The 109,597-nt window shown below is 69.0% G+C and carries 126 protein-coding genes, 5 tRNA genes and 1 pseudogene (1 of these 132 cut by a window edge); 28 read left to right on the plus strand and 104 right to left on the minus strand.

All coding sequences use genetic code 11. The features are described 5' to 3' along the window. The 41 genes from truA to ACERZO_RS40220 form a co-directional block, all read right to left on the minus strand. On the minus strand, positions 1-821 hold an 821-nt coding region (truA, locus tag ACERZO_RS40020), incomplete at its 3' end, for a tRNA pseudouridine(38-40) synthase TruA (protein WP_372671531.1). A gap of 73 nt (positions 822-894) precedes the next feature. Next, complete coding sequence (gene rplQ, locus ACERZO_RS40025) at positions 895-1,443, minus strand: 50S ribosomal protein L17 (RefSeq protein ID WP_372671235.1); 549 nt, start codon at positions 1,441-1,443, stop codon at positions 895-897. Between the two features lie 41 nt (positions 1,444-1,484). After that, positions 1,485-2,555 (minus strand): DNA-directed RNA polymerase subunit alpha, encoded by a 1,071-nt coding sequence (locus ACERZO_RS40030; RefSeq protein WP_004558887.1) that lies wholly within the window; start codon positions 2,553-2,555, stop codon positions 1,485-1,487. 105 nt (positions 2,556-2,660) lie between these two features. Continuing rightward, on the minus strand, positions 2,661-3,266 hold the full coding sequence (gene rpsD, locus ACERZO_RS40035; protein ID WP_013222624.1) for a 30S ribosomal protein S4: 606 nt from the start codon (positions 3,264-3,266) through the stop codon (positions 2,661-2,663). Between the two features lie 23 nt (positions 3,267-3,289). After that, positions 3,290-3,697 (minus strand): 30S ribosomal protein S11, encoded by a 408-nt coding sequence (rpsK, locus tag ACERZO_RS40040; RefSeq protein WP_004558885.1) that lies wholly within the window; start codon positions 3,695-3,697, stop codon positions 3,290-3,292. Between the two features lie 18 nt (positions 3,698-3,715). Next, the gene (locus ACERZO_RS40045) at positions 3,716-3,901 is read right to left on the minus strand and encodes a hypothetical protein (RefSeq protein WP_013222623.1); all 186 of its coding nucleotides are present in this window, start codon (positions 3,899-3,901) and stop codon (positions 3,716-3,718) included. After that, the gene (gene rpsM / locus ACERZO_RS40050; protein WP_004558883.1) at positions 3,898-4,278 is read right to left on the minus strand and encodes a 30S ribosomal protein S13; all 381 of its coding nucleotides are present in this window, start codon (positions 4,276-4,278) and stop codon (positions 3,898-3,900) included. Before rpsM ends, ACERZO_RS40045 begins: the two co-directional genes overlap by 4 nt. A gap of 211 nt (positions 4,279-4,489) precedes the next feature. Further along, the gene (gene rpmJ, locus ACERZO_RS40055; protein WP_004558882.1) at positions 4,490-4,603 is read right to left on the minus strand and encodes a 50S ribosomal protein L36; all 114 of its coding nucleotides are present in this window, start codon (positions 4,601-4,603) and stop codon (positions 4,490-4,492) included. A gap of 33 nt (positions 4,604-4,636) precedes the next feature. Further along, positions 4,637-4,858, minus strand: coding sequence for a translation initiation factor IF-1 (gene infA / locus ACERZO_RS40060; RefSeq protein WP_004558881.1), 222 nt, complete (start codon positions 4,856-4,858; stop codon positions 4,637-4,639). Between the two features lie 263 nt (positions 4,859-5,121). Beyond that, positions 5,122-5,898 carry a type I methionyl aminopeptidase gene (map, locus tag ACERZO_RS40065; protein WP_372671236.1) on the minus strand — a complete coding sequence of 259 codons (777 nt, stop codon included), beginning with the start codon at positions 5,896-5,898 and terminating at the stop codon, positions 5,122-5,124. 44 nt (positions 5,899-5,942) lie between these two features. Then, a complete protein-coding gene (locus tag ACERZO_RS40070; protein ID WP_086681357.1) occupies positions 5,943-6,497 on the minus strand; it encodes an adenylate kinase in 555 nt (184 codons plus the stop codon). Next, positions 6,494-7,801, minus strand: coding sequence for a preprotein translocase subunit SecY (gene secY, locus ACERZO_RS40075; RefSeq protein WP_364462560.1), 1,308 nt, complete (start codon positions 7,799-7,801; stop codon positions 6,494-6,496). Before secY ends, ACERZO_RS40070 begins: the two co-directional genes overlap by 4 nt. 256 nt (positions 7,802-8,057) lie before the next feature. Next, a complete protein-coding gene (locus tag ACERZO_RS40080) occupies positions 8,058-8,681 on the minus strand; it encodes a LysE family translocator (protein WP_372671237.1) in 624 nt (207 codons plus the stop codon). A gap of 22 nt (positions 8,682-8,703) precedes the next feature. Then, positions 8,704-9,627: a hypothetical protein gene (locus tag ACERZO_RS40085; protein ID WP_372671238.1), complete on the minus strand. Its 924-nt coding sequence runs from the start codon at positions 9,625-9,627 to the stop codon at positions 8,704-8,706. A 48-nt stretch (positions 9,628-9,675) separates the two neighbouring features. Further along, complete coding sequence (locus ACERZO_RS40090; protein WP_372671239.1) at positions 9,676-10,230, minus strand: hypothetical protein; 555 nt, start codon at positions 10,228-10,230, stop codon at positions 9,676-9,678. Positions 10,231-10,299: 69 nt separating this feature from the next. Then, positions 10,300-10,746: a 50S ribosomal protein L15 gene (gene rplO / locus ACERZO_RS40095; RefSeq protein WP_372671240.1), complete on the minus strand. Its 447-nt coding sequence runs from the start codon at positions 10,744-10,746 to the stop codon at positions 10,300-10,302. Further along, complete coding sequence (gene rpmD, locus ACERZO_RS40100) at positions 10,743-10,928, minus strand: 50S ribosomal protein L30 (RefSeq protein WP_033291195.1); 186 nt, start codon at positions 10,926-10,928, stop codon at positions 10,743-10,745. The genes rplO and rpmD overlap by 4 nt, the downstream gene beginning before the upstream one ends. Position 10,929: 1 nt before the next feature. Continuing rightward, positions 10,930-11,574, minus strand: coding sequence for a 30S ribosomal protein S5 (rpsE, locus tag ACERZO_RS40105; protein WP_004558874.1), 645 nt, complete (start codon positions 11,572-11,574; stop codon positions 10,930-10,932). A 34-nt stretch (positions 11,575-11,608) separates the two neighbouring features. After that, positions 11,609-12,007 carry a 50S ribosomal protein L18 gene (rplR, locus tag ACERZO_RS40110; RefSeq protein WP_372671241.1) on the minus strand — a complete coding sequence of 133 codons (399 nt, stop codon included), beginning with the start codon at positions 12,005-12,007 and terminating at the stop codon, positions 11,609-11,611. A 2-nt stretch (positions 12,008-12,009) separates the two neighbouring features. Further along, complete coding sequence (gene rplF / locus ACERZO_RS40115; protein WP_364462188.1) at positions 12,010-12,549, minus strand: 50S ribosomal protein L6; 540 nt, start codon at positions 12,547-12,549, stop codon at positions 12,010-12,012. Positions 12,550-12,565: 16 nt separating this feature from the next. After that, entirely contained in the window at positions 12,566-12,964 is a 399-nt protein-coding gene (rpsH, locus tag ACERZO_RS40120; RefSeq protein ID WP_004558871.1) for a 30S ribosomal protein S8, read from the minus strand. Positions 12,965-13,050: 86 nt separating this feature from the next. Next, positions 13,051-13,236, minus strand: a complete 186-nt coding sequence (locus ACERZO_RS40125) for a type Z 30S ribosomal protein S14 (protein ID WP_004558870.1) — start codon at positions 13,234-13,236, stop codon at positions 13,051-13,053. A gap of 4 nt (positions 13,237-13,240) precedes the next feature. Then, entirely contained in the window at positions 13,241-13,804 is a 564-nt protein-coding gene (gene rplE / locus ACERZO_RS40130) for a 50S ribosomal protein L5 (protein ID WP_247015084.1), read from the minus strand. Continuing rightward, the gene (gene rplX, locus ACERZO_RS40135) at positions 13,804-14,118 is read right to left on the minus strand and encodes a 50S ribosomal protein L24 (protein WP_086675498.1); all 315 of its coding nucleotides are present in this window, start codon (positions 14,116-14,118) and stop codon (positions 13,804-13,806) included. The genes rplE and rplX overlap by 1 nt, the downstream gene beginning before the upstream one ends. Further along, positions 14,118-14,486 (minus strand): 50S ribosomal protein L14, encoded by a 369-nt coding sequence (gene rplN, locus ACERZO_RS40140; protein ID WP_004558867.1) that lies wholly within the window; start codon positions 14,484-14,486, stop codon positions 14,118-14,120. The genes rplX and rplN overlap by 1 nt, the downstream gene beginning before the upstream one ends. A gap of 91 nt (positions 14,487-14,577) precedes the next feature. Beyond that, a complete protein-coding gene (gene rpsQ, locus ACERZO_RS40145) occupies positions 14,578-14,856 on the minus strand; it encodes a 30S ribosomal protein S17 (protein ID WP_372671242.1) in 279 nt (92 codons plus the stop codon). After that, positions 14,853-15,098, minus strand: coding sequence for a 50S ribosomal protein L29 (gene rpmC / locus ACERZO_RS40150; RefSeq protein ID WP_086675500.1), 246 nt, complete (start codon positions 15,096-15,098; stop codon positions 14,853-14,855). Before rpmC ends, rpsQ begins: the two co-directional genes overlap by 4 nt. Next, on the minus strand, positions 15,098-15,517 hold the full coding sequence (gene rplP, locus ACERZO_RS40155) for a 50S ribosomal protein L16 (RefSeq protein ID WP_004558864.1): 420 nt from the start codon (positions 15,515-15,517) through the stop codon (positions 15,098-15,100). Before rplP ends, rpmC begins: the two co-directional genes overlap by 1 nt. Positions 15,518-15,520: 3 nt before the next feature. Beyond that, positions 15,521-16,354, minus strand: coding sequence for a 30S ribosomal protein S3 (rpsC, locus tag ACERZO_RS40160; protein WP_072474761.1), 834 nt, complete (start codon positions 16,352-16,354; stop codon positions 15,521-15,523). Next, the gene (gene rplV / locus ACERZO_RS40165) at positions 16,354-16,770 is read right to left on the minus strand and encodes a 50S ribosomal protein L22 (RefSeq protein ID WP_372671243.1); all 417 of its coding nucleotides are present in this window, start codon (positions 16,768-16,770) and stop codon (positions 16,354-16,356) included. Before rplV ends, rpsC begins: the two co-directional genes overlap by 1 nt. Before the next feature lie 31 nt (positions 16,771-16,801). Then, the gene (gene rpsS, locus ACERZO_RS40170; protein WP_003102083.1) at positions 16,802-17,083 is read right to left on the minus strand and encodes a 30S ribosomal protein S19; all 282 of its coding nucleotides are present in this window, start codon (positions 17,081-17,083) and stop codon (positions 16,802-16,804) included. Positions 17,084-17,101: 18 nt separating this feature from the next. Further along, positions 17,102-17,938, minus strand: a complete 837-nt coding sequence (gene rplB / locus ACERZO_RS40175; RefSeq protein ID WP_086675502.1) for a 50S ribosomal protein L2 — start codon at positions 17,936-17,938, stop codon at positions 17,102-17,104. Positions 17,939-17,953: 15 nt separating this feature from the next. Next, positions 17,954-18,265 (minus strand): 50S ribosomal protein L23, encoded by a 312-nt coding sequence (gene rplW / locus ACERZO_RS40180; protein WP_003102087.1) that lies wholly within the window; start codon positions 18,263-18,265, stop codon positions 17,954-17,956. After that, positions 18,262-18,951, minus strand: coding sequence for a 50S ribosomal protein L4 (rplD, locus tag ACERZO_RS40185; protein WP_372671244.1), 690 nt, complete (start codon positions 18,949-18,951; stop codon positions 18,262-18,264). The genes rplW and rplD overlap by 4 nt, the downstream gene beginning before the upstream one ends. Further along, positions 18,948-19,604: a 50S ribosomal protein L3 gene (gene rplC / locus ACERZO_RS40190; RefSeq protein WP_086675504.1), complete on the minus strand. Its 657-nt coding sequence runs from the start codon at positions 19,602-19,604 to the stop codon at positions 18,948-18,950. Before rplC ends, rplD begins: the two co-directional genes overlap by 4 nt. A 31-nt stretch (positions 19,605-19,635) precedes the next feature. Further along, the gene (gene rpsJ, locus ACERZO_RS40195; RefSeq protein ID WP_003102098.1) at positions 19,636-19,941 is read right to left on the minus strand and encodes a 30S ribosomal protein S10; all 306 of its coding nucleotides are present in this window, start codon (positions 19,939-19,941) and stop codon (positions 19,636-19,638) included. A gap of 395 nt (positions 19,942-20,336) precedes the next feature. Continuing rightward, the gene (tuf, locus tag ACERZO_RS40200; RefSeq protein ID WP_360597555.1) at positions 20,337-21,530 is read right to left on the minus strand and encodes an elongation factor Tu; all 1,194 of its coding nucleotides are present in this window, start codon (positions 21,528-21,530) and stop codon (positions 20,337-20,339) included. A gap of 131 nt (positions 21,531-21,661) precedes the next feature. Beyond that, a complete protein-coding gene (gene fusA / locus ACERZO_RS40205; protein ID WP_372671245.1) occupies positions 21,662-23,761 on the minus strand; it encodes an elongation factor G in 2,100 nt (699 codons plus the stop codon). A 63-nt stretch (positions 23,762-23,824) separates the two neighbouring features. Continuing rightward, the gene (gene rpsG / locus ACERZO_RS40210) at positions 23,825-24,295 is read right to left on the minus strand and encodes a 30S ribosomal protein S7 (RefSeq protein WP_003102106.1); all 471 of its coding nucleotides are present in this window, start codon (positions 24,293-24,295) and stop codon (positions 23,825-23,827) included. After that, on the minus strand, positions 24,295-24,669 hold the full coding sequence (gene rpsL / locus ACERZO_RS40215) for a 30S ribosomal protein S12 (protein ID WP_003102113.1): 375 nt from the start codon (positions 24,667-24,669) through the stop codon (positions 24,295-24,297). The genes rpsG and rpsL overlap by 1 nt, the downstream gene beginning before the upstream one ends. An 876-nt stretch (positions 24,670-25,545) precedes the next feature. Further along, positions 25,546-25,701, minus strand: a complete 156-nt coding sequence (locus tag ACERZO_RS40220; RefSeq protein WP_086675507.1) for a hypothetical protein — start codon at positions 25,699-25,701, stop codon at positions 25,546-25,548. A gap of 165 nt (positions 25,702-25,866) precedes the next feature. On the opposite strand from ACERZO_RS40220, the gene ACERZO_RS40225 reads away from it, so the two are divergent. From ACERZO_RS40225 to ACERZO_RS40240, 4 genes are read left to right on the plus strand one after another with little or no spacing between them, the layout of a single operon-like run. Further along, positions 25,867-26,409 carry a YbaB/EbfC family nucleoid-associated protein gene (locus tag ACERZO_RS40225; RefSeq protein ID WP_372671246.1) on the plus strand — a complete coding sequence of 181 codons (543 nt, stop codon included), beginning with the start codon at positions 25,867-25,869 and terminating at the stop codon, positions 26,407-26,409. After that, positions 26,409-26,750, plus strand: a complete 342-nt coding sequence (locus ACERZO_RS40230) for an ESX-1 secretion-associated protein (protein ID WP_372671247.1) — start codon at positions 26,409-26,411, stop codon at positions 26,748-26,750. Before ACERZO_RS40225 ends, ACERZO_RS40230 begins: the two co-directional genes overlap by 1 nt. Positions 26,751-26,758: 8 nt before the next feature. Beyond that, positions 26,759-27,949 carry a hypothetical protein gene (locus ACERZO_RS40235; protein WP_372671248.1) on the plus strand — a complete coding sequence of 397 codons (1,191 nt, stop codon included), beginning with the start codon at positions 26,759-26,761 and terminating at the stop codon, positions 27,947-27,949. Continuing rightward, positions 27,949-28,554: a hypothetical protein gene (locus ACERZO_RS40240; protein ID WP_372671249.1), complete on the plus strand. Its 606-nt coding sequence runs from the start codon at positions 27,949-27,951 to the stop codon at positions 28,552-28,554. Before ACERZO_RS40235 ends, ACERZO_RS40240 begins: the two co-directional genes overlap by 1 nt. Here the strand turns inward: ACERZO_RS40240 and ACERZO_RS40245 are convergent. Beyond that, complete coding sequence (locus tag ACERZO_RS40245; RefSeq protein WP_372671250.1) at positions 28,538-28,759, minus strand: hypothetical protein; 222 nt, start codon at positions 28,757-28,759, stop codon at positions 28,538-28,540. The genes ACERZO_RS40240 and ACERZO_RS40245 overlap by 17 nt on opposite strands. A gap of 58 nt (positions 28,760-28,817) precedes the next feature. On the opposite strand from ACERZO_RS40245, the gene ACERZO_RS40250 reads away from it, so the two are divergent. Then, positions 28,818-29,297, plus strand: a complete 480-nt coding sequence (locus ACERZO_RS40250; RefSeq protein ID WP_372671251.1) for a GNAT family N-acetyltransferase — start codon at positions 28,818-28,820, stop codon at positions 29,295-29,297. On the opposite strand, the gene ACERZO_RS40255 is transcribed toward ACERZO_RS40250, so the two are convergent. From ACERZO_RS40255 to ACERZO_RS40285, 7 genes are all read right to left on the minus strand, one after another. Continuing rightward, a complete protein-coding gene (locus tag ACERZO_RS40255) occupies positions 29,290-29,748 on the minus strand; it encodes a hypothetical protein (RefSeq protein ID WP_372671252.1) in 459 nt (152 codons plus the stop codon). The two genes, ACERZO_RS40250 and ACERZO_RS40255, sit on opposite strands and share 8 nt — an antisense overlap. Before the next feature lie 55 nt (positions 29,749-29,803). Next, on the minus strand, positions 29,804-30,022 hold the full coding sequence (locus tag ACERZO_RS40260; protein ID WP_372671253.1) for a hypothetical protein: 219 nt from the start codon (positions 30,020-30,022) through the stop codon (positions 29,804-29,806). A 14-nt stretch (positions 30,023-30,036) separates the two neighbouring features. After that, entirely contained in the window at positions 30,037-30,243 is a 207-nt protein-coding gene (locus ACERZO_RS40265) for a hypothetical protein (protein WP_290062581.1), read from the minus strand. Positions 30,244-30,269: 26 nt separating this feature from the next. After that, complete coding sequence (locus tag ACERZO_RS40270; protein WP_372671254.1) at positions 30,270-31,961, minus strand: hypothetical protein; 1,692 nt, start codon at positions 31,959-31,961, stop codon at positions 30,270-30,272. Positions 31,962-32,016: 55 nt separating this feature from the next. Continuing rightward, positions 32,017-33,864 carry a hypothetical protein gene (locus ACERZO_RS40275; RefSeq protein ID WP_372671255.1) on the minus strand — a complete coding sequence of 616 codons (1,848 nt, stop codon included), beginning with the start codon at positions 33,862-33,864 and terminating at the stop codon, positions 32,017-32,019. 312 nt (positions 33,865-34,176) lie between these two features. Then, complete coding sequence (locus ACERZO_RS40280) at positions 34,177-34,818, minus strand: zinc ribbon domain-containing protein (RefSeq protein WP_372671256.1); 642 nt, start codon at positions 34,816-34,818, stop codon at positions 34,177-34,179. Positions 34,819-34,879: 61 nt separating this feature from the next. Beyond that, the gene (locus ACERZO_RS40285; RefSeq protein WP_372671257.1) at positions 34,880-36,052 is read right to left on the minus strand and encodes an MFS transporter; all 1,173 of its coding nucleotides are present in this window, start codon (positions 36,050-36,052) and stop codon (positions 34,880-34,882) included. A gap of 27 nt (positions 36,053-36,079) precedes the next feature. Here ACERZO_RS40285 and ACERZO_RS40290 point away from each other — a divergent pair. Then, positions 36,080-36,292 (plus strand): annotated as a pseudogene (locus tag ACERZO_RS40290) (Lrp/AsnC family transcriptional regulator); the annotation flags it as partial. Positions 36,293-36,345: 53 nt separating this feature from the next. Then, entirely contained in the window at positions 36,346-37,119 is a 774-nt protein-coding gene (locus tag ACERZO_RS40295; protein ID WP_372671258.1) for a M15 family metallopeptidase, read from the plus strand. 52 nt (positions 37,120-37,171) lie between these two features. On the opposite strand, the gene ACERZO_RS40300 is transcribed toward ACERZO_RS40295, so the two are convergent. The 16 genes from ACERZO_RS40300 to rplJ form a co-directional block, all read right to left on the minus strand. After that, positions 37,172-38,908: a hypothetical protein gene (locus tag ACERZO_RS40300; protein ID WP_372671259.1), complete on the minus strand. Its 1,737-nt coding sequence runs from the start codon at positions 38,906-38,908 to the stop codon at positions 37,172-37,174. Between the two features lie 159 nt (positions 38,909-39,067). Beyond that, positions 39,068-42,979: a DNA-directed RNA polymerase subunit beta' gene (locus ACERZO_RS40305; protein WP_372671260.1), complete on the minus strand. Its 3,912-nt coding sequence runs from the start codon at positions 42,977-42,979 to the stop codon at positions 39,068-39,070. Between the two features lie 93 nt (positions 42,980-43,072). Continuing rightward, positions 43,073-46,576 carry a DNA-directed RNA polymerase subunit beta gene (gene rpoB, locus ACERZO_RS40310; RefSeq protein ID WP_372671261.1) on the minus strand — a complete coding sequence of 1,168 codons (3,504 nt, stop codon included), beginning with the start codon at positions 46,574-46,576 and terminating at the stop codon, positions 43,073-43,075. Between the two features lie 881 nt (positions 46,577-47,457). Then, the gene (locus ACERZO_RS40315; RefSeq protein ID WP_372671532.1) at positions 47,458-48,423 is read right to left on the minus strand and encodes a hypothetical protein; all 966 of its coding nucleotides are present in this window, start codon (positions 48,421-48,423) and stop codon (positions 47,458-47,460) included. An 86-nt stretch (positions 48,424-48,509) separates the two neighbouring features. After that, on the minus strand, positions 48,510-49,094 hold the full coding sequence (locus tag ACERZO_RS40320) for a hypothetical protein (RefSeq protein ID WP_372671262.1): 585 nt from the start codon (positions 49,092-49,094) through the stop codon (positions 48,510-48,512). Positions 49,095-49,130: 36 nt separating this feature from the next. Beyond that, a complete protein-coding gene (locus ACERZO_RS40325) occupies positions 49,131-50,396 on the minus strand; it encodes an MCE family protein (RefSeq protein ID WP_372671263.1) in 1,266 nt (421 codons plus the stop codon). Beyond that, positions 50,396-51,574, minus strand: coding sequence for an MCE family protein (locus ACERZO_RS40330; protein ID WP_372671264.1), 1,179 nt, complete (start codon positions 51,572-51,574; stop codon positions 50,396-50,398). Before ACERZO_RS40330 ends, ACERZO_RS40325 begins: the two co-directional genes overlap by 1 nt. After that, on the minus strand, positions 51,571-52,755 hold the full coding sequence (locus tag ACERZO_RS40335; protein ID WP_372671265.1) for an MCE family protein: 1,185 nt from the start codon (positions 52,753-52,755) through the stop codon (positions 51,571-51,573). Before ACERZO_RS40335 ends, ACERZO_RS40330 begins: the two co-directional genes overlap by 4 nt. After that, on the minus strand, positions 52,752-53,738 hold the full coding sequence (locus ACERZO_RS40340) for an MCE family protein (protein ID WP_372671266.1): 987 nt from the start codon (positions 53,736-53,738) through the stop codon (positions 52,752-52,754). The genes ACERZO_RS40335 and ACERZO_RS40340 overlap by 4 nt, the downstream gene beginning before the upstream one ends. Continuing rightward, entirely contained in the window at positions 53,735-54,763 is a 1,029-nt protein-coding gene (locus tag ACERZO_RS40345; RefSeq protein WP_372671267.1) for an MCE family protein, read from the minus strand. Before ACERZO_RS40345 ends, ACERZO_RS40340 begins: the two co-directional genes overlap by 4 nt. Continuing rightward, entirely contained in the window at positions 54,760-56,085 is a 1,326-nt protein-coding gene (locus tag ACERZO_RS40350; RefSeq protein WP_372671268.1) for an MCE family protein, read from the minus strand. The genes ACERZO_RS40345 and ACERZO_RS40350 overlap by 4 nt, the downstream gene beginning before the upstream one ends. Beyond that, on the minus strand, positions 56,082-56,918 hold the full coding sequence (locus ACERZO_RS40355) for an MlaE family ABC transporter permease (RefSeq protein ID WP_003060266.1): 837 nt from the start codon (positions 56,916-56,918) through the stop codon (positions 56,082-56,084). Before ACERZO_RS40355 ends, ACERZO_RS40350 begins: the two co-directional genes overlap by 4 nt. A gap of 4 nt (positions 56,919-56,922) precedes the next feature. Next, positions 56,923-57,675, minus strand: a complete 753-nt coding sequence (locus tag ACERZO_RS40360) for an MlaE family ABC transporter permease (RefSeq protein ID WP_086675527.1) — start codon at positions 57,673-57,675, stop codon at positions 56,923-56,925. A gap of 38 nt (positions 57,676-57,713) precedes the next feature. After that, complete coding sequence (locus tag ACERZO_RS40365) at positions 57,714-58,907, minus strand: ABC transporter ATP-binding protein (RefSeq protein ID WP_372671269.1); 1,194 nt, start codon at positions 58,905-58,907, stop codon at positions 57,714-57,716. Positions 58,908-59,310: 403 nt separating this feature from the next. Beyond that, the gene (rplL, locus tag ACERZO_RS40370; protein WP_086675529.1) at positions 59,311-59,697 is read right to left on the minus strand and encodes a 50S ribosomal protein L7/L12; all 387 of its coding nucleotides are present in this window, start codon (positions 59,695-59,697) and stop codon (positions 59,311-59,313) included. 49 nt (positions 59,698-59,746) lie between these two features. Then, on the minus strand, positions 59,747-60,301 hold the full coding sequence (gene rplJ / locus ACERZO_RS40375; protein WP_372671270.1) for a 50S ribosomal protein L10: 555 nt from the start codon (positions 60,299-60,301) through the stop codon (positions 59,747-59,749). Positions 60,302-60,609: 308 nt separating this feature from the next. On the opposite strand from rplJ, the gene ACERZO_RS40380 reads away from it, so the two are divergent. Continuing rightward, positions 60,610-61,563: a hypothetical protein gene (locus ACERZO_RS40380; protein ID WP_372671271.1), complete on the plus strand. Its 954-nt coding sequence runs from the start codon at positions 60,610-60,612 to the stop codon at positions 61,561-61,563. Positions 61,564-61,573: 10 nt separating this feature from the next. On the opposite strand, the gene ACERZO_RS40385 is transcribed toward ACERZO_RS40380, so the two are convergent. From ACERZO_RS40385 to ACERZO_RS40410, 6 genes are all read right to left on the minus strand, one after another. Then, on the minus strand, positions 61,574-62,347 hold the full coding sequence (locus ACERZO_RS40385) for an alpha/beta fold hydrolase (RefSeq protein ID WP_372671272.1): 774 nt from the start codon (positions 62,345-62,347) through the stop codon (positions 61,574-61,576). Between the two features lie 70 nt (positions 62,348-62,417). Then, entirely contained in the window at positions 62,418-63,137 is a 720-nt protein-coding gene (rplA, locus tag ACERZO_RS40390) for a 50S ribosomal protein L1 (protein ID WP_372671273.1), read from the minus strand. A gap of 77 nt (positions 63,138-63,214) precedes the next feature. Then, complete coding sequence (gene rplK / locus ACERZO_RS40395; RefSeq protein WP_043781763.1) at positions 63,215-63,652, minus strand: 50S ribosomal protein L11; 438 nt, start codon at positions 63,650-63,652, stop codon at positions 63,215-63,217. Positions 63,653-63,726: 74 nt separating this feature from the next. Further along, positions 63,727-64,563 carry a transcription termination/antitermination protein NusG gene (gene nusG / locus ACERZO_RS40400; protein WP_372671274.1) on the minus strand — a complete coding sequence of 279 codons (837 nt, stop codon included), beginning with the start codon at positions 64,561-64,563 and terminating at the stop codon, positions 63,727-63,729. A gap of 73 nt (positions 64,564-64,636) precedes the next feature. Beyond that, positions 64,637-65,077, minus strand: coding sequence for a preprotein translocase subunit SecE (gene secE / locus ACERZO_RS40405; protein WP_372671275.1), 441 nt, complete (start codon positions 65,075-65,077; stop codon positions 64,637-64,639). A gap of 26 nt (positions 65,078-65,103) precedes the next feature. Then, positions 65,104-65,176: transfer RNA gene (locus ACERZO_RS40410), tRNA-Trp, on the minus strand. A gap of 197 nt (positions 65,177-65,373) precedes the next feature. On the opposite strand from ACERZO_RS40410, the gene ACERZO_RS40415 reads away from it, so the two are divergent. Continuing rightward, positions 65,374-66,303, plus strand: coding sequence for a TIGR03619 family F420-dependent LLM class oxidoreductase (locus tag ACERZO_RS40415; protein ID WP_372671276.1), 930 nt, complete (start codon positions 65,374-65,376; stop codon positions 66,301-66,303). 94 nt (positions 66,304-66,397) lie between these two features. Continuing rightward, entirely contained in the window at positions 66,398-67,303 is a 906-nt protein-coding gene (locus ACERZO_RS40420; RefSeq protein ID WP_372671277.1) for an SGNH/GDSL hydrolase family protein, read from the plus strand. A gap of 178 nt (positions 67,304-67,481) precedes the next feature. Here the strand turns inward: ACERZO_RS40420 and ACERZO_RS40425 are convergent, their stop codons facing one another. From ACERZO_RS40425 to ACERZO_RS40450, 6 genes are all read right to left on the minus strand, one after another. Next, positions 67,482-67,880, minus strand: a complete 399-nt coding sequence (locus ACERZO_RS40425; RefSeq protein ID WP_372671278.1) for a MaoC family dehydratase — start codon at positions 67,878-67,880, stop codon at positions 67,482-67,484. After that, positions 67,877-68,326 (minus strand): MaoC family dehydratase N-terminal domain-containing protein, encoded by a 450-nt coding sequence (locus ACERZO_RS40430; protein ID WP_372671279.1) that lies wholly within the window; start codon positions 68,324-68,326, stop codon positions 67,877-67,879. The genes ACERZO_RS40425 and ACERZO_RS40430 overlap by 4 nt, the downstream gene beginning before the upstream one ends. Before the next feature lie 77 nt (positions 68,327-68,403). After that, positions 68,404-68,568 (minus strand): 50S ribosomal protein L33, encoded by a 165-nt coding sequence (rpmG, locus tag ACERZO_RS40435; protein ID WP_005152047.1) that lies wholly within the window; start codon positions 68,566-68,568, stop codon positions 68,404-68,406. Between the two features lie 49 nt (positions 68,569-68,617). Further along, a tRNA-Met gene (locus tag ACERZO_RS40440) sits at positions 68,618-68,690 on the minus strand. A gap of 50 nt (positions 68,691-68,740) precedes the next feature. Continuing rightward, positions 68,741-68,813, minus strand: a tRNA-Thr gene (locus ACERZO_RS40445). Between the two features lie 79 nt (positions 68,814-68,892). Further along, positions 68,893-71,538: a putative bifunctional diguanylate cyclase/phosphodiesterase gene (locus ACERZO_RS40450; protein ID WP_372671280.1), complete on the minus strand. Its 2,646-nt coding sequence runs from the start codon at positions 71,536-71,538 to the stop codon at positions 68,893-68,895. A 237-nt stretch (positions 71,539-71,775) separates the two neighbouring features. Here ACERZO_RS40450 and ACERZO_RS40455 point away from each other — a divergent pair, with 237 nt between their 5' ends. From ACERZO_RS40455 to lon, 3 genes are all read left to right on the plus strand, one after another. Then, entirely contained in the window at positions 71,776-72,714 is a 939-nt protein-coding gene (locus ACERZO_RS40455) for a GNAT family N-acetyltransferase (RefSeq protein ID WP_372671281.1), read from the plus strand. A 70-nt stretch (positions 72,715-72,784) separates the two neighbouring features. Next, the gene (locus ACERZO_RS40460) at positions 72,785-73,639 is read left to right on the plus strand and encodes an SAM-dependent methyltransferase (protein WP_372671282.1); all 855 of its coding nucleotides are present in this window, start codon (positions 72,785-72,787) and stop codon (positions 73,637-73,639) included. Between the two features lie 331 nt (positions 73,640-73,970). After that, on the plus strand, positions 73,971-76,373 hold the full coding sequence (gene lon, locus ACERZO_RS40465) for an endopeptidase La (protein WP_372671283.1): 2,403 nt from the start codon (positions 73,971-73,973) through the stop codon (positions 76,371-76,373). Between the two features lie 190 nt (positions 76,374-76,563). On the opposite strand, the gene ACERZO_RS40470 is transcribed toward lon, so the two are convergent. The 18 genes from ACERZO_RS40470 to ACERZO_RS40555 form a co-directional block, all read right to left on the minus strand. Beyond that, positions 76,564-76,664 (minus strand) — tRNA-Tyr (locus tag ACERZO_RS40470). Between the two features lie 63 nt (positions 76,665-76,727). Beyond that, positions 76,728-78,185, minus strand: coding sequence for an integrase (locus tag ACERZO_RS40475; protein WP_372671284.1), 1,458 nt, complete (start codon positions 78,183-78,185; stop codon positions 76,728-76,730). After that, positions 78,152-78,352, minus strand: a complete 201-nt coding sequence (locus ACERZO_RS40480) for a helix-turn-helix transcriptional regulator (RefSeq protein WP_372671285.1) — start codon at positions 78,350-78,352, stop codon at positions 78,152-78,154. The genes ACERZO_RS40475 and ACERZO_RS40480 overlap by 34 nt, the downstream gene beginning before the upstream one ends. Before the next feature lie 201 nt (positions 78,353-78,553). Further along, entirely contained in the window at positions 78,554-79,285 is a 732-nt protein-coding gene (locus ACERZO_RS40485) for a hypothetical protein (RefSeq protein ID WP_372671286.1), read from the minus strand. Between the two features lie 51 nt (positions 79,286-79,336). Beyond that, complete coding sequence (locus tag ACERZO_RS40490) at positions 79,337-79,534, minus strand: hypothetical protein (RefSeq protein ID WP_372671287.1); 198 nt, start codon at positions 79,532-79,534, stop codon at positions 79,337-79,339. A gap of 22 nt (positions 79,535-79,556) precedes the next feature. Then, positions 79,557-80,045, minus strand: a complete 489-nt coding sequence (locus ACERZO_RS40495; protein ID WP_372671288.1) for a hypothetical protein — start codon at positions 80,043-80,045, stop codon at positions 79,557-79,559. A 115-nt stretch (positions 80,046-80,160) separates the two neighbouring features. Further along, positions 80,161-81,213 carry an AAA family ATPase gene (locus tag ACERZO_RS40500; protein ID WP_372671289.1) on the minus strand — a complete coding sequence of 351 codons (1,053 nt, stop codon included), beginning with the start codon at positions 81,211-81,213 and terminating at the stop codon, positions 80,161-80,163. A gap of 34 nt (positions 81,214-81,247) precedes the next feature. After that, a complete protein-coding gene (locus tag ACERZO_RS40505; protein WP_372671290.1) occupies positions 81,248-82,186 on the minus strand; it encodes a bifunctional DNA primase/polymerase in 939 nt (312 codons plus the stop codon). A gap of 2 nt (positions 82,187-82,188) precedes the next feature. Then, a complete protein-coding gene (locus ACERZO_RS40510; protein WP_372671291.1) occupies positions 82,189-82,359 on the minus strand; it encodes a hypothetical protein in 171 nt (56 codons plus the stop codon). Between the two features lie 234 nt (positions 82,360-82,593). Continuing rightward, on the minus strand, positions 82,594-84,780 hold the full coding sequence (locus ACERZO_RS40515; protein ID WP_372671292.1) for a hypothetical protein: 2,187 nt from the start codon (positions 84,778-84,780) through the stop codon (positions 82,594-82,596). Positions 84,781-84,793: 13 nt separating this feature from the next. Next, positions 84,794-85,897: a hypothetical protein gene (locus ACERZO_RS40520; RefSeq protein WP_372671293.1), complete on the minus strand. Its 1,104-nt coding sequence runs from the start codon at positions 85,895-85,897 to the stop codon at positions 84,794-84,796. Then, a complete protein-coding gene (locus tag ACERZO_RS40525) occupies positions 85,894-86,187 on the minus strand; it encodes a hypothetical protein (protein ID WP_372671294.1) in 294 nt (97 codons plus the stop codon). The genes ACERZO_RS40520 and ACERZO_RS40525 overlap by 4 nt, the downstream gene beginning before the upstream one ends. Further along, a complete protein-coding gene (locus ACERZO_RS40530) occupies positions 86,184-86,429 on the minus strand; it encodes a hypothetical protein (protein ID WP_372671295.1) in 246 nt (81 codons plus the stop codon). The genes ACERZO_RS40525 and ACERZO_RS40530 overlap by 4 nt, the downstream gene beginning before the upstream one ends. Continuing rightward, positions 86,426-86,818: a hypothetical protein gene (locus tag ACERZO_RS40535; protein ID WP_372671296.1), complete on the minus strand. Its 393-nt coding sequence runs from the start codon at positions 86,816-86,818 to the stop codon at positions 86,426-86,428. Before ACERZO_RS40535 ends, ACERZO_RS40530 begins: the two co-directional genes overlap by 4 nt. Positions 86,819-86,915: 97 nt before the next feature. Next, positions 86,916-87,344: an RRQRL motif-containing zinc-binding protein gene (locus ACERZO_RS40540; RefSeq protein ID WP_372671297.1), complete on the minus strand. Its 429-nt coding sequence runs from the start codon at positions 87,342-87,344 to the stop codon at positions 86,916-86,918. Beyond that, entirely contained in the window at positions 87,341-87,643 is a 303-nt protein-coding gene (locus ACERZO_RS40545; RefSeq protein WP_372671298.1) for a hypothetical protein, read from the minus strand. The genes ACERZO_RS40540 and ACERZO_RS40545 overlap by 4 nt, the downstream gene beginning before the upstream one ends. A gap of 110 nt (positions 87,644-87,753) precedes the next feature. Next, positions 87,754-88,035, minus strand: a complete 282-nt coding sequence (locus ACERZO_RS40550) for a hypothetical protein (RefSeq protein WP_372671299.1) — start codon at positions 88,033-88,035, stop codon at positions 87,754-87,756. Positions 88,036-88,075: 40 nt separating this feature from the next. Further along, positions 88,076-88,225, minus strand: a complete 150-nt coding sequence (locus ACERZO_RS40555) for a hypothetical protein (protein ID WP_372671300.1) — start codon at positions 88,223-88,225, stop codon at positions 88,076-88,078. 174 nt (positions 88,226-88,399) lie between these two features. Here ACERZO_RS40555 and ACERZO_RS40560 point away from each other — a divergent pair, with 174 nt between their 5' ends. Both ACERZO_RS40560 and ACERZO_RS40565 read left to right on the plus strand, forming a co-directional pair. Continuing rightward, on the plus strand, positions 88,400-89,242 hold the full coding sequence (locus ACERZO_RS40560; RefSeq protein ID WP_372671301.1) for a GntR family transcriptional regulator: 843 nt from the start codon (positions 88,400-88,402) through the stop codon (positions 89,240-89,242). After that, positions 89,242-89,892 carry an HAD family hydrolase gene (locus tag ACERZO_RS40565; protein WP_372671302.1) on the plus strand — a complete coding sequence of 217 codons (651 nt, stop codon included), beginning with the start codon at positions 89,242-89,244 and terminating at the stop codon, positions 89,890-89,892. The genes ACERZO_RS40560 and ACERZO_RS40565 overlap by 1 nt, the downstream gene beginning before the upstream one ends. Positions 89,893-90,368: 476 nt before the next feature. On the opposite strand, the gene ACERZO_RS40570 is transcribed toward ACERZO_RS40565, so the two are convergent. From ACERZO_RS40570 to ACERZO_RS40580, 3 genes are all read right to left on the minus strand, one after another. Further along, positions 90,369-90,569 (minus strand): hypothetical protein, encoded by a 201-nt coding sequence (locus ACERZO_RS40570; RefSeq protein ID WP_372671303.1) that lies wholly within the window; start codon positions 90,567-90,569, stop codon positions 90,369-90,371. A 9-nt stretch (positions 90,570-90,578) separates the two neighbouring features. After that, on the minus strand, positions 90,579-90,938 hold the full coding sequence (locus ACERZO_RS40575; RefSeq protein WP_372671304.1) for a hypothetical protein: 360 nt from the start codon (positions 90,936-90,938) through the stop codon (positions 90,579-90,581). A gap of 189 nt (positions 90,939-91,127) precedes the next feature. Then, complete coding sequence (locus tag ACERZO_RS40580) at positions 91,128-92,063, minus strand: HNH endonuclease (protein WP_372671305.1); 936 nt, start codon at positions 92,061-92,063, stop codon at positions 91,128-91,130. A gap of 277 nt (positions 92,064-92,340) precedes the next feature. Between ACERZO_RS40580 and ACERZO_RS40585 the strand changes: the two genes are divergently transcribed. Then, positions 92,341-93,198 carry a hypothetical protein gene (locus tag ACERZO_RS40585; RefSeq protein WP_372671306.1) on the plus strand — a complete coding sequence of 286 codons (858 nt, stop codon included), beginning with the start codon at positions 92,341-92,343 and terminating at the stop codon, positions 93,196-93,198. Positions 93,199-93,367: 169 nt separating this feature from the next. Here ACERZO_RS40585 and ACERZO_RS40590 read toward each other — a convergent pair. Beyond that, positions 93,368-93,450: transfer RNA gene (locus tag ACERZO_RS40590), tRNA-Tyr, on the minus strand. Positions 93,451-93,568: 118 nt separating this feature from the next. On the opposite strand from ACERZO_RS40590, the gene ACERZO_RS40595 reads away from it, so the two are divergent. Then, a complete protein-coding gene (locus tag ACERZO_RS40595) occupies positions 93,569-94,060 on the plus strand; it encodes a YajQ family cyclic di-GMP-binding protein (RefSeq protein WP_372671307.1) in 492 nt (163 codons plus the stop codon). A gap of 33 nt (positions 94,061-94,093) precedes the next feature. Here ACERZO_RS40595 and ACERZO_RS40600 read toward each other — a convergent pair whose 3' ends face one another. Then, positions 94,094-94,612 (minus strand): hypothetical protein, encoded by a 519-nt coding sequence (locus ACERZO_RS40600; protein WP_372671308.1) that lies wholly within the window; start codon positions 94,610-94,612, stop codon positions 94,094-94,096. Between the two features lie 281 nt (positions 94,613-94,893). Between ACERZO_RS40600 and ACERZO_RS40605 the strand changes: the two genes are divergently transcribed. Both ACERZO_RS40605 and rfbA read left to right on the plus strand, forming a co-directional pair. Then, positions 94,894-96,030, plus strand: coding sequence for a sialidase family protein (locus tag ACERZO_RS40605; protein WP_372671309.1), 1,137 nt, complete (start codon positions 94,894-94,896; stop codon positions 96,028-96,030). A 53-nt stretch (positions 96,031-96,083) separates the two neighbouring features. Next, positions 96,084-96,959 (plus strand): glucose-1-phosphate thymidylyltransferase RfbA, encoded by an 876-nt coding sequence (gene rfbA / locus ACERZO_RS40610; RefSeq protein WP_372671310.1) that lies wholly within the window; start codon positions 96,084-96,086, stop codon positions 96,957-96,959. On the opposite strand, the gene ACERZO_RS40615 is transcribed toward rfbA, so the two are convergent. From ACERZO_RS40615 to htpX, 3 genes are read right to left on the minus strand one after another with little or no spacing between them, the layout of a single operon-like run. Continuing rightward, entirely contained in the window at positions 96,956-98,266 is a 1,311-nt protein-coding gene (locus ACERZO_RS40615; protein ID WP_372671311.1) for an NtaA/DmoA family FMN-dependent monooxygenase, read from the minus strand. The two genes, rfbA and ACERZO_RS40615, sit on opposite strands and share 4 nt — an antisense overlap. Position 98,267: 1 nt before the next feature. Then, complete coding sequence (locus ACERZO_RS40620; RefSeq protein ID WP_372671312.1) at positions 98,268-99,362, minus strand: LLM class flavin-dependent oxidoreductase; 1,095 nt, start codon at positions 99,360-99,362, stop codon at positions 98,268-98,270. Positions 99,363-99,414: 52 nt separating this feature from the next. After that, complete coding sequence (gene htpX / locus ACERZO_RS40625) at positions 99,415-100,266, minus strand: zinc metalloprotease HtpX (protein WP_372671313.1); 852 nt, start codon at positions 100,264-100,266, stop codon at positions 99,415-99,417. A gap of 134 nt (positions 100,267-100,400) precedes the next feature. Between htpX and ACERZO_RS40630 the strand changes: the two genes are divergently transcribed. Next, positions 100,401-101,369 carry a hypothetical protein gene (locus tag ACERZO_RS40630; RefSeq protein ID WP_372671314.1) on the plus strand — a complete coding sequence of 323 codons (969 nt, stop codon included), beginning with the start codon at positions 100,401-100,403 and terminating at the stop codon, positions 101,367-101,369. Between the two features lie 40 nt (positions 101,370-101,409). After that, the gene (locus tag ACERZO_RS40635; protein WP_372671315.1) at positions 101,410-102,282 is read left to right on the plus strand and encodes an LLM class F420-dependent oxidoreductase; all 873 of its coding nucleotides are present in this window, start codon (positions 101,410-101,412) and stop codon (positions 102,280-102,282) included. Between the two features lie 49 nt (positions 102,283-102,331). Here ACERZO_RS40635 and ACERZO_RS40640 read toward each other — a convergent pair whose 3' ends face one another. Next, complete coding sequence (locus tag ACERZO_RS40640) at positions 102,332-102,700, minus strand: YrdB family protein (protein WP_372671316.1); 369 nt, start codon at positions 102,698-102,700, stop codon at positions 102,332-102,334. Between the two features lie 186 nt (positions 102,701-102,886). Here ACERZO_RS40640 and ACERZO_RS40645 point away from each other — a divergent pair, with 186 nt between their 5' ends. The 7 genes in view from ACERZO_RS40645 to ACERZO_RS40675 are tightly spaced (at most 7 nt apart) and all read left to right on the plus strand, a layout consistent with a single transcriptional unit that may run on beyond the window. Next, positions 102,887-104,119, plus strand: a complete 1,233-nt coding sequence (locus tag ACERZO_RS40645; protein ID WP_372671317.1) for a class I SAM-dependent methyltransferase — start codon at positions 102,887-102,889, stop codon at positions 104,117-104,119. A 1-nt stretch (position 104,120) separates the two neighbouring features. Next, positions 104,121-104,912, plus strand: coding sequence for a glucose-1-phosphate cytidylyltransferase (locus ACERZO_RS40650; RefSeq protein WP_372671318.1), 792 nt, complete (start codon positions 104,121-104,123; stop codon positions 104,910-104,912). Next, positions 104,909-105,556, plus strand: coding sequence for a PIG-L deacetylase family protein (locus tag ACERZO_RS40655; RefSeq protein WP_372671319.1), 648 nt, complete (start codon positions 104,909-104,911; stop codon positions 105,554-105,556). The genes ACERZO_RS40650 and ACERZO_RS40655 overlap by 4 nt, the downstream gene beginning before the upstream one ends. A gap of 5 nt (positions 105,557-105,561) precedes the next feature. Beyond that, positions 105,562-106,581 carry an NAD-dependent epimerase/dehydratase family protein gene (locus tag ACERZO_RS40660; protein WP_372671320.1) on the plus strand — a complete coding sequence of 340 codons (1,020 nt, stop codon included), beginning with the start codon at positions 105,562-105,564 and terminating at the stop codon, positions 106,579-106,581. Further along, the gene (locus tag ACERZO_RS40665; RefSeq protein ID WP_372671321.1) at positions 106,581-107,855 is read left to right on the plus strand and encodes a DUF4910 domain-containing protein; all 1,275 of its coding nucleotides are present in this window, start codon (positions 106,581-106,583) and stop codon (positions 107,853-107,855) included. The genes ACERZO_RS40660 and ACERZO_RS40665 overlap by 1 nt, the downstream gene beginning before the upstream one ends. A 5-nt stretch (positions 107,856-107,860) precedes the next feature. Then, positions 107,861-109,186 (plus strand): hypothetical protein, encoded by a 1,326-nt coding sequence (locus tag ACERZO_RS40670; RefSeq protein WP_372671322.1) that lies wholly within the window; start codon positions 107,861-107,863, stop codon positions 109,184-109,186. 7 nt (positions 109,187-109,193) lie between these two features. Next, on the plus strand, positions 109,194-109,597 hold the start of the coding sequence (locus tag ACERZO_RS40675) for a glycosyltransferase family 2 protein (protein ID WP_372671323.1). It continues 541 nt past the right edge of the window; 404 of the gene's 945 nt are visible here — the first part of the coding sequence; its start codon is at positions 109,194-109,196; the stop codon falls past the right edge of the window.

Genomic DNA, 109,597 nt, shown 5'->3' on the forward strand with positions numbered 1-109,597 from the left:
GGGGTGCGGACGTTCCTGGTCTGCTCGGCGCGGCCGGCGAGTTCCTCGTCCGGCGGGTAGTCCACACCGAGCAGCGTCAAACCGTGAGCCGGGGCGACCGCACTGTCGCGGATCCCGCTCTCGAGCACCTTCACCGGCCAGCCGTCGCTACGGCGGCCGTCACCGACCAAGAGCAGCACGCCGACCAGGCTGCGGACCATCGAATGGCAGAAGGCGTCCGCCGAGACCCGGACCTCCAGCAGGTGCTCGTCCACCCGCGCCCACTCCAGGCGCTGCAGCTCGCGGATCGTCGTGCCGCCGTCGCGTTGCTTGCAGTACGCCGCGAAGTCGTGCAGGCCCAGCAGTTCCGCGGCCGCCGCGTTCATCGCGTCCGTCGACAGTGGACGGTTCCACGCCAGCGTGTCGTGGCGGCGCAACGGGTCCACGCCCCACGGCGCGTCCGAAACCCGGTAGCGGTAGTGCCGGCGGATGGCCGAGAACCGGGCGTCGAAACCCTCGGGGGCGACCCGCGCGCCCAGCACCCGGACGTCGCCGGGCAGCAGGCGGTTCCACCGGCCCGTCATGCGGGCCAGGTCCGGGATGCCGTCCGAAGACACCGGAATACGTCCGGTCGGAGATGAAAGCGGCACGACGTCGACGTGCACCACCTGGCCCGTCGCGTGCACTCCGGCGTCCGTGCGGCCCGCCACGACCACGGACTTGGGCACCGAGGCCCCGGGTGGCTGCCGCTGCAGCGCCTCCTCCAGGAGCCCCTGGACCGTCCGGCGGCCCGGCTGGCGGGCCCAGCCCGAGAAGTCCGTGCCGTCGTAGGAGACGTCCAGGCGCAGACGAACGAGCCCGCCCTCCCCAGGGGGAGTGGCGGGCTCGTCCGGTGTCGAATCTGCCGTCAGGACGTCAGTCCTTCTTGGCGTCCGCGTCGTCCGAAGCCGGGGCCTCGGTCTCCGCGGTGGTGTCCTCGGCCTTGGCCTCCTCGGCAGCGGGAGCCTCCTCGGTGGAGGTGGTCTCCTCGGCAGCCGGAGCGGCGGCGGGCTTCTCGTCCTTCGCGAACTTCGTCTTGCGGGCGCGCTCGGCTTCCGAAGTCACCGTCTTCTCGGCCACCAGCTCGATGACCGCCATCTTGGCGTTGTCACCCTTGCGCGGCATCGTCTTGGTGATCCGGGTGTAGCCACCGTCGCGCTCGGCGAAGTGCGGGCCGATCTCCGCGAACAGCTTGTGGACGACGTCCTTGTCACGGACGACGCGCTGCACCTGACGGCGGTTGTGCAGGTCGCCCCGCTTCGCCTTGGTGATCAGCTTCTCGGCCAGCGGACGGACCCGCTTCGCCTTCGCCTCGGTGGTGGTGATCTTGCCGTGCTCGAACAGCTGCGTGGCCAAGTTGGCCAGGATCAGCCGCTCGTGCGCGGACGACCCGCCGAGCCGGGCTCCCTTGGTAGGGGTGGGCATTGGTTCTCCTAGTTCAGCTCACAGCGTCCAGGCACACGGCCTCAGAGCTGCTCGGTCTCTGCGTAGTCCTGGCCATCGTCGTGGCCGTCCGAAATCCCGTCGGCGATGCCACCGACACCCTCCGACCAGCCTTCACCGTCGTAGCTGGCGGCCGCCGCGGTCGGGTCGAACCCGGGCGGGCTGTCCTTCAGCGCGAGGCCGAGGCCGACGAGCTTGAGCTTGACCTCGTCGATCGACTTGGCGCCGAAGTTGCGGATGTCGAGCAGGTCCGCCTCGCTGCGCGAGACGAGCTCGCCCACCGTGTGGATGCCCTCGCGCTTGAGGCAGTTGTACGACCGGACGGTGAGGTCCAGGTCCTCGATCGGCATCGCGTAGGCGGCGATGGTGTCCGCCTCCTGCGGCGACGGGCCGATCTCGATGCCCTCGGCGTCGACGTTCAGCTCGCGGGCGAGACCGAACAGCTCCACCAGCGTCTTGCCGGCCGACGCGACCGCGTCGCGCGGCGTGATCGACGGCTTGGTCTCGACGTCCAGGATCAGCTTGTCGAAGTCGGTGCGCTGCTCGACACGGGTGGCCTCGACCTTGTAGGTCACCTTGAGCACCGGCGAGTAGATCGAGTCGACCGGGATCCGGCCGATCTCCGCGCCCGCCTGCTTGTTCTGCAGGGCCGGAACGTAACCGCGGCCGCGCTCGACGACGAGCTCGATCTCGAGCTTGCCCTTGCCGTTCAGCGACGCGATGTGCAGATCCGGGTTGTGCACGGTGACACCCGCCGGCGGCACGATGTCGGCCGCCGTGACCTCACCCGGGCCCTGCTTGCGCAGGTACATGGTGACCGGCTCGTCCTCTTCCGAGGACACCACGAGCTCCTTGAGGTTCAGGATGATGTCGGTGACGTCTTCCTTCACCCCGGGAACGGTGGTGAACTCGTGCAGCACGCCGTCGATGCGGATGCTCGTCACGGCCGCGCCCGGGATGGACGACAGCAGCGTACGACGCAGCGAGTTGCCGAGCGTGTAGCCGAAGCCGGGCTCCAGCGGTTCGATGGTGAACCGGGAGCGGGTCTCGTTGACCGTCTCTTCGCCGAGAGCCGGCCGCTGGGAAATCAGCATTCCTTGTTTTCCTTTCCAGACGACGCCCGCCATATGACGTCGAAGGGATGGCGTAGGCGGCGGCGCACCTGTCGCGCCGCCGCCCGTACTCCAGCCGGGGCCGGACTACTTCGAGTAGAGCTCGACGATCAGCTGTTCCTGAACCGGAACATCGATCTGCGCACGCTCCGGGAGCTGGTGGACCAGCACGCGGAGGTTGGACTGGACGACCTGCAGCCACGCCGGGATCGGGCGGTCGCCGAAGGACTCCTTGGCCACGACGAAGGGCAGCATCGAGAACGACTTCGGCCGCACGTCGATGATGTCCCACTTGGTGACCTGGTACGACGGGACGTTGACCTTGACGCCGTTGACCAGGAAGTGGCCGTGGCTCACCAGCTGACGCGCCTGACGGCGGGTGCGGGCGATGCCGGCGCGGTAGATCACGTTGTCCAGGCGGGACTCGAGGATCTGCAGCAGGTTCTCACCGGTCTTGCCGGGACGCCGGACGGCTTCCTTGTAGTACCGGACGAACTGACGCTCGAGAACGCCGTAGGTGTAGCGAGCCTTCTGCTTCTCCTGCGACTGCAGGAGGTACTCGGACTCCTTGATGCGCCCGCGGCCGTGCTGGCCCGGCGGGTAGGGGCGACGCTCGAAAGCCTGGTCGCCGCCGATGAGGTCAACCTTGAGGCGACGCGAAATACGCGTCGCGGGGCCGGTGTAACGAGCCATTTCTTCTTACTCCTCCCCGTTCCTCAGACCCGGCGCCGCTTGGGCGGGCGGCAGCCGTTGTGAGGCTGCGGGGTCACGTCCTGGATGGTGCCGACCTCGAGGCCGGCCGCCTGCAGCGAGCGGATCGCCGTCTCGCGGCCCGAACCCGGGCCCTTCACGAAGACGTCGACCTTCTTCATGCCGTGCTCGGCGGCCTTGCGGGCAGCGTTCTCGGCGGCCATCTGCGCGGCGAACGGGGTGGACTTGCGGGAGCCCTTGAAGCCCACGTGACCACTCGACGCCCACGCGATCACGGCACCGGTCGGGTCCGTGATCGAGACGATGGTGTTGTTGAAGGTGCTCTTGATGTGCGCGTGACCGTGCGCGACATTCTTCTTTTCCTTGCGGCGGACCTTCTTGGCCCCGGCCGCAGTACGAGACTTCGGTGGCATGTTCTGAGGGTTCTCCTGTTAGCGCGCGTTCTCTTGGTGAGCGGCGACCGCTTCGGCCTGGCCGCGCCGGATGATCGAACCGGCGTCGGTGTACAGGTTGCGGAGCGCCATCGGGCGGGCGTAGAGCGCCTTGGGCGAGACACAAGCCGAGCCGCGGCGCTGAACGCCACCCATCTGCACGACCTTCTTGCCCTGGACGCTCACTTCTTGCCAGCCTTCTTCTTGCCGGCAACCGTCTTCTTCGGACCCTTGCGGGTACGGGCGTTGGTCTTCGTGCGCTGCCCGCGGACGGGAAGTCCGCGGCGCCAGCGAAGGCCCTCGTAGCACCCGATCTCGATCTTCCGACGGATGTCGGCGTTCACCTCGCGGCGAAGGTCACCCTCGACCTTGAAGTTCTCTTCGATGTACGTACGCAGCTTCGCGAGGTCGTCATCGCTGAGGTCTTTGACGCGGGTGTCCGCGTTGAGCTCGGCAGCCTTGATGAGCTGCTTCGAGCGGGTACGGCCGATGCCGTAGATGTACGTAAGCGCGATCTCCAACCGCTTCTCGCGGGGGAGGTCTACGCCAGCGAGTCGTGCCATTGGCGCTGATGCTCCTTCATTGAGTTCATCTTCAGGTCTGCTCCCCGTCCGGTTCCGGGACCGACTCGCCTGTCGTGCCCTCGGCTTGCGCCTCGGGTGTCCCAGCCCCGGCCTGAAGTCCGGGGGTGAACCGGGCCATTCGCGTGGCCCGGCAGGTGCGGGGAGGTTGTGTAGCCGTCAATCCACTCTGCTCGAGTGCTTGGCGATCAGATCAGCCCTGCCGCTGCTTGTGCCGCAGGTTCTCGCAGATCACCATGATCCGGCCGTGCCGGCGGATCACCTTGCACTTGTCGCAGATCTTCTTGACGCTCGGCTGGACCTTCACGTCTTCTGCTCTCCTAGTAGCTGCTCTTCGTGATCACTTGTAGCGGTAGACGATGCGACCACGAGAGAGGTCGTAGGGCGAGAGCTCCACGACAACCCTGTCCTCGGGCAGGATGCGGATGTAGTGCTGCCGCATCTTGCCGCTGATGTGTGCCAGGACCTTGTGACCGTTCTCCAACTCGACGCGGAACATCGCGTTGGGGAGCGGCTCGACTACGCGGCCTTCGACCTCGATGGCCCCGTCTTTCTTCGCCATGTCCTCCGCATTTCCCTGTCGGTATCGTCTGTCGCCACACCTGATCAACTCGAGCACTAGTGCTGGGTCGGGTGTTGCGTGGCACACTGGTGCCCGGCTCCCAAGACCGTGAATTCACGAGCGCGCAGGATCCGGGCGCGATAAGTGCGCCGACTTGATAGTGTACGCAGGTCGTGTCGCGACCCCCAAACCGGGGGTGACCATGCTAAAGGACCGTGCAGGTGGACGTGATGGCGATCACCTCGTGTGGGTGAATGCGCAGGTCAGGCTTCTTCGGGTGCGGTGAGCACCCAGGGGCCTTCTTCGGTGATCGCCACCGTGTGCTCCCAGTGGGCCGCGCGGGAGCCATCGGCCGTGACGACCGTCCAGCCGTCGTCCAGCTCGCGGGTCTCGCCGCCACCGCCGGTCAGCATCGGCTCGATCGCCAGGGCCATGCCGGGCTTCAGCCGCGGGCCCTTGCCCGGCTTGCCGACGTTCGGCAGGAACGGGTCCATGTGCATCTGGCGGCCGATGCCGTGGCCGCCGTACTCGACGATCATCCCGTACTCGACGCCGTCGTCGCGGCCCGCGCGTTCGGCGGCCGACTGGACGGCGTAGGAGATGTCGGTCAACCGGCCGCCGGCGCTGACCGCCTCGATGCCGGCCCACATCGCCGCTTCGGTCGCCGCGGACAGCGCCAGGTCGGCGTCGGAGACCGCGCCGACGGCCAGCGTGACGGCGGAGTCGCCGTGCCAGCCGTCGAGGATCGCGCCGCAGTCGACGGAGATGATGTCGCCGTCGGCCAGCACCTGCGTCTTCGCCGGGATGCCGTGGACGATCTGCTCGTTCACCGACGCGCAGATCGACGCGGGGAAACCGTGGTAGCCCTTGAACGACGGCACCGCGCCGGCGTCCCGGATCGTCTGCTCGGCCAGCTCGTCGAGCTCGGCCGTGCTGACACCCGGTTTCGCGATGGCGCGGACCGCCGCGAGCGTGCGGGCGACGACGAGTCCCGCGGCCCGCATCGCCTGCAGCTCGTCCGGGGTCTTGACCTCGATCATGCGCCCACGGCGGAGCACTTGCAGAACACGCAATCCTCCGAGGTTCACGTGCGGTCGCGCAGCGCTTTCAGCACCCGGCCGGAGATCTCCTCGACGCTGCCGACGCCGTCGACGGTCACCAGGATGTCGGCGTAGTACTCCAGCAGCGGCGCGGTGTCCGACACGTAGATCTGCTGGCGGCGGCGGATGACCTCTTCGGTGTCGTCCGCGCGGCCGCGGGACATGAGCCGGCCGACGACGACGTCCTCGGGCACCTGCAGCTGGATCACGGCGTCGAGCGAGACGTCGGCGTCGCCCAGGATCTCCCCGAGCACCTCGGCCTGCTTCGTGTTGCGGGGGAAGCCGTCGAGCAGGAAGCCGGCCTTCGCGTCCGGCTCCGCCAGGCGCTCGCGGACCATTTCGTTCGTCACCGAGTCGGGCACGAGCTCGCCGGAGTCCAGGTAGCGCTTGGCTTCCTGGCCCAGCGGGGTCTCCTGGCCGACGTGCGCGCGGAACAGCTCGCCCGTGGAGATGTGCGGGATGCGCAGCTGCTCCGACAGAGCCACCGCCTGCGTACCTTTGCCCGCGCCGGGCGGACCCACGAGAACCAGCCGCGTCACTTCAAGAACCCTTCGTAGTTGCGCTGCATCAGCTGGCTTTCGATCTGCTTCACGGTGTCGAGCCCGACACCGACCATGATCAGCACAGCCGTGCCACCGAACGGGAAGTTCTGGTTGTTCCCGCTACCGGTCACCGACAGGAAGAAGTTCGGAAGGATCGCGATGATGCCCAGGTACAGCGAACCGGGCAGGGTGATCCGGCCCAGGACGAAGCTCAGGTACTCGGCCGTCGGGCGGCCCGGGCGGATGCCCGGGATGAACCCGCCGAACTTCTTCATCTCTTCCGCACGCTCGTCCACGTTGAACGTGATCGTGATGTAGAAGTACGTGAAGAAGATGATCAGGCCGAAGTACAGCGCGATGTGCACCCAGCTGGACTGGTTCACGATGTAGTTCTTGATGAAGACCTGCCAGCCGGAGTTGCTGTTCTGGTCGCCGACGAGGCGGCTGATCAGGTCCGGCAGGTACAGCAGGGAAGACGCGAAGATGACCGGGATGACGCCGGCCTGGTTCACCTTGATCGGCAGGTAGGTCGACGTGCCGCCGTACATCCGGCGGCCGATCATGCGCTTGGCGTACTGCACCGGGATCCGGCGCTGCCCCTGCTCGACGAAGATGACGCTCGCGATGATCACGAGCCCGAAGATGCAGATCATCGTCAGCGCGATGCCACCGCCGTTGGACAGGATGTTCCCGCCCTCGACCGGGATGCGCGCGGCGATGTTCAGGAAGATCAGGACGGACATGCCGTTGCCGACGCCGCGCTCGGTGATCAGCTCGCCCAGCCACATCATGACGGCGGTGCCCGCGGTCATGGTGATGACGATGATCGCCAGCGAGTAGACGCTGTTGTCCGGAATGATCGGCTGGTCGCAGTCGGGGAAGAGCTGCTTGCGGTCCGCGAGCGCGACCACGCCGGTGGCCTGCAGGATCGCCAGCGCGACCGTGAGGTACCGGGTGTACTGGGTCAGCTTGCCCTGGCCGGACTGGCCTTCCTTCTTCAGCTCCTCGAACCGCGGGATGACCACGGTCAGCAGCTGGATGATGATGCTCGCCGTGATGTACGGCATGATGCCGGTCGAGAAGAGCGACAGCTGCAGCAGCGCACCGCCGCTGAACAGGTTCAGCAGCTGGTAGACGCCTTCCTGCTGCGCCTGGGAGCTACAGGCCTGTACCGCCCCGTAGGAGATCCCGGGTGCCGGAATGGTCGCACCGATTCGGTAGACCGCGACGATGGCTAGCGTGAACAGGATCTTCTTGCGTAGATCCGGCGTCGCGAGAGCCGAGCGGAAGGCGCTGAACACGCGGGGGACCTCCTCGGCGTCGTCGGCCGTCCTCAACCGACGATCGGCTTGGCCGGCACGGGGGCCGGCAGGAACACACAGCACTACTGGCAGGCAAGCCAGGAACGCTTCGGGGCACACTCGTCCCGAAGCGTGTCGCCGACTCTAACAGCTTCACAGGGCGTGTCCGCAGTCCGTGTGCGTTTTCCGTACCAAGGTTGCTCCGGCGGGTTGATCCACATCGCCGTCTTGGCCGTATTCCTTGACAGATTGTGGCTCAAGCGTTCGACGTCGCGAGCACGCCGGCCAGGCCGACGAGGACCACGCCGGTCCCCCGGTCCACGTTCCGGCGGGTCCGCCGGGTGAGCTTGATCGACTTCAGGCCGGCGCCGACCCCGACGTAGACCGAACCGGCCAGGAACTCGGCGAGCAGGTAGACGGCGCCGAGCAGCGCGATCTGCGCTGGAAACGGTCCGTGACCTGCGTCGATGAACTGCGGGACGAACGCGGTGAAGATCAGGATCGCCTTGGGGTTGGTGATCGCGACACCGAACTCCTTGCGCGTCACGCGCCAGGCCGACGCCGGCTGCGTGTCCGGTTCGGGGACGTCCGTTTTGCCCCGGAAAGTCGACCACAACAGGCGCAGGCCGAGGTAGAGCAGGTAGCCGGCGCCGGCCCACTTGATGATCGTCAAGGCGGTCTCGGACGCGGCCAGCAGCTGCCCCAGCCCGGCCGCGACAGCCGTGATCAACAGGGTGAACGCGGCCAGCCGGCCGGCCAGCCCGGCGAGGCCGCGGCGGACACCGTGCGTCATCCCGTGGTGGAGGCCGAGCAGGTTGTTCGCGCCGGGCGTAAGCGCGATGAGGACGGAAGCCCCGAAGAAGACCAGCAGCCACGACACGTCTCCACGGTAGCCGCCGGGGTCAACGGGGTTCTTCGGGTGGGAGCACGGTGATGGCGACGCCGCTGGGCGGGGTCGGGGTGTCGGCGTAGGCGAGGGCCGGGTCGGCCCAGTTCCTGGACGGCAGCGCGGCGACGACCGCCGCGGCAGCGGCCACGGCGGTGGCCGCGATCAGCAGCCACATGCCGGCGGCGGTGGTGACCTCGAAGTCCAGGCCGTCGGCCATGGCGGACAACCCGGGCCCGTCCATCCCGACGGTGAGGACGACACCGCCGGTGAAGAAGGCCCCGGCGCCGATGAGCCACCGGCCGTGGCGAGGCCGCGCGAAGGCGGTGAAAGCGGCGACGGCGAGCAGGATGACGGCGAGGAGGACGGGAATGCCGATCGGCGAGGCGGCCTGCTCGGCGGCTTCCTGACCGGGGACCTCGAGCCGGCTGCCCCAGGCGGTTTCGGTGACGGTGAGCTGGGTGTCGAAGGCCCCCCGCCGGACGCTGACGTGCTGCTGGAGGCGGAAGAGGGGGAAGAAGAGGCCACCGGCGGCCATGAGCGCGGCCGCGGCGGTGAGAGCCGGCGGGAGGAAGCGCAGGAGCTTGGGGGTTTCGGCTGGTGCCTCGGAAGTCGGAGTCGGTTGCGCCGGCTCGGCCGGCGGTGGGGTGGGGGCCGCGCCGGGCAGTTGGGCGACCGGGAAAGGCAGCTGGGCGACTTGCGGGGCGGGGAAGGGGTCCGCACTCGGCGGGGCTGCGGCTTGCGCCGGGAAGTCCAGCGGGTCCGCCGGGGAGCCGATCTCCGGCCGTGCGGCTTCGGCCGGCGGCACCTCCGCGGGGAAGCTCAGCGGCGACCCCGCTCCCGGCTCCACGCCCGCGACCTTCGGGGCCTCCACCGGGAAGCTCAGCGGCGACCCGGAAGGCTCGGGTGGCTCGGGTGGCTCCTGCGACGGTCTGTCCACCCCTCGATCCTCCGTCCGGACCCGCACCGCGGCAAGGAACCTGTCCGGTCAGCCGTCCTCGGGTGGGAGCACCGTGATCACCACGCCCGACGGCGGCGTCGGCGTGTCCGCGTAAGCCGCCTCCGGATCAGCCCAGCGCGGAGCGCCCCGGTGGCTCAGCACCGCCGCCCCCGCGGCCGCCACCACCGCCGCCAGCAGCACCCACGTGCCGGCCAGGGTCGTGGTCTCCGTCTGTACCCGGCCGTCCTCGCCGAGGCCGCGGAAGCCGTGCACCGCGACCGTGCACACCGCCCCGGCCAGGAACGCCGCGCCCACCAGCGTCGTCCGCCGCGCGGGCCGGCGCCGCACCACGGCGAGGACCGCCGCCGCCAGCAGGACCGCGGCCGCCAGCAGCAGCGGGGCGCCCAGTGGTGCCGAGGACGAGCTGATCTCGCCTTGCCCCGGGAACGTGAAGTCGATCCGCCAGGCTCGCAGCGTCGTCTGCGCGATCCCCGACGGTTCCAGCCCGACCGCCTGCTCGGTGCGGAAGAACGGCAGGAACGTCCCCACGACCGTCAACGCCGTCGCGCCCACGACGAGCACCGGCGCCACGAAAGCCCGCACCGACAACCTCCTCGAGAAACGCCGAAGGCCCGCCTGGCGAACCAGACGGGCCTTCGGCGTGAAACTTACTCAGTTGGTGGTGGCGGAGCCACCGGCCGCTTCGAGCTTCTCCTTGGCGGAACCGGAGAACGCGTCGGCGGTGACGTTCAGCTTGACGCCGTTCACGTCGCCGTTGCCGAGGACCTTCACCAGCTTGCCCTTGCGGACCAGCCCGCCCTTGACCAGCTCGTCGGCACCGATGGTGCCGCCGTCCGGGAAGACGCGGGCGATGTCGCCCACGTTCACCGGCTGGTACTCGGTGCGGAAGCGGTTCTTGAAGCCACGCAGCTTCGGCAGCCGCATGTGGATGGGCATCTGCCCACCCTCGAACCCGGCGGGCACGTTCTTCCGGGCCTTGGTGCCCTTCGTACCGCGACCGGCCGTCTTGCCCTTCGAGCCCTCACCACGACCGACGCGCATCTTCTCGCGCTTGGCGCCCGGAGCCGGACGCAGGTGGTGGATCTTGATGGCCGTCATGCCTTGACCTCCTCGACCTCCACCAGGTGGCGGACGGTGTGGATCAGGCCGCGCACCTGGGGGGTGTCTTCACGCACGACGCTCTGGCGGATCTTGCGCAGCCCGAGGGTGCGCAGCGACTCGCGGTGAGCGTGCTTCGTGCCGATCTTGCTCTTGACCTGGGTGACCTTGAGCTGAGCCATGTCAGACCCCCTGGCCCGCGCGCTGGCGCAGCATCCGGGCCGGCGCGACGTCCTCGAGCGGGAGACCGCGGCGGGCCGCGACCTCTTCGGGACGCTGCAGGCCCTTCAGGGCCGCCACGGTCGCGTGCACGATGTTGATCGCGTTGTCGGAGCCGAGCGACTTCGACAGCACGTCGTGGACACCCGCGCACTCCAGCACCGCGCGCACCGGGCCACCGGCGATGACGCCGGTACCGGCGGACGCCGGACGGAGCAGCACGACACCGGCGGCCTCCTCACCCTGGATCGGGTGCGGGATGGTGCCGCCGACGCGGGGAACGCGGAAGAAGTTCTTCTTCGCTTCCTCGACGCCCTTGGCGATGGCCGCGGGAACTTCCTTGGCCTTGCCGTAGCCGACGCCGACCTGACCGTCGCCGTCGCCGACGACCACCAGGGCGGTGAAGCTGAAGCGACGACCACCCTTGACGACCTTGGCGACGCGGTTGATCGTCACGACCTTCTCGAGGTGCGGGGTCTTGTCCTGGGCCGCCCCGCCACGGCCGCTGTCGCGCCGGTCCCGGCGGTCGCGACGGTCACCGCGGTCGTTGCCGCCCTGCCCGCCGGGTCCACCCTGGCCGCCGCCGAATTGCCGTGTACGTCCCGGCATCAGGCTTTCCTTCCATTCACGAACTGCTGCATCGTCAGAACTCCAACCCCGCCTCGCGGGCGGCGTCGGCGAGCGCGGCGATGCGGCCGTGGTAGGCGTTGCCCCCACGGTCGAACACCACGGCCGAGATCCCGGCGTTCTTGGCGCGCTCGGCGACCAGGGCCCCGACCTTGGCGGCCTTGGCCTTCTTGTCGCCGTCGAACGCCCGCAGGTCCGCCTCGAGGCTGGACGCCGACGCCAGCGTGTGGCCGGCCAGGTCGTCGATGACCTGCACGGCGATGTGCCGCGAGGACCGCTTGACGACCAGGCGCGGACGCTGGTCCGTGCCCGAGACCTTCTTGCGGAGGCGGAAGTGCCGACGGGCCTTCGCGACGCGGCGGCGGGTCGAGATGTCCTTGCCCACCGGCTTGCGCTTCGTAGTCGTGTCGCTCATGATCACTTACCCGTCTTTCCGACCTTGCGGCGGATCTTCTCGCCCTCGTACCGCAGGCCCTTGCCCTTGTACGGGTCCGGGCGCCGCAGCCGGCGGATGACCGCCGAGATCTGGCCGACCTTCTGCTTGTCGATGCCGGAGACCGAGAACCGGGTCGGGCTCTCCACCTTGAAGGTGATGCCCTCCGGCGCCTCGATCTTCACCGGGTGGCTGTAGCCGAGGGCGAACTCGAGGTCCGAGCCCTTGGCCTGCACGCGGTAACCGACACCGTGGATCTCGAGCTTCTTCTCGTAGCCCGACGTCACTCCCACGACCAGGTTGTTCACCAGGGTGCGGGTGAGGCCGTGCAGAGCCTTGCTGGTGCGCTCGTCGTCCGGGCGCTTGACCAGCAGGGTGCCGTCGTCGTCGCGCTCGACCGTGATCGGCTCGGCGACGGTGTGCTCCAGGGTCCCCTTGGGGCCCTTGACGCTGATGTGCTGACCGTTGATGGTCACCTCGACCCCGGAGGGGACGGCGACCGGCAGCTTTCCGATGCGTGACATGTCTGTGCCCCCTTCCTTACCAGACGTAGGCGAGGACTTCGCCGCCCACGCTGTTGCGCTTGGCCTGACGGTCCGTCTGCAGGCCACCGGACGTCGAGATGATCGCGATGCCCAGCCCACCGAGAACGGACGGCAGTTCGGTCGATTTTGCGTAGACCCGCAGGCCGGGCTTGGAGACGCGCCGCAGGCCGGCGATGCTCCGCTCACGGTTGGGGCCGTACTTGAGCTCGACGACCAGGTTCTTGTGCTTCTCGCCCGGCTCGTCGTGGTAACCCGCGATGTAGCCCTCGCGCTTGAGGATCTCGGCGATGTTCGCCTTGAGCTTCGAGTGCGGGAGCTTGACCTCGTCGTGGTACGCCGAGTTCGCGTTGCGCAGACGCGTCAAGAAGTCTGCGATGGGGTCGGTCATCGTCATGGTGACCTGTCAACCTTTCTCGCCCTGGTTCCCCGCCCCAAACGAGGGGCGGGGCCTGTGGCGAAGTGGAGTTTTAAAAGAAGCTCTTACCAGCTGGACTTGCGGACGCCGGGCAGCTCGCCCGCGTGCGCCATCTCGCGAAGGCAGATCCGGCAGAGCCCGAACTTGCGGAACACGGCGTGCGGGCGGCCGCACCGCTGGCAGCGGGTGTAGGCGCGCACGGCGAACTTCGGCTTCTTCGCGGCCTTGTGGACCAGTGCTTTCTTGGCCATCGGCTCAGTTCTCCTTGAACGGGAAGCCGAGCTTGCGCAGCAGCGCCCGGCCCTCGTCGTCGTTCGTGGCGGTCGTGACGACGGTGACGTCCATGCCGCGCGGGCGGTCGATGGAGTCGGGGTCGATCTCGTGGAACATCGACTGCTCGTTGAGACCGAACGTGTAGTTGCCGTGGCCGTCGAACTGCTTCGGCGAAAGCCCGCGGAAGTCGCGGATACGCGGCAGCGCGATGGTCAGCAGCCGGTCGAGGAACTCCCACATGCGGTCGCCGCGCAGCGTGACGCGCGCGCCGATCGGCTGGCCCTCGCGCAGCTTGAACTGCGCGATGGACTTGCGGGCCTTCCGGACCTCGGGCTTCTGGCCCGTGATCAGGGCGAGGTCCTTGACCGCACCCTCGATCAGCTTGCTGTCGCGGGCGGCGTCACCGACGCCCATGTTCACGACGACCTTCACGACGCCCGGGATCTGGTGGACGTTGGCGAAGGAGAACTCCGCCTGCAGCTGGCCCTTGATCTCTTCGCGGTAGCGCACCTTGAGGCGCGGCGCGACCTTCTCTGCGGTGGTCATCAGATGTCCTTACCGTTCCGGCGCGAGATCCGGACCTTCTTGCCGTCCTCGCCGATGCGGTAACCCACCCGGGACGGCTTGCCGTCCGAGTCGACGACCATCACGTTGGAGACGTGGATCGGGGCCTCCTGCGTGACGATGCCACCGGACTGCGCACCGCGCTGGGTCTGGGTGATCCGCGTGTGCTTCTTGATCCGGTTCACGCCCTCGACCAGCACTCGGTCGCGCTCGGGGTAAGCCTGGATGACCTTGCCCTTGGCGCCCTTGTCCTTGCCGGCGATGACGACGACCGTGTCGCCCTTCTTCACCTTCATCACAGCACCTCCGGCGCGAGCGAAATGATCTTCATGAACTTTCGGTCGCGCAGCTCGCGGCCCACCGGGCCGAAGATGCGGGTGCCCCGGGGCTCGTTGTCGTTCTTGATGAGCACGGCGGCGTTCTCGTCGAACCGGATGTAGGAACCGTCCGGACGACGACGCTCCTTGACCGTGCGGACGATGACGGCCTTGACGACGTCGCCCTTCTTCACCCCGGCAGCCGGGATGGCGTCCTTCACGGTGGCGACGATGATGTCGCCGATGCCGGCGTAGCGCCGCCCGGAACCACCGAGAACGCGGATGCAGAGGATTTCCTTCGCACCCGTGTTGTCGGCTACCCGAAGCCGCGACTCCTGCTGGATCACGTCAACTCCTGTATGTCGCGCCGGTTCTCGCCCGCTTGTGAAGTCCACACTGGCGAGCCTTGCGGAACTAAAGACTCTGAAAGAGCCCTGCTTACTTGGCCTTCTCCACGATCTGCACCAGGCGCCACCGCTTCGATGCCGACAGCGGGCGGGTCTCCATCAGGGTGACCCGGTCGCCCACGCCCGCCTCGTTGTTCTCGTCGTGCACCTTGACCTTGGTGGTGCTGCGGACGACCTTCGAGTAACGGGGGTGCTTCTTGCGGTCCTCGAGCTCGACCACGATCGTCTTGTTCATCTTGTCCGAGACGACGTAGCCCTCGCGGACCTTGCGGTCGTTCCGGGCCGGCGTCTCGGTGGTGGGCTCGCTCATGCGGCACCTTCACTCTCGGCGTCGGGGGCAACGGACAGGCCGAGTTCGCGCTCGCGCATGACCGTGTAGATCCGCGCGATGTCCGTGCGGACGGTGCGCAGACGGCGGTTGTTGTCGAGCTGCCCGGTCGCCATCTGGAAGCGGAGGTTGAAGAGCTCCTCCTTGTATTCCTTCAGACGCAGGACGAGCTCTTCCGCGGTGAGCTCACGCAGCTCCGATGCCAGAGCACCAGCGTTCGCCATCAGAACTCACCACCTTCACGGGTCACGATGCGGCACTTCATGGGCAGCTTGTGGATCGCGCGGCGGAGCGCCTCACGGGCGGTCTCCTCGTTCGGGAACGAGATCTCGAACATCACGCGGCCCGGCTTCACGTTGGCGATCCACCACTCGGGCGAACCCTTACCGGAACCCATGCGGGTTTCCGCCGGCTTCTTGGTCAGCGGGCGGTCCGGGTAGATGGTCGTCCACACCTTGCCGCCACGCTTGATGTGACGGGTCATGGCGATACGAGCGGACTCGATCTGCCGGTTCGTCACGTAGCTGTGCTCAAGCGCCTGGATGCCGTACTCGCCGAAGCTGACCTTCGTGCCACCCTTGGCGGCGCCGTGGCGCTTCGGGGAGTGCTGCTTCCGGTGCTTGACCCTGCGCGGGATGAGCACGTCTCAGCCCTCCGTCTTTTCTGCGGTCTCGGTGGCCGGAGCCGCCGGGGCCTCGGTCGTGGCGGCAGCGGCCGCGCGACCGGCTTCGGTCGAGGTGGCGGTCGTGCCCGAGGCGCCGGAACGACGCGGACGGGACGGCCGGTCGCTGCGGTCACGGTCGCGACGCGGCGCGCGCTCGGCGGCGTCACGCGCTTCGCGGGCCTTCAGGCCACCGACGAGCTCACCCTTGTAGATCCACACCTTGACGCCGATGCGACCGAACGTCGTCTTGGCCTCGAAGAAGCCGTAGTCGATGTCGGCGCGCAGCGTGTGCAGCGGGACGCGGCCATCGCGGTAGTGCTCGGAGCGGGACATCTCGGCACCGCCGAGACGACCGCCGCACTGCACGCGGATGCCCTTGACCTGCGGCGAGCGCATGGAGGTCTGGATCGCCTTCCGCATCGCGCGGCGGAACGCCACGCGGTTGGAAAGCTGCTCCGCGACCGCCTGGGCGACCAGCTGGGCGTCGGCCTCGGGGTTCTTGACCTCGAGGATGTTCAGCTGGACCTGCTTCTTGGTCAGCTTCTCCAGCGCGCCGCGGATCCGGTCGGCCTCCGCGCCGCGGCGGCCGATGACGATGCCCGGCCGGGCGGTGTGGATGTCCACGCGGACGCGGTCACGGGTGCGCTCGATCTCGACCTTGGAGATGCCGGCGCGCTCCATGCCCGTGGCGAGGAGCTTGCGGATCTTGACGTCCTCGGCCACGTACTCGGCGTACTGCTTGTCGGCGTACCAGCGCGACTTCCAGTCCGTGGTGATACCCAGGCGGAAACCGTGCGGGTTGATCTTCTGGCCCACTACCGGCCACCTGCCTTCTTCTTGCTCTGAGCCTTCGGCGCGACGGCCGGACGCGACTCCACCTCGACGGTGATGTGGCTGGTCCGCTTGCGGATCCGGTACGCGCGGCCCTGGGCCCGCGGGCGGATGCGCTTGAGGGTGGGGCCCTCGTCGGCGTACGCGTTCTTGACCCAGAGCGTCTCCGGGTCCAGCTGAAGGTTGTTCTCGGCGTTGGCCACGGCGCTGGCGAGCACCTTCGCGACCGGCTCGCTGGCCGCCTGCGGGGCGAACCGGAGCACGGCCAAGGCGTCGGCGGCGCTACGTCCCTTGATGAGCTCGATCACCCGGCGCACCTTGGTCGGCGAGTCCCGGACGAAGCGAGCCCGCGCGTAAGCCGTAGGCAGGGCCTCGACCGTCGCGTCGTTCTGGGCGTTCATCGCTACTTCCCTTGTCTGGTTTCGTGCCCGCTCAGCGGCGGCGCGACTTGCGGTCGTCCTTGATGTGGCCCTTGAAGGTTCGCGTCGGGGCGAACTCGCCCAGCTTGTGACCCACCATGGCCTCGGTGACGAACACCGGGACGTGCTTGCGGCCGTCGTGCACGGCGATCGTGTGACCCAGGAAGTCCGGGATGATCGTCGAGCGGCGCGACCAGGTCTTGATGACCGTCTTCTTGCCCGATTCGTTCAGCGCGTCCACCTTCTTGAGCAGGTGGTCGTCCACGAACGGGCCCTTCTTGAGGCTACGTGGCATGTTGTTCTACCTCCCTGCTCAGCGCTTGTTCTTGCCGGTACGCCGGCGGCGGACGATGAGGGCGTCGCTCGGCTTGCGCCGGCGCGTACGACCCTCGGGCTTACCGTTCGGGTTGACCGGGTGGCGACCACCGGAGGTCTTACCCTCACCACCACCGTGCGGGTGGTCGACCGGGTTCATGACGACACCACGGACCGTGGGGCGCTTGCCGCGCCAGCGGTTGCGGCCGGCCTTGCCCCAGTTGATGTTGGCGTGCTCGGAGTTGCCGACCTCGCCGACCGTGGCGCGGTTGCGCACGTCCACGTTGCGGATCTCGCCCGAGGGGAGACGCAGCTGGGCGTACGGACCGTCCTTGGCGACGAGCTGCACCTTCGCGCCGGCGGACCGCGCCATCTTCGCGCCGCCGCCGGGGCGGAGCTCGATCGCGTGGATCACGGTGCCGACCGGGATGTTGCGCAGCGGCAGGTTGTTGCCCGGCTTGATGTCGGCCCGGGGGCCGTTCTCGACGGTGTCGCCCTGCTTCAGCTTCTCCGGCGCGATGATGTAGCGCTTCTCGCCGTCGGCGTAGTGCAGCAGCGCGATGCGAGCGGACCGGTTGGGGTCGTACTCGATGTGCGCGACCTTGGCGGGGATGCCGTCCTTGTCATTGCGACGGAAGTCGATGACGCGGTAAGCGCGCTTGTGGCCGCCACCCTTGTGCCGGGTGGTGATCTTGCCGGACGAGTTGCGACCGCCCGAACCGCTCAGCGGACGAAGCAGCGACTTCTCCGGGGTGGAGCGGGTGATCTCGGCGAAGTCCGAGACGCTCGAACCGCGACGACCCGGGGTCGTCGGCTTGTACTTGCGGATGCCCATTGTCAGCTCAGTCCTTTACGCGGTGGGTCCGCCGAAGATCTCGATCGCCTTGCTCTCGGGCGAAAGAGTCACGATGGCGCGCTTGGTGTCCTTGCGCTTGCCGAAGCCCGCGCGAGTCCGCTTCCGCTTGCCCTGGCGGTTGGCCGTGTTGACGCTGACCACCTTGACGCCGAACACCTTCTCGACCGCGATCTTGATCTGGGTCTTGTTGGCGTCCGGGCGGACGATGAACGTGTACTTGTGGTCCTCGAGCAGCCCGTAGGACTTCTCGGAGATGACCGGCGCGAGCAGGATGTCGCGGGGGTCCGGAATGGCGACCGAACTCACTTCTCGTCACTCCCTTCCGTGACCTCGCCCGACCGCGCGGAAGCCTTGACGGTCTTACCGCGGACGGGGCCGGCGACGAACGCGTCGTACGCGGCCTTGGTGAACACGACGTCGTCGTTGACCAGGACGTCGTAGGTGTTGAGCTGGTCCGCCCAGAGGAGGTGCACCTCGGGCAGGTTCCGCAGGGAAACCCAGCTCAGCTCGTCGGCCCGGTCCAGCACCACGAGCACGCGCTTCGCGGCCGTGACGGCGGCGAGGGCGGTCTTGGCGGCCTTGGTCGACGGCTTCTCACCGGTCACCAGCTCGGTGACGACGTGCAGCTGGCCGGCGCGCGCCCGGTCGGAGAGGGCGCCACGCAGGGCGGCGGCCTTCATCTTCTTCGGGGTGCGCTGCGAGTAGTCACGCGGCGTGGGGCCGTGGACGACGCCACCGCCGACGAACTGCGGCGCGCGGGTCGAACCCTGGCGGGCACGGCCGGTGCCCTTCTGCCGGTACGGCTTCTTGCCGCCACCGGAGACCTCACCACGGGTCTTCGTGTCGTGCGTGCCCTGGCGCGCGGCGGCCTGCTGGGCCACCACCACCTGGTGCATCAGCGCGACATTGGCCTGCACGTCGAAGATCTCCTCGGGGAGGTCCACGGTGCCGTCGGCTTTACCGGCCGGGGTCTTCAGCTCGACGCTTGTCATTCGGAGTTACCACCCTTCGCGGCGCTGCGCACGAACAGCAGGCCGCCCTTGGGACCGGGCACGGCGCCCTTGATCAGCAGCAGGCCGTCCTCGGCACGCACGGCGTGCACGGTCAGGTTCTGCGTGGTGACCCGGTCGTTGCCCATCCGGCCCGCCATGCGCAGGCCCTTGAAGACGCGGCCGGGGGTGGCGCAGCCACCGATCGAACCCGGCTTGCGGTGCACGGCCTGGGCACCGTGGCTCGCGCCCTGGCCCTTGAAGCCGTGGCGCTTCATGACACCGGCGTAGCCCTTGCCCTTGCTGGTACCGGTCACGTCGACCTCGACGCCGGCGGCGAACACCTCGGCGGTGATCTCCTGGCCGACCTCGTAGGTCTCGGCGTCGGTGGTACGCAGCTCCGCGAGGAAGCGCCGCGGGGTCACGCCCGCCTTGTCGTAGTGGCCGGTGCGCGGCTTGTTCACCTTGCGCGGGTCGACCGCGCCGAACGCCAGCTGCACGGCCTTGTAGCCGTCCTTCTCCTGGGTCCGAACCTGGGTGACCACGTTCGGACCGGCCTTCACGACGGTGACCGGGACAACCCGGTTCTGCTCGTCGAAGACCTGGGTCATGCCGAGCTTGGTGCCCAGGATGCCCTTCATCTGCCTGTCAGACATGAGTCTCTTATCTCCGCCGCTCGCCCAACGCTTACTGGATGTTGACGTCGACGCTCGCCGGCAGGTCGATGCGCATGAGCGCGTCGACCGTCTTCGGCGTCGGGTCGAGGATGTCGATCAGACGCTTGTGCGTGCGCATCTCGAAGTGCTCGCGCGAGTCCTTGTACTTGTGCGGCGAGCGGATGACGCAGTAAACGTTCTTCTCGGTGGGCAGCGGCACCGGCCCGACGACCCGGGCGCCGGTGCGCGTGACCGTCTCCACGATCTTGCGCGCCGAGGTGTCGATCGCCTCGTGGTCGTAGGCCTTGAGCCGGATGCGGATCTTCTGTCCCGCCATGGTGGCTGCTCGTTCCTTGTCGTCTCGTGCCGCTATCTCACAAACCCCGCCGGGTGTTTCCACCCTGAGCCTGGGTTTCCGCAGTTCAACGGCCCTGTCCCCGGTCCACGCGGTCGGGCGTGTCGCGCCCGACGCACAGACGGATCCCGCGGGATCGTCGTCTTGCCTGGTCTTCCTCAACGTGAGGAGGCTATGAGCCGGCTGACCGTCTCACTGCCCTTGCCCGCTCGCCTGCAACCCGAAGGAAGAGCTCGGCGGACCGTGGCCACTCGCACCAGGGCGGCCGGACCCCTGACAGGGATCGGCCGCCCCAGGACGAGCAACCTGAATAGTGTCGCACACGTGATTTGACGCCCCTGACCCGGGGGTGTATTACCCCCGGGCGGGGCGCGAAATCACTTGATGATCTTGGTGACCTGACCCGCACCGACGGTGCGGCCGCCCTCGCGGATCGCGAAGCGCAGGTTCTCGTCCATGGCGACCGGCTGGATCAGCTGCACCGAGATGTCGGTGTTGTCGCCCGGCATGACCATCTCGGTGCCCTCGGGGAGGGTCACGACGCCGGTCACGTCGGTGGTGCGGAAGTAGAACTGCGGGCGGTAGTTGTTGAAGAACGGGGTGTGACGGCCACCCTCGTCCTTCGACAGGATGTAGACCCGGCCCTCGAAGTCGGTGTGCGGGGTGGTGGTGCCCGGCTTCACGACGACCTGGCCGCGCTCGACGTCCTCGCGCTTGATGCCGCGGAGCAGGAGGCCGACGTTGTCGCCCGCCTGGCCCGAGTCGAGCAGCTTGCGGAACATCTCGACACCGGTGACAGTCGTCTTCTGCGACTTCTCCTTGATGCCGACGATCTCGACCTCTTCGTTCACGTTGACCACGCCACGCTCGACGCGGCCGGTGACGACGGTGCCGCGACCGGTGATGGTGAAGACGTCCTCGATCGGCATGAGGAACGGCTTGTCGAGCTCACGCACCGGGTCCGGCACGTTGTCGTCGACGGCGGTCATCAGCTCGAGAACGGCCTCGGCCCACTTCGCGTCGCCCTCGAGGGCCTTCAGGCCCGAGACGCGCACGACGGGGGCGTCGTCGCCGGGGAACTCCTGCGAGGACAGCAGCTCGCGGACCTCCAGCTCGACGAGCTCGAGGATCTCCTCGTCGTCGACCATGTCGGCCTTGTTCAGCGCGACCACGATGTAGGGCACGCCGACCTGGCGGGCGAGCAGCACGTGCTCACGGGTCTGCGGCATCGGGCCGTCGGTCGCGGCCACGACCAGGATCGCGCCGTCCATCTGGGCGGCACCGGTGATCATGTTCTTGATGTAGTCCGCGTGACCGGGGGCGTCGACGTGCGCGTAGTGACGCTTCTCGGTCTGGTACTCGACGTGCGAGATGTTGATCGTGATACCGCGCTGGCGCTCTTCGGGCGCGTTGTCGATCTGGTCGAACGCACGCGACTCGTTGAGCTCGGGGTACTTGTCGTGCAGAACCTTGGTGATCGCCGCGGTCAGCGTGGTCTTGCCGTGGTCGACGTGACCGATGGTCCCGATGTTGACGTGCGGCTTGCTCCGCTCGAACTTCGCCTTCGCCACTGGAATGTCCTCCTGGACTGGTTTCGCTTTGTGCTCGGGGGCCGGCGTGGCTGCCGACCCCCGAATGTTCCTTCGTCGGTGCTAGCGGACGTTCAGGAGAGTCCCTTAATGCCCGCGCGCGGTGAGGGGTTTTACTCCCCCGTCGCCTTCGCGATGATTTCCTTCGCGACGTTCGCGGGAACCTCGGCGTAGGAGTCGAACACCATGGAGTAGTTCGCCCGGCCCTGCGTGCGGGACCGGAGGTCACCGACGTAGCCGAACATCTCCGACAGCGGGACCAGCGCCTTCACGACGCGGGTGCCCGACCGCTCCTCCATGGCCTGGATCTGACCACGGCGGGAGTTGAGGTCACCGATGACGTCACCCATGTAGTCCTCGGGCGTGGTCACCTCGACCGCCATCATCGGCTCCAGGATCACCGGGCCGGCCTTCTTCGCGGCTTCCTTCATCGCCATGGAACCGGCGATCTTGAACGCCATCTCCGAAGAGTCGACCTCGTGGTAAGCACCGTCCAACAGGGTGAACTTCAACCCGACGAGCGGGTATCCGGCCAGCACGCCGTACTGCATGGCGTCCTGCGCACCGGCGTCCACCGACGGGATGTACTCCCGCGGCACGCGACCACCGGTCACCTTGTTGTCGAACTCGTAGAGCGCGCCATCGGTGCGCTCGAGCGGCTCCAGCTTCACGATGACCTTCGCGAACTGGCCGGAACCACCGGTCTGCTTCTTGTGGACGTAGTCGAGCTTGTCCACCGTCTTCTTGATCGTCTCGCGGTAGGCGACCTGCGGCTTGCCGATGTTCGCCTCGACCTTGTAGTCGGACTTCATCCGGTTCACCAGCACCTCGAGGTGCAGCTCGCCCATGCCCGCGATGATCGTCTGGCCGGTGTCCTCGTCCAGCTTGACCTGGAACGTCGGGTCCTCTTCGGCCAGCTTCTGGATCGCCAGGGACAGCTTCTCCTGGTCGGCCTTCGTCTTCGGCTCGATCGCGACCCGGATGACCGGCTCGGGGAACGTCATCGACTCCAGCACGATCGGGTTCTGCGGGTCCGCCAGGGTGTCACCCGTGGTGGTGTCCTTCAGCCCGATGACCGCGTAGATGTGGCCGACCTGGGCGTCGTCGACCGGGTTCTCCTTGTTGGAGTGCATCTGGAAGATCTTCCCGATGCGCTCCTTGCGCTCCTTGGTCGCGTTGATGACCTGCGCCCCGGCGGCGACCTTGCCCGAGTACACCCGGATGTAGGTCAGCTTGCCGAAGAACGGGTGCGCGGCGATCTTGAACGCGAGCGCGGCGAACGGCTCGTCGACCGAGGCCTTGCGGGTCACGACGGTCTCGCCGTCGGACAGCAGGCCTTCGACGGCCGGGACGTCCAGCGGCGACGGCAGGTAGTCGATCACCGCGTCGAGCATGGGCTGCACGCCCTTGTTCTTGAACGCGGAGCCGGCCAGGACCGGGAACGCCTCGCGGGTGATGACCAGCTTGCGGATGCCGGACTTGATCTCGGCCTCGGAGAGCTCTTCGCCCTCGAGGAACTTCTCCATGAGGGAGTCGTCCGTCTCGGCGACGGCCTCGATCAGCTTCTCCCGGTACTCCGCGGCGCGGTCGGCCAGGTCGGCGGGGATGTCCTCGACCGAGTAGTCCTCGCCCTTCTGGACCTCGCCGCGCCAGGTCAGCGCCTTCATGCGGACCAGGTCGATGACGCCTTCGAAGTCGTTCTCGGCGCCGATCGGGAGCTGGATCGCCAGCGGCTTGACGCCGAGGCGCTCCGTGATCGTCTTCAGGGTGTAGTAGAAGTCCGCACCCAGCTTGTCCATCTTGTTGACGAAGCAGATGCGCGGGACGTCGTACTTGTCCGCCTGCCGCCAGACCTGCTCGGACTGCGGCTCGACGCCTTCCTTGCCGTCGAAGACCGCGACCGCGCCGTCGAGCACCCGCAGGTTGCGCTCCACCTCGACGGTGAAGTCGACGTGCCCGGGGGTGTCGATCAGGTTGATCTGGTAGTCGTTCCAGAAGGTGGTGGTGGCAGCCGAGGTGATGGTGATACCCCGCTTCTGCTCCTCCTCCATCCAGTCCATGGTGGCGGCGCCGTCGTGGACTTCACCGATCTTGTAGTTGACCCCGGTGTAGAACAGGATCCGCTCGGTGGTGGTGGTCTTGCCGGCGTCGATGTGCGCCATGATGCCGATGTTGCGGACCTTGTTGAGGTCGGTCAGCACTTCACGTGCCACGAGAATGTTCCCCTGTCTCAAGCGTGGGGCCCGGCATGGCTTGCATCTGATGCCGGGCGGAAATCACCAGCGGTAGTGCGCGAAGGCCCGGTTGGACTCGGCCATCTTGTGCGTGTCCTCGCGACGCTTCACGGAGGCCCCGAGGCCGTTCGACGCGTCCAGGAGCTCGTTCTGCAGGCGCTCGATCATCGTCTTCTCGCGGCGGGCCTGCGAGAAGGAGACCAGCCAGCGCAGCGCCAGGGTCGTCGAGCGACCCGGCTTGACCTCGATCGGCACCTGGTAGGTGGCACCACCGACGCGGCGGCTCTTCACCTCGATGGTGGGCTTCACGTTGTCGAGGGCGCGCTTCAGCGTGACGACCGGGTCGGTGCCCGTCTTCTCGCGAGCGCCTTCGAGCGCGCCGTACACGATGCGCTCGGCCAGGGACCGCTTCCCGTCCTTCAGCACCTTGTTCACCAGCTGGGTGACCAGCGGGGAGGCGTAGACGGGGTCGGAGATCAGCGGCCGCTTCGGGGCCGGACCCTTGCGGGGCATTAGCTCTTCTCCTTCTTCGCGCCGTACCGGCTGCGCGCCTGCTTGCGGTTCTTGACACCCTGCGTGTCGAGCGAACCGCGGATGATCTTGTAACGGACACCCGGAAGGTCCTTCACACGACCACCACGCACGAGCACCATCGAGTGCTCCTGCAGGTTGTGGCCCTCACCGGGGATGTAGGCGGTGACCTCGATGCCGCTGGTCAGCTTCACACGCGCGACCTTGCGCAGCGCCGAGTTCGGCTTCTTGGGGGTCGTGGTGTACACGCGAGTGCACACGCCACGCCGCTGCGGGCTCCCCTTGAGGGCCGCGGTCTTCTGCTTGGCAGCCTTGTCCTGGCGGCCCTTGCGGACCAGCTGCTGGATCGTGGGCAATGGACCAGCTTCCTGTCGTGATCTGCTTCTTCGTGTCTTCACCGGCCCCCGCGGTCGGGCGTGTCGGCCCGCGTCACGGTCTCTCGACCGGTAACTTCCCGGAGGGATTTTCCGTCGGAACCCCGACCTGCCGAAGCCGGTGACCGGGTGCCTGAGCACCCCGCCCATGCGCACGGCACGCGGAGCGGCCCGACGCCTGCCGGGCACGGTCTCCAAAGATACCCGCCCGGGTCCGGACGGAACGCGGCGGGGGGTCTGAAGGTCGGCGAACCTCCAGCCTACCTCTCGACACCGCCCGGCCGGGGGATGTTCCGGAGTCCGGTCACGGTGGCGTGGTTTCCCCGCCTGGTTTCCCGGATTCCCGGGTGGTTCGTGCGCCCGGCGCGGACTCCCCCGCACCGATTCCAACACCGTGGGCCTCGGGAATGTTCCGCGGCCGGGGTGGGTCGGCCGGGCTCCGCGGTTCCGGCCTCGCCGGCGGTCTTGAATGAGTCGTTCAGGACCTCCGAAGACCTGAATGAGTCATTCAAGACCGCGGCACCCGGCGAGTGGCGGCCTCGTGAGCGGCTCTCGAGGTGAGAAGGCTCGGCCCGGCTCGCCGGCTCAGCCGGGCGGATTCGGCGCGGCCAGGAACCCGGCGAGCGCCGACCCGCCGAGCGGCCCTCAAGACCAGGCTTGGCCCGGCTCGCCGGCTCAACCGGGCGAATTCGACCCGGCCGGGAACCCGGCGAGCCGGCCGGGCGGCCCTCCAGCTCACTTCGCGCGAGCGCCGGCCCGCCGAGCGGCCCTCCAGCTCACTCGGCCCGGCCGGGGCCGCCCGGCTCAGCCGGCCGGGGTCCGGCCAGCACTCCCAGCGCTGCCCCCGGCCCCTCCGGCTCAGTCCTCGTCGGGCTTCGCGTGGTCCGGCTTGCCCGGGTTCGGGTCGCGCGAGAGGTCGATCAGCGGGTGCACCCCGGCGCCCTCCGGGGCCGCGTGGCTGCCCGTCGACTTCGGCTCTTCGTCGGGCCGGCCGGCCCCTTCGCTGCTGCTCATCACGCACTCCTAGCGCTGTTCCCCTGCTTCCCCTTGCGGCCGCAACCTACCCATTACCCGACCGGGTGATGCAGCGGGATCGGATCCGGCGTTCCGTGCGTCACACCGTCGCCGAGGGGCCACGATGAGTGGCGGGCAGCATGCGAACGGGAGGGGACGAAGGGCATGGCGGCCGAGTTCGACCAGCTGGTAGCGGAGTTCGAGCGGTTCCAGTCGGGCATCCGGAACGTCGACGACCGGTTCGCCGGCCTCGGCGCGATGCAGCAGCAGCTGACCGAGCTGCGGGCGAGCGCGTCCTCGCCGGACGGGGGCGTGACCGTCGTCACCGGGCCCGGCGGTGCGGTCCTCGACGTCAAGTTCACCGACGCCGCGCTCGCGAAAGGCCCGCAAGCCCTGTCCGCGGCCCTCATGACGACCCTGCGGGAAGCCGTCGGCGAGGCCGCGCGGCGGCAGGTCGTGCTCGTCCAGGAGCACCTCGGCGACGAGCTCGGCCTCGTCGACCAGGTCCTCGAGACCCAGGCCGAAGCCTTCGGAACCACCGTCGAGGAACTGCGGTCGAAGCTCACGAGGGAAGAGGAAGAGGCGGCGCCGGAGGACTTCTCCGAACAGCGCGTCCTCCGACAAGCCGACACACCCCCGCCACCGCCCGCGAGTGGCGGGTCCGCGGGCGACACCTTCCTGAAGAACCTGTTCGACGAGGAGGACTGATGCCCGACGGAGCCGGCGGTTACCGGGTGGAGGTCGACGCGCTGCGCAAGTACGTCGGCGTCCTCGGCAAGTACCAGGACCAGGGAGCCAAGTTCACCGAAAAGGTCGGCCAGTCCGACGTCGGCGACAAGTCGTGGGGCGTCGTCGGCCTGTTCACCAAGCACGGGTACGACGAAACGCTGCACGAGCTGCGCGACCTGCTGGCGTCGATGGCCGAGGGCCTGACGTCCGCGCAGGCGAAGTTCACCGACGCGGCGAACGTCTACCAAGGCACCGAGGACGACCACAAGGCGTTCTTCGGCCAGGTCGAGGTCCTGCTCGACGGCCCGAAGAAGCCGTAGGGGGATCGATGGCGGAGTTCCAGGACGTCGCGAGCGGCGTCAACGTCAAGAGCGACGACCCCACGACCGTGCTCGGCGTCAACGTCGACAACGCGGTCAAGGCGACGCCCTTCGTGGGGAGCGCCGTGACCGTCGGCAAGGACGTCGTCTCCGTGGTCAAGGCCGCCGCCGCGCCGCACCCGGACGGCGTCGACATCGCCCTCGGGCTCGGCACGATCGCGACCGACACGACGAGCTTCATCCAGTCGAGCGCGAGCACGATCACCGACATCGCCACCGACCCGCTCGGCTGGCTCGTCGGGCAGGGGCTGAACTTCCTGATCAGCGCGGTCCAGCCGATCCAGGACGCGATCCACTTCGTCAGCGGCGACGGCCCCGCGCTCGGCATCGCCGCGGACAACTTCAACGCCATCGCCACCGGGCTCGACCAGCTGGCGAAGAACTTCGCCGAGGTCGCCGACACCTCCCTGGCCGGCTGGCAGGGCGACGCCGGCGACGCCGCACGCCGGTCGCTCGGCGAGTTCGCCCACGGCATCGGCGGCGTCTCCGCGAAGTCCGGCGACCTCGCGCAGATGCTGCAGCTGAGCAGCATGCTGATGAGCTTCGTCGAGGACCTGATCAAGGCGATCCTCACCGAGCTGGTCACCTGGTTGATCATGATCTGGATCCCGGCGCTGGCCGCCGCGGTGCCCACCTGCGGGGCGTCGGTCGCCACCGCGGGCACGGCGTCGGAGGTCAAGCTCGGCACGACCACCGCGAAGACGACGCAGAAGGTGTCGAAGGTCCGCGAGCTGCTGCAGAAGATCCTCGACTGGCTGCAGAAGATGAAGGCCAAGCTGGCGGCGACGAAGCTGGGCAAGGTGTTCGCCGACGGGAAGACCGCGAAGAAGCTGGGCGAGATCGCCGAGCGGGACGCGGGCATGAGCCTGGTCGGCAAGCTCAAGGGCGCCGAAGGGATGATCGGCAAGCGGGCCGGGAAGAACGCGCTGGCCGAGATGGCGAAGAAGGGCGGCGAGGCCGCGGCCAAGGGTGTCCTCGGGTTCAACCCGGCCAAGCCCGGCGACAACCCGGCCAAGACGCTCAACGACCACCTCGGCAAGCTCAACAGCCACGTCAAGAACGCCAAGAAGGCGAGCGACTACGGCGAAACGGGCCGGCACCAGCCGGACGACGAGACGCGCGAGGACCTGGACTTCTGATGCTCGTGGTGGTGATCGTCCTGATCGCGGCGGTGTTCGCGGGCGCGGCCGCGATCTGGTGGCGGTCGCACGCGAAGTTCGTCGAAGGCCGCAAGGAGCACTGGTTCAAGGCGTTCGCGGCCGAGCGCGGCGGGGTCTTCGACAGCGGGGTGCCCAGCGACCCGCGGGCGACGCCGACGTTCGGGGTGCGCCACCCGAGCGGCCGCCCGCTGGCCGGGAGCCACACGACGTGGGTCGAGTTCCGCCACCAGGACCGCCCGGTCATCGCCGTCGACGCCCAGGAGCCGTACCGGCACTTCGACGACCACACCCACTTCCGCGACATCCACGTCACGCAGGTGCGGGTGCCGCCGTGCCCGGAGCTGCGGATCACCGGTGGGCAGGTGTCGATGCCCACCGACGCGCGGCTCGAAGGCGAGCTGGCCCGGTGGCTGGCGGCCAACCCGCGGTTCGCGCGGCGGGACGTCGTCGTCGAGCACGGCTCCGCGCGGACGTGGGGGCCGGGCTGCGCGACGCGGCAGAACATCGTGGCCGAGGCCGGCTACCTCGCCGGCCTGGCGGACAGCCTGCCCGCGGCGCTGTGGAGCGTCAGCGGCGGCGCGTAGTGAGGTGCGTCAGGCCCGCCGACAACGCGAACACCAGCCCCAGTCCCACGATGTAGGGGCCGGCCAGCAGGGCGAACCCCGCGCCGATGTTGGCGTCGGCCTGCTCGTCCGACTGGAAACCGATCGCCCCCACCGACAGCAGGATCGCGCCTGCCGTGATCAGCAGGACGGCCACCACCGTCAGGCGCTTCGTGACAGTCGTCATGTCCTCATGGTGCCCGGGGAAGGCCGAATTCGCTGGACAGCGACCGCAGGATGAGGACGTGAACTGGAAGATCACCCAGATCGACGTCGCCCACCCGGCCGCCGTCGCGATCATGCGCGACTACATGGACGAAGTCGCTTCGCGCTACTACGGGCGTCCGATCACCGAAGCGGAGCTCACGCACTACGTCGCCGAAGAGCCGGGCACCGACCTGGTGCCGCCCACCGGGGCGTTCCTCGTCGGGCACCTCGGCGGGGAAGTCGCGGGCTGCGCCGGGACCCGGGTCGTCGCGCCGGGGATCAGCGAGCTGACCAAGGTCTTCGTCAAGCCGGCCCACCGGGGCACCGGCGGCGCGCCCGCACTGGTGGCGGCCGCCGAGGAAGCCGCGCGGCGGCTCGGTTCCCGGCTCATGCGCCTGGACACGCGTCACGACTTGGTCGAAGCCCGCGCGCTCTACGCGAAGGTCGGCTACGTCGAGGTCGAGCCGTTCAACGACGGGCAGTTCGCCGAGCACTGGTTCGCGAAAGCCCTCAGCTGACGCACGCGGCGACTTCGCCGGGCGCCGACTTCTGCGTCTTCACCACCCGGCCGCCGACCGTGACCCGGCATTCGACCGCGCCGCTCCCCTGCCCGAGCAGCTGGATCGACCCCGGCGCCGCCCAGCTGAGTTCCTTCCGCCACGGCAACGGGACCGCGAGCTCCTGGTGGACCAGGCCGAGGCCGTTCGAGTCGTAGACGACGGTCGCCGTGCCGGTGCCGGTCAGCTCGTAGGTCACCTGGTAGCCGGCCGGCGCCGGCGGGGTCGAGGTGGACGTCACCGTGGCCATGATCGTGCGCGGCGGCACCGACGACAGCGACGGCTCCCCCACCACGGCGACCTGCGGCGACGGCGGCGGCGAGCCGTCGTCGCCGAGGATGAAGATGCCCGCGGTCACCGCGGCGATCGCGATCACGGCGATGCCGAGCCTGCCCACCAGCTGCCGGTTCATGGGGACTCCCAGGGAAAAGAGGGCGGCCCCTCGGACGCGAGGGGCCGCCGGCGGGTCAGAAGGAGGGCAGGAGCTTGCCCGGCACGCCGTTGATCGACTGGATCAGGCCGAGCACCGGGACGCCGAGCGGCGCGAACGTCCAGATGTTGTTCAGGCCGCTGGTGTCCGGCTCGTCGACCACGACGACCCCGGGGGCGTCGGCCGCGAGCGCGGGCGCCGCCGCGCCGAACAGGGCCGCACCGGTGAGGATCGCGACAGCGAGGATCTTCTTCATGGGTTCTCTGCCTTTCAGGAAACAGCGGTGATCAGGTCGAAGACGGGCGCGAGCAGGTCGACCGGCTGGCCGATCGGGCCGAGCACGCTGCCGAGGTCGACGCCGGGGACGAGCCAGACGGAACCGTCGGTCGGGTCGGCGGACGCCACACCGGCGGCGAGGCCGGTGAACGCCGTCGCCGCGACGAGCGGCAGCAGCACGCGGGCAGCAAGACGCTTCATGCTTTTCCTTTCCTCTCAAGGTTTTTTCAGCGGAGAACCGACGTGATCGGCACGATGGTTCCGTCGGGGACCCACTGGCCCGCGTAGTCGCGGTCCATCACCATTCCGGTGGCGTGGGGTTCGGTGGGGTACATCGGCATGGCGTTTACCTGGGCAGCAGCGAAGATCTGCACGGCTCCGGCCGAGTGGTCGGCGCCGAGCCAGGTCCGGAAGCCGCCGAGCGTGGGGCTTTCGCCGCCGAAGCGGTCGCCGACCGCCACGGCGTACCCGACCGCGGTCGCCTCCCGCGGGTCGAACCGCAGCGGCAGCGACGCGCTCGCGACGGCGTTGACGATCGGCCCGTTCAGCAGCCACGGCGCCAGGTAGAGCCCGTACTGGTGGGTGGGTTCGAGGCGCTGCAGCTCGGCCGCCCGCGTCATCGCCGTGTACCCGGCGGCCCAACCGGAGACGACGACGAGCGCGGTGTCGGGTCCGGCGTCCGGCCGCACGGCCAGCCCGGTCCGCGCCGCCGTCTCGCGCACCAGCTTCGCGGCGGCGACCCCGCGCGGGGAGTCGTCTTCGACGAGCGTGAGCGCGGACGGCTTGCGCCCGGCGAGGAACTCGACGAGCTTGACCAGCGCGCCGCTGTCTTCCGGCGTCAACGCGTCGGACGGGCACGCGCTCAGCACGTCGGTGCGGCCGGCGACCAAGCCGCCGAGCGCCGCCGACGCGCATTCCGGCGCGTCCGCCTCGGCGATCGCCGGGCCGGGTGCGGTCCCGGCGTCGACCTCGACGACCGTCGTCGTGGCGCCGTGGCGGATCTCCAGGTCGCTGCGGCCGGGCGGTAGGTCGACATCGGCCCACGTCCCCTCGGCGCCGGGCCGCGCGACGGCCTTGGTGACCAGGCCCCCGCGCACGCCGGCGGCGAGGTCGTCGCCCGCGCTCGCCGGGAAGTGGACGACGTTGTGACCCGGCCGCTGCGGGCTGACGAGCACCGGGAACCCGGCCTCGTCGGCGAGCAGCGGCACGCCGGGCACGGGCAGCGGCGGCGGCGCCGGAATCGCGCCGAGCGCGGTCCACGCGAGGAACCCGAGCGCGACGGCGGCCGCGCCGAACCGGTAGGCGCGCTCGCGCAGGACCGCCGCGAGCCCGCCGACGACCAGCGGGAGGACCACGACGGCCAGCACCGCGAGCCCGAAGAGCGTCGAGTAGAGCCGCCGGTCGAACCCGAGGCCGGACACTCCGAACCGCACCGCACCGGCGAGGACCAGGAGCCCGCCGAGGGTGAGGGCCAGCGGCCCGGGCCGGATCGCCGCCCCCGGGACCGGCCCGTGGAGCGCGAACCCGAACCAGACGGCGGCCCCGGCGACGAACACCGAGTCGAGGGCGAACTCGACGCCGGACCCGCCGAGCGAGGTTTCCAGCACCACCAGGACCAGCAGCGCGCCCGCCGCCCAGCGGCCCGCCGAGGGCCACCGGACGAGGATCGGCACCGCCACCGCGAGCACGACGTGGATCGCGAGCGCGACGACGTTGATGTCGACGGCGAAAGCCGACACCACCGCGAGCAGTGCCGAAAGCCCACCGAGGGCGTAGAGCGTGCGGCGAGCCGGCACCGGCCCCCGCACCAGGCCGCCGCCGGCGAGGAACGCCGTCGACAGCAGCAGGGCCAGCCGGAGCACCAGCGCCACGACGTCCACAGTGGACGAACCGGTGGGCGCGGAGTGGTCGTGTTCCATCGGGACCTTCCGGGAAGAGGCGGGCGGGGCCGCGGGACGGCCCCGCCCGCGTCGGCTACTTGACGTTCGCGTCCGCGACCACGAACAGCTCGGAGTGCGGCTTGGCGTTGCCGAAGTCCCCGTGCGGCCACGACTTGCGGTTGAAGTTGATGCCGACCTGGCCGGTGAACTCGTCCCGGAAGTTCGAGTCGACCGAGACCTTCCCGTCCGGGCCGAGGTTCAGCAGGTTGACCTTGTGGTCACCGTCCAAACCGGACCGCGCGACGAAGTAGTTCGACACCGCGAGGTGCTGCGGCGACGTCGTTTCGTGGTAGAAACCGTCGTCGCCGAGCACGAAGTTGTCGTAGGCGCCCCAGTGCGGGCCCGCGCCCGGCGTGCCGGGGTTGATCGGGGCCGCGCCGACGACGGTCGGCAGGTCGCCGCCCCCGCCCTGCTGCGCCTTCGCCTTCGTGTCGACCCGGCCTTCGATGTCCTCGATCCGGTCGCCGGCGTTGACCAGCTTCTGGATGTCGAGGACGTAGACGCCGCCGGTCGTGCCCGGGTCGTCGGCCGAGAGGGTGCCCTTCTGCCGCCCGACGATCGCGCGGTAGAGGTACTTGTCGTCCGGGCTCGTCTGGATCCAGCCGCCGTTGGAGCTGGCGCCGTTCGAGTCGTTGTTCGCGTAGATGGACTTGTTCGCGGCGCCGTCGTCGAACACCTCGATCCAGTGCGGCTCGGCCGCGGTGATGTCCGGCGTGTAGAACACCGCGCCGCCCTGCATGGTCTGGGCGAACGCGCCCTTGTGCCCCGGCAGGTTGGTCACCGTGGTCTCCATGACCGCGCGGCTCTCGGCGTGCAGCGGGTCGGCGGGATCGGCGCGCGGGCCGTCCTGCAGGTACGACACCGCCTTCAGCTTCGGGTGGTTGCGGTCGGAGATGTCCCAGGTCCGCACGGTCGGCCGGCGCAGGTACGGCGACGGCTGCTTGACCGGGTCGAGGATGATGTTGCGCGGCTCGGCGTAGTCGGACGTGACGAGCGTGTTCAGGTCCTCGCGGGCCTGGACCCCGTGCGGGTTGGCGCAGGTGGGCGTGCCCAGCTGCGGCAGGTTGTCGCAGAGCTTCTTGTTGTCGCCCTGCGGGGTCGCCGCCGGGGACTCCGAGAGCACCTGCGCGTTCTGTCCGAAGTGGACGACCTCGCCGGGGCTGCCCGCGAAGCCGTTGCCGATCTGGGTGGAGCCGTCGGCGTAGGCGTGCGGGCCGGGCACGACCGGCCCGCCCATGTACGTGCCGTACGCGGTGCCGTCCTTGAGCACCCAGTAGGCGTCCGGGACGCTTCCGCCGAGCGTGTTGGTCGGCAGGCTGACGCCCTTGAGCTTCAGCTGCGGCAGCGCGCTGACGTCGAAGGCGTACGTCGCCGCGGCGAACAGCGCCCCGGCGTAGATCGTGTCGCCCTTGTGCCACACGTACTGCATGTGGTGCGGCTCGTTCTCGACCAGCGGCCCGACGGTGGCGGTGTTGACGACCTTGCCGTACGTCGGCGAACCCTGCGTCGCGTCGATGACGGCGAGGAAGTCCGGGCCGGGCAGGGCGTTCTTGAGCTTGTTGAGCCCGCCGCCGAGCGTGCCCGGCAGGTTCTTGACGTCCTTGACGAGCGTGTCGGCGATGTTCTCGTCACCGGCCCAGACGAGCAGCCACTTCTTGGGCGTGCCGCTCTCCGAGCGCGCGAGATCCTTGGTCACCAGGTGGTTCTGCACCCAGTACTGCTTGCCGTCGGACGCGGTCTTCGCGTCGGTGACGGTCTGGACGTCGGCGTAGGCGCCGGTGGACGAACCGGTGTACGTGACCGCGCCGGCCGCGAGAGCGAGCGCCGCGGCGCCGGTCACCACCTTTCGCCACCGGCCCGGACGCGACGGAGTTGATCGCATGGTTCTCCCTGTTCTTCTGCGCACGGATGGAAACCGTTGGGACACAACGGAAAGCTGACGTCAGCCGACCTGGACGGGATATTCGCGCCAAGCGGGCGAAGGGTCCAGCCGTGATCAAAGAATGAGAACCGACCCGAAAGGGTTAATCTCCCACAAAGTGGGCCGACTTGACGCTCACTGCTGGGCCGAACGGGTGAGCGAGCGTCGCTAGACCAACCGGCGGTGTCACGGTTGGTCACAATGGCGCAGCCCCGGCGCCTGAACGCCGGGGCTGTTCGTTATTAATTCGTTATGACTTGCCGGGAACTCCGGTCAGAGTTTGGTGCCGCAGTCCGAGCAGAACAGCGCTCCCGGTTTGTTGGCCTCGCTCCCGCAGCCGCCGCAGGCGACCTTGAGCGCCAGGGAGGTGCCGCAGGACGAGCAGAACTTCCCGCCGTCGGCCTTCAGGCCGCAGCCCGGGCAGGTCACCTTGGCGCGGGTGTCGATGTCGAGGCCGCTGGTCCAGTCCTTCTCGCGGGCCTTGTCCCAGATCTGGTCGCGCTGCGCGGACGCCTGCGCGCGCGAAATCTCCTCGGCGACGCTCGGCGAGCAGCGCAGGCACTGGCCGATCTCCTCGTTCCAGCACTGGTCCTGGCACATCCAGTCGCCGCAGCCGCGGCACTGGCGGAAGCTCGGGGTGATCTCCTTTACCGCCGCTGCCAGCGCCTTGTCCTTGGCGGGTGAGTTGGTCGCGCGGTCGTAGCGCCACTGGTCGGCCGAGTTGCTCAGGTCTCGCAGCGTGCCGCCGAAGAACGACCCGACCGCGCGAAGCACGCTTCGCCCGGTCTCGACGTTGTCGCGCTGGAAGGCGGATCGATAACCGTTGCCGCAGCGTTCGCACCGGAACTCGAACTGGTACCCCTGCGTGTTGGAGAGGTCCGAGAAGTTGTCCGTGAAGGGCACAGAGTCAGCCACGGCCCATCTTCGCCAGCGCACCGCACGTCCGGCGAGGACAGATTTGCCGACAACGACCCGGCTACCGGCCGTTACGGGATGCCGGCAGGGCCAACGGAAGCAGCGCCAGAACACCGCCGACGACCGCCACGAGCGCGTACCCGCCCCCGGCGAACAGCTGTCCTGACCCCAAACCGGCCAACGCGGACGCCGACCAGACCACCGCGTCCACCGTGCCCTGCACCCGGCTGCGCGTCTCCGGCGCGAGGTCGCGGCTCAGCTGGGCGCTGCCGCCGACGAACACCAGGTTCCAGCCGTACCCGAGCAGGAACAACGCCACCGGCAGGCCGGACGCGTGCGCGGTCGGGGCCGCGAGCGCGGTCGCCGTCGAGAGCGCCAGGACACCGAGACCCGCGTTGATCGTCACGCGTGGGCCCCAGCGGTCGGCGATCCGGCCGGACAGCGGCGCCAGCGCGAACATGCCGAACAGGTGCGCGCTCAGCACCCAGCCGACGACGTCGAGCCCGTGCCCGTGGTCCTCCAGCTGCACCGGCGTCATCGTCATGACGGCGACCATCGTGAGCTGGGCGGCGACCATCGCGACCAGCGGCCGCGCGACGCCGGTCGCGCACACCGGCCCGGCCACCGGCTTCTCCCGTGGGAGCGGGACATGCCGCGGGAGGAACGCGGCCGCCAGTGCCGCGCCCGCCGTGGCCAGCACGGCGACCGCGACCGGCCCGGACAGCGCCGGCCGGCCGAAGCCGGTGGCGACGGCCGCCGCCGGGGCCATCAGCGCCGGCCCGGCGAGCGCCCCGATGGTCCCCGCCCAGACGACGTTCGAGAGCGCGCGGCCCCGGCGTTCCTCGGGGTAGAGGTCCGCGGCCAGGTAGCGCGACAGCTGCGCGCCGCCGTTGCCGAGGCCGACCAGCAGGATGCCCAGCAGCAGCGGCACGAGCGACGTCGTCAGCGCGGCGGCGAACGCGACCAGCGCCCCCGCCGCGGCGACGGCGTAACCGGCGCTCAGCACGCGACGACGGCCGTGGCCCGGCAGCAGCAGGCCCGCGCCCAGCGCGCCGGCGGCCGTGCCGAGCACGTTCGCGACGCTCGGCAGGCCGCTCCACCCCGGCCCGCTGCCGGCCGCGACGATCAGCGTCGCCGCCGTGCTCAGGCCGACCGTCGCCGTGTTGAGCAGCGCGACGCCGGCGAACAGCGCTCCCACGGACCGGGCCCGGCCGGTCACCGTCAAAGTCCCCATGACCAGCAACTTTAGGAACTCCCGACGATCTTTCGAAGGGGCGGTGAACGGCAAATCCGTGGCCACGGCCGTGGGCTGCAGGCCGACGGGCGGTTGTCGTTCAAGGAGCTCGGCCGCCGGATCAACCTGTCGGCGCCGGCGGTCGCCGAGCGAGTGCGGCGGCTGGAGGAGACCGGGGTGATCACCGGCTACCGCGCGCAGGTCGACGCGCGGCGCGCGGGCCAGCCGCTGCAGGCGTGGTCGTGACCGGTCTGGCGGCTGCGCGGCCGGAGCCCGGCTGATAGACGAGAGGGATGCCGATCTTCCGCGTCTTCGCCGTCGCCCTGGCCGCCTTGGCCGGGGTCGCCGTCCCCGCTCCCGCTCAAGCCGCCCCGGTTTCCGGTTTCGTCGCGCTGTCCGAGGTGGCACCGTCGATCCTGCAGGACATCCGCTACGCGACCCGGCACAACTTCGTCGGGCAGCGGATCGACGGGTACCTCGAGCCGACCTGCATCCTGACCCGTCAAGCGGCCGACGGACTGCGGCAGGCCCAGGCGCGGGTGCTCCGGCAGGGTTACACGCTCAAGGTGTACGACTGCTACCGCCCGCAACGCGCGGTCGACCACTTCGTGCGGTGGGCGAAGGACCTCGACGACGAGAAGATGAAGGCCGAGTTCTACCCGAACGTCGAGAAGGACCGGTTGTTCGCCGACGGGTACATCGCGGAGAAGTCCGGCCACAGCCGCGGCAGCACGATGGACCTCACGCTGGTGAAGCTCCCGCCACGCCACCAGCGGCCGTACCGTCCCGGTGAGCCGCTGAAGCCGTGCTTCGCGCCGCAGGACCAGCGGTTCCCGGACAACATGGTCGACATGGGCACGGGTTACGACTGCTTCGACCCGCTGGCCCACACGGACAACCCGGCGATCACGGGAGTGGCGCGGACGAACCGCGACGTGCTGCGTGACGCGATGACGGCGGCGGGCTTCCGCAACCTGCCCGAGGAGTGGTGGCACTTCACGCTGAACGGCGAGCCGTTCCCGGACACGTACTTCGACTTCCCGGTGTCCCGCTGCAGCCTGCGCTGAGCCGCGAAAGCGCCCGTCGGTCCACTGTGGACCGACGGGCGCTTGTCGTCGGTCAGGCCGAGCGCCGGCGGCGGGCGCCGAGCACCAGGCCACCGCCGAGCGCGAGGGCGAGCAGCGCGAGCGCGCCGAGCCCGAGCGCGTCGACGCCGGTGCTGGCGAGGCCGCTGCCGCTTTCACCGCCCCCGCTACCGCCGGCCGCGCCGGTGGTCGACGTCGGGGTGGGGGCGGTGCAGTCCGCCGGGTTGGTGGGCACGGCCGGCGCCGGGGCCGCACCCTGCTCGGCGTCGATCCGCCACACGCGGTGGTTCTCCGGCGGGCCCCAGACGTCGATCGTCACCGGGTTGTACTGGATCTTCCAGCCCTTCGGCGGCACGAAGAACAGCTGGTAGTCAGGCCCCGGCGCGACATCGCGGAACTCGAAGTGCCCCTTCGCGTCGGTGGTCCGCTCGCCGGTGACCGGGCAGTGCTGATCGGACACCAGCACGACCTTGACCCCGGCGAGGCCCTGCTTCACCTGGCCCTGGTCGTCGTAGACACCGACATTGCCTTCGACGATCGCCTTTGCTCCCGGAACCGCGGCCTGGGCGCGGGCCTGCGCGTGGTTCTCGATGTCGACCTCGTCGTAGCCGAAGTCGCAGGCGGCGACCACGATGCCGCGGTTGAAGGCGGCGGCGGGCACGGCCTCGGTCACGTCGAAGGTGCGCGTCGCACCCGGCGCGATCGTCACCCCGTCCCCGGCGAGGTCACCCCAGCCCTTGCCGCGGCCGCTCAGCATGTACGAGTCGCCGATCCGGTTGCAGGCGGCGGTGATGCCGGTGAGCGGGATCGGGCCGGAGTTCGACAGCGTCACGGTGACGTGGGCCGGTTCGCCGACCTGGTAGCTGTCCTTCGCGAAGGCCATCGACGCCTTGAGCGCGCCGTTCAACGGCGGTGCCCCGCGCACCTCCAGGTGGGTGTCCGCGCCGATCCGGACCACCCGGAACGGGATCAGCCAGCCGTCGACGACCTCGCCGCCGATGAAGTACTCCGCACCGGGGACGTCGAAGACGATCTTCCCGTCGGGGCCGCTCGTGGCGGTGTGCGTGGCACTGCCGTTGACGTACCGCAGGGTGAGCTTGGCGCCGGCCAGTTCCTCGCCGGCCTCGCGCTTGCCGTTGCCGTTCTTGTCGCCGTAGACGAAGCCTTCGGCGTGACCGGGCGCCGGCACGACCTTCGCCTCCGCGGAGAACTCGCCGACGCCGAAGTGGGTCGCGTCGAAGACGACGCCCCGCAGGACGGTGGTGGTCTGGTCGACCTCCCGGACCTTCCCGGTGCCGTGGAGCTCGAAGGACTTGCCGGGCTCGAGGTCGAGCCCGGGGTCGCTGGTCTTGAGCGGACCCCAGCCCGGGTCGTACGGGACGACCAGGTCGGTCGGCTCGATGATGTGCTGGGAAACCCAAAGGCCCTTCGCGGTCGTCGAGCCGGTGTTCGTCACCTTGAAGGTGAAGTGGACGTCCTCGTCGGTCTGGTAGGTGGTCTTGTCCAGCGCGACCGAGATTTCGACCTCGGCGCGTTGCACCGGCGCGGCCTGTTTCACCGGCGGCTTGCTTTCCGGTGCGCCGGAACTCGGCGGGCCGGACGTCGGCGCGGCCGAACTGCTCGGCGCTTCCGGCGTGACCGGCGCCGCGCTGGCCGGCGTCGGCTCCTCTGCCGCCCCGGCCGGACCGGCGAACCCGCCGGTCAGCAGCGCCGCGGCGGCGAACACGGCGAAACAACGCGCGAGGGGTCTCGCGCCTCTGGATTTGTTCACGAACAGTCACCCCTGAATACCCGTTGGAAACGCGCAAAGCCCCCGAACCGCGTGAACCGGGTCACTCTAGCGACATTCGGGAGGGGTGGAGGTGACATTTCCGAAACGGGAAAGGCCCCCGCCGGAAACCCGGCAGGGGCCTTTCTCGTTGACTCAGCTTCAGCGGAAGTCGCGGCCGAAGTCGTAGTCGTCCAGCGGCACCGCGGCACCGGTACCCGTACCGAACACGTCCGGGGTGTAGTAGCCGTCGTCGTAGGACGGGATCGCGTACGCCGCGACCCGGGCCTCTTCCGTCGGCTGCACCTGGATGTTGCGGTACTTGTTGATGCCCGTACCGGCCGGGATCAGCTTACCGATGATCACGTTCTCCTTGAGGCCCACGAGCTTGTCCGAGCGGCCGTTGATCGCCGCGTCGGTCAAGACTCGCGTGGTCTCCTGGAACGACGCCGCCGACAGCCACGAGTCCGTGGTGAGCGACGCCTTCGTGATCCCCATCAGCACCGGACGACCCGAAGCCGGCTCGCCGCCCTCGGCGACCGCGGCCCGGTTCGTCGCCTCGAACTTGGTCCGCTCGGGCAGCTCGCCCGGCAGGAAGTCCGTGGCACCGGAGTCGATGATCGTCACCCGGCGCAGCATCTGCCGGACGATGACCTCGATGTGCTTGTCGTGGATCGACACACCCTGCGCCCGGTACACCTTCTGGACCTCGTCCGTCAGGTGCATCTGCGCCTCGCGCGGCCCCATGACCCGCAGGACCTCGTGCGGGTCCGGCGTGCCTTCGAGCAGCTGCTGGCCGACGTTGACGTGGTCGCCGTCGCCCAGCGGGCCGTTCGGGGTGTTCGCGAGCCGCTGACGCTTGGACAGCTTGTCGAAGACGATCTCTTCGCCGCCGTCGTCCGGGATCAGCGTGATCTTCCAGAACCGCTCGCTCTCCTCGATGCGCACGCGGCCATCGACGTCGGCGATCGGCGCCTTGCCCTTCGGCACCCGAGCCTCGAAGAGCTCCTGGACACGGGGCAGACCGGTCGTGATGTCGTCACCGGCGACACCACCCTGGTGGAACGTACGCATCGTCAGCTGCGTACCCGGCTCACCGATCGACTGGGCCGCGACGATACCCACGGCCTCGCCGACGTCGACGAGCTGACCGGTCGCCATCGAGCGGCCGTAGCAGGTCGCGCAGATGCCGACGGCCGACTCGCAGGTCAGCACCGAGCGGACCTTGACCTTCGAGATGCCGCTGGAGAGCAGCTTGTCGATGGCCGGGTCGCCGATGTCGTCGCCCGCGTTCAGCACGACGTTGCCCTTGGCGTCCACCGCGTCCGTCGCGAGGTTCCGCGCGTAGACCGAGGTCTCGACGTGCTGGTCGCGCAGGACCTTGCCGTCGCCGATGTCCTCGCCGATCGGCATCATGATGCCGCGGGTGGTGCCGCAGTCGATCTCGCGGACGATGACGTCCTGCGAGACGTCCACCAGACGCCGGGTCAGGTAACCCGAGTCGGCGGTCCGCAGCGCCGTGTCCGCCAGGCCCTTCCGGGCACCGTGCGTCGCGATGAAGTACTCCGCCACCGACAGGCCTTCACGGAAGTTGGCCTTGATCGGACGCGGGATGTACTCACCCTTCGGGTTCGACACCAGGCCACGCATGCCGGCCAGCGACCGGACCTGCGTCATGTTGCCCGCCGCGCCCGACTTCACGATCATGGCGATCGGGTTGTCGTCCGGCAGCGCCGTCTCCATGATCTTGTGGACCTCTTCGGTGGCCTGCGTCCACACCTTGACGAGCTCGTTGTTGCGCTCGGTGTGCGACAGCTGACCGCGCTGGTAGCGCTTCTCCACCTGGGAGGCCTTGCCCTCGTACTCGTCGAGGATCGCGGCCTTGCCCACCGGGGTGAGCACGTCCGAGATGGCGACGGTGACGCCCGAGCGGGTCGCCCAGTAGAACCCGGCGTCCTTCAGGCGGTCCAGGGTCTGCGCGACCTGGGTCATCGAGTACCGCTCGGCGAGGTCGTTCACGATCGCGGCCTGACGCTTCTTCGGCATCGGCTCGTTGATGAACGGGTAGTCCGCCGGCAGCAGCTCGTTGAACAGCACGCGGCCCAGGGTCGTCTCGGCCAGCCACGCCTTGCCCGGCTCCCAGCCCTTCTCCGCCAGCGCCGCTTCGTCGGCCTTCGCCGGCTGACGGTCGGTGATGCGGATCTTGACCGGGGCGTGCAGGCTCAGCGCCTTACGGTCGAAGGCCATGATGGCTTCGGCCGGCGACGAGTACGCGTTGCCCGCGCCCTCGGCGTCCTCGGTCAGGCGGGTCAAGTGGAACAGGCCCGTGACCATGTCCAGCCGCGGCATGGCGAGCGGACGGCCCGACGCCGGCGACAGGATGTTGTTCGCCGACAGCATCAGGATCCGGGCCTCGGCCTGCGCCTCGGCCGACAGCGGCAGGTGCACCGCCATCTGGTCACCGTCGAAGTCCGCGTTGAACGCCTCGCAGACCAGCGGGTGCAGCTGGATGGCCTTGCCCTCGACCAGCTGCGGCTCGAAGGCCTGGATGCCGAGGCGGTGCAGCGTCGGCGCGCGGTTCAGCATCACCGGGTGGCCGGTGATGACCTCTTCCAGCACGTCCCACACCTGCGGCCGCGAGCGCTCCACCATCCGCTTGGCGGACTTGATGTTCTGCGCGTGGTTCAGGTCGACCAGCCGCTTCATGACGAACGGCTTGAACAGCTCGAGCGCCATGTCCTTCGGCAGACCGCACTGGTGCAGCTTCAGCTGCGGGCCGACGATGATGACCGAACGGCCCGAGTAGTCGACGCGCTTGCCGAGCAGGTTCTGGCGGAACCGGCCCTGCTTGCCCTTGAGGAGGTCGGACAGCGACTTCAGCGGCCGGTTGCCGGGGCCGGTGACCGGACGCCCGCGGCGGCCGTTGTCGAACAGCGCGTCGACGGCCTCCTGGAGCATCCGCTTCTCGTTGTTGACGATGATCTCGGGCGCGCCGAGGTCGATCAGCCGCTTGAGGCGGTTGTTCCGGTTGATCACCCGGCGGTACAGGTCGTTCAGGTCGGAGGTCGCGAAGCGGCCACCGTCCAGCTGCACCATCGGACGCAGGTCCGGCGGGATGACCGGGACGGCGTCGAGCACCATGCCGCGCGGGTCGTTGCCGGTGGCCTGGAACGCCGCGACGACCTTGAGCCGCTTCAGCGCGCGGAGCTTCTTCTGCCCCTTGCCGTTGCGGATCGTGTCGCGCAGGCTCTCGGCCTCCGCGGCGACGTCGAACTCGGTGGCCAGCTTCTGGATGGCCTCCGCGCCCATGCCGCCGGTGAAGTACTCGCCGTAGCGGTCGACGAGCTCGCGGTAGAGCAGCTCGTCGGCGATCAGCTGGCGGGTGTCCAGCTTCGTGAAGGTCGTCCAGACCTCCTCGAGGCGGTCCAGCTCGCGACCGGCGCGGTCACGCAGCTGGCGCATCTCGCGCTCGCCGCCCTCCTTGACCTTGCGGCGGACGTCGGACTTGGCGCCCTCCGCCTCCAGCTCGGCCAGGTCGGCTTCCAGCTTCTGCGCGCGGGCCTCGATGTCCGCGTCACGCTTGGTCTCGAGGTTCTTGCGCTCGACGCCGATCTCGTTCTCGAGGGTCGGCAGGTCGTTGTGGCGCAGCTCCGTGTTCACGCCCGTGATGACGTAAGCAGCGAAGTAGATGATCTTCTCGAGGTCCTTCGGCGCCAGGTCCAGCAGGTAGCCGAGGCGCGAGGGAACACCCTTGAAGTACCAGATGTGGGTGACCGGGGCGGCCAGCTCGATGTGGCCCATCCGCTCGCGGCGCACCTTGGCGCGGGTCACCTCGACGCCGCAGCGCTCACAGATGATGCCCTTGAAGCGGACGCGCTTGTACTTGCCGCAGTAGCACTCCCAGTCCCGGGTCGGACCGAAGATCTTCTCGCAGAAGAGGCCGTCCTTCTCGGGCTTGAGCGTCCGGTAGTTGATGGTCTCCGGCTTCTTGACCTCGCCGTACGACCACTGACGGATGTCGTCGGCCGTGGCGAGACCAATGCGGAGCTCATCGAAGAAGTTGACGTCCAGCACGTCTAGATCCCCTTGGGGTTGTTTCGGCTAGAAGAGGGGGCGGGCGGGCGAGCGAGGGGCCTGCGGGAGGCCGGCCCCTCGCTCAGCTCGCGATCAGTGCACGACGTCGTCCACCGAGGGCGACTCGTTGCGGGACAGGTTGATGCCGAGGTTGGCCGCGGCGCGCTCGAGGTCCTCGTCGTCGGAGTCGCGCATCTCGATCGCCGCGCCGTCGCTGGAGAGCACCTCGACGTTGAGGCACAGCGACTGGAGCTCCTTGAGGAGCACCTTGAACGACTCCGGGATGCCCGGCTCGGGGATGTTCTCCCCCTTGACGATGGCCTCGTACACCTTGACGCGGCCGACCACGTCGTCCGACTTGATCGTCAGCAGCTCCTGCAGCGTGTAGGCGGCGCCGTACGCCTGCATCGCCCAGCACTCCATCTCACCGAAGCGCTGGCCACCGAACTGCGCCTTACCACCCAGCGGCTGCTGCGTGATCATCGAGTACGGGCCGGTGGAGCGGGCGTGGATCTTGTCGTCGACCAGGTGGTGCAGCTTCAGGATGTACATGTAGCCGACCGACACCGGGTACGGGTACGGCTCGCCGGAGCGGCCGTCGAACAGCGTGGCCTTGCCGTTCTCCTTGACCATGCGCTCGCCGTCGCGGTTCGGCTTGGTCGCCCCGAGCAGCCCGGTGAGCTCCTCTTCCTTCGCGCCGTCGAACACCGGGGTCGCGGTGTTCGTGCCCGGCGCGACGTCGTAGAGCTCTTCGGACAGGTTCTTCGCCCAGTCCGGGTTGCCTTCGATCGTCCAGCCCTGCGACGCCAGCCAGCCCAGGTGCAGCTCGAGGATCTGGCCGATGTTCATCCGTCGCGGCACACCGTGGGTGTTCAGGATGATGTCGACGGGCGTGCCGTCCTCCATGAACGGCATGTCCTCGACCGGCAGGATCTTGCCGATGACACCCTTGTTCCCGTGCCGGCCGGCGAGCTTGTCGCCCGGCTGGATCTTGCGCTTCTGGGCCACGTAGACGCGGACCAGCTCGTTGACGCCCGGGGGCAGCTCGTCGTCGTCCTCGCGCGAGAACACGCGGATGCCGATGACCTTGCCGGTCTCGCCGTGCGGCACCTTCAGCGAGGTGTCGCGGACTTCGCGGGCCTTCTCGCCGAAGATCGCGCGGAGCAGGCGCTCCTCCGGGGTCAGCTCGGTCTCGCCCTTCGGCGTGACCTTGCCGACCAGGATGTCGCCGTCGCGGACCTCGGCACCGATCCGGATGATGCCGCGCTCGTCGAGGTCGGCCAGGACCTCCTCGGAGACGTTCGGGATGTCCCGGGTGATCTCCTCGGCGCCCAGCTTGGTGTCGCGGGCGTCGATCTCGTGCTCCTCGATGTGGATCGACGTCAAGACGTCGTCCTGCACCAGGCGCTCGGAGAGGATGATCGCGTCCTCGTAGTTGTGGCCCTCCCACGGCATGACCGCGACGAGCAGGTTCTTGCCGAGCGCCATCTCACCGTTCTCGGTGGACGGGCCGTCGGCGATGACCTGACCCTGCTCGACCCGGTCGCCCTCGTTGACGATCGGGCGGTGGTTGAAGCAGGTGCCGTGGTTCGAGCGGCGGAACTTGTACAGTCCGTAGCTCTTCCGCGTGCCGTCGTCGTGCATGATCGTGATCAGGTCCGCCGAGAGCTCCTCGACGATGCCGGCCTGCTCGGCGACGAGCACGTCACCGGCGTCGACCGCGGCGCGCAGCTCCACACCCGTGCCCACGTACGGGGCCTGGTTGCGCAGCAGCGGCACGGCCTGGCGCTGCATGTTCGCACCCATCAGGGCGCGGTTCGCGTCGTCGTGCTCGAGGAACGGGATCATCGCCGTCGCGACCGAGACCATCTGCCGCGGCGAGACGTCCATGTAGTCGATGTCGAGCGGGTCGATCAGCTCGACCTCGCCACCCTTGCGGCGGGCCATGACGCGGTCTTCGACGAAGGTGCCGTCGTCCTCGATCGGCGCGTTCGCCTGGGCCTTGACGTACCGGTCCTCTTCGTCCGCCGTCAGGTAGTCGACCTGGTCGGTGACCCGGCCCTCGACGACCTTGCGGTACGGCGTCTCGATGAAGCCGAACGGGTTGACCCGCGCGTACGAGCAGAGCGAGCCGATCAGGCCGATGTTCGGGCCTTCCGGCGTCTCGATCGGGCACATCCGGCCGTAGTGCGACGGGTGGACGTCCCGGACCTCCATGCCGGCGCGCTCACGGGACAGACCACCCGGGCCGAGGGCCGAGAGACGACGCTTGTGCGTCAGGCCCGACAGCGGGTTGTTCTGGTCCATGAACTGCGACAGCTGCGAGGTGCCGAAGAACTCCTTGATCGCCGCGCCGATCGGGCGGATGTTGATCAGGGTCTGCGGCGTGATCGCCTCGACGTCCTGCGTCGTCATGCGCTCGCGCACGACGCGCTCGGTGCGGGACAGGCCGACCCGGATCTGGTTCTGGATCAGCTCGCCGACCGTGCGCAGGCGCCGGTTGCCGAAGTGGTCGATGTCGTCGGTCTCGACCGGCACCTCGGTGCCGTTCTGCGCGTCCATCTTGTCCTCGCCGGCGTGCAGCCGGACCAGGTACTCGATGGTCGTGACGATGTCCTCTTCGGTCAGCGTCCCGGTGTCGTACGGCGTGTCGAGGCCGAGCTTCTTGTTCAGCTTGTACCGGCCGACCTTGGCCAGGTCGTAGCGCTTCGCCTTGAAGAACAGGTTCTCCAGCAGGGTCTGCGCGCTCTCCTTCGTGGGCGGCTCGCCCGGGCGCAGCTTGCGGTAGATGTCGAGCAGCGCCTCGTCGGTGCCGGCGGTGTGGTCCTTCTCGAGGGTCGCCAGCAGCGTCTCCGAGAAGGAGAAGCGCTCGCGGATCGCCTCGGTGGTCCAGCCGAGCGCCTTCAGCAGCACGGTGACCGGCTGGCGGCGCTTGCGGTCGATGCGGACGCCGACGGTGTCGCGCTTGTCGACGTCGAACTCGAGCCACGCGCCGCGGCTCGGGATCACGCGGACGCTGAAGACGTCCTTGTCGGTCGTCTTGTCGACGTCCTTCGAGTAGTAGACGCCCGGCGAGCGGACCAGCTGGGACACGACGACACGCTCGGTGCCGTTGATGATGAACGTGCCCTTGTCGGTCATGACCGGGAAGTCGCCCAGGAAGACCGTCTGGCTCTTGATCTCGCCGGTGTTGTTGTTGACGAACTCGGCCGTGACGAACAGCGGCGCGGCGTACGTCATGTCCTTGTCCTTGCACTCCTCGATCGAGGCCTTGACCTCGTCGAAGCGCGGAGCGGAGAAGGACAGGGACATCGAACCGGAGAAGTCCTCGATCGGGGAGATCTCGTTCAGGACCTCTTCGAGGCCGCCGACCGGGTTTTCTTCACCTTCTTCGACACGGCGTTCGAACCACGCTTCGTCCCCGGTGAACCACTGGAACGACTGGATCTGGACGTCGAGCAGGTTGGGGGTGCTGAGGGGTTCGCGAATCTTTGCGAAGGAAACCCGCTTGGGCGCGCCGGGGATTCCCGTGGACTCCGAGCGAGATTCAGCCGAGGTGGTCGCAGCAGTGGCCTGGTTCGCGGGAGAGACTGCCAAGATGCGTCCTTCCGGGGACAATGAGCGGTGGCAGCCGCCATAGCAACAGCTATGAGTGACTGTCAAGGGTGCCGTGTGCCCACTATCCTAACTACCGGCTCCGGGCAGCCTGAAAGAGGGCAGCGCAAAGAGGCAGTCTAGCCCGAACGGCGCGGTCTGTCCAGGGGGCGCTCCCGATGGGGCCCAGCCTGCCTCGCGACGTCTTCAGGTATGCCTCCAGGCGAGCCGGTTGTCCCTCCCGCAAGGGCCGCCGGTTTCGCCGTTCGGGAGTAAGCGTGAACCCACCGGGCCCGAGAGTCAAGATGCCACACGGGGGTCCCGCCGGTTGGCGCAGCGTTGGAGAAGGTCAGCGGAGCGTGAGCGGCCGAATAGTCTTCCAGTTACCCGCGGGTAGCGCCAGTAATAGGGGTTGGACCTGGGGGTTTCCCGCGTTCCGGGGTCACGTTGAACTGTGTTCCAGACCACTTCGGACGGGACCGGTTCCGCCGTCCGCGGCGTGTCGCGGCCGGTTCGGGTGATCGGTCCGGGGGGCGTTTTCCGGGGGTCGGGGCCGTCCCAGGCGTCACACGTGTCCCGAGGCGCGGGAGGCCGCGCAGGGGGCCGCTGCCGGGAGCTGCTTCGCCGGCGAGGGCGACGCCGGCGGTGCCTCGGGAGCCTCAGGCGTCCCACGCGCCCAGCGGGCCGTGAGCCCGTCGGAGCGGCCCGACGGGGTGTGCGTGGTCCGGTGGCGGACGTCGAGCCGCCGAAGGGACCCAAGTCCGGCGAGGGCCCGCCACCCGAGCCCGGTGCCAAGTGTCTTGAATGAGTCATTCAGGACCCCGGAGGTCCTGAATGACTCATTCAAGACATCGCAGGGCCACCCACAGGGCCGCTGCCGGGAGCTACTTCGTCGGCGACGGAGACGCGGGCGGCGCGGACGACGACGCCGGCGCCTGGCTGGCCGCCGGGACCTTGGGCGCGTTGTACGTGTCCATGTCCGTGATCTTCCACTTGTCCCCCTGCAGCTGGGCGTTCAAGTGGAGCTGGGCGGTCCCCGCCGTCGTCTTCTTCGTGTCCGTGCGGGTCGACGTCTGGTCGACGAAGACCATCACCTTCGCCAGGTCGCCGTTCAGCATGATCACCGCCGCGCGCGTCACCTTGCACGTCACGATCATCTTCTGCTCCGGCGCCAGCCGCTTCACCTCGCTCATCAGCGAGTTGTACTTGCTCTTGACGTCGTCGTTCGCGAGCAGGTCGTTCGCCGCGTCCTCGGTCTTCTTGATGTTGTTGAAGTCGTACGAGAACAGCGCCTCGGCCGCCTTCGACACCGCGTCCTTGACCTGCGCGGTCTTGGCCACGTCCAGCAGCGCGGTGTTGCTGGTCGCGTCCGCGACCTTGACCTCCTCGGACTTGAACCAGAACGCCAGCCCGCCCAGGATCAGCGCCACCAGCACCAGCGCGCCCGCGACCAGGTACGGCTTCTGGACCCGCGAAGCCGCCGCCGGCTCGGCCGGTTCCGCCGCCGCGACCGGGGCCTCGGACTCCTCCGTCGGCTTCGCGATGCCCGTGTCGCGCTTCTTCCGCCGCGGAGCCGGCTTCGCCGGCGCCTCCTCAGCCTCGCCGGTGAGGGCGTCGACCTGCGGCTCCTCCTCGGTGCCGACCGCCGCGAACACCTGCGTGTCCTCGGCCGACGGCGCCGTGTCGAGCTGCCCGCTGTCGGCTTCGAAGGCCTCCGAGGCGGGCTTGGCGGCCGGCCGCGGCGCCGGCCGGGGTGCCGGGCGCGGCCGCGGCTTGGCCGGGACCGCGGGGAGCTGGCCGGTCCGCTCGGCGGCGGACTCGTCCGTGGCCGGCTTGCGCAGGCCGGCCACGCGCGGCCGGCGCGACGGCGGGGTGCTGCTGCTGCGAGGCGGCTGGCGGCGGGAGGGGGGCACTACAAGCTCCTTAAGAGGTGACGCTACTGGCCGGCCGCGACGAGCGGGACGCTGTCGATGCCGGACAGCTTCCACTCGTCGCCGACGCGGGTCATCGACACCTCGAGGCGCAGCGGCTTCGCGCTGCTCTTGTCGCCCTGGGTGACGGTCGTGGCGATGGCGGCGAGGAAGCTGGCCTTGCCTTCGTGGTCGTCCAGCTCCTCGACGGCGATGTCCTGGACGTCGGTGACGACCTTCGTCTTGGCGTCGGCGAGCGCCTTGCGGAACGTCGGCGCCGACTGGTCGATCTGCTGCGACATCTTGTCGTCCGAGACCGACTTCTGCCGGGCGAAGAACCCGTCGAGGTCCTGGTAGTCGACCTCGGTGTAGGCCTTCAGCGCGTTGGTGCCCGCCTTGACCACGGCCTCGCGCGAGGCCGCCAGGCCGGCGTTGTCGTCGTTGGCGGCCACCCACCACTGGACGCCGAAGATCGCCGCCGCGATCAGCGCGGCCAGCGCCAGCGCCGCGGCGCCGAGCACCAGGATCCGCGACGGCTCCCGGGCCGGGGCCGCCGGCGCACCGGCGGGCTCCTCGTCCACCGCCACGCCGGCCGGCTCGTCCGAACTCATAGCACTCCAGGGTAGGTAACGGTCATCAAATCCACGTCAGGCGAGCCCGAGCAGCGAACCCAGGCTGTTCAGGCTGACGCCGGGGCTGCCGACGATGCCCGGCACGCCCCGGGTGTTGCGCTCGTCGGCCAGCTCCTCCGCCGGCCGGTTCGCGTTGGCCGAAACGTCGGAGTCGGACGGCGCGACCGGCACCCCGCCGTACGGCGCGTTCTGCGCGCCGCGGACGTTGATCGGGCTGCCCTTCGGCTCGGCACAGTACGCGTCTTCCTTCGCCGGCTTCGCCGAGAGGTCGTTGCCGGTGCGGTACTGCGAGTACGGCAGGTACCCCTTGGTGCACGACGGCGGGTTGAACAGGTTGAGCACCAGGCCGAGGTGCGCGGTGCCGTCGCCCGGCGCCACGCTGCTCGCCGCGCCGGCCAGCGCCGGGTAGGTGACCAGGCCCTGCTCGATGCCGTCGAGCCGGGTCACGGTCAGGTTCGCCGTGGTCAGCAGGTTCGCCGTCAGCGCGCCCAGCCCGGGGCCGGACTCCTGCAGCACCTGGCTGATCTGCGTCGCCACCTGCGGCGTGATGCCGATGAGCTTGCGCAGGTCGCCGTCGGAGTTCTTCAGGGTGCCGGTCAGCTCGTTGAGGCTCTTGCTGAACGACGCGAAGTTCGCCGCCTCGTCGTTCTGCGTGTCCAGGACCTTGCCGCCCTGGTCGAGCAGCTGGATCGTCTGCGGCAGGTACTCCTGCGCGGTCGTGGTGAAGCTGCGCGCGGTGTCCAGCAGCTGCTGGAGGTCGCCGCCGGTGCCGCGGAAGGCGTCGTAGGACTCGTCGACGACCGTGCGCAGGGAGTCGACCGGGACCGACGCCGCCAGCGAGTCGAGGTCGCCGATCAGCCGGTCGGTGCTGACCGGGGTGGTCGTCTTCGCCGCCGGGATGACCGACCCGGCCGCGAGGTACGGGCCCTTGTCGGCCTTCGGCTTGAGGTCGACGTACTGCTCGCCGACCGCCGAGCGGTTGGCGACGACGGCGTCGAGGTCGGCCGGCACCTGCGGCGCCGACGGGTCGATGTTCAGGTCGGCCTCGAGCCCGGTCGCGGTCAGCCGCATCTCGCCGACCCGGCCGATGTTGTAGCCGCGGTAGGTGACTTCGGCGTTGGTGAAGATGCCGCCCGACTCGTTGAGCTGCAGCTTCACCGTGTAGCCGTCGTTGCCGAACACGCTGCCGAGCCCGGCGAACCGGATCAGCGCGTACACGATCGCGACGATCGAAATGACCGCGAAGGCGATCAGCTGGATCTTCGTCCGGCGGATCAGCATCAGCCCGCACCTCCCGAGAGCAGCCCGAAGAGATTGCCGAGGCCCGGCTGCGACTGCCCGGACTGCGCGGACCCGCTCTCCCCCGGGATCGGCAGCGGCGGGTTGCCCGACGCGCCTTCGGTCCCGCCGGTGAGCCCCTGCAGCGGGAGCACCCCGGAGAGGGCGTTCTGCCGGCTGTTGCCCAGGTTCTCGACGACGGTCTTCAGGTTCAGGTCCACCTTCGCGAACAGGTTGAAGTAGTCGCCCTTGACGCCGTTGACGGCCTGGTCGCTGAACGGGAACGTCAGCAGGATCTCCAGGGCCTTCGGCAGGTCGTTGCCCGCCTCGCCGAGCTTCTGCAGCGTCGGCGTCAGCGCCTTCAGGTCGGCGACGAGGTCCTTCTGCGACCGGTTCACCGTGTCGGTGGCGACGCCGGAGAGGTTGTCCAGCGCCTGCAGCATCGTGACCAGCTGGCCGCGCTGCTGCTCGAGCACGCCGAGGCCGGGCCCGAGGTTGTCGACCGCGCCGACCAGCTTGTCCTTCTGGTCGTTCAGGGTCGAGGAGAGCCGGTTCAGCCCGTCGATGGCCCGGGTGATGTTGCGCGACTGCTGGTCGAGGTTCGTGACCAGCTGGTTCGCGTTGTCCAGCAGCGCCTTGATGTCCGGCTCGCGGCCGGAGGTGGCGTTGTTGAGCTCCTTGGTGATGGTGTTGAGCTGGTCGACCCCACCGCCGTTGAGCAGCAGCGACAGCGCGCCGAGCAGCTCTTCGACCTCGACGCTGCGGTTCGTCCGGGCCAGCGGGATGGTCGCGTTGTCGGCGAGCTTGCCCTGGGCCTGGTCGTCGCCGGGCGAGGCCAGCTCGACGTACTTCTCGCCGAGCAGGCTCGACTGCTTGACATTGGCGAGCGCGTTGGCCGGCAGCTTGACGTCGCCGTTGACCTTCAGCGTCACCAGCGCGTGCCAGCCGTCCTTGGTGAGGCCGACGTTCTCGACCCGGCCGACCGGCACCTCGTTCACCTTCACCCCGGCCTGCGGGGTCAGGTCGAGCACGTCCCGGAACTCGACGTTCACCGTGTACGGGTGGTCGCCGAGGTCGGCGCCACCGGGCAGCGGCAGGTCGTAGATGCCCTTGAAGGCGCAGCCGGACAGCACCAGCGCGGACGCGGTGGCCAGCGCTCCGACGGTCAGGAGCTTCTTCACTGGCCACCTCCGTAGAGCTGCCCCGCGATGGGCAGCGGCAGCGGCGGCAGCTGACCGGACTGCAGAGCCTGCACGGTCTGCGCGACGGAGGGCAGCGGGATCGCCTTGTCGACCACGCCGGCGATGCTCTCGCAGGCGTTGCCGAGCACGTCCGGGACGCTGTTCGTGCCGACCTGCTTGAGCAGCCGGCAGATCATCACCAGCGGCGGCTGGGTCAGCTCGTTGAGGTTCGGCCGGGCGTCGAGCGTGCCGGCCGAGCCGTTGTAGGTGTTGACCAGGTTGCTCAGGCCGACCGGCGCGACGTCGAGGATCTCGGCGAGCGAGCTGCGCTGGTCGACGAGCACCTTGGTGATCCCGGCCAGCTTGTCCACATTGGACTTGAGCCGGTCGTGGTTCTGGTCGATGAACGCCTGCACCGAGGTGAGCGTGGTGCCCAGCTGCTGCACGGTCGCCGCCAGGTTGTCCTTTTCGGACGCCAGGTAGCCGCTGACGTCGGCGAGCTGGCTCTCGAAGCTGCGGACCTGCTTGTCGGAGTCGGCCAGCGTCTGCGAGAACTTGCCGAGGTTCTCCACGGTGGAGAACAGGTCGTCCTTGTTGCCGGCCAGCGTGCCGGCCGCCTGGCCGAGCTTGGTGATCGTGTCGTGCAGGGCCTGGCCGTTGCCGTCGACGTTGGCCGCCGCGGTGTTCAGCAGGTTCGACAGCGACCCTTCCTTGTTGGCGCCGTTCGGGCCGAGGGTCTCGCTGACCCGGGCCAGGCTGGCGGCCAGCTGGTCGACCTCGAGGGGCACCTCGGTGCGGTCGAGGCCGATGACCGCGCCGTCGGAGATCCGCGGGCCGCCGGTGTAGGCCGGGGCGAGCTGGACGTAGCGGTCGGACACCAGCGACGGCGCCACGATGAGCGCCTTGGCGTCGGCCGGGACGGCGACCGAGCGGTCGTACTCGAAGTCGACCTTCACCTGGTTGCCCATCGGCGTGATCTTGGTGACCGTGCCCATGTCGACGCCGAGCATCCGCACGCTGTTGCCCTCGTACAGGCCGACGGCGCCGGCGAAGTACGCGGTCAGGTGGTTGCGGCCGGCGTCCTTGAGGGTCCACCAGATCCCGCCGGCGACGACGAGCGCGAGGACGATCGCGATGGTGAAGCCCCGGGTCAGGGCCTGGCCGAAGCGGGTGTCACTCATTTCGTGTAGCACCCCTCTTCGTTGATCGGGCCGAACGACGGCAGCAGCAGGCCGCAGATGTAGTTGTCGAACCAGCGCCCGTTGCCGATGGTGTTGGTGAAGACGCGGATGAACGGCGCGAACTTCTTGATGCCCTCGGCCAGGGAGTCCTGGTTGCGCTGCAGCATCGAGGTCAGCTGGTCCAGCGACGTGAGCACCGGGTCGAGCTGCTTGTCGTTGTCGTCGATCAGGCCCTGCAGCTGCGTCGCGAGCTCGCGGGAGCCGTTGAGCAGCGACGTGATCGCGTCTTCGCGCTTCGACAGCTCGTCGAGCAGCTTGTTGCCGTCGGTGAGCAGCTTCTGCACCTCGGCGTCGCGGTCGACCAGCGTCTGCGACACCTCGCGGGTGTTGGCCAGCAGGTTGGACAGCTGCTCGTCGCGGGAGGCGATCGTGTCCGACAGCTTCGACAGGCCGGACAGCGCGCCCTTCACGTCCTGCGGCGTGTTGGCGAAGGTCTGCGAGATCGTGTCGAAGCTCTGCGCCAGCTGCTTGGTGTCGATGTTGTCGACCGTCTGCGAGAGCCCGCGGAACGCGTCGAGGACGTCGTAGGGGGCCATCGTGCGGTCGCGCGGGATCGCGGTGCCCGGGTTCAGCGAGCCCTGGCCCTGCGGGTCCAGCGACAGGTACTTCTGGCCGAGCAGCGTCTTGATCTTGATCGCGGCGCTGGTGCGGTCGCCCAGCCAGGCGTCCTTGACCTTGAACGACACCTTGACCGACGCGCCGTCGAGCTCGATGTCGCTGATCTTGCCGACCTTGACGCCGGCGATCCGGACGTCGTTGTCCTTCTGCAGCCCGGAGGCTTCGCTGAACTCGGCGGAGTACGTGGTGCCGCCGCCGATCACCGGCAGGTCGTCGGAGTTCAGCGCGGCGATGAAGCCGAGCGCGAGGACGGCGATGCCGACCAGCGCGATCGGGACGGGGTTGCGCTTCTGGAAGGACTTCATCCCGAGCACCTCGACCGGTTGGCCGGGATCAGGGGAAGTTCGACCGGCGGAATCAATGGGGGCAAGCTGACCGTCCCGGAGAACTCGCAGGCGTAGAAGTTGAACCAGGAGCCGTAGTCCGCGGTGCGGGTCAGCGTGCTCACCTTGGTCGGCAGGAACTGGATGAAGTGCTCCAGCTCCGGCTCGTTCTTGTTGAGCTGGTCCGTGAGGTTCCCGAGGGCGCTGATGTCGTTCTTCAGCGGCTCCCGGACGTCGCCCAGCAGGCCGGACGTCGTTTCGGCCAGGTTGCCGAGGCTCTCGATCGCGTCGCCGATCGGCTTGCGGTCGGCGGCGAGGCCGGAGGTCAGCTGCTGCAGCTTGACGATCAGGTCGTTGAGCTGCGGGGTGTGCGCGTTGACCGTGTCGAGCACCGAGTTGAGGTTGTCGATGACCTCGCCGATGACCTGGTCCTTGTTGGCGATCGTGGTGGCCAGCGACGCCGTGTGCGACAGCAGGCTTTCCACCGTGCCGCCCTCGCCCTGGAGGACCTGGATGACCTCGTAGGACAGCTTGTTGACGTCGTCCGGGTTGAGCGCGGTGAACAGCGGCTTGAAGCCGTTGAACAGCTCGGTCAGGTCCAGCGCGGGCGTGGTGCGGTCCAGCGGGATGGTGCCGCCGGGCTGCAGGGTCTTGCCCCCGCTGTTCTCCCCTTCGCCGAGGGAGACGTAGCGCTGGCCGACCAGGTTGCGGAACTTGATCTGCGCGGTCACGCCGGCGGGCAGCGTCCGGCCGGCGTCGACCTCGAACTCGACCTCGGCCTGGCGCTTGTCGACGATCTTGACGTCCTTGACCTGCCCGACCCGGACGCCGGCGATGCGGACGTCGTCGTTGGGCAGCAGCAGCGTCGCGTCGGTGAAGCGCGCCTTGTAGGCGTTGGTGCTGGTGGTGTTGATGTTGGCGATGCTGATCCCGAGGATCGTCGTGAACAGCACGGTGACGACCACGAAGATGCCGAGCTTGATCAGCGGCGCGAGCAGGCCCCTCACTTGACCGTCACCTCCGCGCCCCGGTACAGCGGGCCGACGAGCAGCGCGCTCCAGCTGGGGACGTCCGCCGAGTTCAGGCCGAGCTGGGGGCCGAGCAGGTCCGCGAGGAAACCCTGCTCCGCGGTCGAGTACGCGAGATCGCCACCGCTGCCGTTGCCGCCCGCCGCGTCCTGCTTGAACTTGGCCGGGTTGAGGCCCTCACCGACGGTCTTCGGCGCGGCCTGGTGCTGCGTGCCGTCCTTGAACGCGCCGTCCGGCGGCTCGGACGGGAACGGCTTCGGGATGTCCTTCATGTCGTAGCAGCGCGGGCCGCGCTTGTCCTCGAACCGCGGCTCTTCCTTGCCCGCCTTGTAGGGCGCGCGCGGCACGATGATCTCGATCGTCGCGTGCAGGCCGGGCTTGTCGGTGCCCTTGCCCAGCGCCTGGTCGATCAGCGGCACGTTGTCGGCCATCTGGGAGATCACGCAGGGGTACTCCGGGGCGTACTTCGCCAGCAGCTCGGCCGTCGGCCGGGCGGTGTCGGCGAGGGAGATGATGTTCTCCTTGTTGTTCTGCAGGAAGGTCTGCAGGTCGATCGACGCAGTCGTCAGGCTGCCGTAGAGGTTCGACAGGTTCTGCCGCTCGTCGACCACGGTCCGGGTCGTCGTGCTCAGGTTGTCGAGGCTCTGCACGAGGTCCGGCGCGGCGTCCTTCAGGTGGTCGGAGAACTCCGCGAGCGCCTTGAGGTTGTGCTGCAGCTCCGGCTCGTGCGGGTTCAGCTCGCCGATGTAGGTGCCCAGCTGCGACAGCGTGTCGCCGAGCTGGTCGCCGCGGCCGGACAGCGCCGTCGAGATCGCGGTGAGCGTCGCCGACAGCTTCTGCGGCTGGACCGCCTGCAGCACCGGCATCAGGTGGGAGAACGCCTGCTCCAGCTCGACCGCGCTGGACGTGCGGTCCTGCGGGATGACGTCCCCGTTGGCCAGCGTCTTCGCCGACGGGTCCTTCGGGATCTCCAGCGAGACGAACCGCTCGCCGAAGAGCGTCTTGGGCAGGAAGCGCGCCGAGACGTTCTCCGGGATCAGCTTCGCCGACTCCGGCTGCAGCGCGAGCGTGAGCTCGGCGCCCTTGTCCGTGGCGACGATGTCCTGGACCGACCCGACGATCAGCCCGCGCACCTTGACGTCGGACTGCTTGATCAGCTGGTTGCCGATCTTGTCGGCCTGCAGCTTGACCGTGACGACCGGCGTGAACGCCTTGTCGTAGAGCGCGATGGACAGCGCCACCCCGCCGACCATCACGGCGATGAGCAGCAGGCCGAGCAGCCTGCGTCGGAGCGTCCTCATCCCGCGATCCTTACCGTGACGTCGGTTCCCCAGATGGCGAACCCGATGAAGAAGTTCATGATCGACACCGTGACGATGGAGAGGCGCACGGCCTTGCCGACCGCGACGCCGACGCCTGCCGGGCCACCGGTCGCGCGATAGCCGAAGTAGCAGTGCGACAGGATGATCAGGACGCTGAACAGCAGTACCTTGATGAACGAATACAGCACGTCCTGCGGTGGTAAGAACAGGTCGAAGTAGTGGTCGTAGGTACCGGCCGACTGGTTGTAGATGTAGATGACGACCAGTCGTGACGCGAGGTACGAGCTCAGCAGGCCGATGATGTAGAGCGGGATGACCGCGACGAACCCGGCGATGATCCGCGTCGTCACCAGGTACGGCAGGCTGGGCACGCCCATGACTTCCAGCGCGTCGATCTCCTCGGAGATCCGCATCGCGCCCAGCTGCGCGGTGAACCCGGCGCCGACCGTGGCGCTCAGGGCGAGGCCGGCGACCAGCGGCGCGATCTCGCGGGTGTTGAAGAACGCCGTCAGGAAGCCGGTGAACGCCGACGTCCCGATCGAGTTCAGCGCCGAGTAGCCCTGGAGGCCGACGAGGACACCGGTGAACAGCGTCAGGCCGACCATCACGCCGACCGTGCCGCCGATGACCGCGAGCGAGCCGGACCCGAAGCTGACCTCGGCGAGCAGCCGGAGGACTTCCTTCGTGTAGCGGCGCAGCGTCCGCGGCGTCCACAGCAGCGCCCGGCCGTAGAACGACATCTGGTCACCGAGGGTGTCCAGCGTCTGGAGGGGTCGGTTGGCGACGCGTTTCGCGCCCTGGAGGAACGTCATGGCGCTAGTCCAGCTTTCCGGGCACGATCTGCAGGTAGATCAGGGTGATCACGAAGTTCACGACGAAGAGCATGAGGAACGTGATGACCACCGACTGGTTCACCGCGTCCCCGACGCCCTTCGGGCCGCCGGAGGGGTTCAAGCCCCGGTAGGACGCGACGACGGCGGCGATGAACCCGAAGATCAGCGCCTTGAGCTCGCCGACCCAGAGGTCGGGCAGCTGCGCGAGGGCGGAGAAGCTCGCCAGGTACGCACCCGGCGTCCCGCCCTGGAGGACGACGTTGAAGAAGTAGCCGCCGAGCACGCCGATGACGCTGACCATGCCGTTGAGCAGGAGCGCGACCAGCATCATCGCGAGGGTGCGCGGCACGATCAGCCGCTGCACCGCGGAGACGCCGAGCACCTCCATCGCGGCGATCTCTTCCCGGATGGTCCGGGCGCCGATGTCGGCGCAGACGGCGGAGCCGCCCGCGCCCGCCACCAGCAGCGCGGTGACCAGCGGGCTGGCCTGCTGCACGGTGGCGAGCACGGAGCCCGCGCCGGTGTAGGACTGCGCGCCCAGCTGGCGCGCGAGCGAACCGAACTGCAGCGAGATGACCGCGCCGAACGGGATGGCCACCAGGGCCGTCGGCAGGATGGTCACGCTCGCGATGAACCACGACTGCTGGATGAACTCCCGCAGCTGGAACGGGCGCTGGAACAGGCCGCGGATGATGTCCAGGCCGAGAGCGAACAGGTTCCCGGTCTCGCGGAGCATGCCGATCCCGGGGATCTTCGCCTGTGATGCGGGAGAGCTCACCGGCCACCTGGCCCGTTGTTCGGTGGCATCCGGTGCGTGCCGGATCTCGGGGGCTGGCCGCCGGGGATCCGCGCGACCTGGTCGGCGGGCAGCTGGCCGTGGTGCTGGTTCGGGACGCCGTCGCCCGGCCGGGCGCCCGCCGGGACCTGCTGCTGTTGCTGCTGCTGGGCGTGCGCGACCTGCCGCGGGCTGACGCCGTAGTGGCGCTGCTCCTCGGGGCTCAGGGAGGCGATGATGCTCTGCTGCGCGGCGTCCGGCAGCCGGTGCATGATCTCCATGACCCGGTCCTTGCGGCGGACCGCGCCCATCCGGGTCGGGACGCCCGGCGTCGGCTGCATCTGCGGCGGCACGCCGGAGACGTCCTCGACCCCGCCGGCGTGGTGGCCGGCGTCGAACATCGCCTGCTCGGCCGCGATCTGGGCGCTGTCCTTCTCTTCGGACATGCCGATCGGGCCCTGCATCTTGCCGTTGAGGAACTGCTTGACGACCGGCTCTTCGCTGGTCAGCAGCACCTCGCGCGGGCCGAACATGACCAGTTCCTTGCGGAAGAGCATGCCCAGGTTGTCCGGCACCGTGCGGGCCAGGTTGATGTTGTGCGTGACGATCAGGAACGTCGCGTCGATCTGCGCGTTGACGTCGAGGAACAGCTGCGAGATGTAGGTGGTGCGGACCGGGTCGAGGCCCGAGTCCGGCTCGTCGACCAGGATGATCTCCGGGTCCAGCACCAGGGCGCGGGCGAGGCCGGCGCGCTTGCGCATACCGCCGGAGATCTCGCCAGGGAGCTTCTTGTCGGCGCCGTTCAGACCGGTCATGTCGAGCTTTTCGAGGACGATCCGGCGGATTTCCGTCTCGGACTTCTTCGTGTGCTCGCGCAGCGGGAAGGCGACGTTGTCGTAGAGGTTCATCGAGCCGAACAGCGCGCCGTCCTGGAAGAGGACGCCGAAGAGCTTCCGGATCTCGTAGAGCTTGTGCTCGGAGCAGGTGACGATGTCGACACCGTTGATCACGCACCGGCCGCGGTCGGGCTTGAGCAGCCCGATCATCGACTTGAGGAACACCGACTTGCCGGTTCCCGACGGTCCGAGCATCGCCGAAACCTCGCCCGGAGGCAGGGTCAGCGTGACGTCCCGCCAGATGGCCTGCTTACCGAAGGACTTGGTCAGGCCTTCGATGACCACCTCGGCACCCATCGCACCTCCAGGAGCTGTTCCGCGTCATTGCGCCCGCTGCCACACCCATGCCACCCCATGCCGGCGGCGGGTGCGGGCCTGGCGCCCCAAGAACCCGCGTCAACCAGGTGCAACGAGCTGAGTGCGAACAGGTTACTCACCAGTTTTATTTCCTGGCCAGCCCTGGGCTCAACGTCATCCCGCCGTGATCGGCATCGGGAGGCACGGTAGCCCATTCGGGGCAATGACGCAGATCTCCGGTGCCCCAGACCCACGAATTAGGGACCCGGGGCCAATCGGACACCGCTCCTAGGGAGTTCGACGGCCCCGCAGCTCAGGAAGTCGTAGAACGCGGAACGGGCGGGCACCCGGCTGGGTACCCGCCCGTTCGCGGAGTGATGCTGCGGCGCTCGCGCGCCTGGGATCACTTGATGGAGATCTTGGCGCCCGCGGCCTCGAGCTTCTCCTTGGCGGCCTCGGCGGCCTCCTTGTCGACCTTCTCCAGGAGGGCCTTGGGAGCGGCCTCGACCAGCTCCTTGGCCTCCTTCAGGCCCAGACCGGAGACGACCTCGCGGACGACCTTGATGACCTGGATCTTCTTGTCGCCGGCGCCCTCGAGGACGACGTCGAACTCGTCCTGCTCCTCGACGGCGGCCGGGGCGGCACCGGCGGGGCCGGCGGCGGCGACGGCGACCGGCGCGGCGGCGGTCACGTCGAAGACCTCTTCGAACTCCTTCACGAACTCGGAGAGCTCGAGGAGGGTGAGCTCCTTGAAGGCGTCGATCAGCTCGGCGGTGCTCAGCTTCGCCATGATGGCTTCCTCTCAGAAAAACGAACTAGACGTTCGGGGTGGGGGTGGTTCAGCTCTCGGCGGGTGCTTCGGCTGCTTCGGTACCGGTGGCGTTGCGCTGCTTCTCCTCCAGCGCGGCAGCCAGGCGGGCGACCTGGGACGCCGGCGCCTGGAACAGCGCGGCGGCCTGGGACAGCTTCGCCTTGAACGCGCCCGCTGCCTTGGAGAGCAGGACCTCACGGCTGTCGAGATCGGCGATCTTGTTGATCTCGTCCACGGACAGCGCTTTGCCGTCCATGTAGCCGCCCTTGATCACAAGCGCGTTGTTGTCCTTCGCGAAGTCGCGAAGCGCCTTGGCGGCGTCGACCGCTTCACCCTCGACGAAGGCGATGGCGGTGGCACCGACGAACAGGTCCTCGAGCCCCGTGACGCCCGCGTCTTCCGCGGCACGCTTGACGAGGGTGTTCTTCGCGACCCGGTACTTGGCACTGGTGCCGAGAGCGCGGCGCAGCTGGGACAGCTGGGACACGGAGAGGCCGGTGTACTGGGTAACGACGGTGGCCGAGCTGTTGCGGAAGCTCTCCGCGATCTCGGCGACGGCCGCCACCTTGTCGGGCTTCGCCATGGTCGCCTCCTCTCTTGGCTAGTGTTTCCACTGGCGTCGAGGGACCCCCGAAACGACGAAACGCCCTCGCGCAAGCAGGCGCGGGGCGTTCTTCCGGCACACGTGCCGGGGCCTCGTTCCTCCTGCGCGGGCCGCCCGGCGAGATGCGGGACCTTCGTTCCCCTTGCGGGGAAAACCAGCGGTCTTCGGTAGAACCGTTCTTAACTATACGGGGTGGTTGCGCGAGGCTTCTCCCGGGGGGGGCGCCTTGACCTGCGTTTAGGGCGGCTGGGGGTTCGCCGCGGGGCCCGGGAGGGCATCATGGTGACGTGGCGGAGCAGCGCGATGACGGAAAGCCGGGCTCGGAAATCGAACCGGCGGGCTCGAACGCGCCCGCACCGGCGTCCGGCAACGCCCCCACGCCCGGCACGGGGTCGCCGGCCCTCCCCCAACCATCCGGCGGCGGGGCGCAGCCACCGATCGATCCGGACCAGCTGGAGCAGTTCCGCCAGTTCCAGCAGTTCCAGGACTACCTGCGCTTCACGCAGACCCAGCAGGGGAACCAACCGGCCCCGCCGCCGAACACCGGCGTGGTCCAGGCCCCACCGGCCGCGCAGCAGGGTGGCGCCCAGCCCCCGATGATCCCGCCGGGCTACCAGCTGGTCCCGACCGAACGCCGTCGGGCGCCGAGGTGGCTGAGCTGGCTGGGCAAGAAGGTGATCGCGTGGGTCCTGGCGATCATCATCCTCGGCGTCGCGGGAACGTGGCTGTACAACCACTTCTTCCCCAACGACGCCGGCAAGACCTCGGCCCAGCTGGCCCAGGAAGGCGGCGGGAAGTACCACACGAACCACATCTTCTCGACGAACCCGTACGAGGCCGTCCGGTTCGTGTACCACAACATCGCCCAGGGCCGGGTCGACGACGCCTGTGGCCGCTTCCAGAACGAAGGTCCGCGCGACATCCAGACCCAGTTCGCCCAGGACATCGCGCAGACGTTCCGCCAGAGCGCCGCCCAGACCGACTGCAAGAAGGCCGTCGAGTTCCTCGCCACCCAGGTGACGAACAAGAACGACTACGCCGAATCCCTGCCGTCGAGCGTCTCGGACCCGTTGCCCGGCGACACCGTGACGATCGACTCCTGCACGTTCCCCATCAGCGGCGGCCCGGCACTCGGCGTCTTCACCGTGACGAAGGTCGACAAGGGACAGTGGCTCATCACCGGCCACGCCATCGGCCCGGCGAAGTGCAGCGGAGTCCCCACCACCACGCCGACGAGCTGATCGGCTGCGCTCAGCGCAGCTGCGGAGCAGTCAAGAACGCCACCAAAGCCTCGGAGAACGCCGGCGACATCACCGCCGTCATGTGGTCCCCCGGGATCCGCACCAACCGCGCCCCCGCGATGGCCGCCGCCAGGCGCTCCGGCTCCGCCGCCAGCAGGTCCTGGTCCCCCGCCAGCACCAACGTCGGGACGCCGATCGCCGACAGCTCGAGACGACCTTCCTGCGACGCCAACGCCACCGCCGCCAACGCCTGACGGTCCCCACCAGTGGCGTCGGCCAGCAACCGGAACGGCACTCCCGACGGCGGCACCGTCGAAGGATCCTCCGCCAGCAGCGCCGAAGCGATCTCCGCCGGCTTGACCACCCGCAGGTCGACTCCACCGAAGTCGACGATCCCCGACCCCACTCCGCCCGTCGCCAGCCGGCGGATGCGCTTGTCCGAAGCCGTCGAGGACAGTGCGATGATCGCGCCCATCGAATAGCCGACCAACGACACCTCGTCCAACGCCAGCTCGTCCAGCAGCGCCGAGATGTCGCGGGCCATGCTGTCGCCCGTGTACGCCGCCTCGTCGTGGGGCTTCTCCGAACGGCCGTGGCCGCGCGCGTCCAGCGAAATCACCGTCAGGCCCGCCGAGCGCAGGGCCGCGACCACTCCCGTGGAGATCCAGTTCGCGTTCGTGTCGGCCGCGAAGCCGTGTTGCAGCAGTACCGGGTGGTGGGCGCCGTCGCCCTCCCACACCGTGTAGTTCAACCGGAGGCCGTCGAACGACGCGAAAGTCGGCATGACCTCCATGAGACACGAAGAAAGGGCGCCCCCGCAGCAAGCGGGGACGCCCTTTCCGGTGATCTCAGACTCAGACGTTCGCGTCCTCGGAAAGGAGGTTGCGGGTCCGCAGCGGGTCGACCGGGATGCCCGGGCCCATCGTGGTCGTGAAGGTGACCTTCTTCAGGTAGCGGCCCTTCGCCGACGACGGCTTGGCGCGGAGGATCTCGTCCAGCGCGGCCGCGTAGTTCTCGACCAGCTTCTCCGTGTCGAAGGAAGCCTTGCCGATCACCAGGTGCAGGTTGGCCTGCTTGTCGACGCGGAAGTTGATCTTACCGCCCTTGATGTCCTTCACGGCCTTCTCGACCGCGGGGGTCACCGTGCCGGTCTTCGGGTTCGGCATCAGGCCACGCGGGCCGAGGATGCGGGCGATGCGGCCCACCTTGGCCATCTGGTCCGGCGTCGCGATCGCGGCGTCGAAGTCGAGCCAGCCACCCTGGATGCGCTCGATCAGCTCGTCGGTGCCGACCGCGTCCGCGCCGGCGGCTTCGGCCTCGGCGGCCTTGTCGCCGACGGCGAAGACGATGACGCGGGCGGTCTTACCGGTGCCGTGCGGCAGGTTCACGGTGCCGCGGACCATCTGGTCGGCCTTGCGGGGGTCCACACCGAGACGCATCGCGACCTCGACGGTCGCGTCCATCTTGGTCTTGGAGGTCTCCTTCGCCAGCTTCGCGGCCTCGAGCGGCGCGTACAGACGCGCCTTGTCGACGAGCTCCGCAGCCTGGCGGTATGCCTTGCTGTGCTTGGTCATGCTTCTGTCCTTAATTCAAAGTGGATCAGTGTGGTGTCAGAGCCAGCACTCGGCTCTCCCACGTACTGCGTGGAACGTCAGGCGTCGACGACCGTGATGCCCATCGAACGGGCAGTGCCGGCGATGATCTTCGCGGCCTGGTCGATGTCGTGCGCGTTGAGGTCGGTCTCCTTGGTCTTGGCGATCTCGCGGACCTGGTCCCAGGTGACCTTGGCGACCTTGGTCTTGTGCGGCTCGCCGGAGCCCTTCTCCACGCCCGCGGCCTTCAGCAGCAGCTTGGCGGCCGGCGGCGTCTTCAGCTTGAAGTCGAACGACCGGTCTTCGTACACGGAGATCTCGACCGGGACGACGTCCCCGCGCTGCGACTCGGTCGCGGCGTTGTAGGCCTTGCAGAACTCCATGATGTTGACGCCGTGCTGACCCAGGGCCGGGCCGACCGGCGGCGCGGGGTTGGCCGCACCCGCCTTGATCTGCAGCTTGATGATCGCCGCAAGCTTCTTCTTCTTGGGTGGCATTTCTTTTCCTGTCCTGTACTACGTTCCCCGCGTACCTGCCGTGGACACGGGGACTGCGGCCGACCGGGCGGCCGTCAGATCTTGGAGACCTGGTTGAACGACAGCTCGACCGGGGTCTCCCGGCCGAAGATCGACACCAGGACCTTCAGCTTCTGCCCGTCGACGTTGACCTCGGAGATCGTCGCCGGCAGCGTCGCGAACGGGCCGTCCATGACCGTGACCGACTCGCCGATCTCGAAGTCGACCTCGACGGCCGGGCCGCCGAGCGGGGCCGCGGTCGTGGCGGACTCGCCCTTGCCGGCCTTCGCCGGGGCTTCGCTCTCGACCTTGGGCGCGAGGAACTTCAGCACCTCGTCCACGGTCAGCGGCGACGGCCGCGAAGTGGCGCCGACGAACCCGGTGACACCCGGCGTGTTGCGCACCGCGCTCCACGAGGCGTCGTTCAGGTCCATCCGGACCAGGATGTAGCCGGGCAGCACCTTGCGCTGCACCTGCTTGCGCTGGCCGTTCTTGATCTCGGTGACCTCTTCGGTCGGGACCTCGATCTGGAAGATGTAGTCCTCGACGTCCAGGGTCTGGGTCCGGGTCTCGAGGTTGGTCTTCACCTTGTTCTCGTAACCGGCGTACGAGTGCACGACGTACCACTCGCCGGGCGCGGCGAGCAGCTCGGCGCGCAGCTTGGCGACCGGGTCCTCGTCGTCCGCGGCGGGCTCGGCCTCGTCGGCCTCGGCCGCGACGTCTTCGTCACCGGAAGCGGCGGCTTCGTCATCGGAAGCGGCTTCGTCGACCTCGTCGGACACCTCGACGGGCTCCAGGTGCGCGGACTCCTCGTCACCGAGTGCCGCGTGCACCTGCTCGTCGGAAAGCTCGGTCAGGTCGTGACCGGCTGATGTGCCGTTGTCGGAGGTCACGTTCCGTCCTCTCAGTTGATCATTGCCGGGGTCAGGCCGGGACCTGAGCCCCATCGGCGCGCGCCGGGGCGCGTCAGCCGAAGATCTTGCCGATGCCCCACTTGAATGCCAGGTCGAGCACGCTCACCAGGGCCACCATGAACACCACGAAGGCCAGCACGACCGCGGTGTAGGTGACCATCTGCTTGCGGTTCGGCCAGATGACCTTGCGCAGCTCGGCCCAGACCTCGCGGACGAAGCGCATGAGCCGCGCGAACACGGAGGCCTTCTTCGCCTTCTGGTCCCGCTTGGGGGTCGGAGCGCCCTTCGCGTCGGAGGCGGTCTTCTCCCCCGACTTGCCGAACGGCCGGGTCTTGTCGTCCGCACGTGCCGCGGACTTGCCCGCCGGACGAGCGGTCGCACGGCGCTCACGCCGGGCAGCGGCTGTGACGGGACGGGACGTGCTGTCGGGCTTCTGCCCGGTGCCGTCCTGCTCCTGCTCGCCGCCGCTGGCGTCGCTGTCGCTCACGACCACTCCTCCGCTCCACCAGTTCCGTTACGCAGGGGTGACAGGACTTGAACCTGCAACCTGCGGTTTTGGAGACCGCTGCTCTGCCAATTGAGCTACACCCCTGTGAGGCTTCGATCACTCGAAGCCCCGTTGGACGCATTCCATCGTCCCCACCATCCAGGCGGGGATGACCGTAGTGCGTTCCAAGTCCCGAAGTCTACGGCAAGCCTCGCGAGAGCCCGCAACCGCGCCCCCCGATCGACCGCCGAACCCCGGCCGGCCTGCGGAAAACTCCCCGCCGGCCACCTGATCATGCCAGGATGTCCGCCATGACGGACAACCCGGAGTCCCGCTCACCGGTGAGCGGGACGCGGCTGGGGCTCGCGCTGCCGCAGTACGGCGCGCTCGCCGACCCCGCGGCCGTCGCGCGCTTCGCGACCGCTGCCGAGGGCTTGGGGTTCGGGTCCCTGTGGGTCGGCGACCGGATCTTGACGCCGCACGCGCCCTCGGACCTCTACCCGGGCGGCGGGACTCCGGAGCACCCGTACCCGAAGGAGTTCGAGACCTTCGCGGATCCGTTCACGACCTTGGCCACCGCGGCCGCCGTCACCCGCACGGCTCGCCTGGGGATGAGCGCGTTGACCGGGCCGGTTTATTCCCCGGTGCTGCTCGCCCGGGCGCTGACCTCGCTCGATCTCGCCAGCGGTGGGCGGCTGGACGTCGGGTTCGGGCTCGGTTGGCTGCGTGAGGAGTACTTCGCGACCGGCGTCCCGTGGGAAGGGCGTGGGAAGCGGCTCGACGCTGTGCTCGACGCGCTCGACGCCCTGTGGACCGGCGACCCGGTGGCTCACGAAGGCCCGCAGTGGCGGATCGCGCCGTCGACCGTCGGCCTGCGTCCGGTGCAGGATCCGCGGCCGCCCGTGCTGCTCGGTGGGTTCTCGCCGCCGGCGCTGGTCCGGGTCGGGCGGCGCGCGGACGGGTGGCTGGCGGGGTGGATGCCGAAGGAGTACCTGATCGGGCTCTGGTCCGTCGCCGTTGACGCGGCCGAGAAGGCCGGACGCGATCCCGGGTCCCTGCGGCGGGTGCTGCGGATCAACCCGCGGGCGGGTACCGGGGTGGAGACGGTCGCCGACGTCGCTCCCCGCCTGGACGTGGCCCGGGAGCTGGGCATCACCGAGGTCCTCGTCGATCTGCACTACGTCGCCAAGGACGTCGATCACGCTCTGGAGCTGGCTGCTGAGCTCGTGTGACGTAGATCATCGTCACTCAGCGGGGTTCGGTGGTTCCCCCTAGTCACCCGTATTGCCCACTTCGGAACCGTGCTCGCGCCGGTAGAAACGACATGTGGCCAAGAACAGTGGGGGCGGCTGCCTCGTCGTTGTGCTCGTCGTCGGTCTGCTGGCCTTCGGGTACTACAAGTGGCAGCACGGTTCTTCTTCTGCTCCGCCTGATACCGGCGCGGAGACTGGGGGCGGTACTGGGCGGTATGTCGCTCTGGGTGATTCCTATACCTCTTCGCCGCACAATGGGCGGCAGGCTGGGCCTCCCGCTGGGTGTCAGCGGTCGCTCGACAACTATCCCCATGTCGTCTCCGCGAAGCTCAAGCCTGCCGAGCTGGCTGATGTCAGCTGCAGTGGGGCTACCACCGCCAATTTGACCTCGCCTCAGAAGACTTCGGACGGTACGAACCCGGCTCAGCTCGACGCCGTGAATTCCAAGACCACGCTCGTCACGCTCGGGATCGGGGGGAACGACGTCGGGTTCATCTCCATCGCCGCTTCCTGTGCCACTGCGCATCCCTCCGGGTCGCCCTGTCGGGATCGGTTGACCGCTGGGGGTCGTGATCAGCTCGCTGAGCGGATTGATGCCGCTGCTCCGAAGGTGGGGGCTGTGCTCGACAAGATCCATTCCAAGGCGCCCAAGGCCAAGGTCGTCGTTGTCGGGTATCCGACCGTTTTGCCTGATGGGGATGGGTGTTGGCCGGTGCTTCCCGTGGGCTCCGGGGATGTTGATTACTTCCGTGGGGCGTTGGGGAAGTTGAACAAGATGCTTGAAGATCAAGCTGATGCTCATTCGGCCGGGTATGCCGATACTGCTGCTCCCAGTAAGGGGCATGATGTCTGCTCTTCGTCCGATACGCGGTGGGTTGAGGGGGTCATTCCGACTTCGCGTACCGCTCCGCTTCATCCGAATGTTCGGGGTGAGCAGGGGATGGCTGATGCTGTTCTTGGGGTTTTGAAGCTTCCGTGAGTGCTTCTCCGGCACCCCGAAGCTGTCATTGTGACTACGGCCGGCAACACCGCGTCAAGGCGGGAAAGATGCCTTGACCCGGCGCTGCCGGCCGTGTTCTGGCTTCGGATCGGGGTGCGCGGGGGTCTGGGTGCTCGTCGGTGCCTGTTCGCCCTTGACCCTCGCCTTGGGCAGTCCGCTAAACGCGCACCAGAGCTTGTGGCTTGCCCAGGACCGTCTTTCCGTCGAACTTGGCCACCAGGTCGATCCTCGCCGTTCCGTCCTCGTTGATCGCTCCGACCTTGCCCGAGAACTCCACCAATGCGCCTTCGGGCGTGTTGGGGACCACCACTGGCCTCGTGAAGCGGGCGCTCAAGTCGATCAACCTCGCCGGGTCGCCCAGCCAGTCCGTCACCACTCTTCCCGCCAGGGCCATCGTCAGCATCCCGTGGGCGATCACGTCCGGGAGTCCCACCTCTTTCGCGAACGCCTCGTTCCAGTGGATCGGGTTGAAGTCCAGGGACGCTCCCGCGTAGCGGACCAGCTGGTCGCGCGTCACCCTCACCTCGATCGTAGGCAGCTCGTCGCCGATGTTCACGCGTCCTCCCCCCGGACCACCAGCTGGGCCCTCGTCGTGGCGATGTGCTCGCCCTCGCCGTCGACGATCTCGGCTCGCAGGTTGATGAAGTCGTTGCCCGCCCGGGCCATGATCTTGTCGATGTGCGTCGTCAGCAGCAGGCGGTCGCCGACCCGGACCGGGCGGCTGTAGCTGAACTGCTGGTCACCGTGGACCATCCGGGAGTAGTCCAGCCCCAGCTCCGGGTCCGTCACGATCGCGTTGATCGCCGCCAGGTTGACGATCGTGATGAACGTCGGGGGCGCGATCACGTCCGGGTGGCCGGCGGCTTTCGCGGCTTCGGGGTCGCGGTAGACCGGGTTCGCGTCGCCGATCGCGTCGGCGAACTCGCGGATCTTCTCCCGGCTCACTTCGTAGCTGGTCTGCGGCGGGTACGCCCGCCCGGTGAACGACTCGTCCAAAGGCACCCGGAGAGGCTACCAACAGCGAAGAGCCGCCCTGGTGGTCCAGGGCGGCTCTTCGAAGCTGGTGTGAACGCGCTACGTCAGCGGGTTTCCTTGTGCGTCCGGTGCGTACCGCAGTTCGGGCAGAACTTCTTCATCTCCAGGCGATCCGGGTTGTTGCGCCGGTTCTTCTTGGTGATGTAGTTGCGGTGCTTGCACTCTTCGCACGCCAGCGTGATCTTGGGTCGCACGTCGGTGGCAGCCACAGCGTTTCCTTCTCTCTCAGGTCCGGGGGCCAGCCCCGTCGTTACCGCGTAGCGGTGGCCGGACTTGAACCGGCGACACAGCGATTATGAGCCGCTTGCTCTGCCAACTGAGCTACACCGCCCTTACATGACCCAAGCCGCGACACGCAGGCGTGACGCGGCTGAGGTCGAGAGCCCCTTTACGGAATCGAACCGTAGACCTTCTCCTTACCATGGAGACGCTCTGCCGACTGAGCTAAAGGGGCCTGCCTCTCGCGAGGACTTGGAAAGATTAGCAAGGACCGTCACCCGCCCGTGCAACCGGGGTCCCCTTAGCACAAAACCTCAGGTCAGCAGGGTAAGCACGGTCTCCGAGTGGCGTCCCGGCGAGCGCGCCGTGCGGGCCTGCAGCCACGCCTCCAGGCGGTCCTCCGGCAGCGGTCGCGAGATCAAGTAGCCCTGGGCGACGTCGCAGCCCATCGCCTCGAGCTGGTCGCGGGCCACGTCCTCCTCGACGCCTTCCGCGACCACCGTCAGGCCGAGCGAGTGGCCCAGCTCGACGATCGAGCGGACCACCGCGAGGTCGCCGAGGTCGGTGCCCATGCCGAGGACGAAGCTCTTGTCGATCTTGACCTGGTCGACCGGCAGCTGCCGCAGGTACGCCAGCGACGAGTAGCCCGTGCCGAAGTCGTCCACCGCGAGCGTGATGCCCAGCGAGTGCAGCTCGCGGAGGATCGGCAGCGCCTTCTGCGGGTCGGACATCACGCCGGACTCGGTCAGCTCGAACGTCAGCAGCTCCGGCGGGATGCCGTAGTGCTCCAGTTCGCGGGCCACCTTGTTCGGGAAGTCCTCGTCGGCCAGGTTGCGCACCGACAGGTTGACCGCGACCGAGATCCGCAGGCCCTCGTCGAGCCACTTGCGGCAGCGCTTGAGCGCCTCGCCGAGCACGAAACCCGTCAGGACGCCGATCAGGCCGGCCGCCTCGATGGCCGGGACGAACTCGTCCGGGCCGAGCCTGCCGAACTCCGGGTGCACCCAGCGGACCAGCGCCTCGACGCCCTGCACCTGGCGGTTCGGCAGGGTGATCTTCGGCTGGTAGTGCACGCTGACCTGGCCGTCCTCGAGGGACTGCCGGAACTGCGTGACCATCTGGAAGCGGCGCAGGAAGATCTGCCCCATGCTCGGCACGTAGCCGCGGACCTCTTCGCCGCCCTTCGTCGCGCGGACGGCGACGTCGGCGCGCTGCAGCAGGCCTTCGATGTCGACGACGTCGCCGGATTCCTCGGGCGTCGTCGTCGCGTAGCCGATCATCGCGTTCGCCTCGACCGACAGCCGGTCCACCGGGTACGGCGCGGAAAGCTCCTCGCGCAGCCGTTCCGCCGCCGCGTGGGCGTCCTCCGGCGGGCAGCCGACCAGCAGCGCCGCGAAGGACGCGCCTTCGAGGCGGGCGAGCGGGACGTCGGGGCCGAGCGCGTCGCGGATGCGGCGGCCGGCGGCGATCACCATCCGGTCGGCCCACGCGTACCCCAGCGCGTCGCTGACCGTCGAGAAGACGTCGAGGTCGATCCGCAGCACGACGGCGTTCGCGAAGTCCCGCAACGGTTCCTTCGCCACCTGCCGGAAGCCCGGCCGGTTGAGGTGCCCGGTGAGCGGGTCGTGGTAGGCGTCGTGGCGCAGCGTGGCGAGCAGGCGGCGGTTGTCCAGCGACGTCGCCAGGTGGCTGGCCATCGTCCCGAGCAGCTGGACGTCGTACTTGCCGAACCCGCGCCAGCGGGACAGCCGGTCGTGCGCCTCGACGACGCCGAGCAGCTGGTTCGCGCTGCGCAGCGGCACGACGAGCGCCTCCTGCGCGCCGCGGTCGAGCAGCGCCGCGCGGACGTCGGGGTTGGCTTCGGTGATCCGGAAGTGCCGGACGTGTGCGCCGGGCAGGCGCAGCAGCGGGTCGTCGGCGGCCGGGTCGGCGGGCGGCAGGTCGTCGCCGGCGACGACGACGCGCATGGCGTCCTTCGGCTCGAGCCGCAGTCTCAGCACGACGCGGCCGGCGGCCAGCTGGTCCTTGATGCGCTCGGCGATCGTGGCCCACTCGCGGACGTCGACGCCGCCGACGAGCTCGTCGGCGCGGCTGGCCGGGCGCGCCGCGGCCTGCTGGCCCGAGCGGGCGACCATCAAGCTGACGTCGGACAGCGCTTCCATGTCCCGCTGCTCGCGCAGCAGGTCGGAGTAGGCCCAGTACAGCGCGGTCAGACCGAGGAACACGGCGAGCACCAGCGGCCACGCCTTGGGCGTGTTCGAAATGACGAGGTAGCCGGACAGGCCGACGGAGGCGTTGACGAACCCGACGACCAGGATCCGCGCGGTGAGCCGGACGGCGGTGCTGACCCGCATCCGGCGCCGCAGGACGCGGACCGCGGCCAGCGCGAGCAGCGTGCTCACCAGCGGCGCGGTCAGGGTGCCCGCCAGCGCGGCGACCCACGGGATCTTGTCGCCCGCCCCGGCGCCGACGGCGACCTTCACCAGCCCGGCGACCCCGAAGGCGCCGGTGATCTCGAGCAGGAACGCGCCCGCGTTGTAGAGGACGCGGCCGGCGACCTTGCGCGCGAGCAGCGTGCCGATGCCGGCGACCAGGTGCGCGGCCAGCACGACTTCGAACGGCGCGACGAAGAACCCGATGACGAGCGGGATTTCGGTGAACGAGATCGTCCACGAGATGCCGCTGCGGACGTCGACGTTGATGCCGAGCTGTTCGGCGAGCAGGAACGCGACCGCGAGCACCGGGCCGATCCAGAGGAGCCTGCTGTCCCAGTGGAACGGCAGCCAGGAGCCGACGGCGAACGCGGCGACGAGCCCGATGCTCAGGACGGCGAAGGTGTACGCGCGGAACCGGCGTTCGTCGGTGCGGGCTTCGGCGGAGACGGGCGGTGTCCCGGAAGCGGCTCCCGGCCCGGGCTGCGCCTGCGCTACGGCGTCGCCGTGGGCGTTGGTGTCCGGCATCCGACCTTCCCTCCCGGCTTGTCCACCGGTACTGATCCGTGACTTCGGGTGTGGACAAGGGCCATACCGTACCCCGTAGGGCGTACCCGTGTCCCTTTCGAGACAGTAGGAGATCACCCCAGGGTTAACAATGCCTCGATGGCGCTGACCTGCGTGGACCAAGGGGTGAAACAACGGGTGCACAAGCAGGGGTAAGTCCCCTGCACGCAGCGGCCCGGGTAGCGCTTCAATGAACCCATGCACAGCGACGTGATAGCCACCGAACACGCGGCCCGGCTCGCGGCGGTGGATCCCCTGCTCCCCGGTTCTTCTCCCTTCGAAGCGGCGGAAAGCGCGGTGGTGCTGGAGGTCGCGACCGGCGGCTCGGCCGCCTCCGGCCTCGCCTCGCGCATCCAGGTCGACCAGGACGCGCCGAACGCGCCGTGGCGGGCGCTGACCGAGCACCGGCTCGACCTCCAGCTGGCCGGCCCGCAGCCGGCGGCCGCCCTCGACGCGCTCCTCACCCGATGGGATGAACATCTGCGCGCGGTCGCCGAGCGCGGCGACACCGAGACCGCGGCGATCGTCCCGCGCGCGAGCCGGGACGCCGCCGGTACGCGGGAAATGCTGCACCACGGGTTCGCCCCGCTGCGGGTGATCGCGGTCCGCCCGGCGGACCGGATGATCCCGGCCGGCCCGCGCGGCACGCCCGGCGTCAAGATCCGCCGCGCCGAGCCCGGCGACCTCGAAACCGCCGTCGCGCTGGGCCTGGAGCTGCACACCTTCGACGCGCAGTACGGCACGGTCAACTTCCGCAAGGGCATCGAGGACATCATGGCCAAGGACCTCGCCGAGCAGCTGAACCGGCCGGAGCCGCCGCTGTGGATCGCCGAGCTGTACGGCCGTCCGCTCGGCATGGTGAACGTCCAGCACCCCGGCGAGACCGCCTGGATCAGCGACCGCGTCAAGGCGTCCCGCGTCGGCTACCTCTCTTCGCTGGCCGTCGCGGAGACCGCGCGGTCGTCCGGTGTCGGTACCGCGCTGGCCGCGCACGCCCACCACGTCCTGGACGAGGAAGGCGCCGACGTCGTCCTCCTCCACCACGCGGCGGCGAACCCGCTGTCGACGCCGTTCTGGTACGCGCAGGGGTACCGCCCGCTGTGGACGTACTGGCAGCGCCGGCCGGCCGTCCGCTGAACGACTGGCGGCTTACCCCGCGGGGTCCGTCCTTATAGGCTTGCCCCGGGAGCAGCGAGGGGAGCCGGAAGTGACCGACCAGCGCGATTCGGCGCCGAGAGCACCTGAAGGCGTCGACACCGAGAAGCCGTCCGCGGCCCGGATCTACGACTGGTACCTGGGCGGCACGCAGAACTGGGCCGTGGACCGCGAGTTCGGCAGGCGCATGGAGCAGCAGTGGCCGCTCGTGCGCCCCGGCTCGAAGCAGAACCGCGAGTTCATGAACCGCGCGGTCCGGGCGGCGCTGCGGGCCGGCATCCGCCAGTTCATCGACCTCGGCTCCGGCGTCCCGACGGCGGGCAACGTCCACGAGGTCGTCGAGGCGGAGCTGCCCGAGGACCACGACGCGAAGGTCGTGTACGTCGACTACGAGCCGGTCGCGGTCGCGCACGCGACGCTGATCCTCGAAGAGGAGATGGCGACGGACTGGGCGGGCATCGTCCAGGCCGACATGCGCGACGCGAAGTCCGTGCTGCGCGCCGAAGAGACGAAGCGGCTCATCGACTTCTCGCAGCCGGTCTGCCTGATGATGATGGCGGTCCTGCACTTCGTGGGCCCGGACGACGACCCCATCGGCCTGCTGAAGGCCTACCGCGACAAGCTCGCGCCGGGCAGCTGGCTGGCGATCTCGCAGATGAGCGAGGGCGACGGGGAAGGCGAGGCGCTGGCCGGGCTGCGCTGGTTCGTCGAGCAGTACCGCAAGACGAGCAACCCGGTGTGGCTTCGCGACCGCGACGAGATCGAGCCCCTGTTCGGCGACTGGGAGATCATGGAGCCGGGGATCGTGCACCTGCCGGACTGGCGGCCGGACCGGAAGCTGAACGCGTTGGAGGCCGAGGCACGGCCGTTCGCGTGGTGTGGCATCGGAGTCAAGCCAGGCGCCTGAGCGAAGGAGCGGTGTCCACCCCGCGCGCCGCGGAGGTGAAGCGGTCCATCGATGCCTACCGCGACACGTCGAACCCGGCGTGGCTGCGGTCGGACCTCGAGCTGCTCCAGTGGTTCGGCGGCTGGCCGCTGCTCGCGTCGGGGAATTGCCGGACTGACCCGGAGGAGCCGCGAACCCCGATCGACGCGGCCGTTCGCCTGGTGCGGCATCGGAGTCAAGCCAGGCGCCTGACCTGCGGTTTCCCCGATCGCTGCGGGCGAACGCACCATCGGAAACAAACGCACCCATCGGAGAGTTGAGCAAGGCAGACTCAACTACACGAGGAGTGCACATGTCCGACACCCGCCTCCTGCCCGTGCTCCCGCTCGATGACGACGTCGTGCTGCCGGGCATGGTCGTCCCGCTCGACCTCACCGACACCGAGACGCGGGCCGCGGTGGAGTCCGCCCAGGCCAACACCCCCAGCCAGGCCTCGTTCCCCGGCATCCGGTCGACCGGCGCCAGCAAGGCCGAGGTCCTGATCGTGCCGCGCGTCCACGGTGAGTACGCCGAGTACGGCACCGTCGCGACGGTCGAGCGCATCGGCCGCGTGCCCGGCGGGAAGGCCGCCGTCCTGCTGCGCGGCACCGCCCGCGCGCTCGTCGGCCGGATCGCCGACGGCCCCGGTGCCGCCCGCTGGGTGCACGCCGAGGACGCCACCGAGACCACGGACGACCAGACCGCGAAGCTCGCGGCCGAGTACAAGGCCGTCGTCATCTCGATCCTCCAGCAGCGCGGCGGCTGGCAGCTGATCGACGCCGTCCAGCAGGTCGAGGACGCGTCCGCGGTCGCCGACCTGTCCGGCAACGCGCCCTACCTGTCCACCGACCAGAAGCTCGAGCTGCTCGGCGCCCTCGACGTCACCGCGCGCCTCGAGAAGGCCCTCGAGTGGAGCAAGGAGCACCTGGCCGAGCTCGAGGTGACCGACACGATCCGCAAGGACGTCGCCGAGGGCATGGAGAAGCAGCAGAAGGAGTTCCTGCTGCGCCGCCAGCTCGAGGCCATCCGCAAGGAGCTCGGCGAGCTCGACGGCACCGCCGACGAGACGGACTACCGCGCCCGCGTCGAGGGTGCCGAGCTGCCCGACGCCGTGAAGAAGGCCGCGCTGGCCGAAGTGGACAAGCTGGACCGCACGTCCGAGCAGTCCCCCGAGGGCGGCTGGATCCGCACGTGGCTGGACACCGTCCTGGAGCTGCCCTGGAACGAGCGCACCGAGGACGTCTACGACATCGCCGCGGCCCGCGCGGTGCTGGACGCCGACCACGCCGGCCTCGACGACGTCAAGGAACGCATCATCGAGTACCTGGCGGTGCGCAAGCGCCGCGCCGAATCGGGCATGGGCCCGGTGGGCGGACGTCGTTCGGGCGCGGTGCTCGCCCTCGCGGGCCCTCCCGGGGTCGGCAAGACGTCGCTGGGTGAGTCCGTCGCGAAGGCCATGGGCCGCAAGTTCGTCCGGGTGGCGCTGGGCGGCATCCGCGACGAGGCGGAGATCCGCGGCCACCGCCGCACGTACGTCGGCGCGCTGCCCGGCCGGATCGTCCGCGCCATCAAGGAAGCCGGCTCGATGAACCCGGTCGTCCTGCTCGACGAGATCGACAAGGTCGGCGCCGACTACCGCGGCGACCCGACGGCGGCGCTGCTCGAAGTGCTGGACCCGGAGCAGAACCACACGTTCCGCGACCACTACCTCGAGGTCGAGCTGGACCTGTCCGACGTCGTGTTCCTGGCGACGGCCAACGCGCTGGAGACCATCCCCGGCCCGCTGCTGGACCGCATGGAGCTCGTCACGCTGGACGGCTACACCGAGCACGAGAAGGTGACGATCGCCCGCGACCACCTGCTCCCCCGCGAGCTGGAGCGCGCCGGCCTCGGCATCGCGGACGTCGTCCTGACGGACGCGGCGTTCAGCCGGATCGCCGCCGAGTACACCCGCGAGGCGGGCGTGCGCGACGCGAACCGCACGATCGCGAAGGTACTGCGCAAGGTCGCGACGAAGGTGGCGCTGGACGAGGTGTCGCTGCCGGTTTCCATCGACGCCGGTGATCTGGACACCTACCTGGGCCGCCCGCGGCACATCCCGGAGTCGTCGCTCCCTGCGTCGACGCAGCGCACGGCAACCCCGGGCGTGGCAACGGGCCTGGCGGTGACGGGCGCCGGCGGTGACGTCCTCTACATCGAGGCATCGCTGGCGGACGAGGAGTCCGGCGCGTCCGGGCTGCAGCTGACCGGCCAGCTCGGCGACGTGATGAAGGAGTCGGTGCAGATCGCGCTGTCGTACTTGCGCTCGCACGGAGCGGAGCTGGAGCTCCCGGTGGGCGACCTGCGCAAGCGAGGCATCCACGTCCACGTCCCGGCGGGCGCGGTCCCGAAGGACGGGCCATCGGCGGGCGTGACGATGACGACGGCGCTGGCATCGCTGCTCTCGGGCCGCGTGGTCCGGGCGGACGTGGCGATGACCGGTGAGGTGTCGCTGACGGGCCGGGTCCTCCCGATCGGCGGCGTGAAGCAGAAGCTGCTGGCGGCCCACCGAGCGGGCATGAAGACGGTGATCATCCCGCAGCGCAACGAGCCGGACCTGGACGACGTCCCGGCCGAGGTGCTCTCACAGCTCGACGTGCACGCGGTGGCGAACGTCCGCGAGGTCCTGGAGCTGGCTTTGACCCCGGCATCAACGCCGGTTTCCCAGGCGGCGTAACCCCGAACGCCGCCCGCGGCCGGTTCCCTTCTCCCCCAAAGGGAACCGGCCGCTCCACAAAAGCAACCACGTCCCGGGGGTCCAGGGGGCGGAGCCCCTTGGCGGGGGTCTGGGGGTTCGACCCCCAGAGGACACAACGAAGAGAGCCCTGTCTGCGCATTCCGCAGACAGGGCTCTCTCGCGAACGAAGTGGCGGGTGAGGGATTCGAACCCCCGTAGGCGTAAGCCAACTGGTTTACAGCCAGCCCGGCAGCCTCCACTCGCAGGGTGTCTGACCTGCGCCGATGCCGTTTGTCGGGATACCACGTGTGTCGCTGGCCCACGGATGGCCCACCAGGAACCTTCCCAGCGACTTCAAGCCGCTCCCTTCAGCCATGCCGCGAGTCGTGCGCGAGCCTGCTGCTCGCCGCCGTCGATGACCTTCGCGTACACCCGAAGCAGGACCGCGACGGTGTGGCCGGCCCAGGCCGCAACACGGACCGGGTCGCCGGTGACGCTCAGCCAGACCGAAACCGCGGCGTGCCGGAGATCGTAGGGGCGTTTCCCGAGCGGGGAGGCGGCGACTTCCGGCACGAACGCCACTGCACGCGCTTTCCCCCACACCCGCAGATACACGCTGCTCGACAACGGCCGGTCGTCGCGCTGTCCGCGCACCAGGCGGCCGTCCGCCGCGACGCCGTAGGCGTCGATGTGCTCGTACACCAGCCGGGTCAGCTCAGCCGGACACGGCACGGTTCGCCCGTCGTCCTTCTCGCGGTGCTTGAGCTGCTCCCGCGCTTCACTGCGCTCGCCAGAGTCCGTCCACTCCCCCGCGATGTCCGGCCGCGCGTCGCTCAGGTGGATTTCCCCATCCGCGTACTGCCATTCGCCGGTCGTCTCGTCGAACACTCGCGGCGGCAGCTCGAAGTCACTTCTCCGAACCGCTGTCGCCTCTTCGGGCCGCATGCCGGCGAAGAAAAGCAGCGCGAAGAAGAGGACCAACCGCGGGGCGATCCGCCGAACCTCGTTGAGGATCGTGCGGAACTGAATCGGGTTCACCACACTGCGCTTGTCGACCTGTCGGACGACGGTCTTCACCTTCTTCAGGGTCAGCTCCGAGTACGGGTTGGCGTCGAGCAATTTGCACTCGATGGCGTAGTCGAACGCCTCCCGATGAGCCGCGCGACGCAACTTGACCGTGCTGCGTGCTGCACGTTCTCCGTCGCGCTTTCGAGCCAGCGCCGAGTACACGGCGCGGAACCGTTCCGGCGCCGCGAATTCGGCGACGGTCCAGCAGTTCCCTTCGAACCACAGCAGGGCACCTGCGAACCGCTCGGGAGGCTCCATGTGCCGGTGACCCTTGTTGAACGCCCAGCGCAGCGCCCGCGATGCCACGCTGGTTTCGGGCCGCCCTGGGGTGTTTGGTGCCGCGTGCAGTGTGATCGCGACCAGCGAGTCAGCGATGCTCGCCCGATGCTTGGGTGAAATGTCGTCCCACTTCATGTCCGCGTACTGGCAGGCGAACCGAACCCAGGGCACGTCAGCGGGCTTTTCCGGCGGAGGCATCTTCGATTCCGGGAGCCCCGTTTCGACGTCGAATGCCTCGCCGCGCTTTGCAGCCGACTTGAGGTCGGATCGGAAGCTGTCCGCCTGCGCATAGAGCTTGAAGGTCTGGTCGAACCGCTCGTCCTCAACCTTCCAGCGGACGACGTACCGGGCCGGTACGCGCTTTCCCGCGGCACCTGTCTTATAGCGCGTCTGGAGGGACCAGACCGTCACCTTGTAACTCGTCGCACCCATCAGGCGGCCGCCTCTCCGCACGAATTCATCCAACGTTCGAATTCCGTCCGACGCACCCTGAGTTCGCCGTTAGGCAGTTTGGTGCACCGCGGACCGGTGTTCTTTGCGCGCCATTCGTAGAACGTGCGGCGCGACACTTTCAGCAAGTCGCAAATCTCGTTCACGGTGAGCATTGCGAGTGAACCGACGCCGGTAGCCATAAGCTGCTGATCTCCCCTTGCCGCGCAACGGTCAGGACGGCGACGAACATGGGTGACTCCCTCTGGTCGTGTCACAGGTGTTGTCACACCTGTTTGTGCTGGTCAGCGTGGGTTGAGTGACGGAGTGACAGGTGTGACACCTGGGGGGTGGTCGCTGGTGTCACACCTGCCGGGGACGTGACAACGTGCAGGTCAGGCCGGTTAGGCGAGTCCGCGGCGCTTCTGCTCCGCCCGGATCTCGTCGTACGTCCGCGACGAGATCAGCGGGTCCCGCAGCGCCGCGGCGAGGTCATCGGCGCTGGCGTTGCCGACGCCGGCGTCCTGCACCCGGTCCTTGGCGCTGGTGTCGCGGGGCCGCTCGATGACGACGATGTGCTGGGCCTCGCCGGAGTAGTCGACCGCGGCGTCGTGGTCTTCCTGAGTCAGGGCCTTGCGGTTGTCCTCGGGCAGCAGGTGGACGTTGGGGTCGGTGCGGGCCATGTCCGTCAGGACCCGGCTCAGTTCGGCGTGGTCGACGTCCCCGAGGGCCTTTCGGATGTCTACGATCCCGGCTGCCCATTGCCCGTTCTTGCCCAGCTTGGCGACCACGTCGCGGACGCGGTCTGCAGTCGACCCGGTCGGCGTGCTGGCCGGTTCCGGTGTGCTGGGCTTCGGTTCCTCGGGTGTCGGCATGGGCTTCTCCGGCGCGGTCGGTTCGGGCGGGCTGGGCAGCTGGCCGGCGAAGGTGCCGGCGACGTTGGGCGGGGGCGGCGGGGTGCCGGTGACGGCGGTGTACTTCGCTTCGGCCGCGGCGATCCGGTCCGGCTCGCCGGTGATGCGGGCGGCTTCGAGGTTGTTGCGGGCGCGGCAGCGGGCCTGTCGGGCGCGGGCGCCGGCGGCGCCGCAGCTGCGTCCGCTGCACCGGCGGCCACCTTCGGCGGCTGATCGGCACATCCGGGTCTCCTCTCGGTTCGGCGAGCTGGGCTTTGTCACGTCCCCACCGGGTCAGGCGGCGACGGCTGCGGTGGCGGCGAGGTGGGCGAGCAGCTGGGTACCGATATGGCGGGCGTAGACCGGTGGGATGCACTCGCGGATGCCGTCGCGGTTCATCCACGGCACACCCATGTCGGCGCGGACATAAGGGACGCCGGAGAAGTTGCCGACCGCGTGGTACCAGTCCCCGGCCTGGAGCGGACGGCCCATCTTGACCATCGGGTCGCCGTGCTCAGGGTGGTCGGGGACGGTGAGAGGCCAGTTGGTCTCGAACAGCCGGTGCCGGTAGGTGTGTGTGTAGCCCGAACCCAGCCATGGCGCCGCACAGCAGGACGGGGTCGCGGAGTTCGGCGCGGGCTTCTTCGACGTTCTCGATCACGTACGGCGTGCCGAGCCCGGCCACCACGCGGCGGAACTGGGCGATCAGGCGCGGGTGATCGTTGCCGTGGATGCGGTGGGTCAGAGAGTAGCCCTGGCACGGCGGCCCCCCTGCCACGGCGGCGAATTCGTGGCCGCGCTCGCGGGCGTAGGCGATCGCGTCGCCCTGCACGAACCGGAACGGGAAACGGGGCTGGGGCTTGCAGTCGACGCCGGTGACGTCGAACCCGGCTTGCCAGTAGCCCATCGCTTCGCCGCCCTGGCAGCAGAACCCGATCAGGATGCGGGGCCGCGGGCCGGGTCCGGGCCACGGGAGCCGGGCCGGGAGGGTGAACGTGTCCATTGTGGTCCTTCCTCAGTGCGGTGAGCTGGGCTTTGTCACGTCCCCACGTGGGTGAGGAGCGGAGTGCGGCGCTGACGACGGGGTGTGACAGGTCCTCGGGGTGTCACTCCCGCTGTCACACCCGTTCCTGCTGGTCAGTGGCCTGGAGTGACAGCGGTGACAGGTGTGACAGGGCAGGGGTGGTACTGGTGTCACCGCTCCCGCCTGGGGCGCTGTAGGTGCCGTCCGTGGTGCGGGCGAGCTGCCCGGCGTCGCCCATGCGCTTGCAGGTCTGGCGGATGCTGCCCGGGTTGGCCCCGAGCGCTTCGGCGATCCGCGCGGGCTTCAGCGGCCCGTGCTCCCGCAGCAACCGCAGGATCTCGGCACGGGTGTCGGCGACCAGGTGGTCCGCGGCGGGGCCGTCGAGCTTGGTCCAGGCGCCGGCGGTGGCGTCGAAGCTCATGGCGTAATCGGCTTCTTCGACGTCGCGGCCGGTCACGTGCAGCACCCCGTCCGCCTGCCCACGCCCGCGCTCGAGAACGAGCGTCGCGTCGACCGCCCCGGTGATGCCCGCGGTGCCGGAGACCAGGTTCTGCCAGTCTTCGGCGCTCTGCTTGCGGACGTGGTGAATGAGCAGGAACGGGACGCTGTAGTGGTCGGCCAGCTGCTTGAACCGCCCGGCCGCGGCGTAGTCGGCGCTGTAGGCCGAAGCCCCGGCCGCGTCGGTGCCGCGCATCTTCTCGAAGGTGTCGATGATGACCAGCCGGGCGTGCGGGTTCTCCTCCAGCCACTCGACCAGCACTGCGTCGCCGCCGTTGGTCATGGTGGGGCAGGCGGTTTCGAGGGTGAGCAGCGGCGCGGCCCGCCCGCCGGCGGCAAGCATCTGCCGTCGCCGGCGCTGCAACCGCCGGCCGGTGTCCTCCAGCGCGCAGTACAGGACCGGGCCGCGCTCCACCTCGATCGACCCGAGCACCGGGTCGCCGTTGGCGATGGCGGCCCCGGTGCCGAGCGAAAACCATGACTTGCCCAGCTTCGGCGCGCCGGCCAGCAGGTTCAGCCCTTCCGCCAGCAGGCCGGGCACGGCCCACTTCGGCGGCGGGAACTCCTCTCGCATCAGCTCCGCGTCCGTCCAGCGGGTGCGGCGGGCGGGCGGTGTCGGCACGGCGGCCAGCGGCCGGGGCGTGGTCATGGTTCGGACCTCCAGGGACGTGACAACGGGCAGGTCAGGCGATCCGGCGGGGCCGGTTGCGCCCGGCGCGCAGGCCGGACCGGATGGTGGCCAGGGCCTGGTGTTCGCTGTAGGCGCCGCACGCGATGTGCCGGCGGGCGGCGGTCAGCAGCACGGCCTGGTGCTCGTCTTCGCTGAGCGCGTCGCCGGCGACCAGCTGCCCGAGCGCGAGTGCGCCGGCGTAGAGCGCGGCGTTGCGTTGGCTCGCCGGCGCGTCGTGAACCTTTCCCGCTTCCGCCGTGATCGCGGCATCGAGGTAGCGGGAGCGCCGGCCGCCGGCCGGGCGGATGGGCACCGCCGGCGCGGCCGGCAGCGGTGCCGGGGTGAGCCGCTCAACCAGCCAGCCGGGCAGCTCCGCCACGGCGCCGTCCCACACGAACGCGTACCGGCCGGCGTCGGTGACCGTGCCGGGACCGACGACGTAGCCGCCCCACGCCCGGGTGTCGACCTTCCAGCCGAGCCCGCTTCCGCGCTCGCCGCTGGTGTTCCGCAGTGTCACGTCCCCCGGAACCCGGTAGTACAGGTGCAGCCCACCCGAGGGCGTCCGGACCGTGAGCGTGTCGCCGGGCAGCTCCTGCCCCGCGTCGTCGGCGACGACGGCGAGCGCGTCCTCACCGGACCGGGCGCCGGCCGCGGCCCACCGCTCCGGCACGGTCTCGCCGGGCTTCAGGGTGTCCAGGTCCAACACGCACAGCCCGGACGGGCCGGTGGCCACGCCGATGCCGTACGGAGCGTGCGTCCACGCGGCCCGGATCTTGTCCGGGTCGGTGGTGGCGCGCTGCTCCCAGGTGCGGTGTCCGCCGGCGCACCGGCCGGTGGCGGGGCAGCGGTCCTCCGGGTGTCCAGCAGGGCGCTTGCTGCCGGGGCGGAGCGGGAAGACGTGCCAGCCGCGGGCCGCGGCGGCAAGTGCGGCGTCCAAAGTGGTCGTGTCCATCGCTACTTGCCTCCGTTCTGCTGCTGGACCGCGGCGCACCCGGGGCAGGTCTTGAAGAAGATCGGGAACCACGGCTCTTTCGCGTGGCCGGGCTCGATCGTGAGCCCGCAGAGGGTCTTGAACTTGCCGGACCACAAGGACTTCTTGCCGATGTGCGCGTACTGGGTCGCCATCTCGGTGCCTTTCGGTCGGTTACGGTGTGTGCCTGTTTTTGGGTAGCGTCGGCTGGCGCGGTGTCCCGGGAGGGAGCCGCGTCACGGGGTGCTCAAGTGGGGGTTTCGGGCCGTGATCAGGGAGTTTGCGCGGGTGGGTCCCTTGCCTCCCTAGTCAGCGTTGGCGCTGGTCAGGTGAGGGAGGCGGCCCGAGGGAGGCAGCGAGGGAGAACTCCCTCGGTTTCGTGGCCTCCCTCAGTCGGTTCCCTCGGGTTCGTCGCCGTCGAACTCGCCGTCGTTGTCACGCTCCGCGATGGCGTCGCGGACGCGGGCGGCGGAGACCTGCATGACCCCGCCGGTCTTGTACGGCTTCGCCGACTCCGGCAACGCCTCGTTCAGGTCGCTGTGCGTCCACTCGGCATAGGTGCCGCGGTCGCGTTCGGTCAGCCGCTGCAACACCTCTTGGGTCCGCAGCCGCGCTTCGGTGCCGAGCACGGCCGCGATGTTCGCGAGGTGGTCGACCGGCCCGGCCAGCGCCGGCGCGTCCGGGCCGGCGGGCAGCGCCGTCTGCTCGCGCAACGCCATGGCGCGCTTGGTGACCGCGTGGGCGTCCTTGGGCGCGACGTAGAAGCAGCGCAGCAGACCGGGCTGGGCGGTGAAGCCGCGGGCCATGCAGGTGCCGACGTCGCCGGGGCCTTCGTCGGTCTTCGGCGCGAGCCCGACCGCGGAGATCCCGGCCTTGTAGGACCCGGTCCCGAGCACCGCGTCGTTGGCCATTTGGTCGCCGATGGCGAAGCACGCCTTGTTGCTGGCCACCGAGGTGATCTTGCGGGGCAGCGCGTCCTTGGACGGTTCCGGCGTGAGGAACAGCAGCGTGATCGCGTATTTCCGCGCGGTGCTCATCACCTTGGACGCGACCTCGATGGCTTTCTTGCCGTCCTTGCCCATGAACAGGTTCTGGCACTCGTCGATCACCACCACGCGCGGGCGGAGACGTCCGTCCTTTTCGGCCAGTGCCCGGGTGACCGCGCGGTCGCTGGCGTGGGCCTGAAGTGCCTTGCCTCGCACGGAAAGGTCGTCGTACAGCTCGTACAGCAGGTTCAAGCACGCTTCGACCGTCTCGTCACCGGCGCCGGTGGTGAGCGACCGCAGGCGCGGGCGCATCGGGTCGTAGTCGGTGTTCTCCGCCATCACCACGACGTCCACGTCCACCAGCGGGTCCAGGATCGCCCCGAGCACGAGGTTGATGGCCATGGTGGACTTGCCCGACCCCATCATGCCCCCGAGGGCGTAGTTGGCCTCGAACAGCCGGCCGCGCACCACGTCGCCCTTGAGCGTCACCCCGACCGGCACGCCGGCGAAGTAGTCCGCCGTGGCGTTGTCCAGGTCGGACAGCAGGGGCCACGGGTCGACGGGGCCGGACAGGGCGCCGGGCTTGGCGACCCACAGGTCCAAAACGGACGGTTGCGGTTCGGTCGGCCACACCTCGCGGGGGTAGCGGACCAGGTTGTGCGCCAACGTGGTCTTGCGCTTGACGATCTCTTCGACCGGGCACGCCGGCGGCAACGCCAGCTGGGTGCGCCACCCCTTGCCGTCCACCACCGGCGGCATCAGGTACTTGATCCGCCACCCCTCCTTGACCGCGCGGTTGAACCCCGGGATGTTCAGGTTCTTCAGCGCGTTCAGGATGGTGTTCTCGTCGGGCAGTTCGTCCATCGTGTTCCCGTCGACCGGCGGGGTCAGCCACGCGGGCATGTCGCCGTGCGTGCGGCCCTGCTGGTAGAGGTACCCGGCGGCCACGGTGGTGCCAGCGACCAGCAGGAACACGCCGTAGGTGGTCAGGAACCACACCGCGAACGCCACCGCGTCGAACACCGCCGCGATAGGCGTCAGGACCTCGCCGATCTCGCCGTCGTTGATCGCCATGATGATGCCCAGGACCAGCAGAAACCCCGTCACGCCAAGGGAACCGACCACGCTGGCCTTGATCCACTGCCCCGGCGCCCGGAGCCAATCCATGGTCCGGTCGTGGCGACGCTGCTTCTCCGCAACGTCCGCTTCCTGCCAGTACCGCAACGCTTCCTGGTCCCCGGCCGCTTCCGCGCCCCGCATCATGCGTTCGTAGCGGTTGGCGCCGTGGGTGTCGCGCCAGCGGGCCACGACCACCTTGACCCCGGCCGCGGGGTAGGCGACGCCGTGCCGGAACGCGGCCTTCGTCTTCTCGTGCTTGACCACCTTCCGCGCGGTGCGGGCGACGGCGACAACGTCGTGGCCGTAGCCGCGGTAGCGGGCGATCGCGCGGGCTTTCTGCGAGGTCAGCCGGGCGTACTCCTCGTCGGTGACGATCTCGCCCTCAATGACCTCGCCGGGCTCCGGGACGGGCAGGTGGTGGACGGTGGCCAGCTCGCCGGCGGCCGGGGTCTGCTCGATGTGCTCGTTCATCAGGTCCTCCGCCTCACTTGCGGTTGGGGTTGGCGTGTTCGTTGCGCAGCTGGCGGGCGAACTTCGGCGCGCAGTGCAGCGTCTTGCGGATCGACTCCGCCGACTTCGGGTTGATCGCCACGTCGGGGTTGTCGATCGCGGCGGCGAACTCGGCGCGCAGGTCCTCGATCGTGCGCGTCTTCGGGGCGCGCGGCGGGCGGGGATTGCGGGTCGATTTCGGCTGGTCGGCGGGGCGGTCGAGGGTCAGGATCGGGGCGTCGGCGATCGGGGTGTCGTCGGCGCGGCCGGCCTGGTCCTGCTCGGCGAAGAACGCGGCGATTTCGTGGTCGAGCACGTCGGCGACGTGCTGGTCCGGGTCGACCACGGCGGTCAGGCGGCGGCCGTCGAGGGTGTAGCGGCCCGGGGTGAACACCAGCCGCGCCCGGCCCTCAGCGTCGATTTCGGCGACCGCGTGCCGGACCGCGGCGGCCCGAACCTTGGCGACCTTGCGCAGCGTCTGCCGCTCGATCCAGGCGGCGGCCCGCTCCGCCTCCGACCGCGGCGGGGACGCGACGGCGAGCTGGTGCGCGATGACGCCGGCGACGGACACGATGCCCATGACCACCGCGGCGTCCCAGCCGCGGTCCAGGCCGTGCACGACGTTCAGGCCGAACCCGACGCCGGCGAACAGCCACACTCCGAGCTGCAACGCCCACACCGGCCGCTCCGGGTGGTGGCGCCGGGTGACCTCCACGGCCAGCGCGAACGCCCACATGCCCAGCTCCGAGAGCGCCGGCAGCGCCGCGCCGGTCGCGTCCCCGTAGACGCCCACGCCGTAGCCGGCCATGGCGGGCACGGCCATGCCCGCGGAGACCAGGGCGAGGAGGTAGATCGGGAGCCGGACCCGGTTCGCCGACAGCCAGCCGGTCAGGCGTGCCAGCGTGGCGGCGCGGCGTGCGCGGCGGGCCTCGCGCTGCTTGTCGGCCAGACGGGCGGCGGCCGCGGTGTCGGTGCGGCGCTGCTCAGCCGCGGCGCTCTCCGCCCGCAGCTTGCGATCGAGTGCGGCGGCGGCATCTTGGCGGCGCTGCTCCGCGGTGGCCGCGTGGTTGGCGCGGCGCTCTTCGGCCCACGTGGTCATCGGGTGACCTCCCGGTTCTCGTGGCTGGTCGTCTCGTCGTCGGCGGTGGCTGGCGTGGCCGGCAGCTGCTTGCGGTCGGTGCCGGCGTGCAGCCGGGTCTGCTCGCGGTGGTCGCGGACCTCGTGGACCGCCCACCCGGCGGCCACGATCGCGGACACCAGGGCGAACCAGGGGGTGAACACCAGCGCCAGGGCCAGCGGCCCGAGCACGCCGGCCAGCTCACCGAAGTGCCACACCGCCCACTCGATCGCCACCTGCAACCGGGTCCGCTGCTCACGGGTCACGTTCATCGGGGCACCTCCTGCCCGGTCGGGAAACCTGCGGGGAAGAACTGGTTGACCGGCCGCCGCGGCGGCCGCGACGCCTGCACCGCCGCCGCCCGGTCCAGTCGGACCAGCACGCCGGAGAGGACCTGTTCGGCGATGACCAGCGGGATGCGCAGCAGGTGCAGGACCAGGAACAGGCACACCGTGCCGGCGAACCGCATCAGCGCGAGGGTTCCGTGGCGCTGCAACACCTCGAACGTGTTCACGTGCGCTCACGCCCCTTCGCCGCGTTGAAGTCGGCGGCCCAGCGTTGGCACCAGGCCGTGAGCTGGTCGAGCGGCGCGGACCAGGTGATCGCCGGGTCCGCCTCGAACGCGCGGGCCGCGGCGACGGCGGCGGCCTGGCTGGGGGTAGTCAGCGGCAGCACGGTGACCGGCCCGTTGTGGCCGAAGTTCATCGCGGTCCACACGTCGAGGCGGATGCGGATGCCGTTGCCGTCAGCGGACAGGCCCGGGATGACCGCGAGGTGCGGACCGATCTGGACAAACGGCCGCGTGATCGACACGCGCGTGCCGTTGACGTCAAGGTCGCAGTTCACTGCCGCCAGGCCGCGGCCGTCGAACACGTAGGTGTCGAGTTTGAGGTAGCTGGTCATCGGTTGCCTCCCTGGCGTTGGGCTTCGCGGCGGGCCTTGTCAATGGCTTCCTGCTGGCGCTGCCTCTCCGCGTGCCAGCGGCCGGAGTCGTTGGTGGTCACGCGGCCACCTCCGTGCGGTCGGCCTGCTCGATCTCGAAGCAGGTCCAGCACTGGCGAGTGCTGGTCGGCACGCAGTAGGTCTGGATCTCGCCGCAGTCGACGCAGGTGCGGCGGGCCTCCATCGCGTGGTCCAGCTGCCCTGGCACCGGCGGGCGCTTGAGCGCGGCCCGCTCCACCGAGAACAGCTCCGCGACCGTTTCCCGGGCGTAGGGCTTGACGTGGCGGAACACCAGCAGCGCGACCGGGTCCTGTCCGTTGGGCCGCAACCCGACCTCCCGCAGCTGCGTGCGGGTGAGCAGGGTCGAGGGGGCCTCGCCCCAGCCGAACACCGGCAGCCCGTCCCGCTCGCCGCGGCACAACGCCGCGTGGTGCGTGCGGCCGTCGAACACCGTGGTCACCGTCTGGCGACGGTTGCGCGGGTTCACAGCGCCTCCCCGCACCACGAGCAGGCGATCCCGGCCGTTTCCAGCTCGAACGCCGCGACTGCGCGCAGCTGGGAGGCCACGTCCCGGTAGGTCTGCGCCCGCGCCGCGAACGCGCCGATGTAGGTCCCGGCCATAACCAGGCGGGTGAACAGGTCGCCGACGACGTCGGCGTTGGTGGTCAGCGTGTCGGCGACCTCGCGCAGGCGGCCGGCGATCTCGCGGGAGATCAGGCGGTTCAGCTCGACCGGCGTGTAGGCGACCGTGTGGACCTCGCGGGCCGGGGTGGCGGTGTCTACCATCTGGGGTTCCTCCGTGCGGTTTCGTGACTGGGCGGTGGAACCCGGCGCGGTCGGCGCGTTCTTGGCGGAGTGGGCCGCCGCGTCGGGGCTGATCAGCAGGCGGGCGGCCATCAGGCGGCCTCGCCGTCGAACGTCCAGACCGCCGGCAGCACCCGCAGGGCCTCGCGGCCGGCGCGGCGCCGTGCCCGGCTCACCCGGCGCTGGTCGTTGAAGTCGTACCGGTACGCGGCCTGCGCGGCGGACTCGTCCGCGGCAAGCTCGCCGTAGACGTTCTGCAACAGCGCGTCGATCGCCGCTTCGGTCAGCCCGTCCGGGTAGACGGCCTCGCCGGCGAACTCGTCGGCGGACGACACCGCAGCGTCGGTCAGGCGGCGGGAGACGTTGGTGTCCATTGCGAAGTCCTCTCGAAGAAACGTGCTGGTCAGTGAGGGTTTAGAGCGAGCTGAAGAACGTGGTCACGCTGTGGGCGATGTGCTTGACGTGCCCGGCCGCCTCCAACGGCGACGACACGACGTACGCCAGCAGCGCGACCACCACGACCAGGCCGGCGAGCTTCCGACCGAACCCCGAATCGGTCTTCATGACCGGGAATCCCTGCTGCTTCCGCGACATCTCGTCCTCCAGAGCGTGGTGTTCTTGGTGACACCTAGAGACTTGCATAGCTTAGCTAGCAGAGTCAAGACAGTCAGCTAGTAAAGCTAGGAGAGACCTCCTACTGAGCTAGTTGTTCTAGCTGGGTGCGGTAAGGTGGCGGGCATGGATGCACTCGACCCAGACGACGCCCGCCCGCCGTTTCAGCAGGTGGCAGCCGTTTTGAAGGCTGCGATCCTCACCGGCAGGTACCAGCCGGGAGACCGGCTGCCCTCATATGCCGAGTTGGCGAGCCAGTTCGAGGTGGCTCCGATGACTGCGCAGAAGGCCGTTGGCCTGCTACGCGATGAGGGGCTGGTGATCTCCAGGCAAGGGAAAGGGTCGTTCGTTCGGCAGCGGACTGAGCGCTCAGTAGGGCTGCGACCACACGTCGAGGCGATCTTCGAGAGCGGCGCCGTGGCGATTGACTTCGCCGGGTTCTCGGGGGAGACGCTTCAGGGCGTCATCGGCGAGCCACTGGACAAGGTTCGCTCCGGACGACTTCAGCCTGAGAGCCTGCGAATCCGGATCTTGCTTCCAGACCTGTCGAAGCCCGTGGGCCTGCCGGCACTGGCGCCCGAGGGCGTCGATTCGCCGGACGTACGCAAACGTGCGGAACGCATCGTGCAGCGATCAACACAGGGAATCGTTGAGACCGTGGAAGAGTTATCCGCACTCGGCCTTGTCGAGTCGGCAACCGCGCAAGTTCGGACTTATCACGCAGCCCCGCTGTTCAAGCTGTTTCTCCTGAATGGCACTGAGGCGTTCTTCGGATTCTATCCGGTATTGCAGCACTCGGTCGCAATCGGAGGCGAGCCCGTCGAGATATTCGATCCAATGGGAAAGGACGCGGTTCTTTTCCACTACGCTAAGACGGAGGATAATTCTGCGATCGATTCGCAGTATGTTGAGCAGGCGCAAAAATGGTTTGACAGCGTCTGGTCTTCGGTCGCAAAGGATGTCATTTAATGAGCCGTGGCATGAAATTAACTGACATCCTAACGGAATCCGTCGCAGTGATCTATGATTTCGACGGTCCCATTTGCGGCGTTTTTGCTGGCCTACCGGCGAAAACTGTGGCGCGGCAGCTTGAGCTGACGACGGGTGTGCATACTGAGACCGACGATCCCCTGGAGGTACTTCGTTCTGCGTACATATCTGGGTCGACAGCGGTCGAGACGGTCGAGCGTCAACTGATTTCGGCCGAGTTGCTTGCGGTTGAAACCGCAAGTGTCACCGATGGCGGACTTGGCTCCATGCACACCCTCGCCGCGCGGGGCAAGACCATCGGAATATTGAGCAACAACTCTCTTGAGGCCGTCTCTAAGTTCATGGAAAAGATGGCAGCCGATCAACGTTTGGGACCAGTTGTAGGTCGACCATTTGCACGTCCCGATCTCATGAAGCCGAACCCGTACGGACTTGATCGTACACTGAAGGCATTGGGAGTTCAGGGCGAGAAGGTCGTCTTTATCGGCGATTCGACGTCCGATATCGAGGTTGCCCAAAGCAGAGGCGTGCATAGCGTCGGCTTCGCGAACAAGCCAGGAAAGCGGGAGGCGCTACAGGAAGCGGGCGCGGAGTTCGTCATTGAAAGCATGACCGAACTGGCTGGATAGCGGCCTTCAGATGGCCGTGTTTGCAGCGCCAGTGGCCCAGTGGCGCGCGATGGCGTTTGAACAGGATCGCTACACTGAGCGCGCCCACAGCCCCGGCAATAGCCGAAATTTCGCCGCCTGAGAGCGCCGTACACGGCCCCTTGGGGCCTCCCTGGTGTGGTTAGCCCCAGGGGATCGGCACAGAGGTTCTGAGCGCCGGTTTTCTCAGATCCGAGGAGTGAGGCTTACTCCCAGCACATCAGAGGAGTGACACCTGTGGCGTGTCGAGACTGTCACACCTGTCACTCTGTCACTTCAGCCCGTCTGACCTGCGGTTTTAGGTGTGACAGGTGAGTGACACCCGCAGTGACAGCTCTCTTCCCACTCTAATTCTCTGTCTCTGTAGTCACGGGACGGGTAGAAGAGGCTGGAACAGAGGAGGGTCCCCCTGTTCCAGCCTCCGTTGCCTGTCCGCGGCAGCGGACGGGCCGTGGACTCTAAGTCGCAGGTTCCGAAACCTCGCGCCACAGGGGCCGATCGCGAAGGGTGGCGGCCGTGAGCACCCGAGCTTCCTCGAATTCGCCGGGCCGGCGTTCGTAGATCACGGTCATGTCGGGCAGGACGTGCCAGCGGTCGACGGCGTTGGGCTGGTCAGCGACTACGTAGGTAGTGGCGTTCGCCAGGTCGGGGGCGTCCATTTGCGTGCCTCAGCGCCGGTACCGGGCCGGCTTCTCTTCGAGCTGCATTTCTTGGAGTAGTCGGAGCGCTGCGTCTCGTCCGGGGACCTCCTCCGCGCTGCCGCTGGATGCGCGGATGAGTTCGGCCAGCGCCATGCCGGCGGTGCGGCGGCCGACCAGCTCGAACCAGCGGGCCATCTGAACTGAGTGGATTCCGTGGAAGGTGATCAGCGGTGAGCCGTCGAGGTCGCGGATCATGATCTCGTCGCCGGCTTCGTCGAGACGCCAGAACGGCATCCTGGAGCCGACGGCGTGCACCTCGTCGGCATGCTTCTGCATTCGCTTGGCGACTTCGGCACGCTCAAGCTGGCGTTCGTACTTCGTGACCATGGCGTGCTCCTCCGTACCTCCTCTGAACAGGCCCTTCCCGCGCCAGCTCAGCTGAACACGAATGTAGAACACGTGTTCGATTGCGGCAAGGTGACCAGGCCGCAAGCGGCTGCATCACCCCGTCCGAACGCGTACAGAAGAAGCCTCGTGCCACTACATGCTTCCTGGCACGAGGCTCTTTCACGGGGCCTACACCGCGAACAGGCCTTCGTCGTCGGGATGGGACTCCGTGGCGACGCGAGTTCCGCCCTTTGCCTCTTTGCGCTTCCGTGCCTTCCGCTCGCGCTCGTACTGCGTCACACGGGCCTGAGGTCCCTCTGCAGGCCATGCAGGCGCGGGTCCGGTCAGCTCGTACGTCACGTGTGTCACACCGTCGTCGTCCTTGACACGGCGCGGCTGGATCGGCCATCCGAGCACATAGCGCAGCTCGCGCAGGCGCTTGAGCGGATCGCCCTTGTGAGTTTCGCGGGCGACGAGGAACACTAAGGAGACCGGACACGGCCGGCTGGCCGTGCGGAACGCCTTGAGCAGTTCGCCGATACGTGTCCAGGGGTCGGCACCTTCCATCGCCTGCCGGACGAGCGGCCCGATGTCGTCGAAGGTGGCGAAGAACGCCCTCTTGCCGTGGTTGTGTTCGGTGCACAGGGGTTCGAGGTTGTCGATGACCGTCTCGCCGCCCCACTCGCGCGGCGTGATGTGGTCAATCTGGAGCTTCACACCTCCATCGTCGGGGTGGGGGCCGCGCCCGCACATGGCGCAGAAACGCCCTTTCTGCACGAAGACCTCAGCCTGCAGCCGCGGTGAGATGGGCGCGGTGTCCAGGGGCTCGTCCTTGGCGGCGACAAGCTTGTAGACCCACTCACCAGAGCCAGGCTGCTTGAACCGTTCGACCTCGAATGCCGGGTAGACATCCCGGAGACGCCGACCGGCGTTGGCGTTGGTCTTACCGAAGATCGCTTGGGACCGCTCCAGCCACTTGGACATGGGCTGCGGGTTGTCGCGGTTCTCCCACAGCCAGCGGTACGCCTCGCGCGCCTCCCTGCCGCTGATCAGGCTCTTGAGCTCATCACTGTCTGGACGGGGCAGGACAGGAGTCGTATCGGGAGTCTCAGTGGCGGAGTTCACAGTGGGCCACGTCCTTCACGCGGGCAAACTGCCCAAGTCGGCATGAACAATTCAAGTGTGCGGCATGCCGACTTGGCGCGCAAGTGAGTTCTACCTGCAGTTTGTCCCAGCGTTGCCGTCGGACAACTGCCTGTCCGGCGGCAACACGCCGCCTAGTCGGCTACCTCGGCGAGCTGGGGCCGCCGGCCTGCTGCAGCTGCGTAACTGCAACTTTCTGTCGGTGGGCCGCGTTAGCTTGGCCGGGCAACTGGGTCCCCGACGGCGAGGAGCGGTAGCGATGGAGACGAGCGCGGACGAGGTACGCAGCACCTTCCTGGTGACACAGGAAGCCAAGGACGCCTACTACGGCTGGGAGAAGGACAAGCGGCGGGCCGAGGTCGTGGAAACGATGCGCGATCACACCACGAGAGCGATCTACGACTGCAGGCTAGAGCACTTCGAGTGGATCAAGAAGAACCACACCCATCCGCTTGGGGACATCAAGAAGGAGAAAATCGAGCACATCGTCAAGGCGAGCGACTGGTACCCGCGGTTCGCGTTCGTCCACGTGTTCCATGTGCTGCTCGAAACCCTGGGCCGGCTGCCACTGTGGAACGAGGTCAAGGAGTTCGTCAATAGCGATCCGCAAGGGATGAAGATGCTCGGAGCCGAGCGCGCGGAGCTGGAGAACGAGATCTTCACCGAGGAGCTGGAAAAACTGGTTGAGGACCATCCGACCTGGAAGGAACCGGAGCACGGGGCGCTGGCCCTCGCGGAGGCATCGCTGAACTGGCGGATCGGCAACGCGTACTACGGGTTCATGCGGGAGATGTACACCGTCGTCGCGCTCCGCGCGCTGGAGGTGCCGGTCAAAGTGCACCCGCTGGCGGATGCCAACTTCCGCGCGGATGGCTGGGTGAACCAGAAGATCCTCAGCGTCTTCGTGATCAATCCTAAGTACAAGCTCGCCGACGAGGAGCGCGCGATGGAGCGCCACCAGGGCCGGAAGACGAAGGTCGACAAGCTCTTCCCCAAGTCCGAGTTCAGCTTCGTCGAGCTGACCATGGAAAGGGCTGACCACTTCGGCGTGTTCCACTTCCCTAAAGTGGATGAGATCAAAAGAGTCTCCGAGCGGCTGAAGGGCGCAGTCTGCTGACCTGCACGGAGCTAGGAGGCTACCTCCGGCAGCGGCTGACGGAGCGCGGGCGCTGCCCACGGATCGCCCACGGATGGCCGCATACAGCCGCATGTCGCCGCACATGACTGCACACACGAAGAAGCCCCGCGCCCGACATACGTCGTGGTCACGGGGCTTCTTCGCTGGGTGGCGGGTGAGGGATTCGAACCCCCGTAGGCGTAAGCCAACTGGTTTACAGCCAGTCCCCTTTGGCCACTCGGGTAACCCGCCATGGCCGGTCGTACCGGCCGGGGAGAAGCTTACCCAAGGGCTCCCGGCGGGGGTCAACCGGGATACCCGGGGCTAGGCTGGGTGGCCCCTGACAAGCGAGTACGAGGTGTGAGGACACGTGGCGGATCCCTCTTTCGACGTCGTGAGCAAGGTCGACCGCCAGGAGGTGGACAACGCGCTCAACCAGGCGAGCAAGGAGCTGGGCACGCGCTTCGACTTCCGCGGCACGGGCACGACGATCAACTGGTCCGGCGAGGAGGCGATCGCGATCGAGTCCGAGACCGAGGAGCGCGCCCTGGCCGCGGTCGAGGTGTTCAAGGAGAAGCTGATCAAGCGCAGCATCTCGTTGAAGGCGTTCGAAGCGGGCGAGCCGGCGCTGTCGGGCAAGATCTACAAGATCTCGGGCAAGATCCTGCAGGGCATCGCGTCGGACAAGGCGAAGCAGATCGCGAAGTTCATCCGCGACGAGGGCCCGAAGGGCGTCCAGGCCCAGATCCAGGGTGACCAGCTGCGGGTGTCGGGCAAGAAGAAGGACCAGCTGCAGGACGTGATCGCGTTGCTGAAGGGCAAGGACTTCGAGATCGCGCTGCAGTTCACCAACTACCGCTGACGCCGCCGCGGGCACCCGGCCACGGGTGCCCGCTCAGGACGGCGTGATCGTCCAGCTGGCCTCGTACCCCTCGACCAGCAAGTACGCCGGCCCCACAACGTCAACCGTCTTCGACAGGTCGCCGATCTCGTTCACCAGCAGGTCGCGGACCTTCTCCGAGTGGATCCACAGCGCCACGTTCCCCCGCGTGCGAGCCGTGAACGCCACCGACCGGACCCCCTCGGGAACCCGGAACACCGCATCCCCCTTGCCCGACGCCGTCGCCCCCGAAGCCGCCACCGGCAGGCTCCGGTAGTCCGCGATAGTCGCCGTCCATGCTGCGTTCGCGTGGACCGTGATCTTCGTCGTCGGGCGGTCGGGTTCCGTGTTCAGCCACGTCGTCCCCTTGTACGCGCCGATCGCGTTGACCAGACCGTACTCGCCGCCGTCGGTGTCCACCATCACGTTCGACGAGCACTTCGGGCAGTCGAACGTGAAGAAGCCCAGCTGGTCCGCCGGCCAGCTGGTCGCGAACTCGCCGTCACCCTTGCCCGTGTGCGTCTCCGTCGGCACGTCCTTCAGGACTGGCGCCGCCGATGTAGTGGGAGGGGCCGGAGCAGAAGAAGTCACGATCGTGCCGAACCCCGTCGTCGACCCGCACCCAGCCACCAGGACCAAGACCAGAAAACCGAGCAACCCACGTTTCATCGCTCCCCCTCGCAGCTACTCCACGTTACCCGTCACCCGGAAGGGCACAGCAAACCCCTCGAACGCGCGAATGGGCCGTGTGACTGTCCACGAAGGACCCGATCCCCGTGCTGTAATCGCGCGGTCACTGCGTGGAGAGGGTCAGGATGCGCCGCTTGCTCGCCTTCGTGCTGTCACTCACCGTGATCGGCGCGACACTGACGCCCGCGAGCGCCGCCGAGCGCAAGCAGCTGCTTCCCGGCCTCGGCTCCTACGCCCGGCTCGTCCGGCTCGACTACTCGATCTTCGGCCGCGGGCGCATCATCGCCTCGCTGACCAGCGAAGACGCGAGCGGCAAGTTCACGCCCATCATGGAGAGCACCGACGAGGGCGACACCTTCCACCAGATCGGCGCCATCCACGACCCGGACGGCCGGTACGGCATGTGCTGCGGCACGATCTACGAGCTGCCGCAGCGGGTCGGCCGGCTCCGCGCGGGCACCCTGCTCTGGGCCGCTTCCTACCGGCAGGACGCCGGGGCGCAGCGGCGCGTCGGGATCAAGATCTGGGCCAGCCCGGACGGCGGCCGCTCGTGGCGGTTCCTGTCCGAGGCCGCGCGGTCGCACAACATCGACGGCATCTGGGAACCGGAGTTCACCGTCGACGCCGGTGGCACGCTCTGGCTCCACTTCGCCGACGAGACGCAGGCCCCGAAGTACGCCCAGGTCCTCAACCGCGTCGCCTCGACCGACGGTGTGACGTGGGGCACCAAGCAGCTCACCCTGGCCATCCCGCCGGACCGGGTCCGGCCCGGCATGCCGATCATCCGCCGCCTGCCCGACGGCCGGTACTACTTCGCCTACGAGATCTGCAACTTCCGCGACCGCTACTGCGACCCGTACTTCAAGATCTCCCCCGACGGCGCCAACTGGGGCAGCCCCACCGACCCCGGCACCCGCGTGAACACCGCGAACGGCAACTACTTCCAGCACGCGCAGACGATCGCGCTCTTCCCCGGCGGCCGCAACGGCGTGCGGATCGTGATGGTCGGGCAGATCTACACCAACGCGAAGGGCCAGCCGCAGCCCGGGAACGGCCAGGTCCTGCTGGCCAACGACGACTTCGGCAGCGGCAACTGGTACGAGCTGCCCGCGCCCGTGCACATCACCGGCATCTACAACAACTTCTGCCCCAACTACTCCTCGACGCTGCTGCCGGTCGACGACGGCCGCAACGTGCTGGAGATCGCCACCGAGTACAACTCCGGCTGCAAGGCCTACTTCGGCAAGGGACCGGCCTTCTGAGGCCGGCCCCGGCCCGTAGGGTGGGGCCGACGCCGGATCCGAGGAGGCAGTTCATGAAGGGCATCGTGCTGGCCGGAGGCAGCGGGACGCGCCTGCACCCGATCACCCAGGCGGTGTCGAAGCAGCTGCTGCCGGTCTACGACAAACCGATGGTCTACTACCCGATCTCGGTCCTCATGCTGGCCGGGATCCGCGAGATCCTCGTCATCTCCACCCCCGCCGACCTGCCGATGTTCCGCAAGCTGCTGGGCAACGGCGACCAGTTCGGCGTCTCGTTCTCCTACGCCGAGCAGCCCAGCCCGAACGGCCTCGCCGAGGCCTTCGTGATCGGCGCGGACTTCATCGGCGACGACGACGTGGCCCTCGTCCTCGGCGACAACATCTTCTACGGCCAGGGCTTCTCCGGCCGGCTGCAGACGGCCGTGCTCGAGCTCGACGGCTGCGTCCTGTTCGGCTACCCGGTGAAGGACCCCGAGCGCTACGGCGTCGGCGAGGTCGACGCGGCCGGCAAGCTGCTGACCATCGAGGAGAAGCCCGCCAAGCCGCGGTCCAACAAGGCGATCACCGGGCTGTACTTCTACGACAACCAGGTCGTCGACATCGCCCGCGCGCTGAAGCCGTCGGCGCGCGGCGAGCTGGAGATCACCGACGTCAACCTCACGTACGTGCGGCAGGACCGGGCGTCGCTGGTCGACCTCGGCCGCGGCTTCGCCTGGCTCGACACCGGCACGCACGACTCGCTGCTCGAAGCCGGCCAGTTCGTGCAGGTGCTGGAGCACCGCACCGGCGTGCGCATCGCGTGCCTCGAGGAGATCGCGCTGCGGATGGGCTTCATCGACGCCGCCGAGTGCTACGCGCTCGGCGAGAAGCTGGCGAAGTCCGGCTACGGCGACTACGTGAAGGCAGTCGCCGTAGCCGCAGGCGCCTAAAAGAGCTGCTCGCGCAGCGTCGTGCCGCTGTACTCGGTGCGGAACACGCCCTTTTCCTGCAGGAGGGGCACGACCTTTTCGACGAACTCGTCGAGCCCGGTCGGCGTCAGGTGCGGCACCAGGACGAACCCGTCGGCGGCGTCGGACTGGACGTACTCGTCGATCGTCGAAGCCACGGTCGACGGCGTGCCGACGAACTGCTGGCGCGCGGTGACCTCGATCACCAGCTCGCGGATCGAGAGCTTCTTCTCCTCCGCGATGGCCCGCCACTTCCGCGCGAGCGCCAGCTGGTCCTTCTCGTGCCGGACGCGGCCCCAGGTCAGCGGCTCGGCGTCCGGGTCGGGGTCGACCTCCGGCAGCGGCCCGTCGACGTCGTAGTCCGACAGGTCGCGGCTCCACACCTGCTCGAGGAACTGGATCGCGGTGGCCGGGCGGACCTGCTGGAGCCGGATCTCGCGCGCGTGCTCCTCGGCTTCGGCGTCGGTGTCGCCGAGGACGAACGTCGCCGCCGGCATGATCAGCAGCTCGCCGTACTCGCGGCCGTACGCGGCCAGCCGCCGCTTGACGTCGTGGAAGAACGCCTGGCCGTCTTCGAGGGTGCCGTGCCGGCTGAAGATGACGTCGGCGGCCTTAGCGGCGAACTCGCGGCCTTCGTCGGAGTCGCCGGCCTGGATGACGATCGGCTGCCCCTGCGGCGTCCGCGGCAGCGTGAACCGGCCGTGGATGTCGAACTGCGGTCCGCTGTGGACGAACTTGCCGGGGTCGCGGGCGAAGACGCCGTTCTCCTTGTCCCCCACCAGGGTTCCGGGCTGCCAGCTGTCCCACAGCTCGCGCACGGTGGTCAGGAACTCTTCGGCGCGCGCGTAGCGGTCCTCGCGCTTGAGGAAGCCGCCGCGGCGGAAGTTCTTGCCCGTCCACGCGTCCGGCGACGTCACGACGTTCCACGCCGCGCGCCCGCCGGAGAGGTGGTCGATGCTCGCGACCTGGCGGGCGACCTCGTAGGGCTCGTTGAACGTCGAGGACAGCGTGCCCGCCAGGCCGAGGTGCGTGGTGACGGCGGAAAGCGCGGCCAGCACGGTCGTCGTGTTGGGTCGCCCGACGACGTCGGAGTCGAGGATCTTGCCCGCGTGCTCGCGCAGCCGCAGCCCCTCGGCGAGGAAGAGGAAGTCGAACTTGCCGCGCTCGGCCGTGCGGGCGAGGTGTTCGAAGGACGCGAAGTCGATCTGGCTGCCCGACGCCGGGTCGCTCCACACCGTCGTGTTGTTGACGCCGGGGAAGTGCGCGGCGAGCTTGATCTGCTTGGTCATCTCAGGCTCCCGGGGTGACGGCGTAGGCGTTGACGGCCCGGCCGAGGCCGAGGTGGTCGCGCAGGGTCTCGCCGCGGTAGCCGTCCCGGAACGCGCCGGCCGCGCGCAGCGCCGGGACGACCTCGCCGGCGAGCAGGTCGAGGTCGTCGGGCAGGACGGCGGGCCGCAGGTGGAAGCCGGCGACGCCGGTCTCGGCGGCCCAGCGCGGCAGCTCGGCGGCCAGCTGAGCGGGGGTGCCGGCGAAGGACAGGCCGGCGGGCTCGAACGGCGTCAGCGCGTCCAGTTCGTGCTGCCGGTCGCGGGCGCCCTGCTCGGTCTCGGCGAGCACGATCGACACCGTGGCCAGGACCTTCGCGCCGGGGAACCGGGCGGCCGCGGCACGCACGGCTTCGAGGTGGTCGGCGCGGGTGATGACCACGTCGGCGCCGACGGCGTGCGGCGAATCGCCGTAGACCGCGGTCACCGGGTGGCCCTGCGGCGGCCGCGGCGTGATCGACGGGCCCTTCACGCTGAAGAAGCGGCCCTCGAAGTCGACGTAGTGCAGCTTCTCCCGGTCGATGAACCGGCCGGTGGCGGCGTCGCGGACGATCGCGTCGTCCTCCCAGCTGTCCCAGAGCCGGGCGCTGACGTCGAGGACCTCGGCGGTCTCGGCCTCGCCGTCGGCCGGCGACGGGGCCGGGCGACGGCCGAAGTGCGCGGCCTCGCCGTCGGTCAGCGACGGCACCGCGAGGACGCCGGCGCGGCCGCGGCTGGCGTAGTCGAGGGTCGCGACCGACGTCGAGACGTGGAACGGCTCGGTGTGGGTGGTGGTGACCGTCGGGACCAGGCCGATCCGGCTGGTCGCCGGCGCGAGGGCGGACAGCGTGAGCAGGGCGTCGAGGCGCCCGCGCACGACCTCCTCGCCGCCGGGCTGCAGCGCCAGGGAGTCGTCGAGAGTCACGAAGTCGAGCGAAGCGGCTTCGGCGAGCTTCGCGTACTTCAGGTAGTGACCGGAGGTGAACAGCGCGGCGGGCTCGACCGCGGAGACACGCCACGCGGCCGGGTGGTACCCGGCCCCGTCGATGGCGACGCCCAGGTGCAGCTGTGCGGAAACCATGCCTGGGGAACTCCGCTGGTGAGATCGGGATTCCCGCTCCCACCTGCTGGGATCAGAAGCTGCGGCGGGCCATTTCCTCGAGCCGCGCGATGCGGTCGGCGATCGGCGGGTGCGTCGAGAACAGCTTGCTCAGGCCCTCGCCGGGGCGGAACGGGTTCGCGATCATCAGGTGCGACTGCGACACCAGCTGCGGCTCGGCGACCAGGGGCCGCGCCCGCGTCCCGGCGTCCAGCTTCCGCAGCGCCGAGGCCAGGCCCAGCGGGTCGCCGGTCAGCTCGGCACCGGACGCGTCGGCCTGGTATTCCCGCGATCGGCTGACCCCCATCCGGATGACGGCGGCGGCGATCGGGCCGACGAAGACCAGCATCAGGCTGACCAGCGGGCTGCCGTCGCGGTTGTTGCCGCCGAAGAACAGCGCGATGTTCGCGAGGACGCTGATCACGCTGGCCAGCGCGCCGGCGACGCACGAGATCAGGATGTCGCGGTTGTAGACGTGGGACAGCTCGTGGCCGAGCACGGCCCGCAGCTCGCGCTCGTCGAGCAGGTCGAGGATGCCGGTGGTGCAGCAGACGGCCGCGTGGCGCGGGCTGCGGCCGGTCGCGAACGCGTTCGGCGCGACGGTCGGGCTCAGGTAGAGCTGCGGCATCGGCTGGCGGGCGACCTGCGCGAGCTCGCGCACGATCCGGTACATCGCGGGCTGCTCGACCTCGGACACCGGCCGCGCCCGCATCGCGCGCAGCGCCAGCTTGTCGGAGTTGAAGTAGGCGTACGCGTTCATCCCCAGCGCGATGACCAGGCCGATGACCAGCGCGCCGCGGCCGAAGAGCCCGCTGATCGCGATGATGATCGCCGACAGCAGGCCGAGCAGCACCGCCGTCTTCAGTCCGTTCTGGTGCCCGTGCACGCGCGCTCGCCTCCGTCCGCTCTGGAAGTGGGTTACCCAGTGGAAACAACGCGATCGGGGGACGCGAAGTTCCTTCACGTGATGATGGCGCGGGTTAGGCTCGGCAGGCGAGTTGATCACGAGCGGAGGCGCCGATGCGAGGTCGCCCGATAGGCCGGAGGGCACTGTTTGCGCTGGTCACGGCCAGCGCCGGGGCCGTGGTCCTGCCCGGGGTCGCGCGGGCGCAGGACGTCCGGTCGATCGACCTCGGCGGGGCCCCGACCGCGGTCGCGGTGAATCCCGTCACCGGGCTCGCCTACGTCACGGATCCCGAGGCCGGGACGGTTTCGGTGGTCGACCCGCGCACGGCCTCGGTCGGCGCGGTGGTCCGGGTCGGCGGCGCGCCGGGTGCCGTCGCGGTCGACCCGAAGGCCAACCGGATCTACGTCGCGAACCCGCCGGCCGGCACCGTCGTGGTCCTCGACGGCCGCACCCACGACCTGGTGAGCGTGATCGGCGCGGGAGCGGGGGCGTCCGCGCTGGCCGTGGACGAGCGCGCCAACCGCGTCTACGCGGCCAGCGGCGGCACCGGCACGCTCGCCGTGCTCGACGGCGTCAGCTGCACCCTGGCCGCGCTCGTGCCGGGCCCGAAGCCGAGCCTCGCCGGGATCGCCGTCGACGCCGGCCGCAAGCTCGCCTACTGCGCGAGCACCGGCACGGATTCGGTCGAGGTGTTTTCGATCGACAGCGGGAAGTTCGTCGCCAGCGTGAAGGTCGGCGCGCGCCCGACCGCCGTCGCCGTGCACGCCGAGAGCGGTTCGGTGTACGTGGCCAACTCCGGCATCCACCACATGTCCATTGTGGACCCGGCGACCCGCACCGAGCGGAAGACCGTGTTGCTGCGCAGCGAATCGTCGTCGCTCGCCGTGCACCAGGGCACGAACACCGTCTACACCAACGGCGGCCAGAACGGGCTGAGCCGGGTCGACGGCGCGAGCGGGACACTGACCGGCGAGCTGCCGCTGGGCGTCAACCCCGGCGACGTCGCGGTGGACCAGCGCACGCGCACGGTGTTCGTCACGGATCCCTTGCACGGCAGGGTTTCCCTCGTCCGCGATTTCTGAGCACCCGGCTGGCGTAACTCCAGGTATACGGTGGGAAAGTATGAAACTCGGACTGCAGATCCCCGACTTCACCTGGCCGAACGGGGCGTCCGCGCTGGGCAGCGACCTGGCCGCCGTCGTCCGCACCGCCGATCAGGCGGGCTTCGACTCCATCGCCGTGATGGACCACTTCTTCCAGATCGGCGGGGTCGGACCCGTCGAAAACGACATGCTCGAGGCGTACACGACCCTCGGCTTCATCGCCGCGCACACCACGCAGGCGAAGCTCCTCACGGTCGTCACGGGTGTGCTGTACCGGCACCCGGGCCTGCTGGCCAAGGCGATCACGACGCTGGACGTGCTGTCCGGCGGCCGCGCGATCCTCGGCATCGGCGCGGGCTGGAACGAGGACGAGTCCCGCGGCCTCGGCTTCCCGTTCCCACCGGTCGCGGAGCGCTTCGAGCTGCTGGAAGAGAACCTCCAGTACGTGCTCCAGATGTGGGCCGAAGGCGACGCGCCGTTCAAGAGCAAGCACTTCGACGCGACGAGGCTGCTGAACGTCCCGCAGGCGCTGTCGGACCCGCGCCCCCCGATCATGATCGGCGGCGGCGGCGAGAAGAAGACGCTGCGGCTGGTCGCCAAGTACGCCGACCAGTGCAACCTGTTCAACGGCCCGGAGCTGGAGCACAAGCTCGACGTGCTGAAGCGGCACTGCGAGAACGAGGGCCGCGACTACGACTCGATCACCAAGACCGTTTACCACATCCTGGACATCGGCGAGGACGGTTCGAAGTCCGGCGAGCTCCTGAAGGAACTGGAGCGGCTGCACGGACTCGGCATCGACGTCGCGCTGGGCATGGTCCCGCACGTCCACAACCCGGCGGTGCTGGAGAAGTTCGGCACCGACGTGATCCCGGCCGCCGAGAAGATCTGAGCAAGTTCCGATCGGCACCTTGCCCTCTCCGCCGGCCGGCGGAGAGGGCTCAGCCGTCCTTGGCGAAGACGCGGGTCAGCGCCGCGACGCCGATGCCGGTGACCGCCAGCGCGATGCCCCAGACCACCCAGCCGACCAGCACGAGCACCACGCCCGTCGCCGCGAACAGGGCGAACTCCACCAGGAAACGGGCCGGTTCCGGCAGCCGGCGGCGGGCCCGCGGGGCGATGAACAGGCCCCAGATCGCGGCCGCCACCAGCGGCAGCAGGACCGCGTCGACGATCGCCAGCACCACACCGCTGCCGAGCTGGGTGCCGGCCGCCGCCAGGCCGCCCAGCAGGGCCAGCTCGGTGAGGAAGCGGACCGTCAGCACCACGCCCGCGACCCCGCTCAGGCGGGGACCCGTTTCCGAAGTCATCCGGCCAGCCTAGGACCCGGGTCCACTGTGGACGTTACGGGTCCGGACGGGTACCGTCCGTGATCTCTGCCACAGGTTGCGGTTCCGAATCGGTCCACCAGTGCCTCACGCGTCGCTGTAACGACGATCCGCCCCTGCTCGACGTGTTAAGCGCACATCGCGACCGCGAGCCAAGGAGCCTGGTAGATGACCACATGTCGACTCTGCGGTTCGACAAACACGGCCAGCGTCGTCGACCTCGGCGCGACTCCCCCGTGTGAGCGATTCTTGACCGCCGAACAGCTCGACGAGCCGGAGGCCACCTTCCCGCTCCACCTCAAGGTGTGCACCGACTGCTGGCTCGCCCAGATCCCGCCGCTGATCGACCCCGACGACACGTTCACCGAGTACGCCTACTTCTCGTCGTTCTCCACGTCGTGGGTCGAGCACGCGAAGCGCTTCGTCGACGGCGCCGTCGACCGGCTGGGACTCGGCGAGAAGTCCTTCGTCGTCGAGGTCGCCAGCAACGACGGTTACCTGCTCAAGCACGTCGTCGGGCACGGCATCCGGTGTCTGGGCGTCGAACCTTCGGTGAACGTCGGGCAGGCGGCGCGCGACGCCGGCGTGCCCACCCTGACGGCCTTCCTCTCCGAGGAAACCGGCCTGCGGGTGCGCGAGGAGCACGGCCCCGCCGACCTCGTCGCCGCGAACAACGTCTACGCGCACATCCCCGACGTCCTCGGCTTCACCAAGGGCCTGCGCGCCCTGGTCGCGGACGACGGCTGGGTCTCCATCGAGGTCCAGCACCTGCTCACGCTGATCGAGAAGAACCAGTACGACACGATCTACCACGAGCACTTCCAGTACTACACGGTCGAATCCGCCCGGCGCGCCCTCGCGACCGGCGGCCTGACCGTGGTCGACGTCGAGCTCGTGCCGACGCACGGCGGGTCGATCCGGCTGTGGGCGCGTCCGGCCGAGGTGGCGGGCGAGCCCAGCGAGCGGATGACCGACGTCCTGGAGCGCGAAAAGGCGGCCGGGCTGCACGAGCTGTCCGGGTACACCGAGTTCGCCGAGCGCGTCACCCGCGTGCGGCTGGACCTGCTGAAGTTCCTCATCGAGGCGCGCAACGACGGGAAGACCGTCGTCGGCTACGGCGCCCCGGGCAAGGGCAACACCCTGCTGAACCACTGCGGCATCCGGACGGACCTGCTGCAGTACACGGTCGATCGCAACCCGTACAAGCACGGCCGCTTCACGCCGGGCACGCGCATCCCCGTGCTGCCCCCGGAGCGGATCGAAGCCGACCGGCCCGACTACGTGCTCGTCCTCCCGTGGAACCTCCGGGAGGAACTGACCGAACAGCTTTCGTTCGTGGGCGCGTGGGGCGGAAAGCTCGTGTTCCCCATCCCCCACCTGGAAATCGTCGAGGTGCAGTGAAGTGAAGGTCGTCCTCTTCTGCGGTGGCTACGGGATGCGGATGCGCAACGGCGCGGCCGACGACGTCCCGAAGCCGATGGCGATGGTCGGTCCGAGACCGCTCATCTGGCACGTCATGCGCTACTACGCGCATTTCGGCCACACCGAATTCATCCTGTGCCTGGGTTACGGCGCGGCGCACATCAAGAACTTCTTCCTGAACTACCAGGAAACCATTTCCAACGACTTCATCCTGCGGGGCGGCAAGGCGGAGCTGCTCTCGACCGACATCGCCGACTGGACGATCACCTTCGTGCAGACCGGCATCGAGTCGCCGATCGGCGAGCGCCTGCGCCGCGTCCGCGACTACCTCGACGGCGACGAAATGTTCCTCGCGAACTACGCCGACGTCCTTTCCGACGTCCCGCTGCCCGACATGATCGAGCGGTTCTCGAACACCGACGCGGGCGCGTCGATGATGGTCGTGCCGCCGCAGTCGTCGTTCCACTGCGTCGAAATGGACGAGGGCGGCATGGTCGGCTCGATCACCGCGGTCAGCGAAATGCCGCTGTGGGAGAACGGCGGGTACTTCGTGCTCCGGCAGGAAGTGTTCGACCACATCCCGGAGAACGGCGACCTGGTCGCCGACGGCTGCGGCGAGCTGGCCAAGCGCGGCCGCCTGCTGGCCTACCCGTACCGCGGCTTCTGGAAGCCGACGGACACGGTCAAGGAGCGCGCGGCCCTCGACAACGCCTACACGCACGGCGAGAAGCCCTGGGCGCTCTGGGAGCGGCCCGTCGCGAGCACCGCGTGATCGGCCTGCGGCCGGGACGGCTCGGCGGTGTCGTCGCCCTCGGCGCCCATTGCGACGACATCGCGATCGGCGCCGGCGGCACGCTGCTGACGCTGTGCGCGTCGCGGCCGGGCCTGAAGGTCGACGCGCTGGTCCTGTCCGGCGGCGGCACGCCCCGCGAGGACGAGGAGCGCGCGGCGCTGGCGGCGTTCTGCCCGGGCGCGCAGCTCGACGTCACGGTGCTGAAGCTGCCGGACGGGCGGTTCCCGGCGCACTGGGAAGAGGCCAAGAACGCGCTGGAGGAACTGCGGCGGCGGACCGATCCGGACGTCATCCTGGCGCCGCGGACCGACGACGCCCACCAGGACCACCGGGGGCTGGCCAAGCTGGTGCCGACGGCGTTCCGCGACCACCTGGCGCTGGGCTACGAGATCGTCAAGTGGGACGGCGACCTCGGCGCCCCCACGGTGTACCAGCCGCTCGACGACGACGTCGCGGAAGAGAAGGTCCGGCTGCTGCAGGAGCACTACGCGTCGCAGCGCCACCGCCCCTGGTACGACCGCGAAGCGTTCCTCGGGCTGGCCCGGATCCGCGGCATCGAGGCCGCCGCGAAGTACGCCGAAGCGTTCTTCGTCAAGAAACTCACTCTCGACCTGAAGGGCTGAATCCGATGCGGGTGTTGCTGACGGGGCACAAGGGCTACCTGGGGACGGTGATGGCCCCGGTGCTCGCCGCCGCCGGCCACGAGGTCTTCGGCCTCGACTCCGGGCTGTTCGAGGACTGCCTGCTCGGGCCCGCCCCGGCCGACCCGGCCGGGCACGTCGTCGACCTGCGGGACGTCACGCTTTCGCACGTGGAGGGCTTCGACGCGGTGATCCACCTGGCCGCGCTGTCGAACGACCCGCTCGGCTCGCTCGCGCCGGAGCTGACCTACGACATCAACCACCACGCGTCGGTGAAGCTCGCGAAGCTGGCGAAGGACGCCGGCGTCAAGCGGTACCTCTACGCGTCGACCTGCTCGGTCTACGGCGCGGGCGGCGACAACCTCGTCGACGAGGACGCCCCGCTGCGGCCGGTGACCCCGTACGCGGAATCGAAGGTGCGCGTCGAAGCCGACGTCCACGAGCTGGCCGACGACGACTTCACCCCCGTCTACATGCGCAACGCGACCGCGTTCGGCTACTCGCCCCGGCTGCGCGGCGACATCGTGCTGAACAACCTGACCGCGCACGCGCACCTTTCCGGCGAGGTGCTGGTGCTGTCGGACGGCACGCCGTGGCGGCCGCTGGTGCACGCCCAGGACATCGCGCGCGCGTTCACGGCCGCCCTGACGGCGCCGAAGGAGGCCGTGCACAACAAGGCCTTCAACATCGGCACCGAGGACAACAACGTCACCGTCGCCGAGATCGCCCAGGAGGTCGTCGAGGCCGTGCCGGGCTCGACGCTGAACATCACCGGCGAGGCCGGCGCCGACCCGCGCTCGTACCGCGTCGACTTCTCGCGCTTCCGCGCCGCCATCCCGGGCTTCGCGTGCGAGTGGTCGGTCAAGGACGGCGCCGTCGAGCTCATCGAGGCCTACCGCAAGTTCGGGCTCACGCGGGAGTCGTTCCAGCAGCTGTTCACGCGGCTCGCGTGGCTGAAGAGCGAGGGCGAAGCCGGCCGCATCGACGACACCATGCGGCGGCGCTAGTGGCGGGCCCGCAGCTGCGGACGGGGGCGGAGCTGCACGCCCTGGTCGAGCGGCTGTACCCGATCTGCCGCAGCATCACCGGCGACGGTGTGCGGCAGACCCTGGACATCATCGGTGAGCACATTCCCCTGGACCGCCACGAGGTGCCCACCGGCACCGCGGTGCTGGACTGGACGATCCCGCAGGAGTGGAACATCCGGGACGCGTACGTCGCTTCGCCGTCGGGTGAGCGCGTGATCGACTTCCAGGAGTCGAACCTGCACGTCGTCGGGTACAGCGTCCCGGTGCGGCGGCGGATGCCGCTGAGCGAGCTGCGGGAGCACCTGCACACGCTGCCGGACCAGCCGTCGTGGGTGCCCTACCGGACCAGCTACTACGCCCCGGCCTGGGGTTTCTGCCTCGCGCAGGAGAAGCTCGACGCGCTGCCCGACGGCGAGTACGACGTCGTCATCGACTCGACCCTTTCCGACGGCTCGCTGACCTACGGCGAGCACGTCGTCCCGGGGCGCGTCACCGACGAGGTCATCGTGTCGTGCCACGTGTGCCACCCGTCGCTGGCGAACGACAACCTGGCCGGCATCGCGGTGGCCATTTCGCTGGCCCAGCAGCTCGTTGATCCTTATTACACCTACCGGTTCCTGTTCATGCCGGGCACGATCGGCTCGATCACGTGGCTGGCGCGCAACGCTTCCCGGATCGAGAAGGTGCGTCACGGGCTGGTGCTGGCGTGTGCCGGCGACCCGGGATCGTTGACGTACAAGAAGTCCCGCCGCGGCGACGCCGAGATCGACCGGGTGGTGCAGCACGTGCTTCGCTCGCGGGAACATCGCGTTGTCGACTTCTCGCCGTACGGCTACGACGAGCGCCAGTTCTGCTCGCCGGGCTTCAACCTCGGCGTCGGCTCGCTGACCCGGACGCCGTACGCGGGCTACCCCGAGTACCACACCTCCGCGGACAACCCGGGCTTCGTTTCGCCCGCGGCCATGGAGGACACGCTCGGCGCCCTTCGCGACGCCTTCGAGGTCCTGGACCGCAACCGCCGGTACGTCAACCTCAGCCCGTACGGCGAGCCGCAGCTCGGCAAGCGCGGGCTGTACGACTCCCTCGGCGGCCGCAGCGACGCCAAGCAGGCCCAGATGGCCATGCTGTGGGTGCTCAACCTCTCCGACGGCGAGCACAGCCTCCTGGACATCGCCGAACGGGCCGGGCTGCCGTTCGGCATCGTCGACGTCGCGGCGCGTGCCCTGCACGACGCCGGCCTGGTCAAGGAGTGAGCGACGTGGCCAACCACCGCCGTGCGCCGCGCTCGATCTTCCGATCGGGCGCGGTGCGCGCGATGGCCGGACGGCTCAGCTGGGGCCTCGGCGACCAGGCGGTGTCCAGCCTGACGAACTTCGCGGTCGGGCTGTACGTGGCCCGCTCGCTCGGCACGTTCGCGTTCGGCATCTTCAGCCTCGCCTGGGTCACCTACGGCGTGGTGCTGAACGTGTCGCGCGGCCTGGCCACCGACCCGCTGATGGTGCGGTTCAGCGCGGTGCCGGAGGACCGCTGGCGCCTGGGGGTCGCCAGCGCGTCCGGCACCGCCATCGGCGTCGGCTGCTTGACCGGGCTGGTCAGCCTGGTCGCGGGGCTGGCCGCGGGCGGCCCGCTCGGCAACGCGTTCGTCGCGCTCGCCGTCGTCCTGCCGGGCCTGCTGCTGCAGGACGCCTGGCGGTTCGCGTTCTTCGCCCGTGGAGCGGGCAAGAAGGCCTTCATCAACGACTGCGTGTGGGGCGTGGCGCTCATCCCGGCGCTGTACATCGCCGCCCAGGTCCACACGGTGGTCGCGTTCGTGCTGGCCTGGGGCCTCTCCGGCGCGGTCGCGGCCGGCTACGGCTGGTTCCAGACCGGCATCCTGCCCCACCCCCGCGAGGCATTGGGCTGGTTCCGGCGGCAACGCGACCTGAGCGTCCGGTACCTCGTCGAGAACGTCAGCAACAGCGGCGCGTCCCAGCTGCGCGCGTACGGTCTCGGCGCGATCGCCGGGATCACCGCGGTCGGCGCGGTGCGCGGGGCCGAGCAGCTCCTGGGCCCGTTCCTGGCCCTGCTCATGGGGCTGTCCCTGGTCACCGTGGCCGAGGGCGCGCGGGTGCTCCAGCGGGCGCCGCACCGGCTGAAGCACTTCTGCGTGATCCTCGGCGGCGGCCAGGCCGCCGCCGCGCTGTGCTGGGGCCTCGGCCTCCTGCTCCTCGTGCCCGACAGCGCCGGCCGCTGGGTGATGGGCTCGGTGTGGGACTCGTCGTCCCCGCTGATCCTCCCGGTCACCCTCGCCGTGGTCGGCGCGAGCTTCGCCACGGGCGCGGCGGCCGGCCTCCGGGCGCTCGGTGCCGCACCCCGAAGCCTGCGTTCGCAGCTGATCGCCTCCCTGTTCTACGTCACGTTCGGCATCACCGGTGCCTTCCTCGGCGGCGCGGCGGGGTCCGCGTGGGGCGTCGCGACCGCGACGCTCAGCGGGTCCGTCGTCTGGTGGCTGCAGCTGCGGGCCGGGCTGCGCGACTACGTGCCACCCGGCGCCGACGAGCCCACCGTGGTCTTCGAGCCGATCAAAGAGCCGATCAAGGAATGAGGACTCCATGACCACCGTCCCGCGGCTGAGCCTCGGCCTCCCGGTGTACAACGGCGAGGAGTACCTCGCCGAGTCGCTGGACGCCCTGCTCGGCCAGACCTACGAAGACTTCGAGCTGATCATCTCGGACAACGCCTCCACCGACGGCACCGACGAGATCTGCCGCCGCTACGCCGAGAAGGACTCCCGGATCCGCTACGTCCGGCAGCCGAAGAACATCGGCGCGACGCCGAACCACAACTTCGTGTTCGACGTCTCGCGCACCGAGCTCTTCAAGTGGGTCTCCCACGACGACCTCTACGCCCGCGACCTGCTCAAGCGGTGTATCGAGGCCCTCGACGAGCGCCCCGACATCATCCTGGCCCACTGCGACCAGGCGATCATCGACGGCGACGGCCGCATCGTCCAGCC

It is taken from the genome of Amycolatopsis kentuckyensis, assembly GCF_041679295.1.
Taxonomy (GTDB): Bacteria; Actinomycetota; Actinomycetes; order Mycobacteriales; family Pseudonocardiaceae; genus Amycolatopsis; species Amycolatopsis kentuckyensis_A.

What these genes read in the sequence shown, in the direction of transcription:
- rplR (WP_372671241.1), bottom strand. Translation starts at nt 12,007, where the DNA reads ATGAGCGACACGACTACGAAGCGCAAGCCGGTGGGCAAGGACATCTCG.
- ACERZO_RS40350 (WP_372671268.1), bottom strand. Translation starts at nt 56,085, where the DNA reads ATGAGGACGCTCCGACGCAGGCTGCTCGGCCTGCTGCTCATCGCCGTG.
- ACERZO_RS40455 (WP_372671281.1), top strand. Translation starts at nt 71,776, where the DNA reads ATGCACAGCGACGTGATAGCCACCGAACACGCGGCCCGGCTCGCGGCG.
- ACERZO_RS40545 (WP_372671298.1), bottom strand. Translation starts at nt 87,643, where the DNA reads ATGGTAGACACCGCCACCCCGGCCCGCGAGGTCCACACGGTCGCCTAC.
- ACERZO_RS40480 (WP_372671285.1), bottom strand. Translation starts at nt 78,352, where the DNA reads ATGGCTACCGGCGTCGGTTCACTCGCAATGCTCACCGTGAACGAGATT.
- ACERZO_RS40450 (WP_372671280.1), bottom strand. Translation starts at nt 71,538, where the DNA reads ATGCCGGACACCAACGCCCACGGCGACGCCGTAGCGCAGGCGCAGCCC.
- rplE (WP_247015084.1), bottom strand. Translation starts at nt 13,804, where the DNA reads ATGACCACCGCAGAGAAGGTCGCGCCGCGCCTCAAGGTGCGCTACCGC.
- map (WP_372671236.1), bottom strand. Translation starts at nt 5,898, where the DNA reads ATGATCGAGGTCAAGACCCCGGACGAGCTGCAGGCGATGCGGGCCGCG.
- ACERZO_RS40630 (WP_372671314.1), top strand. Translation starts at nt 100,401, where the DNA reads ATGCGAGGTCGCCCGATAGGCCGGAGGGCACTGTTTGCGCTGGTCACG.
- rpsG (WP_003102106.1), bottom strand. Translation starts at nt 24,295, where the DNA reads ATGCCCCGCAAGGGTCCGGCCCCGAAGCGGCCGCTGATCTCCGACCCC.
- ACERZO_RS40260 (WP_372671253.1), bottom strand. Translation starts at nt 30,022, where the DNA reads ATGAAGAAGATCCTCGCTGTCGCGATCCTCACCGGTGCGGCCCTGTTC.
- ACERZO_RS40645 (WP_372671317.1), top strand. Translation starts at nt 102,887, where the DNA reads ATGACCACATGTCGACTCTGCGGTTCGACAAACACGGCCAGCGTCGTC.
- ACERZO_RS40565 (WP_372671302.1), top strand. Translation starts at nt 89,242, where the DNA reads ATGAGCCGTGGCATGAAATTAACTGACATCCTAACGGAATCCGTCGCA.
- ACERZO_RS40285 (WP_372671257.1), bottom strand. Translation starts at nt 36,052, where the DNA reads ATGGGGACTTTGACGGTGACCGGCCGGGCCCGGTCCGTGGGAGCGCTG.
- ACERZO_RS40220 (WP_086675507.1), bottom strand. Translation starts at nt 25,701, where the DNA reads ATGAGCAGCAGCGAAGGGGCCGGCCGGCCCGACGAAGAGCCGAAGTCG.
- rplB (WP_086675502.1), bottom strand. Translation starts at nt 17,938, where the DNA reads ATGGGCATCCGCAAGTACAAGCCGACGACCCCGGGTCGTCGCGGTTCG.
- rplL (WP_086675529.1), bottom strand. Translation starts at nt 59,697, where the DNA reads ATGGCGAAGCTGAGCACCGCCGAGCTGATCGACGCCTTCAAGGAGCTC.
- ACERZO_RS40275 (WP_372671255.1), bottom strand. Translation starts at nt 33,864, where the DNA reads ATGCGATCAACTCCGTCGCGTCCGGGCCGGTGGCGAAAGGTGGTGACC.
- ACERZO_RS40320 (WP_372671262.1), bottom strand. Translation starts at nt 49,094, where the DNA reads ATGAGTTCGGACGAGCCGGCCGGCGTGGCGGTGGACGAGGAGCCCGCC.
- ACERZO_RS40535 (WP_372671296.1), bottom strand. Translation starts at nt 86,818, where the DNA reads ATGACCAGCTACCTCAAACTCGACACCTACGTGTTCGACGGCCGCGGC.
- ACERZO_RS40230 (WP_372671247.1), top strand. Translation starts at nt 26,409, where the DNA reads ATGCCCGACGGAGCCGGCGGTTACCGGGTGGAGGTCGACGCGCTGCGC.
- rplC (WP_086675504.1), bottom strand. Translation starts at nt 19,604, where the DNA reads ATGTCTGACAGGCAGATGAAGGGCATCCTGGGCACCAAGCTCGGCATG.
- ACERZO_RS40495 (WP_372671288.1), bottom strand. Translation starts at nt 80,045, where the DNA reads ATGGACACGTTCACCCTCCCGGCCCGGCTCCCGTGGCCCGGACCCGGC.
- rpsM (WP_004558883.1), bottom strand. Translation starts at nt 4,278, where the DNA reads ATGGCACGACTCGCTGGCGTAGACCTCCCCCGCGAGAAGCGGTTGGAG.
- ACERZO_RS40355 (WP_003060266.1), bottom strand. Translation starts at nt 56,918, where the DNA reads ATGACGTTCCTCCAGGGCGCGAAACGCGTCGCCAACCGACCCCTCCAG.
- rpsH (WP_004558871.1), bottom strand. Translation starts at nt 12,964, where the DNA reads ATGACGATGACCGACCCCATCGCAGACTTCTTGACGCGTCTGCGCAAC.
- rpsE (WP_004558874.1), bottom strand. Translation starts at nt 11,574, where the DNA reads ATGCCGGGACGTACACGGCAATTCGGCGGCGGCCAGGGTGGACCCGGC.
- rplA (WP_372671273.1), bottom strand. Translation starts at nt 63,137, where the DNA reads ATGACCAAGCACAGCAAGGCATACCGCCAGGCTGCGGAGCTCGTCGAC.
- ACERZO_RS40510 (WP_372671291.1), bottom strand. Translation starts at nt 82,359, where the DNA reads ATGGCGACCCAGTACGCGCACATCGGCAAGAAGTCCTTGTGGTCCGGC.
- ACERZO_RS40615 (WP_372671311.1), bottom strand. Translation starts at nt 98,266, where the DNA reads ATGACCAAGCAGATCAAGCTCGCCGCGCACTTCCCCGGCGTCAACAAC.
- ACERZO_RS40505 (WP_372671290.1), bottom strand. Translation starts at nt 82,186, where the DNA reads ATGGACACGACCACTTTGGACGCCGCACTTGCCGCCGCGGCCCGCGGC.
- ACERZO_RS40560 (WP_372671301.1), top strand. Translation starts at nt 88,400, where the DNA reads ATGGATGCACTCGACCCAGACGACGCCCGCCCGCCGTTTCAGCAGGTG.
- ACERZO_RS40335 (WP_372671265.1), bottom strand. Translation starts at nt 52,755, where the DNA reads ATGAGTGACACCCGCTTCGGCCAGGCCCTGACCCGGGGCTTCACCATC.
- ACERZO_RS40365 (WP_372671269.1), bottom strand. Translation starts at nt 58,907, where the DNA reads ATGGGTGCCGAGGTGGTCATCGAAGGCCTGACCAAGTCCTTCGGTAAG.
- ACERZO_RS40030 (WP_004558887.1), bottom strand. Translation starts at nt 2,555, where the DNA reads ATGCTGATTTCCCAGCGGCCGGCTCTCGGCGAAGAGACGGTCAACGAG.
- lon (WP_372671283.1), top strand. Translation starts at nt 73,971, where the DNA reads ATGTCCGACACCCGCCTCCTGCCCGTGCTCCCGCTCGATGACGACGTC.
- rplJ (WP_372671270.1), bottom strand. Translation starts at nt 60,301, where the DNA reads ATGGCGAAGCCCGACAAGGTGGCGGCCGTCGCCGAGATCGCGGAGAGC.
- ACERZO_RS40235 (WP_372671248.1), top strand. Translation starts at nt 26,759, where the DNA reads ATGGCGGAGTTCCAGGACGTCGCGAGCGGCGTCAACGTCAAGAGCGAC.
- infA (WP_004558881.1), bottom strand. Translation starts at nt 4,858, where the DNA reads ATGGCGAAGAAAGACGGGGCCATCGAGGTCGAAGGCCGCGTAGTCGAG.
- ACERZO_RS40325 (WP_372671263.1), bottom strand. Translation starts at nt 50,396, where the DNA reads ATGCTGATCCGCCGGACGAAGATCCAGCTGATCGCCTTCGCGGTCATT.
- ACERZO_RS40500 (WP_372671289.1), bottom strand. Translation starts at nt 81,213, where the DNA reads ATGACCACGCCCCGGCCGCTGGCCGCCGTGCCGACACCGCCCGCCCGC.
- ACERZO_RS40515 (WP_372671292.1), bottom strand. Translation starts at nt 84,780, where the DNA reads ATGAACGAGCACATCGAGCAGACCCCGGCCGCCGGCGAGCTGGCCACC.
- ACERZO_RS40605 (WP_372671309.1), top strand. Translation starts at nt 94,894, where the DNA reads ATGCGCCGCTTGCTCGCCTTCGTGCTGTCACTCACCGTGATCGGCGCG.
- rplO (WP_372671240.1), bottom strand. Translation starts at nt 10,746, where the DNA reads ATGACGGCCATCAAGATCCACCACCTGCGTCCGGCTCCGGGCGCCAAG.
- rpmD (WP_033291195.1), bottom strand. Translation starts at nt 10,928, where the DNA reads ATGGCTCAGCTCAAGGTCACCCAGGTCAAGAGCAAGATCGGCACGAAG.
- rpmC (WP_086675500.1), bottom strand. Translation starts at nt 15,098, where the DNA reads ATGGCGAACGCTGGTGCTCTGGCATCGGAGCTGCGTGAGCTCACCGCG.
- ACERZO_RS40620 (WP_372671312.1), bottom strand. Translation starts at nt 99,362, where the DNA reads ATGGTTTCCGCACAGCTGCACCTGGGCGTCGCCATCGACGGGGCCGGG.
- ACERZO_RS40520 (WP_372671293.1), bottom strand. Translation starts at nt 85,897, where the DNA reads ATGACCACGTGGGCCGAAGAGCGCCGCGCCAACCACGCGGCCACCGCG.
- rplF (WP_364462188.1), bottom strand. Translation starts at nt 12,549, where the DNA reads ATGTCACGCATCGGAAAGCTGCCGGTCGCCGTCCCCTCCGGGGTCGAG.
- ACERZO_RS40640 (WP_372671316.1), bottom strand. Translation starts at nt 102,700, where the DNA reads ATGACTTCGGAAACGGGTCCCCGCCTGAGCGGGGTCGCGGGCGTGGTG.
- ACERZO_RS40270 (WP_372671254.1), bottom strand. Translation starts at nt 31,961, where the DNA reads ATGGAACACGACCACTCCGCGCCCACCGGTTCGTCCACTGTGGACGTC.
- ACERZO_RS40555 (WP_372671300.1), bottom strand. Translation starts at nt 88,225, where the DNA reads ATGAAGACCGATTCGGGGTTCGGTCGGAAGCTCGCCGGCCTGGTCGTG.
- rpsK (WP_004558885.1), bottom strand. Translation starts at nt 3,697, where the DNA reads ATGCCACCGAAGTCTCGTACTGCGGCCGGGGCCAAGAAGGTCCGCCGC.
- rfbA (WP_372671310.1), top strand. Translation starts at nt 96,084, where the DNA reads ATGAAGGGCATCGTGCTGGCCGGAGGCAGCGGGACGCGCCTGCACCCG.
- rplV (WP_372671243.1), bottom strand. Translation starts at nt 16,770, where the DNA reads ATGAACGCCCAGAACGACGCGACGGTCGAGGCCCTGCCTACGGCTTAC.
- ACERZO_RS40265 (WP_290062581.1), bottom strand. Translation starts at nt 30,243, where the DNA reads ATGAAGCGTCTTGCTGCCCGCGTGCTGCTGCCGCTCGTCGCGGCGACG.
- rplQ (WP_372671235.1), bottom strand. Translation starts at nt 1,443, where the DNA reads ATGCCCACCCCTACCAAGGGAGCCCGGCTCGGCGGGTCGTCCGCGCAC.
- ACERZO_RS40525 (WP_372671294.1), bottom strand. Translation starts at nt 86,187, where the DNA reads ATGAACGTGACCCGTGAGCAGCGGACCCGGTTGCAGGTGGCGATCGAG.
- rpsS (WP_003102083.1), bottom strand. Translation starts at nt 17,083, where the DNA reads ATGCCACGTAGCCTCAAGAAGGGCCCGTTCGTGGACGACCACCTGCTC.
- ACERZO_RS40570 (WP_372671303.1), bottom strand. Translation starts at nt 90,569, where the DNA reads ATGGACGCCCCCGACCTGGCGAACGCCACTACCTACGTAGTCGCTGAC.
- rplX (WP_086675498.1), bottom strand. Translation starts at nt 14,118, where the DNA reads ATGAAGGTGAAGAAGGGCGACACGGTCGTCGTCATCGCCGGCAAGGAC.
- ACERZO_RS40385 (WP_372671272.1), bottom strand. Translation starts at nt 62,347, where the DNA reads ATGCCGACTTTCGCGTCGTTCGACGGCCTCCGGTTGAACTACACGGTG.
- ACERZO_RS40240 (WP_372671249.1), top strand. Translation starts at nt 27,949, where the DNA reads ATGCTCGTGGTGGTGATCGTCCTGATCGCGGCGGTGTTCGCGGGCGCG.
- ACERZO_RS40255 (WP_372671252.1), bottom strand. Translation starts at nt 29,748, where the DNA reads ATGAACCGGCAGCTGGTGGGCAGGCTCGGCATCGCCGTGATCGCGATC.
- ACERZO_RS40360 (WP_086675527.1), bottom strand. Translation starts at nt 57,675, where the DNA reads ATGCTCCGCGAGACCGGGAACCTGTTCGCTCTCGGCCTGGACATCATC.
- rpsQ (WP_372671242.1), bottom strand. Translation starts at nt 14,856, where the DNA reads ATGAGCGAGCCCACCACCGAGACGCCGGCCCGGAACGACCGCAAGGTC.
- ACERZO_RS40635 (WP_372671315.1), top strand. Translation starts at nt 101,410, where the DNA reads ATGAAACTCGGACTGCAGATCCCCGACTTCACCTGGCCGAACGGGGCG.
- rpsJ (WP_003102098.1), bottom strand. Translation starts at nt 19,941, where the DNA reads ATGGCGGGACAGAAGATCCGCATCCGGCTCAAGGCCTACGACCACGAG.
- ACERZO_RS40245 (WP_372671250.1), bottom strand. Translation starts at nt 28,759, where the DNA reads ATGACGACTGTCACGAAGCGCCTGACGGTGGTGGCCGTCCTGCTGATC.
- ACERZO_RS40125 (WP_004558870.1), bottom strand. Translation starts at nt 13,236, where the DNA reads ATGGCCAAGAAAGCACTGGTCCACAAGGCCGCGAAGAAGCCGAAGTTC.
- ACERZO_RS40490 (WP_372671287.1), bottom strand. Translation starts at nt 79,534, where the DNA reads ATGGGCCGTCCGCTCCAGGCCGGGGACTGGTACCACGCGGTCGGCAAC.
- ACERZO_RS40415 (WP_372671276.1), top strand. Translation starts at nt 65,374, where the DNA reads ATGTCCGCCATGACGGACAACCCGGAGTCCCGCTCACCGGTGAGCGGG.
- ACERZO_RS40585 (WP_372671306.1), top strand. Translation starts at nt 92,341, where the DNA reads ATGGAGACGAGCGCGGACGAGGTACGCAGCACCTTCCTGGTGACACAG.
- ACERZO_RS40485 (WP_372671286.1), bottom strand. Translation starts at nt 79,285, where the DNA reads ATGTGCCGATCAGCCGCCGAAGGTGGCCGCCGGTGCAGCGGACGCAGC.
- ACERZO_RS40550 (WP_372671299.1), bottom strand. Translation starts at nt 88,035, where the DNA reads ATGGACACCAACGTCTCCCGCCGCCTGACCGACGCTGCGGTGTCGTCC.
- ACERZO_RS40225 (WP_372671246.1), top strand. Translation starts at nt 25,867, where the DNA reads ATGGCGGCCGAGTTCGACCAGCTGGTAGCGGAGTTCGAGCGGTTCCAG.
- ACERZO_RS40660 (WP_372671320.1), top strand. Translation starts at nt 105,562, where the DNA reads ATGCGGGTGTTGCTGACGGGGCACAAGGGCTACCTGGGGACGGTGATG.
- ACERZO_RS40575 (WP_372671304.1), bottom strand. Translation starts at nt 90,938, where the DNA reads ATGGTCACGAAGTACGAACGCCAGCTTGAGCGTGCCGAAGTCGCCAAG.
- ACERZO_RS40340 (WP_372671266.1), bottom strand. Translation starts at nt 53,738, where the DNA reads ATGAAGTCCTTCCAGAAGCGCAACCCCGTCCCGATCGCGCTGGTCGGC.
- rpsD (WP_013222624.1), bottom strand. Translation starts at nt 3,266, where the DNA reads ATGGCTCGTTACACCGGCCCCGCGACGCGTATTTCGCGTCGCCTCAAG.
- rplD (WP_372671244.1), bottom strand. Translation starts at nt 18,951, where the DNA reads ATGACAAGCGTCGAGCTGAAGACCCCGGCCGGTAAAGCCGACGGCACC.
- ACERZO_RS40295 (WP_372671258.1), top strand. Translation starts at nt 36,346, where the DNA reads ATGCCGATCTTCCGCGTCTTCGCCGTCGCCCTGGCCGCCTTGGCCGGG.
- rplK (WP_043781763.1), bottom strand. Translation starts at nt 63,652, where the DNA reads ATGCCACCCAAGAAGAAGAAGCTTGCGGCGATCATCAAGCTGCAGATC.